126 protein-coding genes, 2 tRNA genes, 1 pseudogene and 1 riboswitch (2 of these 130 cut by a window edge) are annotated in these 109,301 nt (G+C 62.1%); of the genes and pseudogenes, 31 read left to right on the top strand and 98 right to left on the bottom strand.

Annotation, left to right across the window (positions count from 1 at the left end):
• A protein-coding gene (locus tag NOV74_RS08460; protein WP_257311063.1) for an adenylate/guanylate cyclase domain-containing protein crosses the window boundary here: on the top strand, positions 1–138 show its final stretch. The gene continues 1,482 nt to the left of window position 1, outside the view; the window shows 138 of its 1,620 coding nt (coding positions 1,483–1,620); the start codon falls outside the window, past its left edge; it ends in the stop codon at positions 136–138.
• 172 nt (positions 139–310) lie between these two features.
• Positions 311–751 carry a hypothetical protein gene (locus NOV74_RS08465; protein WP_257311064.1) on the top strand — a complete coding sequence of 147 codons (441 nt, stop codon included), beginning with the start codon at positions 311–313 and terminating at the stop codon, positions 749–751.
• An 85-nt stretch (positions 752–836) separates the two neighbouring features.
• On the opposite strand, the gene dcd is transcribed toward NOV74_RS08465, so the two are convergent.
• The gene (dcd, locus tag NOV74_RS08470; RefSeq protein WP_257311065.1) at positions 837–1,367 is read right to left on the bottom strand and encodes a dCTP deaminase; all 531 of its coding nucleotides are present in this window, start codon (positions 1,365–1,367) and stop codon (positions 837–839) included.
• Between the two features lie 2 nt (positions 1,368–1,369).
• Positions 1,370–2,368 (bottom strand): FHA domain-containing protein, encoded by a 999-nt coding sequence (locus NOV74_RS08475; protein WP_257311066.1) that lies wholly within the window; start codon positions 2,366–2,368, stop codon positions 1,370–1,372.
• Between the two features lie 140 nt (positions 2,369–2,508).
• Between NOV74_RS08475 and NOV74_RS15475 the strand changes: the two are divergent.
• From NOV74_RS15475 to NOV74_RS08555, 16 genes and pseudogenes are all read left to right on the top strand, one after another.
• A pseudogene (locus NOV74_RS15475) lies at positions 2,509–3,081 on the top strand (GTP-binding protein); the annotation flags it as partial.
• Positions 3,082–3,483: 402 nt separating this feature from the next.
• The gene (gene gltX / locus NOV74_RS08485; RefSeq protein WP_257311067.1) at positions 3,484–4,956 is read left to right on the top strand and encodes a glutamate--tRNA ligase; all 1,473 of its coding nucleotides are present in this window, start codon (positions 3,484–3,486) and stop codon (positions 4,954–4,956) included.
• The gene (locus NOV74_RS08490) at positions 4,956–5,300 is read left to right on the top strand and encodes a hypothetical protein (protein WP_257311068.1); all 345 of its coding nucleotides are present in this window, start codon (positions 4,956–4,958) and stop codon (positions 5,298–5,300) included. The genes gltX and NOV74_RS08490 overlap by 1 nt, the downstream gene beginning before the upstream one ends.
• Before the next feature lie 185 nt (positions 5,301–5,485).
• Positions 5,486–6,301, top strand: a complete 816-nt coding sequence (gene proC / locus NOV74_RS08495; RefSeq protein ID WP_257311070.1) for a pyrroline-5-carboxylate reductase — start codon at positions 5,486–5,488, stop codon at positions 6,299–6,301.
• Positions 6,302–6,360: 59 nt separating this feature from the next.
• Positions 6,361–8,082 carry a glutamine--tRNA ligase/YqeY domain fusion protein gene (locus tag NOV74_RS08500; protein WP_257311072.1) on the top strand — a complete coding sequence of 574 codons (1,722 nt, stop codon included), beginning with the start codon at positions 6,361–6,363 and terminating at the stop codon, positions 8,080–8,082.
• Between the two features lie 320 nt (positions 8,083–8,402).
• A complete protein-coding gene (gene nuoH, locus NOV74_RS08505) occupies positions 8,403–9,464 on the top strand; it encodes an NADH-quinone oxidoreductase subunit NuoH (protein WP_257311073.1) in 1,062 nt (353 codons plus the stop codon).
• A 10-nt stretch (positions 9,465–9,474) separates the two neighbouring features.
• Positions 9,475–10,038, top strand: coding sequence for a NuoI/complex I 23 kDa subunit family protein (locus NOV74_RS08510; protein ID WP_257311075.1), 564 nt, complete (start codon positions 9,475–9,477; stop codon positions 10,036–10,038).
• Between the two features lie 10 nt (positions 10,039–10,048).
• Entirely contained in the window at positions 10,049–10,543 is a 495-nt protein-coding gene (locus NOV74_RS08515; protein WP_257311076.1) for an NADH-quinone oxidoreductase subunit J, read from the top strand.
• Between the two features lie 114 nt (positions 10,544–10,657).
• A complete protein-coding gene (gene nuoK, locus NOV74_RS08520) occupies positions 10,658–10,987 on the top strand; it encodes an NADH-quinone oxidoreductase subunit NuoK (RefSeq protein ID WP_257311077.1) in 330 nt (109 codons plus the stop codon).
• Positions 10,988–10,994: 7 nt separating this feature from the next.
• Complete coding sequence (nuoL, locus tag NOV74_RS08525) at positions 10,995–12,899, top strand: NADH-quinone oxidoreductase subunit L (protein ID WP_257311078.1); 1,905 nt, start codon at positions 10,995–10,997, stop codon at positions 12,897–12,899.
• Positions 12,900–12,907: 8 nt separating this feature from the next.
• On the top strand, positions 12,908–14,515 hold the full coding sequence (locus NOV74_RS08530; protein ID WP_257311079.1) for a complex I subunit 4 family protein: 1,608 nt from the start codon (positions 12,908–12,910) through the stop codon (positions 14,513–14,515).
• Entirely contained in the window at positions 14,515–16,014 is a 1,500-nt protein-coding gene (locus NOV74_RS08535) for an NADH-quinone oxidoreductase subunit N (protein WP_257311081.1), read from the top strand. Before NOV74_RS08530 ends, NOV74_RS08535 begins: the two co-directional genes overlap by 1 nt.
• Before the next feature lie 112 nt (positions 16,015–16,126).
• A complete protein-coding gene (locus NOV74_RS08540; RefSeq protein ID WP_257311082.1) occupies positions 16,127–17,653 on the top strand; it encodes an efflux RND transporter periplasmic adaptor subunit in 1,527 nt (508 codons plus the stop codon).
• Between the two features lie 11 nt (positions 17,654–17,664).
• Entirely contained in the window at positions 17,665–18,882 is a 1,218-nt protein-coding gene (locus NOV74_RS08545; protein ID WP_257311083.1) for an ABC transporter permease, read from the top strand.
• Between the two features lie 6 nt (positions 18,883–18,888).
• Positions 18,889–20,157, top strand: coding sequence for an MFS transporter (locus tag NOV74_RS08550; RefSeq protein WP_257311084.1), 1,269 nt, complete (start codon positions 18,889–18,891; stop codon positions 20,155–20,157).
• 95 nt (positions 20,158–20,252) lie between these two features.
• The gene (locus tag NOV74_RS08555; RefSeq protein ID WP_257311085.1) at positions 20,253–21,989 is read left to right on the top strand and encodes a methyl-accepting chemotaxis protein; all 1,737 of its coding nucleotides are present in this window, start codon (positions 20,253–20,255) and stop codon (positions 21,987–21,989) included.
• A gap of 49 nt (positions 21,990–22,038) precedes the next feature.
• Here NOV74_RS08555 and tpx read toward each other — a convergent pair whose 3' ends face one another.
• Complete coding sequence (gene tpx / locus NOV74_RS08560; protein ID WP_257311086.1) at positions 22,039–22,536, bottom strand: thiol peroxidase; 498 nt, start codon at positions 22,534–22,536, stop codon at positions 22,039–22,041.
• A 116-nt stretch (positions 22,537–22,652) separates the two neighbouring features.
• Complete coding sequence (locus tag NOV74_RS08565; protein WP_257311087.1) at positions 22,653–23,198, bottom strand: DUF4136 domain-containing protein; 546 nt, start codon at positions 23,196–23,198, stop codon at positions 22,653–22,655.
• Between the two features lie 164 nt (positions 23,199–23,362).
• Here NOV74_RS08565 and NOV74_RS08570 point away from each other — a divergent pair, with 164 nt between their 5' ends.
• From NOV74_RS08570 to NOV74_RS08585, 4 genes are all read left to right on the top strand, one after another.
• Positions 23,363–24,832 (top strand): aminotransferase-like domain-containing protein, encoded by a 1,470-nt coding sequence (locus tag NOV74_RS08570; RefSeq protein WP_257311089.1) that lies wholly within the window; start codon positions 23,363–23,365, stop codon positions 24,830–24,832.
• A 32-nt stretch (positions 24,833–24,864) separates the two neighbouring features.
• Positions 24,865–25,965 (top strand): branched-chain amino acid aminotransferase, encoded by a 1,101-nt coding sequence (locus tag NOV74_RS08575; protein WP_257311090.1) that lies wholly within the window; start codon positions 24,865–24,867, stop codon positions 25,963–25,965.
• Positions 25,966–26,008: 43 nt separating this feature from the next.
• The gene (locus tag NOV74_RS08580; protein ID WP_257311091.1) at positions 26,009–27,394 is read left to right on the top strand and encodes a hypothetical protein; all 1,386 of its coding nucleotides are present in this window, start codon (positions 26,009–26,011) and stop codon (positions 27,392–27,394) included.
• An 85-nt stretch (positions 27,395–27,479) separates the two neighbouring features.
• On the top strand, positions 27,480–27,833 hold the full coding sequence (locus NOV74_RS08585; RefSeq protein WP_257311092.1) for a cytochrome c family protein: 354 nt from the start codon (positions 27,480–27,482) through the stop codon (positions 27,831–27,833).
• 51 nt (positions 27,834–27,884) lie between these two features.
• Here NOV74_RS08585 and NOV74_RS08590 read toward each other — a convergent pair whose 3' ends face one another.
• A complete protein-coding gene (locus tag NOV74_RS08590) occupies positions 27,885–28,955 on the bottom strand; it encodes a radical SAM protein (RefSeq protein ID WP_257311094.1) in 1,071 nt (356 codons plus the stop codon).
• A 143-nt stretch (positions 28,956–29,098) separates the two neighbouring features.
• Here NOV74_RS08590 and NOV74_RS08595 point away from each other — a divergent pair, with 143 nt between their 5' ends.
• A complete protein-coding gene (locus tag NOV74_RS08595; protein WP_257311096.1) occupies positions 29,099–29,284 on the top strand; it encodes a hypothetical protein in 186 nt (61 codons plus the stop codon).
• 6 nt (positions 29,285–29,290) lie between these two features.
• Here NOV74_RS08595 and NOV74_RS08600 read toward each other — a convergent pair whose 3' ends face one another.
• The 23 genes from NOV74_RS08600 to NOV74_RS08710 all read right to left on the bottom strand — a co-directional run bounded on the left by NOV74_RS08600 (position 29,291) and on the right by NOV74_RS08710 (position 51,952).
• A complete protein-coding gene (locus NOV74_RS08600) occupies positions 29,291–29,617 on the bottom strand; it encodes a hypothetical protein (protein WP_257311097.1) in 327 nt (108 codons plus the stop codon).
• 613 nt (positions 29,618–30,230) lie between these two features.
• Positions 30,231–31,082: a hypothetical protein gene (locus NOV74_RS08605; RefSeq protein ID WP_257311098.1), complete on the bottom strand. Its 852-nt coding sequence runs from the start codon at positions 31,080–31,082 to the stop codon at positions 30,231–30,233.
• Positions 31,083–31,090: 8 nt separating this feature from the next.
• Complete coding sequence (locus tag NOV74_RS08610; RefSeq protein WP_257311099.1) at positions 31,091–32,278, bottom strand: laminin B domain-containing protein; 1,188 nt, start codon at positions 32,276–32,278, stop codon at positions 31,091–31,093.
• On the bottom strand, positions 32,278–32,826 hold the full coding sequence (locus NOV74_RS08615; RefSeq protein ID WP_257311100.1) for a hypothetical protein: 549 nt from the start codon (positions 32,824–32,826) through the stop codon (positions 32,278–32,280). Before NOV74_RS08615 ends, NOV74_RS08610 begins: the two co-directional genes overlap by 1 nt.
• Entirely contained in the window at positions 32,823–33,323 is a 501-nt protein-coding gene (locus NOV74_RS08620; RefSeq protein ID WP_257311101.1) for a hypothetical protein, read from the bottom strand. The genes NOV74_RS08615 and NOV74_RS08620 overlap by 4 nt, the downstream gene beginning before the upstream one ends.
• Positions 33,320–36,559, bottom strand: a complete 3,240-nt coding sequence (locus NOV74_RS08625) for a hypothetical protein (protein WP_257311103.1) — start codon at positions 36,557–36,559, stop codon at positions 33,320–33,322. Before NOV74_RS08625 ends, NOV74_RS08620 begins: the two co-directional genes overlap by 4 nt.
• Positions 36,559–39,792 (bottom strand): tape measure protein, encoded by a 3,234-nt coding sequence (locus NOV74_RS08630; RefSeq protein WP_257311104.1) that lies wholly within the window; start codon positions 39,790–39,792, stop codon positions 36,559–36,561. Before NOV74_RS08630 ends, NOV74_RS08625 begins: the two co-directional genes overlap by 1 nt.
• A gap of 193 nt (positions 39,793–39,985) precedes the next feature.
• Positions 39,986–40,339: a hypothetical protein gene (locus NOV74_RS08635; protein ID WP_257311105.1), complete on the bottom strand. Its 354-nt coding sequence runs from the start codon at positions 40,337–40,339 to the stop codon at positions 39,986–39,988.
• A gap of 3 nt (positions 40,340–40,342) precedes the next feature.
• The gene (locus NOV74_RS08640; RefSeq protein WP_257311107.1) at positions 40,343–41,011 is read right to left on the bottom strand and encodes a sigma-E processing peptidase SpoIIGA; all 669 of its coding nucleotides are present in this window, start codon (positions 41,009–41,011) and stop codon (positions 40,343–40,345) included.
• 66 nt (positions 41,012–41,077) lie between these two features.
• Entirely contained in the window at positions 41,078–41,275 is a 198-nt protein-coding gene (locus NOV74_RS08645) for a hypothetical protein (protein WP_257311109.1), read from the bottom strand.
• Between the two features lie 3 nt (positions 41,276–41,278).
• Complete coding sequence (locus NOV74_RS08650; protein WP_257311111.1) at positions 41,279–41,686, bottom strand: hypothetical protein; 408 nt, start codon at positions 41,684–41,686, stop codon at positions 41,279–41,281.
• Complete coding sequence (locus NOV74_RS08655; protein ID WP_257311113.1) at positions 41,683–42,261, bottom strand: phage virion morphogenesis protein; 579 nt, start codon at positions 42,259–42,261, stop codon at positions 41,683–41,685. The genes NOV74_RS08650 and NOV74_RS08655 overlap by 4 nt, the downstream gene beginning before the upstream one ends.
• Positions 42,262–42,272: 11 nt before the next feature.
• Positions 42,273–42,686: a phage protein Gp36 family protein gene (locus NOV74_RS08660; RefSeq protein WP_257311115.1), complete on the bottom strand. Its 414-nt coding sequence runs from the start codon at positions 42,684–42,686 to the stop codon at positions 42,273–42,275.
• 2 nt (positions 42,687–42,688) lie between these two features.
• Positions 42,689–43,642, bottom strand: coding sequence for a major capsid protein (locus tag NOV74_RS08665; protein WP_257311118.1), 954 nt, complete (start codon positions 43,640–43,642; stop codon positions 42,689–42,691).
• 80 nt (positions 43,643–43,722) lie between these two features.
• The gene (locus NOV74_RS08670; RefSeq protein WP_257311120.1) at positions 43,723–44,100 is read right to left on the bottom strand and encodes a hypothetical protein; all 378 of its coding nucleotides are present in this window, start codon (positions 44,098–44,100) and stop codon (positions 43,723–43,725) included.
• A gap of 72 nt (positions 44,101–44,172) precedes the next feature.
• Positions 44,173–45,327, bottom strand: a complete 1,155-nt coding sequence (locus tag NOV74_RS08675) for a hypothetical protein (protein ID WP_257311123.1) — start codon at positions 45,325–45,327, stop codon at positions 44,173–44,175.
• Positions 45,324–47,861, bottom strand: coding sequence for a phage portal protein family protein (locus tag NOV74_RS08680; protein WP_257311125.1), 2,538 nt, complete (start codon positions 47,859–47,861; stop codon positions 45,324–45,326). Before NOV74_RS08680 ends, NOV74_RS08675 begins: the two co-directional genes overlap by 4 nt.
• Positions 47,858–49,528, bottom strand: coding sequence for a phage terminase large subunit (gene terL, locus NOV74_RS08685; protein WP_257311126.1), 1,671 nt, complete (start codon positions 49,526–49,528; stop codon positions 47,858–47,860). Before terL ends, NOV74_RS08680 begins: the two co-directional genes overlap by 4 nt.
• Entirely contained in the window at positions 49,525–49,998 is a 474-nt protein-coding gene (locus tag NOV74_RS08690) for a hypothetical protein (RefSeq protein WP_257311128.1), read from the bottom strand. Before NOV74_RS08690 ends, terL begins: the two co-directional genes overlap by 4 nt.
• Before the next feature lie 4 nt (positions 49,999–50,002).
• Positions 50,003–50,644 (bottom strand): hypothetical protein, encoded by a 642-nt coding sequence (locus NOV74_RS08695; RefSeq protein WP_257311130.1) that lies wholly within the window; start codon positions 50,642–50,644, stop codon positions 50,003–50,005.
• A complete protein-coding gene (locus NOV74_RS08700) occupies positions 50,641–51,192 on the bottom strand; it encodes a transglycosylase SLT domain-containing protein (RefSeq protein ID WP_257311132.1) in 552 nt (183 codons plus the stop codon). Before NOV74_RS08700 ends, NOV74_RS08695 begins: the two co-directional genes overlap by 4 nt.
• Complete coding sequence (locus NOV74_RS08705; RefSeq protein WP_257311135.1) at positions 51,189–51,611, bottom strand: hypothetical protein; 423 nt, start codon at positions 51,609–51,611, stop codon at positions 51,189–51,191. The genes NOV74_RS08700 and NOV74_RS08705 overlap by 4 nt, the downstream gene beginning before the upstream one ends.
• Positions 51,608–51,952 (bottom strand): hypothetical protein, encoded by a 345-nt coding sequence (locus NOV74_RS08710; RefSeq protein ID WP_257311137.1) that lies wholly within the window; start codon positions 51,950–51,952, stop codon positions 51,608–51,610. Before NOV74_RS08710 ends, NOV74_RS08705 begins: the two co-directional genes overlap by 4 nt.
• A gap of 216 nt (positions 51,953–52,168) precedes the next feature.
• Between NOV74_RS08710 and NOV74_RS08715 the strand changes: the two genes are divergently transcribed.
• Positions 52,169–52,450: a hypothetical protein gene (locus NOV74_RS08715; RefSeq protein WP_257311140.1), complete on the top strand. Its 282-nt coding sequence runs from the start codon at positions 52,169–52,171 to the stop codon at positions 52,448–52,450.
• A 174-nt stretch (positions 52,451–52,624) separates the two neighbouring features.
• On the opposite strand, the gene NOV74_RS08720 is transcribed toward NOV74_RS08715, so the two are convergent.
• The 25 genes from NOV74_RS08720 to NOV74_RS08840 all read right to left on the bottom strand — a co-directional run bounded on the left by NOV74_RS08720 (position 52,625) and on the right by NOV74_RS08840 (position 66,623).
• Positions 52,625–52,990 carry a hypothetical protein gene (locus NOV74_RS08720; RefSeq protein ID WP_257311141.1) on the bottom strand — a complete coding sequence of 122 codons (366 nt, stop codon included), beginning with the start codon at positions 52,988–52,990 and terminating at the stop codon, positions 52,625–52,627.
• A 306-nt stretch (positions 52,991–53,296) separates the two neighbouring features.
• On the bottom strand, positions 53,297–53,785 hold the full coding sequence (locus NOV74_RS08725; protein ID WP_257311144.1) for a phage protein GemA/Gp16 family protein: 489 nt from the start codon (positions 53,783–53,785) through the stop codon (positions 53,297–53,299).
• A gap of 124 nt (positions 53,786–53,909) precedes the next feature.
• Complete coding sequence (locus tag NOV74_RS08730; protein WP_257311146.1) at positions 53,910–54,218, bottom strand: phiTE_072 family protein; 309 nt, start codon at positions 54,216–54,218, stop codon at positions 53,910–53,912.
• Positions 54,219–54,614: 396 nt separating this feature from the next.
• Positions 54,615–55,001, bottom strand: coding sequence for a hypothetical protein (locus NOV74_RS08735; protein WP_257311149.1), 387 nt, complete (start codon positions 54,999–55,001; stop codon positions 54,615–54,617).
• Between the two features lie 42 nt (positions 55,002–55,043).
• Positions 55,044–55,439, bottom strand: a complete 396-nt coding sequence (locus NOV74_RS08740) for an HNH endonuclease (RefSeq protein WP_257311151.1) — start codon at positions 55,437–55,439, stop codon at positions 55,044–55,046.
• A gap of 314 nt (positions 55,440–55,753) precedes the next feature.
• Positions 55,754–56,041, bottom strand: coding sequence for a hypothetical protein (locus NOV74_RS08745; protein ID WP_257311153.1), 288 nt, complete (start codon positions 56,039–56,041; stop codon positions 55,754–55,756).
• Positions 56,042–56,085: 44 nt separating this feature from the next.
• A complete protein-coding gene (locus NOV74_RS08750; protein ID WP_257311155.1) occupies positions 56,086–56,289 on the bottom strand; it encodes a hypothetical protein in 204 nt (67 codons plus the stop codon).
• A 471-nt stretch (positions 56,290–56,760) separates the two neighbouring features.
• Positions 56,761–57,036 carry a hypothetical protein gene (locus NOV74_RS08755; protein ID WP_257311157.1) on the bottom strand — a complete coding sequence of 92 codons (276 nt, stop codon included), beginning with the start codon at positions 57,034–57,036 and terminating at the stop codon, positions 56,761–56,763.
• 279 nt (positions 57,037–57,315) lie between these two features.
• Positions 57,316–57,540: a hypothetical protein gene (locus NOV74_RS08760; protein ID WP_257311159.1), complete on the bottom strand. Its 225-nt coding sequence runs from the start codon at positions 57,538–57,540 to the stop codon at positions 57,316–57,318.
• Positions 57,537–57,704, bottom strand: coding sequence for a hypothetical protein (locus NOV74_RS08765; RefSeq protein ID WP_257311161.1), 168 nt, complete (start codon positions 57,702–57,704; stop codon positions 57,537–57,539). The genes NOV74_RS08760 and NOV74_RS08765 overlap by 4 nt, the downstream gene beginning before the upstream one ends.
• Positions 57,704–57,949 (bottom strand): hypothetical protein, encoded by a 246-nt coding sequence (locus NOV74_RS08770; protein WP_257311163.1) that lies wholly within the window; start codon positions 57,947–57,949, stop codon positions 57,704–57,706. Before NOV74_RS08770 ends, NOV74_RS08765 begins: the two co-directional genes overlap by 1 nt.
• 11 nt (positions 57,950–57,960) lie before the next feature.
• Positions 57,961–58,533 carry a 3'-5' exonuclease gene (locus tag NOV74_RS08775; protein WP_257311165.1) on the bottom strand — a complete coding sequence of 191 codons (573 nt, stop codon included), beginning with the start codon at positions 58,531–58,533 and terminating at the stop codon, positions 57,961–57,963.
• 106 nt (positions 58,534–58,639) lie between these two features.
• On the bottom strand, positions 58,640–59,377 hold the full coding sequence (locus NOV74_RS08780) for a hypothetical protein (RefSeq protein ID WP_257311168.1): 738 nt from the start codon (positions 59,375–59,377) through the stop codon (positions 58,640–58,642).
• Positions 59,370–59,780 (bottom strand): hypothetical protein, encoded by a 411-nt coding sequence (locus tag NOV74_RS08785; protein WP_257311171.1) that lies wholly within the window; start codon positions 59,778–59,780, stop codon positions 59,370–59,372. The genes NOV74_RS08780 and NOV74_RS08785 overlap by 8 nt, the downstream gene beginning before the upstream one ends.
• Before the next feature lie 220 nt (positions 59,781–60,000).
• Positions 60,001–60,177: a hypothetical protein gene (locus tag NOV74_RS08790; protein WP_257311173.1), complete on the bottom strand. Its 177-nt coding sequence runs from the start codon at positions 60,175–60,177 to the stop codon at positions 60,001–60,003.
• A 14-nt stretch (positions 60,178–60,191) separates the two neighbouring features.
• Positions 60,192–60,866 carry a sigma-70 family RNA polymerase sigma factor gene (locus NOV74_RS08795; protein ID WP_257311177.1) on the bottom strand — a complete coding sequence of 225 codons (675 nt, stop codon included), beginning with the start codon at positions 60,864–60,866 and terminating at the stop codon, positions 60,192–60,194.
• Between the two features lie 3 nt (positions 60,867–60,869).
• Entirely contained in the window at positions 60,870–61,295 is a 426-nt protein-coding gene (locus NOV74_RS08800; protein ID WP_257311180.1) for a DUF4406 domain-containing protein, read from the bottom strand.
• Entirely contained in the window at positions 61,295–61,909 is a 615-nt protein-coding gene (locus NOV74_RS08805; protein ID WP_257311182.1) for a DUF3164 family protein, read from the bottom strand. The genes NOV74_RS08800 and NOV74_RS08805 overlap by 1 nt, the downstream gene beginning before the upstream one ends.
• 20 nt (positions 61,910–61,929) lie before the next feature.
• On the bottom strand, positions 61,930–62,061 hold the full coding sequence (locus tag NOV74_RS08810; protein WP_257311184.1) for a hypothetical protein: 132 nt from the start codon (positions 62,059–62,061) through the stop codon (positions 61,930–61,932).
• Positions 62,058–62,342 carry a hypothetical protein gene (locus NOV74_RS08815; RefSeq protein WP_257311185.1) on the bottom strand — a complete coding sequence of 95 codons (285 nt, stop codon included), beginning with the start codon at positions 62,340–62,342 and terminating at the stop codon, positions 62,058–62,060. Before NOV74_RS08815 ends, NOV74_RS08810 begins: the two co-directional genes overlap by 4 nt.
• Positions 62,339–62,650: a hypothetical protein gene (locus NOV74_RS08820; protein WP_257311187.1), complete on the bottom strand. Its 312-nt coding sequence runs from the start codon at positions 62,648–62,650 to the stop codon at positions 62,339–62,341. Before NOV74_RS08820 ends, NOV74_RS08815 begins: the two co-directional genes overlap by 4 nt.
• Complete coding sequence (locus NOV74_RS08825) at positions 62,637–63,188, bottom strand: helix-turn-helix domain-containing protein (protein ID WP_257311190.1); 552 nt, start codon at positions 63,186–63,188, stop codon at positions 62,637–62,639. The genes NOV74_RS08820 and NOV74_RS08825 overlap by 14 nt, the downstream gene beginning before the upstream one ends.
• A 2-nt stretch (positions 63,189–63,190) precedes the next feature.
• The gene (locus NOV74_RS08830) at positions 63,191–63,958 is read right to left on the bottom strand and encodes an AAA family ATPase (RefSeq protein WP_257311192.1); all 768 of its coding nucleotides are present in this window, start codon (positions 63,956–63,958) and stop codon (positions 63,191–63,193) included.
• Between the two features lie 36 nt (positions 63,959–63,994).
• On the bottom strand, positions 63,995–66,070 hold the full coding sequence (locus tag NOV74_RS08835) for a hypothetical protein (RefSeq protein WP_257311193.1): 2,076 nt from the start codon (positions 66,068–66,070) through the stop codon (positions 63,995–63,997).
• 220 nt (positions 66,071–66,290) lie between these two features.
• On the bottom strand, positions 66,291–66,623 hold the full coding sequence (locus NOV74_RS08840) for a hypothetical protein (protein WP_257311195.1): 333 nt from the start codon (positions 66,621–66,623) through the stop codon (positions 66,291–66,293).
• A gap of 89 nt (positions 66,624–66,712) precedes the next feature.
• On the opposite strand from NOV74_RS08840, the gene NOV74_RS08845 reads away from it, so the two are divergent.
• Positions 66,713–67,471 (top strand): helix-turn-helix domain-containing protein, encoded by a 759-nt coding sequence (locus NOV74_RS08845; protein WP_257311197.1) that lies wholly within the window; start codon positions 66,713–66,715, stop codon positions 67,469–67,471.
• 303 nt (positions 67,472–67,774) lie between these two features.
• Here NOV74_RS08845 and NOV74_RS08850 read toward each other — a convergent pair.
• Positions 67,775–67,867 (bottom strand) — tRNA-Ser (locus NOV74_RS08850).
• Positions 67,868–67,950: 83 nt separating this feature from the next.
• Between NOV74_RS08850 and NOV74_RS08855 the strand changes: the two genes are divergently transcribed.
• Positions 67,951–68,040: transfer RNA gene (locus NOV74_RS08855), tRNA-Ser, on the top strand.
• A 295-nt stretch (positions 68,041–68,335) separates the two neighbouring features.
• Here the strand turns inward: NOV74_RS08855 and radC are convergent.
• From radC to NOV74_RS08870, 3 genes are read right to left on the bottom strand one after another with little or no spacing between them, the layout of a single operon-like run.
• Positions 68,336–69,016, bottom strand: a complete 681-nt coding sequence (gene radC, locus NOV74_RS08860; protein ID WP_257311200.1) for a RadC family protein — start codon at positions 69,014–69,016, stop codon at positions 68,336–68,338.
• Positions 69,016–69,516, bottom strand: coding sequence for a pilus assembly FimT family protein (locus tag NOV74_RS08865; RefSeq protein WP_257311203.1), 501 nt, complete (start codon positions 69,514–69,516; stop codon positions 69,016–69,018). The genes radC and NOV74_RS08865 overlap by 1 nt, the downstream gene beginning before the upstream one ends.
• A 9-nt stretch (positions 69,517–69,525) precedes the next feature.
• Positions 69,526–69,840, bottom strand: a complete 315-nt coding sequence (locus NOV74_RS08870; protein WP_257311206.1) for a ComEA family DNA-binding protein — start codon at positions 69,838–69,840, stop codon at positions 69,526–69,528.
• Between the two features lie 253 nt (positions 69,841–70,093).
• Positions 70,094–70,182, top strand: a riboswitch (S-adenosyl-L-homocysteine riboswitch).
• 64 nt (positions 70,183–70,246) lie between these two features.
• Between NOV74_RS08870 and ahcY the strand changes: the two genes are divergently transcribed.
• Positions 70,247–71,644, top strand: a complete 1,398-nt coding sequence (gene ahcY, locus NOV74_RS08875; protein WP_257311209.1) for an adenosylhomocysteinase — start codon at positions 70,247–70,249, stop codon at positions 71,642–71,644.
• Between the two features lie 67 nt (positions 71,645–71,711).
• Here ahcY and NOV74_RS08880 read toward each other — a convergent pair whose 3' ends face one another.
• On the bottom strand, positions 71,712–72,590 hold the full coding sequence (locus NOV74_RS08880; protein ID WP_257311211.1) for a caspase family protein: 879 nt from the start codon (positions 72,588–72,590) through the stop codon (positions 71,712–71,714).
• A 220-nt stretch (positions 72,591–72,810) separates the two neighbouring features.
• Here NOV74_RS08880 and NOV74_RS08885 point away from each other — a divergent pair, with 220 nt between their 5' ends.
• Positions 72,811–73,341 carry a DUF4337 domain-containing protein gene (locus NOV74_RS08885; protein WP_257311214.1) on the top strand — a complete coding sequence of 177 codons (531 nt, stop codon included), beginning with the start codon at positions 72,811–72,813 and terminating at the stop codon, positions 73,339–73,341.
• Positions 73,341–73,784 carry an NUDIX domain-containing protein gene (locus NOV74_RS08890; protein WP_257311216.1) on the top strand — a complete coding sequence of 148 codons (444 nt, stop codon included), beginning with the start codon at positions 73,341–73,343 and terminating at the stop codon, positions 73,782–73,784. Before NOV74_RS08885 ends, NOV74_RS08890 begins: the two co-directional genes overlap by 1 nt.
• A gap of 3 nt (positions 73,785–73,787) precedes the next feature.
• On the opposite strand, the gene NOV74_RS08895 is transcribed toward NOV74_RS08890, so the two are convergent.
• Genes NOV74_RS08895 through NOV74_RS08905 form a run of 3 tightly spaced genes read right to left on the bottom strand, consistent with a single transcriptional unit; the run spans position 73,788 to position 75,643 of the window.
• Complete coding sequence (locus NOV74_RS08895) at positions 73,788–74,339, bottom strand: DUF4199 domain-containing protein (RefSeq protein WP_257311219.1); 552 nt, start codon at positions 74,337–74,339, stop codon at positions 73,788–73,790.
• Positions 74,340–74,348: 9 nt separating this feature from the next.
• Positions 74,349–75,092, bottom strand: coding sequence for an SDR family oxidoreductase (locus tag NOV74_RS08900; protein WP_257311221.1), 744 nt, complete (start codon positions 75,090–75,092; stop codon positions 74,349–74,351).
• Positions 75,093–75,142: 50 nt separating this feature from the next.
• Positions 75,143–75,643 carry a DinB family protein gene (locus NOV74_RS08905; RefSeq protein WP_257311223.1) on the bottom strand — a complete coding sequence of 167 codons (501 nt, stop codon included), beginning with the start codon at positions 75,641–75,643 and terminating at the stop codon, positions 75,143–75,145.
• A 43-nt stretch (positions 75,644–75,686) separates the two neighbouring features.
• Between NOV74_RS08905 and NOV74_RS08910 the strand changes: the two genes are divergently transcribed.
• A complete protein-coding gene (locus NOV74_RS08910) occupies positions 75,687–76,598 on the top strand; it encodes a glutaminase (RefSeq protein ID WP_257311225.1) in 912 nt (303 codons plus the stop codon).
• Positions 76,599–76,601: 3 nt separating this feature from the next.
• On the opposite strand, the gene NOV74_RS08915 is transcribed toward NOV74_RS08910, so the two are convergent.
• From NOV74_RS08915 to NOV74_RS08945, 7 genes are all read right to left on the bottom strand, one after another.
• Positions 76,602–76,925, bottom strand: a complete 324-nt coding sequence (locus NOV74_RS08915; RefSeq protein WP_257311228.1) for a hypothetical protein — start codon at positions 76,923–76,925, stop codon at positions 76,602–76,604.
• 62 nt (positions 76,926–76,987) lie between these two features.
• A complete protein-coding gene (gene rlmF, locus NOV74_RS08920) occupies positions 76,988–78,016 on the bottom strand; it encodes a 23S rRNA (adenine(1618)-N(6))-methyltransferase RlmF (RefSeq protein ID WP_257311230.1) in 1,029 nt (342 codons plus the stop codon).
• Position 78,017: 1 nt separating this feature from the next.
• Positions 78,018–78,572 carry a hypothetical protein gene (locus NOV74_RS08925; protein ID WP_257311233.1) on the bottom strand — a complete coding sequence of 185 codons (555 nt, stop codon included), beginning with the start codon at positions 78,570–78,572 and terminating at the stop codon, positions 78,018–78,020.
• A 28-nt stretch (positions 78,573–78,600) separates the two neighbouring features.
• On the bottom strand, positions 78,601–79,074 hold the full coding sequence (locus NOV74_RS08930; protein ID WP_257311236.1) for a methyltransferase family protein: 474 nt from the start codon (positions 79,072–79,074) through the stop codon (positions 78,601–78,603).
• Position 79,075: 1 nt separating this feature from the next.
• Positions 79,076–79,897, bottom strand: a complete 822-nt coding sequence (locus NOV74_RS08935; RefSeq protein WP_257311239.1) for a class I SAM-dependent methyltransferase — start codon at positions 79,895–79,897, stop codon at positions 79,076–79,078.
• A 217-nt stretch (positions 79,898–80,114) separates the two neighbouring features.
• A complete protein-coding gene (locus NOV74_RS08940; RefSeq protein WP_257311242.1) occupies positions 80,115–80,558 on the bottom strand; it encodes a PaaI family thioesterase in 444 nt (147 codons plus the stop codon).
• Positions 80,559–80,587: 29 nt separating this feature from the next.
• Positions 80,588–80,818, bottom strand: a complete 231-nt coding sequence (locus NOV74_RS08945; protein ID WP_257311244.1) for a hypothetical protein — start codon at positions 80,816–80,818, stop codon at positions 80,588–80,590.
• A gap of 152 nt (positions 80,819–80,970) precedes the next feature.
• On the opposite strand from NOV74_RS08945, the gene NOV74_RS08950 reads away from it, so the two are divergent.
• Entirely contained in the window at positions 80,971–81,330 is a 360-nt protein-coding gene (locus NOV74_RS08950; protein ID WP_257311247.1) for a hypothetical protein, read from the top strand.
• A gap of 140 nt (positions 81,331–81,470) precedes the next feature.
• Here the strand turns inward: NOV74_RS08950 and NOV74_RS08955 are convergent, their stop codons facing one another.
• The 30 genes from NOV74_RS08955 to NOV74_RS09095 form a co-directional block, all read right to left on the bottom strand.
• Positions 81,471–82,235 (bottom strand): COG4705 family protein, encoded by a 765-nt coding sequence (locus tag NOV74_RS08955; RefSeq protein ID WP_371748426.1) that lies wholly within the window; start codon positions 82,233–82,235, stop codon positions 81,471–81,473.
• A gap of 184 nt (positions 82,236–82,419) precedes the next feature.
• A complete protein-coding gene (locus NOV74_RS08960; protein WP_257311253.1) occupies positions 82,420–82,782 on the bottom strand; it encodes a hypothetical protein in 363 nt (120 codons plus the stop codon).
• 1,093 nt (positions 82,783–83,875) lie between these two features.
• Positions 83,876–84,208, bottom strand: a complete 333-nt coding sequence (locus NOV74_RS08965) for a hypothetical protein (protein WP_257311255.1) — start codon at positions 84,206–84,208, stop codon at positions 83,876–83,878.
• Positions 84,209–85,112: 904 nt separating this feature from the next.
• Positions 85,113–85,682 (bottom strand): hypothetical protein, encoded by a 570-nt coding sequence (locus NOV74_RS08970; RefSeq protein ID WP_257311258.1) that lies wholly within the window; start codon positions 85,680–85,682, stop codon positions 85,113–85,115.
• 614 nt (positions 85,683–86,296) lie between these two features.
• Positions 86,297–86,683, bottom strand: a complete 387-nt coding sequence (locus tag NOV74_RS08975; RefSeq protein ID WP_257311260.1) for a hypothetical protein — start codon at positions 86,681–86,683, stop codon at positions 86,297–86,299.
• Between the two features lie 128 nt (positions 86,684–86,811).
• Positions 86,812–87,024: a hypothetical protein gene (locus NOV74_RS08980; RefSeq protein ID WP_257311261.1), complete on the bottom strand. Its 213-nt coding sequence runs from the start codon at positions 87,022–87,024 to the stop codon at positions 86,812–86,814.
• A gap of 149 nt (positions 87,025–87,173) precedes the next feature.
• Positions 87,174–87,479 carry a hypothetical protein gene (locus NOV74_RS08985; RefSeq protein ID WP_257311264.1) on the bottom strand — a complete coding sequence of 102 codons (306 nt, stop codon included), beginning with the start codon at positions 87,477–87,479 and terminating at the stop codon, positions 87,174–87,176.
• A gap of 170 nt (positions 87,480–87,649) precedes the next feature.
• Positions 87,650–87,901 (bottom strand): hypothetical protein, encoded by a 252-nt coding sequence (locus NOV74_RS08990; protein ID WP_257311267.1) that lies wholly within the window; start codon positions 87,899–87,901, stop codon positions 87,650–87,652.
• Positions 87,902–88,873: 972 nt separating this feature from the next.
• Positions 88,874–89,623 carry a hypothetical protein gene (locus NOV74_RS08995; RefSeq protein WP_257311269.1) on the bottom strand — a complete coding sequence of 250 codons (750 nt, stop codon included), beginning with the start codon at positions 89,621–89,623 and terminating at the stop codon, positions 88,874–88,876.
• Positions 89,624–89,803: 180 nt separating this feature from the next.
• A complete protein-coding gene (locus NOV74_RS09000; protein ID WP_257311271.1) occupies positions 89,804–90,097 on the bottom strand; it encodes a hypothetical protein in 294 nt (97 codons plus the stop codon).
• Positions 90,098–90,634: 537 nt separating this feature from the next.
• A complete protein-coding gene (locus tag NOV74_RS09005; RefSeq protein WP_257311272.1) occupies positions 90,635–91,069 on the bottom strand; it encodes a hypothetical protein in 435 nt (144 codons plus the stop codon).
• Between the two features lie 466 nt (positions 91,070–91,535).
• Positions 91,536–92,012: a hypothetical protein gene (locus NOV74_RS09010; RefSeq protein WP_257311274.1), complete on the bottom strand. Its 477-nt coding sequence runs from the start codon at positions 92,010–92,012 to the stop codon at positions 91,536–91,538.
• Between the two features lie 611 nt (positions 92,013–92,623).
• Entirely contained in the window at positions 92,624–93,022 is a 399-nt protein-coding gene (locus tag NOV74_RS09015) for a hypothetical protein (protein WP_257311276.1), read from the bottom strand.
• Between the two features lie 600 nt (positions 93,023–93,622).
• Complete coding sequence (locus tag NOV74_RS09020) at positions 93,623–94,555, bottom strand: competence protein CoiA family protein (protein WP_257311278.1); 933 nt, start codon at positions 94,553–94,555, stop codon at positions 93,623–93,625.
• Between the two features lie 582 nt (positions 94,556–95,137).
• On the bottom strand, positions 95,138–95,860 hold the full coding sequence (locus NOV74_RS09025) for a hypothetical protein (protein ID WP_257311280.1): 723 nt from the start codon (positions 95,858–95,860) through the stop codon (positions 95,138–95,140).
• Positions 95,861–96,187: 327 nt separating this feature from the next.
• Positions 96,188–96,991, bottom strand: coding sequence for a hypothetical protein (locus tag NOV74_RS09030; protein WP_257311282.1), 804 nt, complete (start codon positions 96,989–96,991; stop codon positions 96,188–96,190).
• Between the two features lie 140 nt (positions 96,992–97,131).
• A complete protein-coding gene (locus tag NOV74_RS09035) occupies positions 97,132–97,569 on the bottom strand; it encodes a hypothetical protein (RefSeq protein ID WP_257311284.1) in 438 nt (145 codons plus the stop codon).
• Positions 97,570–98,485: 916 nt separating this feature from the next.
• Positions 98,486–99,028 carry a restriction endonuclease gene (locus NOV74_RS09040; RefSeq protein ID WP_257311285.1) on the bottom strand — a complete coding sequence of 181 codons (543 nt, stop codon included), beginning with the start codon at positions 99,026–99,028 and terminating at the stop codon, positions 98,486–98,488.
• Between the two features lie 597 nt (positions 99,029–99,625).
• On the bottom strand, positions 99,626–100,129 hold the full coding sequence (locus NOV74_RS09045) for a DUF4339 domain-containing protein (protein ID WP_257311288.1): 504 nt from the start codon (positions 100,127–100,129) through the stop codon (positions 99,626–99,628).
• 897 nt (positions 100,130–101,026) lie between these two features.
• Positions 101,027–101,650, bottom strand: coding sequence for a hypothetical protein (locus NOV74_RS09050; protein WP_257311291.1), 624 nt, complete (start codon positions 101,648–101,650; stop codon positions 101,027–101,029).
• A 164-nt stretch (positions 101,651–101,814) separates the two neighbouring features.
• Entirely contained in the window at positions 101,815–102,294 is a 480-nt protein-coding gene (locus NOV74_RS09055; RefSeq protein ID WP_257311294.1) for a hypothetical protein, read from the bottom strand.
• A 156-nt stretch (positions 102,295–102,450) separates the two neighbouring features.
• Complete coding sequence (locus NOV74_RS09060) at positions 102,451–103,182, bottom strand: hypothetical protein (protein ID WP_257311296.1); 732 nt, start codon at positions 103,180–103,182, stop codon at positions 102,451–102,453.
• Positions 103,183–103,364: 182 nt separating this feature from the next.
• The gene (locus tag NOV74_RS09065; RefSeq protein ID WP_257311299.1) at positions 103,365–103,598 is read right to left on the bottom strand and encodes a hypothetical protein; all 234 of its coding nucleotides are present in this window, start codon (positions 103,596–103,598) and stop codon (positions 103,365–103,367) included.
• Positions 103,595–104,131: a hypothetical protein gene (locus tag NOV74_RS09070; RefSeq protein WP_257311302.1), complete on the bottom strand. Its 537-nt coding sequence runs from the start codon at positions 104,129–104,131 to the stop codon at positions 103,595–103,597. The genes NOV74_RS09065 and NOV74_RS09070 overlap by 4 nt, the downstream gene beginning before the upstream one ends.
• 144 nt (positions 104,132–104,275) lie before the next feature.
• The gene (locus tag NOV74_RS09075; RefSeq protein ID WP_257311305.1) at positions 104,276–104,668 is read right to left on the bottom strand and encodes a hypothetical protein; all 393 of its coding nucleotides are present in this window, start codon (positions 104,666–104,668) and stop codon (positions 104,276–104,278) included.
• Positions 104,669–105,345: 677 nt separating this feature from the next.
• Positions 105,346–105,585 carry a hypothetical protein gene (locus NOV74_RS09080; RefSeq protein WP_257311306.1) on the bottom strand — a complete coding sequence of 80 codons (240 nt, stop codon included), beginning with the start codon at positions 105,583–105,585 and terminating at the stop codon, positions 105,346–105,348.
• A 72-nt stretch (positions 105,586–105,657) separates the two neighbouring features.
• Positions 105,658–106,299: a hypothetical protein gene (locus NOV74_RS09085; RefSeq protein ID WP_257311308.1), complete on the bottom strand. Its 642-nt coding sequence runs from the start codon at positions 106,297–106,299 to the stop codon at positions 105,658–105,660.
• Between the two features lie 1,442 nt (positions 106,300–107,741).
• Entirely contained in the window at positions 107,742–108,152 is a 411-nt protein-coding gene (locus NOV74_RS09090) for a DUF3995 domain-containing protein (protein ID WP_257311310.1), read from the bottom strand.
• A 133-nt stretch (positions 108,153–108,285) separates the two neighbouring features.
• Complete coding sequence (locus NOV74_RS15530) at positions 108,286–108,774, bottom strand: SF0329 family protein (protein ID WP_420843081.1); 489 nt, start codon at positions 108,772–108,774, stop codon at positions 108,286–108,288.
• A 139-nt stretch (positions 108,775–108,913) separates the two neighbouring features.
• A protein-coding gene (locus tag NOV74_RS09095; protein WP_257311312.1) for a hypothetical protein crosses the window boundary here: on the bottom strand, positions 108,914–109,301 show its 3' portion. Its footprint extends 89 nt past the window's final position; only the last 388 of its 477 coding nucleotides appear in the window; the start codon falls outside the window, past its right edge; its stop codon occupies positions 108,914–108,916.

Below are 109,301 nucleotides of genomic sequence, written 5' to 3' on the forward strand. Positions count from 1 at the left end.
CACACGGCCGGGCTGGTAGATCAGGAGCACCTCCGGCAACTGGAAGGCTTCCTGCTCAAGGGCATCGAGCAGGAGGTCCGGCCCTTCGAGGTGCTGTGGGAACAGACCACCCAATCGGCCGCCCGCGAGTCGAGATAGAGGCAGGACCCGCTTGCCCTGTTTATGTCCCATGCGACCTCCGGATTGAAGTCCGGCTCAAGCTGCTTGTATCCCGCCTATACCGCCACTAAGCTCTAGGCTGACACTCGTTTCATCCCACTTTTATTGGCCGTATCCCAAGGATGGATTCTGCCTTTCCCCAGGAGCCTTCATGTCTCATTCCGACTCCAGCGCCCTCGCCGCCATGCTTGGCGGGGGCTGCTTGATCTTCATCCTGTTGGGCGCCGCGATCGGTATCGCCATCGCGATCTTCTACATCCTCACGATGCAAAAGGCCCTGAACTTGGCCGGTGAACGCCATCAAAAGATGAATCCCAGCATGGTCTGGCTGATGCTCATCCCCCTTTTCAACCTCGTGTGGCACTTCTTCGTCGTGAAGAATGTCTCCGACTCCATCAAGAGCTGGGCGGCGGAGAATGGGAAGAGCGTCGACGACGCTGGCTATACCATTGGCCTGGTCACCTGCATCGCGCAATGCTGCGGCCTCATCCCAATTCTCAACATCCTCGCGGGCCCCGTGGGCCTCGTCTGTCTCATCATCTGGTGGGTCAAGATCGCGGGCTTCAACAAACTCATGAGCGGCCAGGTCTAGCCGTTCTGCCCCAGAAGTGACTGCGGAAAAGGCGGCGCTCTTGCGCCGCCTTTTCAATGCCAAGGGGGGTCAGTGATCCAGGGTCTTACGACTCTTTGATGAAATCCTTCCACAGCATCGAAGGCTGGATACCAGAGTTCCGCTGGTACTTGCCGGATTCGTAGCTGTCGTAGTCGCCACTGACGGTGTGGTAGAAGATCTGGCAGATGCCCACCCCGGCATAGATGCGCACGGGCTGGATGCAGCTGATCTCCAGGGTCCAGAAGCCGCAGAAGCCGATGTCGCCGAAGCCGGCGGTGACGTGCACGAAGAGGCCCAGGCGCCCCACGCTGCTGCGGCCCTCCAGCATGGGCACCATGCCGTGGGTTTCCGTGTACTCCAACGTGCGCCCCAGGTAGAGCGTCCCAGGTTTCAAAAGCAGCCCTTCAGCCGGGATCTTCATGAACTCGATGCCATTGGGTTTGGCCATGTCGAGTTCACGCTCGGTGTACACGGCCAGATCGTCGCCCAGGCGCAGGTTGTAGCTGTTGGGATTCAGCTGCTCATCCCGCCAGGGATCGATGCGGATCCGGCCCTGGGTCCTAGCTTCGAGGATCTGCTTCCCGGTGAGGATCACCGTCAGCGGTCCACTTTGAGGACTTCGGACTTGGCCAGCATGTCACTGAGGCTGATGCGCTCGTCACCCTTGACGGCCAGGACGATGAGGTTCAGGAAAAGGAAGTTGCCGATCTGGCGCAGGATCGCGGGTCCGAGGTCGATGCGGCCCTGGGGTTTCCCTTCGGGTACCACCCGTAGCTTCATGACCTTCTTGCCGATGCTGGCGCCGTACTTCGACACGCACCAGGGCACGAAGAACCAGTAGTAGCCAAGCTGGGCGGCGATGTTGAGGGGCAGCAGGATGCAGCCGACGTAGGGCACGACCGACAGGACCATGAAGACGATCGAGATGAGGATCGCGGGAACCACATCAATGAGGACAGCCACCAGGCGGGTGACCAGGTCACCGCGTTCGCCCGTGGTCACGGCGTCGTCGGGAATCGGGGGCAGGAGGGAGCCCAGGAAGGATTGTTCTGGAAGGAAGCCGGAGGCGGGCCTGGGCGCCGATGGCGGCGGCACCGGCGGGATGGGGGGAACGACTTTGACCGGGACGGGGGCAGGCCCGGTGGAGGACTGGCCCACGGAAATAGCCTGGGGCTCTCCGGTGGGGAAGGCGGCGGCGGGCGGCTTCCCGGTGTGGATGGCGGCCAGTTCGTCGGCGGACATGCGTACGGTGCCGAGGGGCGGCTGGACCGCCCCCTCGCGGCTCACGGCCGCGGTGACGCCGACTTCGGAGAGGGGATCCTGGAAGGTGAGCTGGATCTGACCCAGTGTGATGCGGTCGCCGTTCCGCAGCGGGGAGGACTGCACCCGGTTGCCATTCACCAAAACGCCATTGCTGCTCTGGAGATCCTGGATCTCATAACCGCCGCCCACCTTGCGGAGCACGCAGTGGTGGCGGCTGATGCTGGGGTCCGGGAGGCGCAAGGTATTGTCCAGCTCTCGCCCCATGTGGACTTCGTTATCCACGATCTCGAACTCGCGGACTCCAGCGCTTTCGTGCACCAGCAGCTTGGCCATGGAAACCCTCAGGGTGGTTGGGATGGCGGGAAGTGTACCGCATCATTGGCGGACTGGGGGATAGAACGCCCTTCCCGGTTCTTTCTTGACGGCATGCCGCAGACCCGCCAATCTTCCCGTGAGATCGCGAAGGTGAAGGCATGGTGCTTTTCAATGCGGCCACAAAGGAGCTGACGGCCAAGATCGTTTACTACGGCCCCGGCCTTTGTGGAAAGACGACCAACCTACAGCACGTCTACGACACCCTGCCTGGCGAAGGCCGGGGCAAGATGCTGTCCCTGGCCACCCAGACGGACCGCACCTTGTTCTTCGATTTCCTGCCCATCGACCTGGGCACCATCCGGGGCATGAAGACCCGCGTCCAGCTCTACACCGTGCCTGGCCAGGTCTTCTACGACGCCACCCGCAAGCTGGTGCTCCGCGGCGCCGACGCCGTGGTGTTCGTGGCGGATTCCCAGGCCCCGGCCCTGGAAAGCAACAAGGAGAGCTTCCAGAACCTCATCGCCAACCTCAAGGAACAGGGCACGGATCTGTCGAAGATCCCCCACGTGATCCAGTGGAACAAGCGGGACACGCCGAACGCCCTGCCGGTGGGTGTCCTGGACAAGGAGATCAACCTCTTCCGCGTCCCCACCTTCGAGGCCTGCGCCATGCGAGGCGAGGGGGTCAAGGAGACGCTCACGGGTGTGGCCCGGCTGGTGTTGAAGAGCCTCGCGGAGAAGTACGGCGGCGGCGTGGTCGAGGAGCCACAAACCGTCCTGACGGGAGGGGCGGCACCCGTGCCGCCACCACCACCGTCTCCCGCCATGGAATCCACCAAACCCTTGGAAGTCGAGGAGCTGTCCGCCGGTGAGTTGCTGGAAGAGATCGATGAATTTCCCATCGACTCTGCGTTTTCCTCGAGCCACGCGCCCTCTCCGAACCACATGCCCCATCGCAGCGTGGTCGAGGTGCCCATCGTGCTGGATCGCAGCCTCTTCAGCGGAGAAGGCCCCGTCGAGATCAAGCTGAAGCTTTATATCAAGTAGGGGGCAAAACGCTTGGCGTTTTGCATATGCGCGCAGACGGAGTCCGCGCGCTTGGGGCACACTGGTTGTTTGATTAGAGGCCATTCCATGTCCCGCCAGGTCGTCACCCGCTTCGCCCCGTCCCCCACCGGCATGCTCCACATCGGCGGGGTGCGCACGGCCCTCTTCTGCTGGCTCTTTGCCCGCAAGCACGGGGGGCGCTTCATCCTGCGCATCGAGGACACGGACCTGTCCCGCAGCACCGACGACAACATCCGCATCATCGAGGAAGGCATGGCCTGGTGCGGGCTGGACTGGGACGAAGGCCCGATCGTGGGCGATCCGGGTCAGTGGAAGGGGCCCCACGGTCCCTACCGCCAGATGCAGCGCATGGACCTCTACAAAGCCAAGATCCAGGAGCTGTTGGACAAGGGCCTGGCCTACCGCTGCCGGTGCTCAAGGGAAACCTTGGACGAGCGCCGCAAAGCCGTGGAAGCCGCGGGCAAGGTCTTCCAGTACAACCGCGGCCTGGACGCCGGAAGAGGCTGCGCCGACGCGAACCACGATGCCAGCGAGTCTGCCGCCATCCGGTTCCGCATGCCCACCGGGGGTGACATCGTGGTGGCCGACCTCATCAAGGGCGAGACCCGCTTCCCGGCGGACAGCCTGGACGACTGGATCATCGCCCGCACCGGCGAGGGTCCCGGCGAGATCGGCGTTCCGACCTACAACTTCTGCGTGGTGGTGGACGACACGCACATGGAGGTCACTCACGTCATTCGCGGTGACGACCACCTGAACAACACGCCCAAGCAGATCCCGCTCTTCGCGGCCTTCGGCTACGACCTGCCGGCCTTCGCCCACGTGCCCATGATCCTGGGGGCCGACGGCGCCAAGCTCAGCAAGCGCCACGGGGCTACCAGCATCACCGAGTACCAGGCCATGGGACTGCTGCCCTCCGCGGTGCGCCTGGCCCTGGCGCGGCTCTCCTGGACGCCCAAGATCGACGGGAAGGCCGTGGAGACCGCCGAGGAGGAGCTGCTCACGGACGAGCAGATGATCCAGCTCTTCGACCTGGCGGACTGCCAGAAGAGCGCCGCCCGCTTCGACATGGACAAGCTCCAGTGGCTGAACCAGAAGCTCATCCAGCGGGCCTCCTGGCAGGAGCTGGAGCCCCACCTGCGCTCCTTCATGCCGGCCGAGTGGACCGTGAAGCCCGATGCGTGGAAGGCCCAGGCCATCCACGCCACCCAGAAGGGCAAGTCGCTCACGGACATGGCCGAGGCCCTGCGCTTCGCCTTCGAGCGACCCGCCACCTTCGATGAGAAGGCCGCGGAGAAGTTCATGACGCCCGCGGTGAAGCCCGCCCTGCGCGAGGTCGCGGCCCTGGCCGACTACAACCACGACCGTCTGGAGGCCGACTTCAACGCCATCCTCGAGCGGCACAGCCTCAAGACCAAGGACCTGGCCCAGGCCCTGCGCGTGGCCCTCTGCGGCAAGCCGGTCAGCCCCGGCATCTTCGACACCCTCATCCTCGTCGGGCGCGAGGAAGTGGTGGCGCGCCTGGAACGCTGGCTCTGATGGATCTGGATGAGTTCACCCACATCACCCTTGCGGTGCTGGAAGACCAGGGGGCTGCAGCCTACGCCCCCACGATCATCGCGGGCGAAACCGTGCAGGTGATCCAGGGCATTCCCGAGGGCATGGATCACCGCGACGCCCTCCAGGAAACGGCGGTGCGCCTGGGTCTTGAACAGTCGGAATTCTATTTCGGCGTGCGATCGGGGCCCGGCGAGATCACCACCGGCTTCCACAGTCCCAAGGGCGACACGTTCCAGCGCATCTCCGAAATGCGCCAGGGTTTCGTCGTCTCCAATCTGGAGGCCTGTCCCTGGTGGACCCTGGGATGGGGCCGGGACCAGTAGCGGTTTTCTCCCGCCGAAGGTCAGGCCCCGTTATAGTGATCGTCATGATCCTCATTCCCGTCATCCACCCGCGCCCTAGCACCTTGAGTGCGGGGGGGAGTTGCACGACGAGCTGACCTGGATTCAGGTCCCGCCATCCCGCCCCCGCCACTACAGGCGGGGGTTTTTCGTTCCAGGGAGTCTCCATGAGCCGCCATCCCCAGCTCGCCATTCTCGGTTTCGGCACCATGGGCCAGGCCATCAGCGCCGGCCTGGTGGAGGCTTCGGGCTATCCCGCGGGCCGGATCCATGCCGCCACCCCGCACCCCGCCTCCTCCAGCGCGCGGGCCAAGACCCTCGGCATCGCGCTCTCGAACGATGCCAATAGCGCAGTGCGGGGAGCGGAGGTGGTGCTGCTCTGCGTGAAGCCCAAGGAGCTGAAGGGCCTGCTGGCGGGCCTGTCCGCATCGGGGGCCCTGGACCACCATCCCCTGGTGGTCTCCATCGCCGCGGGCACGACCCTGGCGTTCCTGGCGGCCCACACGCCGGCGGGCACGCCCCTGGTGCGGGCCATGCCCAACACGCCCTGCTCCATCCGCCGGGGCATGACGGTGCTGGCGGCGGGGCAGGGGGTCACCGAGGCCCAGTTGGCCCAGGCCCGGACCCTCTTCGAGCCCCTGGGCCGGGTCATGGACCTGGACGAGCGGCACATGGACGCCGTTACGGGCCTCAGCGCCAGCGGTCCCGCCTTCATGTTCGTGATCCTCGAAGCCTTGGCCGAAGGGGGCGTCCAGTGCGGCCTGCCTCGGGCCGTGGCTCTGGAACTGGCGGCCCAGATGACCCTGGGGGCCGCGTCCATGGTGCTGGAGACCGGCCGGCACCCCGCCGCCCTCAAGGACGAGGTGACGACCCCGGCGGGCTGCACCATCGCCGGCCTGCTGGCCCTGGAGGACGGCCGCATCCGCTCCGTGGTCGCCCGCGGCATCGAGCGGGCCACCCAGGTGGCGGCAGGGTTGGGGTGACCATTACCGGGGAGGGCTTGCCAGCGGGTATCTTTGAGGTTTGCATCCTGTGAGCCCCGATGTCCGCTGACCTGCACAATTCCGAATCCAGGCCCGAACCCAAGAGCCTCCACTTCATCGAGGAGATCGTGGAGGCGGATCGTGCCTCGGGCAAGCACGGGGGCCGTGTGCTCACGCGCTTTCCGCCGGAACCCAACGGCTACTTGCACATCGGCCATGCCAAGAGCATCTGCCTGAACTTCGGCCTGGCGAAGGCCTACGGCGGTGCCACCAACCTGCGCTTCGACGACACCAATCCCGTCAAAGAAGATGTGGAATACGTGGATTCCATCCGCGAGGACGTCAAGTGGCTGGGCTTCCAGTGGAAGGGCGAGCACTACGCTTCCGACTACTTCCCCTTCCTTTACGACTATGCGGAATACCTGATCCAGCAGGGCAAGGCCTACGTCTGCGACCTCACCGAGGCGGAGATTCGCGAGTACCGCGGCAACTTCCATACGCCGGGCCGGCCCAGTCCCTTTCGTGATCGCAGTCCCGACGAGAACCTGGACCTCTTCCGCCGCATGAAGGCCGGCGAGTTCCCGGACGGCTCAATGGTGCTGCGCGCGAAGATCGACATGGCGAGCGGCAACATGAACCTGCGCGATCCGCTCATGTACCGCATCCGCCGGGCCCACCACCACCGCACGGGCGACGCTTGGTGCATCTACCCCATGTATGACTACGCCCACGGCGTGTCAGATGCCATCGAGACCATTACCCATTCCATCTGCACCCTGGAGTTCGAGGATCACCGGCCGCTCTACGAGTGGTTCCTGGAGCAGGATGTCGACGGGAAGTTCTTCCAGCGCCCCCTGCCGCGCCAGATCGAGTTCGCCCGCCTGAACCTCACCTACACGGTGATGAGCAAACGCCGCCTTCTCCAGCTGGTGCAGGACGGCGTCGTGCGCGGCTGGGACGATCCCCGCATGCCCACCATCTGCGGGCTGCGGCGTCGGGGCTACACGCCCGAGGCCGTGCGGGCCTTCGCCGAGCGCGTGGGCGTGGCCAAGCGGGACATGGTGGCCGACGTGGGCCTGCTGGAGTTCTGCATCCGCGAGGATCTGGAGAAGCGGGCCCCCCGCCGCATGGGTGTGCTGCGCCCCCTCAAGGTGGTCATCACCAACATGACGGAGGCCGAGGCCTTCGAGGTGGAGGTGGCGAACCACCCGGATGACCCGGCCATGGGCACCCGCAAGCTGCCCTTCACCCGGGAGCTGTTCATCGATCAGGACGACTTCCGCGAAGAGGCTCCCAAGAAGTGGTTCCGCCTGGCCCCGGGGGCCGAGGTGCGCTTGCGGGGGGCCTGCCTGGTCACCTGCAAGGATGTGGTCAGGGACGCCGCAGGGGATGTGGTGGAGCTGCGCTGCGAGTGGGATCCCGCCAGCAAGGGCGGCAATGTGCCGGACGGCCGCAAGGTGAAGGGCACCCTCCACTGGGTGAGCGCCGCCCATGCCGTGAAGGCTGAAGTGCGACTCTATGAGCCCCTCTTCACCCAGCAGGACCCCATGGACGTGCCCGCGGGCCAGGATTGGAAAACCCTCCTGAACCCTGGAAGCCTTGAGGTCCTGGCCGAGGCCCGGCTGGAGCCCAGTCTGGTGGAGGCGCTTCCCGGCGAGCGCTTCCAGTTCGAACGGACCGGCTACTTCGCCGTGGATCCTGACAGCCAGCCCGGCCGACCCGTGTTCAACCGGACGGTGGGGTTGAAGGACAGCTGGTCGAAGATTGAGGCCAAGCAGTGAGGTGATTCCCTCCGCACCGGGTCCCGGCTCCGCAGAACCCCCGGGGTTCAGCCCCGTCACCCGGTGGGCGGGAGGTCGAAGATTGAGGCCAAGGGCTGAGGAATCGCGGGCCGCGCCTACGATTCCTCTAGAGCGCGGCTTCGCTGCACCAAAAGCCTTGGCTTTTTACGTGAGGCCAAAGCGACAGCTTCGGCCCCAGGCTGTGACCCAGGTCGCATCGCCGCCCTCAGGGTTCTTTCCCTCCGTGTCGGGAACGCCGCCGCTCTGATAGGCTCGATGGGTTGGGCCTCCCCGCGGGCGGCCCTGCCGGGAAGCCGCCCATGGACAAGCTCGCAAGCCTGCTACATACCACGCCTGCCATCGCTTGGATGGTGGCGAAGCTCGTCATCGTCTTCGGTGGCGTGTTTTCGCTGGCGGCCCTCTGGACCTGGGTGGAGCGTCGCGGCTCGGCCATGATCCAGGACCGCATCGGCCCCAATCGCGCCGCGCTCTTCGGCAAGATCAAGATCATCGGCCTGGCCCAACCGTTGGCGGATGGCATCAAGTTCTTCTTCAAGGAGGACCTGGTCCCCCACGACGCCAACAAGGCGCTCTTCTGGCTGGCGCCCTTCCTGGCCCTCGTGCCGGCCCTGATGGGCTTCGCCGTGATCCCCTTCGGCCGCAGCTTCATGAGCGGTGGCCAGGAATACCACATGGCGCTGCTGGATCCCGGCAACGGCATGGGGCTGCTCTACCCCCTGGCCATCGGCGGCATGGCGGTCTACGGCGTGCTGGTGGCCGCCTGGTCCAGCAACAACAAGTGGTCGATCCTCGGCGGCATGCGTGCCTCGGCGGCCATGGTGAGCTACGAGATCGGCATGAGCCTGGCCGTGGTCACCATCTTCATGACCGCCGGTGGGTACGATCCCTCGGAGGTCATCAACGCCCAGGGCCATCTTCCCTGGGCCTGGAACGTCGTTCGCCAGCCCCTCGGCTTCATCGTGTTCTTCACCTGCATGTTCGCCGAGACGAACCGGCTGCCCTTCGACTTCGCCGAGGGTGAGAGCGAGATCGTGGCGGGCTTCAACACCGAGTACGGCAGCATGAAGTTCAGCCTGCTGGCTCTGGCCGAGTACTGCCACTTGATGACGGCTTCCGCCCTCATGGCCACGCTCTACTTCGGTGGGTGGCAGGTACCTTTCGTGCAGAACCCCGCGGTGATGCTCTCGGTGCTGAGTTTCCTGGTGAAGATGCTGTTCTTCGCCTGGGTCTTCGTCTGGATCCGCTGGACCCTGCCACGCTTCCGCTACGACCAGCTCATGCATCTCGGGTGGAAGGTGATGCTGCCGCTCTCCATGGCCAACCTGGTCTTCCACGCCTGGCGCATGAGCCAGGGACACTGAGGAGTTCGCAATGGGTGTCCTGGTCAAGAAGGTCGAGCTGAGCTGGCTGGATCGCACCTATGTGTGGCCGGTGATGAAGGGCATGGGCATCACGTTCCAGCACTTCCTCAAGCAGCTCTTCACGCCCACCGCCAAGCGCTTCACGATCCAGTATCCGGACATGAAAAAGGAGATGCCCTCCGGTTATCGCGGGCTCCATGAGCTGAAACGGTTCGAGGATGGCGCCATCAAGTGCGTGGCCTGCTTCATGTGCCAGGAGGCCTGCCCGGCCCGCTGCATCAGCATCGAGGCGGAGGAATTCAGCGATCTCAACATCACCCAGGGCTTCGAAGAGAAGCGGCCGGCCAAGTTCAGCATCGACATGCTCCGCTGCATCTACTGCGGCATGTGCGAGGAAGCCTGCCCCAAGGATGCCATCTGGCTCCGCAAGGACTATGAAGTGGCGGCCTACGACCGGCTGTCCATGCAGTTCGGCAAGTGGGATCTGATGAACACCTACACCGAGGCCGATGGCAAGGAAAGCATCTCCCAGGATCCCACCCCCTCCGTGCCGCGCCGCACGATCGCGTTGTAAGGGAGCGGCCATGTTCATCACCTTTGCCCTCATCACCCTCCTGGGCGCCCTGGGAATGTTGCTGCAGAAGAACGTCGTCGTGGCAGGCCTCTGCATGGTGGCCGCCTTCTTCGGCGTGGCGGGTCTCTTCGTGTTGCTCGCCAACCCGGTCGCCGCGGCGCTCCAGATCATCGTCTACACCGGCGCGATCATGGTGCTCGTCCTCTTCGTGATCATGATGCTGAACAGCCACGAAGAGGAGAAGGCCCAGGTTTCTCATCCCGTCCAGCGGTGGCTATCCGTGACTCTGATCGCAGCCCTGGCGTTCGGTGCCGTGAAGCTGGTGCTGGGTTCCAAGGGCCTGACGGCCCTGGCGGTCACGGGGGCTGAGATGCCCCAGGCCATGACCCTGCAGAAGATTGGCACCACCCTTTTCGCGGATCATCTGCTGGGCTTCGAGGTGGCGGGCCTGGTGCTGCTGGCCGCGATGATCGGTGCCGTGGCCCTGACGAAGAGGAATCTGTGATGCGCTCACCACTGATGCCCCACTTCAGATCTGGCGAGCGGACCGCTGATGTGTCGAGCGTCTCGCGTATCGGCAGAGCCGATACCGAGAAGAGGAACCTGTGAGGAGCCCACGATGACCGGCATGGATGCGATCCTCCACGGCGGCCTCCAGGGATACCTGGTGGTGGCCCTCCTGCTCTTCGGCCTGGGCTTGGCCACGGTGCTCCTGCGCCGCACCCTCCTGCTGCAGTTCATGGGCGTGGAGCTGATGCTCAACGCCGCCAACGTGGCCCTGCTGGCCTTCGCCCGGTTCCACGGGGGCGATGCCCAGGCCATGGTGTTCTACCTCTTCATCATCGCCGTGGCCGCCTGCGAGGCAGCCATCGGCTTGGCGCTGGTCATCGGCCTCTACCGTCACCGGGATACCACCGACTCGGACCGGGCCACCAGCCTGAAGCAGTGAGGATGCGATGAACAAGTACTACTGGCTCATTCCGATCCTCCCCCTGCTGGGCGCGGCCTTCAACGGTCTCCTGGGCAAGCGCCTGGGCAAGGGCGTCGTCACCGTCGCAGGCGTGGGCGTGGTCTTTATTTCGCTGCTGCTGGCCACCTCGGCTTTCCTCGCCATGAAGGCCTTGCCGGACCACCGCCTGGTGCTGAACTACGGCGAATGGATGGTGACCGGGTCCATGGCCGTCCCCTTCGGCCTGGTGATCGATCCCCTCAGTGGCACCATGATGCTGGTGGTCACCGGCATCGGCTTTCTCATCCACCTGTATTCCGTGGGCTACATGCATGCGGAAGAGGGCTACGCCCGGTTCTTCAGCTACATGAACCTGTTCGTGTTCTTCATGCTGACCCTGGTGCTGGGCTCAAGCCTGCCGCTGATGTTCGTGGGCTGGGAGGGCGTGGGCCTTTGTTCCTACCTGCTCATCGGCTACTACTTCGAGACGGACTTTGCGCCCCAGGCGGGCCTCAAGGCCTTCCTTTTCAACCGCGTGGGCGACCTGGGCGTGTCCATCGGCATGCTGGTGCTCTTCGCCAGCTTCGGCACCCTGACGATCTCCGACATCCTCATCCAGGCCGGCCATCTGGCTCCCGAGGCGAGCTTCGGCATCCTCACCTTCGCCACCTTGATGCTTTTTGTGGGCGCCACGGGCAAGAGCGCCCAGCTGCCCCTCTACCTCTGGCTGCCGGACGCCATGGCGGGCCCGACCCCGGTCAGCGCCCTGATCCACGCGGCCACCATGGTGACGAGCGGCATCTACATGATCTGCCGCCTGGCGCCGGTCTACACCCTGACGCCCACCACCCTGACCGTGGTGGCCTGGGTAGGCGCGGCCACGGCCCTCTTCGCCGCCACCATCGGCCTCTTCCAGCGCGACATCAAGAAGGTGCTGGCCTATTCCACCGTCTCCCAGCTGGGCTACATGTTCCTGGGGCTCGGCGCGGCGGGTTTCTCGGCAGGCTTCTTCCACGTTTTCACCCACGCCTGGTTCAAGGCCCTCCTCTTCCTCGGTGCGGGTAGCGCGATCACGGCCATGCACCACGAGCAGGACCTCTTCAAGATGGGCGGCCTGAAGAACAAGACGAAGATCACCTTCATCACCATGGTGGCCGGCACCATCGCCATCATGGGCTTCCCCGGCACCTCCGGCTTCTTCAGCAAGGACGAGATCCTCTATCTGGCTTTCCTGAAGTCCCCGGCCCTGTGGGTGGTCGGCGTGATCGCTGCCTGCTGCACGAGTTTCTACATGTGGCGCCTCATGGCCCTGGCCTTCTGGGGCGAACCCCGCGACAAGCATGCCTACGAGCACGCGCACGAGAGTCCGCTGTCGATGACGGTGCCGCTGATGGTGCTGGCGGTGGGCTCGCTGCTCTGGGGCTTCTGGGGCGTGCCCGAAGCCTTCGGCGGCCACTTCAACATCGGCGAATGGCTGAAGCCGGCTCTGACCTACGGGCAGACCCATGCCGCCCACGGCCACCACGAGGGCCCGGCGGTCCTGCTGGCGGTCGTCTCCACCACCTTGGGCCTGGCGTTCGGCCTCCTGGGTTGGCTCAAGTACAAGACCGGGCCCGCCTGGGAGCTCGCCTTCGCGGAGAAGCACCCCTTCCTCCACGACCTGCTGGTGAACAAGTACTACGTGGATGAAGGTGTGGAGCTCTACCTGCTCCGGCCCATCCGCTGGTTCGGCAACCTCCTGTGGAAGCTGTTCGACGTCATCATCATCGACGGCCTGGGTGTGAATCTGCCGGGCGCGCTGGCCCGGGTCTTCGGGGACTTCACCGCCTTGTTCCAGACAGGCCGGGTGCGCAATTACGCGCTCAGCATGGCGCTGGGGGCCGCGATCCTCCTCTATGTCTTCCTGAAGTAGGTGGGGCGATGACCTGGCTGAACCTCCATCCCCTCACGTTCCTGGTCTTCGCGCCGACCCTGCTGGGGTTCGTGCTGATGGCCCTGCCGCACAAGGTTGGCAAGCTCTCGCGGCTGCTGGGCTTCCTGGGTGCCCTGGCCATCTTCATCCTGAGCCTGGCCTGGCTGCTGGGCCACACCCCGGCTGCGGGCGGCACGATCCTGGCCGAGCGCGCCCCCTGGTTCACCTTGGTGGGCCTGCCCGTGGACTATGCCTTGGCGGTGGACGGCCTGAACCTCTGGCTGGTGCTCCTCACCACCTTCCTGGTGCCCCTCACCATGCTGGGCACGTGGAACAGCCTCAAAGACCGCCTCGGCACCTTCGCGGCCCTGTTCCTCCTGCTGGAGACGGGCATGCTCGGCGCTCTGGTGGCCCAGGACCTGTTCGTGTTCTACCTCTTCTGGGAGGCCATGCTGATCCCGATGTATTTCATGATCGGGATCTGGGGTGGCGACGAGCGCCGGTATGCAGCCAACAAGTTCTTCCTCTACACCCTGAGCGGTTCGCTGCTCTGGCTGGTGGCCCTGCTCTACCTGGCGAACAAGGCCGGGGGCTTCAACCCAGCCCTCATGGCCCAGGCCGCTTCCGCACTGTCCTTCGGCGTCCAGAGCTGGTTGTTCATCGCCTTCGCCGTGGCCTTCGCCATCAAGGTGCCGCTGTTCCCCCTGCACACCTGGCTGCCGGACGCCCACGTGCAGGCGCCCACAGCCGGTTCCGTCATCCTCGCCGGCGTGCTACTGAAGCTGGGTGGATACGGCTTCATCCGCTTCGCCATCCCCATGTTCCCCCAGGCGGCGATGCACTACGCCAAGCCCATCGCCCTGCTGAGCGTCATCGCCATCGTCTACGGAGCCCTGGTGGCCATGGTCCAGCGCGACATCAAGAAGCTGGTCGCCTACTCCTCCGTGAGCCACATGGGTTTCGTGATGCTGGGGCTCGCCTCCATGACCGTCATCGGCACCCAGGGCGCCATGCTCCAGATGCTCAACCACGGCATCAGCACCGGGGCGCTCTTCCTCCTGGTGGGCATGCTCTATGACCGGGCCCACACGCGCATGATCGCGGACTTCGGCGGCGTGGCCGTGAAGATGCCCATCTTCACCACGTTCTTCATGATCGTCACGCTCAGCTCCATCGGTCTGCCCCTCACCAACGGGTTCGTGGGCGAATTCTGGATCCTCAACGGCACGTTCCTCTCCGGCTTCGGCTGGGGCCGCCTCTACGCCTGCCTGGCCACGTCAGGCGTGCTGCTGGGCGCGGTCTACATGCTGTGGATGTTCATGCGGGTCTTCTGGGGCCCCGAGAACAAGGATGAGGACAGCGGCACCCACCACCTGCACACTGACCTGAATGCCCGCGAGATCGCGGTGATGCTGCCCATCGTGGTGCTCATCGTCTGGATGGGCGTCCATCCGAAAACCTTCGTGGCTGCCAGCGAGGCTCCCGTGACCGCCCTGCTCCAGGAGATCAAGGCCCCGGCGCCCCGGGTCTTCGTCTTGAAGCCGGCTGTCCCTGAGGCCCCTGAGGGCTCCGAGACCCACGCTCCCGACGCCCCCACTGCCCATGAGGTGCACTGATGAGCCTCACCCCTAGTCAGTGGGCGGCCCTGCTGCCGCTGCTCATTCCGGTCTTCGGCGCCTGCGTGATCGTCATCATGTCCCTCGACACGGATCAGGCCACTACCAAGTGGATCCGTGGCGCCATGTACGGCACGGCCCTGCTGGCCGTGGCGGGCAGCTTCTGGTATCTGACGGATCTCTGGAAAGCTGGGTCCCAGCCGGCCTTCTTCCAACTCCACATGGATCGCCTGGCCCAGTTCACGGGAATCTTCGTGATGGTGGCCGCAGCGCTCACCGTCCTCCAAAGCTGGGATCACTTCCACCAGGAAGGCTGGGTGAAGGGCGAAACCCTCGCGCTCCTCCTCTTCTCGGCGGTGGGCATGATGCTCTTCGCCTCCACCACCCACTTCGTGACGCTCTTCCTGGGCCTGGAGCTGTTCAGCATCCCCCTCTACGCTCTGGTGGGCACCGTGCGCGCCCGCTCCGAGAGTGCCGAGGGTGGCATGAAGTACTTCCTCACGGGCGCTGTGGCCTCCAGCTGCTTTCTCATGGGCGGCGTGCTCATCTATGGCCTGAGTGGGACCTTCGACCTGGCTGCCGCGGCCTCCATCCTCACGGTCAAAGGACTCGCCCTTGATCCCCTGGTGCTGGTGGGTGCCGCCCTCATGCTGCTCGGCTTCCTGTTCAAGGTCTCCGCGGTGCCCTTCCACCAGTGGACGCCGGATGCCTACGAGGCCGCGCCCCACCCCATCGCGGGCTTCATGTCCGTGGCCACCAAGGGGGTGGCCTTCATCGCCCTCCTGCGGGTGTTCCCCGGCAGCTTCGCCCCCCTGGGCGCCTTGGGCATGAAGATGCAGGCCGTCGTGGCTATCCTCGCGGTCGCGACGCTGGTGCTCGGCAACCTCACGGCCCTGGTCCAATCCAATGTGAAGCGCATGCTGGCCTACTCCAGCATCAGCCACGCGGGCTACCTCCTGCTGGGCTTCGTGGCCGGCACCCCTGCGGCCTACACGGGCGTGCTGTTCTACCTGGTCATCTACCTGGCCATGAACATGGGTGCCTTCGGCCTGCTGACGGCCTTCGGCCTGGTGGGCGAGCACACCACCTTCGAGGACCTGCGCGGCCTGGGCTGGAAGCGACCAGCCATGGGCTTCGCTGCCGCAGTCTTCATGCTGAGCCTGGCGGGCATCCCACCCCTGGGCGGCTTCTACGGCAAGTACATGATCTTCCGTGAGCTGGTGGGCACCGGCCATGTGGGTTTGGCCATCCTGGGCGTGCTGGCGAGTCTGGTGTCCGCTTACTACTACCTGCGCCTCCTGGTGGCCCTGTTCCTCCAGGCTCCCAGCGCCGAGGCCGAGCGCCTGGCCTCCGACCGCCCAGCGGTCCATGCCCCCCTGGCGGGCGCGGCGGTGCTGGTCTGCGCTGTCATTGTCCTGGCAGGCGGTTTCCTTCAGTATGCCCTGGTGGATGGGTTCGCGAAGCGGGCCCTGGTCGAGGGCCTGGGCCTGCTCCGCTAACTTCCCCTTTTTCCGCCTCAACCGGGAACCTTGTATGGTGGTCCATACATCGTTATGCGAAGGTAGAAGGCTGGGCCCCCGCCCGGCCCCTTGAGAAGCGGAGCGCGGCGTCATGAAGCGGAATACCTGGATTGGTCTTGGCCTCGGCGTCGTGGTGGTGGCGGGGGGAACCGGCTACCTGATCAACCGGCCCAAGGACGAGGTGAAATGGCGCCTGGCCAAGGTGGACAAAGGCAACATCACCCAGCGCATCAATGCCACCGGGTCCGTGAGTCCGGTGGTGCAGGTGGCGGTGGGCACCCAGGTGTCGGGCGTGATTTCAGCCCTTTATGTGGACTACAACAGCATCGTGAAGAAGGGCCAGCTGATTGCCCAGATTGATCCCACGGTGTCGGATACCCAACTCCAGGACGCCCAGGCAAGTCTGCTCCGAGCCCAGGCCGCCTATGATTTCGCCAAGGCCGACTATGACCGCAGCAAGCGACTGGCGGAGGACAAGCTCCTGGCGGTCCAGGATCTCGATTCCAAGGACACAGCCCTGAAGAATGCCAAGGGCAATCTGGAGTCCGCCAAGGCCACTGTGAACCGGGCCAAGGCCAATCGGGGGTACTGCGATATCACGGCGCCGGTGGATGGCGTGGTGATATCCCGCCTGGCCGATGTGGGTCAAACCGTGGCGGCCAGCTTCAGCACCCCCAACCTGTTCCAGATCGCTCAGGATCTTTCCAAGATGAAGGTCCAGGTCTCCATCGGCGAATCGGATATTGACGAAGTGCAGGTGGGCCAGCGTGCGCTGTTCACGGTGGACAGCCTGCCAGACAAGCAGTTCGCGGCCACCGTGAGCCTGGTCCGCCAGGAGCCGATCACCACGCAGAATGTCGTGAACTACGTGGTGGAGATGATCGTGCCCAATGAGCCGTTGCCCGGCCCAGATGAGGGTGGCAAGGCGATAGCCGGGGCAGGGCAGGGCGGTCCCGGCCGTGAGGCGGCCCCGGATCCCGAGAAGGCCTGGGAACGCATGAAGGACCGCATGGAGGCCCAGGGCGTCACCAAGGAGCAATTCCTGAAGCGGTTCAAGGAGCGCCAGGCCAGCCAGACCCAAGGGCTCCCCGGTGGGCCCAGAGCCACGACTGCGAAGCCTTCGGCCCCCATTGGCGATCCGAAGGTGCTGGCGCGGATTCCCGGCGGCGCCAGCCAGCTTGGAGGTCCCAAGTTCACGGGCACCCTGGCCTTGCGTTCCGGCATGACCGCCAACGTCACCATCATCACCAACCAGCGTAAGGACGTGCTCCGCGTACCGAATTCGGCTCTGCGCTTCAATCCCGCTGCCTTCATCAAGGAAGAGAAGAAGGCCGAAGGTCCCCGGTTGGGCCAGCCCATGATGATGGGTGGTCCCCGGCATGGCACTCAGAGCACCACCGGCAGCAAGGGCGGCATGGTGGGTCGTCCGGATGACCGGGTCTGGGTGCTGGAGAACGGCAAGCCCAAGGCCCTGGTGGTCAAGGCCGGCATCACCGATGGCCAGTACACGGAGGTCATGGGCGAAGGGCTGCAAGAGGGCCTGCAGGTCCTGATCGGCGTAGAAAACACCAAGCCGGCCAATGGCGCGACCGCTGGCGCGAACGGGGGACGGCGCTAGCCGGGGGGTCCATGCGATTCCTGGAATTCCTCAAACTCGCCCTATTTGCCATCACGCGGAACAAGATGCGGGCCTTCCTGACCATGCTTGGCATCATCGTCGGCGTGGGCGCGGTCATCGCCATGATCGGCATCGGCGAGGGCTCCAAGCGCGCCTCCATCGCGCTCATCCAGAACATGGGCTCCAACATGCTGACCATCTTCCCGGGCAGCGCGGGGAACCGCTTCGGTCCCTCCGCCATGGGCAGCGCGGACATCCTGCTGGAAAGCGACCCACCCCTGATCCAGCAAGAGCTTGCCCAGAGCAGCGTCGTGGCCGCCACCGCCCAGGTCCAGACCACGCGGCCCATCATCTACCAGAACAGCAACTACGTGACCCAGATCCAGGGCACCGGCCCCCAGTTCCTCCAGATCCGCGGCTGGGAGGTTGAGAACGGGCGCTTCTTCACCGATACCGAGGTGCGTGGCATGGCCAAGGTCTGCGTCATCGGCCAGACGGTGAAAGACAACCTCTTCCCCAATGGTGAGGATCCCGTGGGCCTGACGGTGCGGGTAGGCCCGCTACCCTTCCAGGTGGTGGGTGTCCTTGAAAAAAAGGGCGCTGGCATGTGGGGCGACCAGGACGACCTCATCGTGGCACCGTACACCACCGTCATGCGCAAGATCATGGGCCGCGACAAGATTCAGCGCATCATGGTCAGCGCTCAGGAAGGCAAGGCCGAATTGGCCGAGGCCGAGATCACGGCCCTGCTGCGCCAGCGAATGAAGGTGGCACCCAGGGATGACAACCCGTTCCAGATCCGCAAGCAGGACGACATCGTGCAGATGCAGACCCAGCAGGCAGGCATCCTCACAGCCCTGCTGGCCGTGGCAGCCAGCATCTCCCTGGTGGTGGGCGGCATCGGCATCTCCAACATCATGCTGGTGAGCGTCACGGAACGCACTCGGGAGATCGGCATCCGCCGTGCCTTGGGTGCCACCCAGAACAGCATCCTGTGGCAGTTCCTCGTCGAGGCGATCGTGCTCTCTGTGTTGGGTGGCGTCATCGGCATCGGGTTCGCCTACTCCGCCGTGTTCGTCCTTCAGAAGTTCCAGATTCCCGCCGTGACCGAGTCCTGGGCCGTGGCCCTGGGCCTGGGCTTCTCTGGGCTGGTGGGGGTGGCGGCGGGTTTCCTGCCGGCGGTGAAGGCGGCCAAGCTGAACGTGATCGATGCCCTGAGGTATGAGTAACCCGCCGTGACCGGACGGGCGGTACCGCACGATCCTTATGCGGCCCTGAGGGACGGGAACTACCGCTGGTTCGTCGCGTCCATGGGGCTCGTCACCCTGGGGCTGCAGATGCAGGGCGTGGTGGTGGGCTGGCAGGTCTACGACCGGACCGGTGATCCCCTGGCCCTGGGTTTGGTGGGCCTCTCCGAGGCGCTGCCCTTCATCACCCTGGCGCTCTTTGGCGGCCATGCGGCGGACCGGGTGAACCGCCTGCGCCTCTGTCTGGCCGCGACCCTGGGCCTCGCCTTCTGCTCAGCCCTGCTCTGCGCCTTCAGTTGGCGCTTTCAGGCAGGGCCCATGGCTCAGGCGGTGTGGCCCATCTATGGGGTGATCTTCCTCACGGGCATCATGCGCGCCTTCTATCGGCCCGCCAACGTGGCCCTCGGTACGGACCTGCTCCCGAAGTCGCTCTACGCGAACGGCTCCACCTGGCGTGTGTCCGTGTTCCATTCCGGCATGGTGGTGGGACCGGCCCTCGGGGGCGTGGTCTACGCCTGGCGTGGCCCGGTGGCGGCCCACTTCCTGGTGATGACGCTCCTGGCCTGCGGCCTGCTGGGTCTGCTCTTCATCCGCTACCTGCCCTTGGCCGTCGCGCCGCGGCGCGGCTCGATTCTGCAGAGTTTGAGTGAGGGGCTGCGCTTTGTGTTCTCCCACCGGCTGCTGCTGGGGGCCATCAGCCTCGACCTGTTCGCCGTGCTCTTCGGGGGGGCCGTGGCGGTGCTGCCCGTATTTGCCCGGGAAATCCTGAAGGTGGGTCCCCAGGGCCTCGGCGCCCTGCGGGCGGCGCCAGCCCTTGGTTCCGTGCTCATGGGCATCACCATGGCTCACCTGCCGCCCCTGCGTCGGGCGGGGCGCACGCTCCTGCTCTGCGTGGCGTGTTTCGGTGTGGCCATGATCGCCTTCGCCCTGAGCCGCAGCTTCCTCCTCAGTCTGTTGATGCTGGCCGCCAGCGGGGCCGTGGACAACGTCAGCGTGGTGTTGCGTGCCACCCTCCTCCAGACGCTCACCCCCGAGCACATGCTGGGCCGCGTCTCTTCGGTGAACCAGGTGTTCATCGGCTCCAGCAACGAGATCGGCGCCTTCGAGAGCGGCTTGGCGGCGCGGCTCTTGGGCCTGGTGCCTTCGGTGGTCTTTGGTGGTTGCATGACCTTGCTGGTGGTGGCCACCACAGCCTGGAAGGTTCCCATGCTCCGCAAGATGGACCGCATCGAGCAGGAAGCGGGCGCTGAAGGGTGACTGGTGACCTTGATCAAATGTGACCATCAGGTCTATTGAATGGACCCTGAACATTCCACACTGATGGGATCTGCTGATTCCGCCCAGGGTGACCCATGTTCTTCGACCTCCTCCACGTCCGAATCCGCATCAAGCTCCTGGGCCTGGTGCTCCTGCCCGTCGTAGGAGGCGGCCTGCTCTCCGGTCTGGTGGTGGCCGAGCAGACGCGCCTGCTCGAACGCATGCAGCGTCTGCGCGCCGCTTCGAGTCTCTCGGTCTCGGTGGGCAATGTGGTCCACGCCCTTCAGGCGGAATCCGCCGGGACAGCCCTCTACCTGGGCAGTGAAGGGATGCTCCAGGCCCCCATGGCGAAGGGTCGGGAGGCCGTGGATCACGAGCAGGCGGGGCTGAACGCCGCCCTTTCCGAGGCGGGGCCCGAGTTCAAGGGTGTCTTCCCCGCCCCGCTCCGGGATGGGAGCCATCTCAAGGACCTCCGTCGCCGGGCTGACCGGCATGGGGCGAGCTTGGAGCTGATTGACGACTACGCGCGGGAAGTGGACGCCCTGCTGCGGGTGCAGAACCAGCTCATGCTGCCGGCGGCTGGAACGCCCTTGGAGAGCCGGTTCCAGGCCTTCACGACCCTGATCAGGGCCAAGGAATCCGCAGGCCTCGAGGCTGCGGTCCTGGCCCACGTCTTCTCCCATGGCACCTTGGACGTGGCCACCCAGGAACGGTTTCTATCGCTGCTGGACGCCCAGAAAGCCCAGGGCGAGGCCTTCCTGTCCTCGGCCCCCGAGGCCGTGCGCGAGGATTACAAGAAGGCCCTGGCCGGCCCGTTCAGCGCCGAGTTGCAGCGCATGCGTGACCTGGTCCAGGCCGGGCGTGTGATCGAGGATCCGGAGGCCTGGGCCCGGGTGGCCGCCGAGGAGCTCCAGGCCCTCAAGGGCGTGCAGGACCGGATGAGCCAGGACCTCCTGGCCGACGCCCAGGGACTGGAACGGGGGGCTCGCACCAAAGGGTGGTTTCTGGCGGCAGGGTTCAGCGTGTTCGGCCTGGTCGTGCTGCTCTGGACCTGGCGGGCCACGGTGCTGATCACGGAGCCCATCCACGCGCTGGCGGACGGCATGGCCCGCATGCAGCAGGGCGATCTGAGCATCCAGCTTCCCGTCCACAGCTTTGACGAGACCGGCCGCATGACCGAGACCTTCAACGCCATGAGCGCCCACCTCAGCGAGCTGGTGCGGACCCTCCAGAGCCAGGCCACGCGGGTCGCCAGCGGGGCGGGGCGGTGGTCCACCAGCGTCGAGCAGATCTCAAGCGCGACCCAGCAGCTCGCGAAGAGCAGCCGGGTGCAGCGGGAGGCCTCGGAGGATGTGGCCGCCGCCGTGACCCAGCTCCAGGCCACGGTCGTCCAGGTCCGTGCCAGCGTGGACGCCATGATCGATGGGGGCCGTGAGGCCGCCGGCATGGTACGCGACACGGGCCGGAGGGCACAGCTGCTCCATCAGGTGCTGGAGGAGGTGGCGAAAGGTGGCGACGCCATGCTCCTCGCCCGCCTTCGGGAAGGCGCAGCCCAGGCCGCGGCCATCATCCAGGCCATGGCGCAAGTGAATGACGCGCTCAGTGCCATCGAGGCTGTGGGCGGCGAGATCCACAAGGCCGCCGAAGCGCAGTCCTCCGTGAGCAGCGATGTGAGCCACCGCATGAAGGCGAGCCAGGCGGCCACCGGCGAGGTGCAGCTGGCCGCCGCCCAGCTGGCCAACACGGCTCCGGAATTGGCCATCACCACCCGGGACCTGGTGAGCGTCGCTCAGTCCCTCAAGGCCTCCGCCGCGACCTTCCGGGTGGAATGACAAGCGGCCCCGAAGGGCCGCTCACCAAGAGCAAGAGACTGAGGACGGGCTACAGCACCGCCAGCGCCGCGTTGTAGTCGGGCTCCTGGGCGATCTCCGGCACCAGCTCCGTGTGGACGACCTTGCCGGCGCCATCCACCACCACCACGGCGCGGGCCAGCAGGCCCTTCATGGGGCCGTCCGTCAGGGTCACGCCATAGGCCTTGCCGAAGTCGGGGGCGCGGAAGACAGAGGCGGGCACCACGTTGTCCAGGCCTTCGGCGCCGCAGAAGCGCTTCTGGGCGAAGGGCAGGTCCGCGCTCACGCAGAGGATGGTCGTGTTGGGCTTCTCGTTGGCCCGGGCGTTGAACTTGCGCACGCTGGCCGCGCAAGTCGGGGTGTCCAGGCTGGGGAAGATGTTCAGCACCACCCGCTGGCCGGCGAGGTCCTTTCCAGTGACTTCAGAGAGGTCCGTGCGCACCAGGGTGAAAGCGGGTGCCGTAGAGCCTACCTTCGGCAGATCGCCGGCGGTGTTGAATGGATTGCCTTTGAGGGTGACCTTGGCCATGAGACTTCCTCCTAGAGGACTTCCAGTTTACGCCTCTGGGAAGGTTTCCGAATGATCTGAGGGCGATTTTGTCCTACTCTTCCGCCACCCAACGCCGGTCTCGGGCTGAGCAGGCCCTAGCGTGGCGGGAACTTGGCCAGGATGTCGTGGACGGCCCGGGGCACCACTTCGTCGGCGTCTTCCGGGTTGTTCAGGCCCGTGAGGGCCCCGGCGGCGGCGCCCTGCCAGATCATCTGGTTGGACTTGAAGTCCACGATCTCGATGACGATGGTGCCTTCCTGGTAGCTGTGCACCTCGCTCATGCTGGTGCCCACGCCCCCGTAGAAGGGCCGGTAGCCCCACCCCCAGCCCCAGCCCATGTGGGTGGTCGTGCGATACCGGCGCTCATGGACGATGGGGTAGTAGGTCACGAGGAAGTCGGGATCCGCCTTGGTTTCCATGACGAAGCCTTTGGCCTGGAGTTCCTTCTCGACGGCCGCGCGGACCCGCTTGTCCATAAGGCTGGTGGTGCCGCCGGTGCCCTTCTTGGAGGTGTAGTAGTCGAAGGTCTTGTAGCGGGCGAACGAGGTCGTGACGTCGTAGTCGTAGTTCACGCTGTAGCCGGTACAGGCGGCGAGGAGAAGCACGGGCAGCAGGGCGGCGGACAGGGCAAGGCGGCGCATGGAACCTCCGGTTCACCATTATGGATGCCCCGAAAAGACGATGGTTGAGTCCCCATGGTGGTCTAGGGTGGTCTGGGAGAGGGGGTGATCCCCTATGACCTGGGCTAATGGTCTGTTCTGGACTGTGAATTCCGTCGTTTTTGGAGGCGGAATGACCGATCCTGATGGAGATGGTTCTCGATCCCACCCTCGACCCGGGCGCGTCCAGCCCCTTGTATCTGCAGCTGCAGCGGCGGCTGCGGGGGTTGATTCAGGAAGGCGAGTGGCGGCCGGGTTCCCGATTGCCGGCGGTGCCGGAACTGGCGCAGCGCTGGGGCGTCCACCGCCTGACGGTGCTGAAGGCCCTGGCGGGCCTGAAGCGCACGGGCTGGATCCAGACCGTCCAGGGCAGGGGCAGTTTCGTCGCGCCCCGGCTGCCCGAAGCGCCGGGTCTGCGAGCCAGCAGTGACTTCCCGTTCGAGGGCTCTCCCCTGTTGGTCCACGATGGCGAGCTGGGCTCGTGGCTGGGCGAAACCCTGGAGCGGGTCCAGGACCGCCACCTGGTGAGCTTTTCCGCCGGCTTCATCCCTTCCGACCTGCTGCCGGGCGAGCAGTTGCGCCGGATCACCACCCAGGTGCTCAAGGAGCTGGGCTCCGAAGCCTGGGTCTACTCCGCCCCGGCGGGTCATCCGCCCTACCTCGAGGCGGTCAGCCGCTGGCTCGCCTCCGAGGGCGAACCCATCGACGAGGGCTGGGGCATCCGCTCCTTGCCCGGCGCCCAATCCGGCCTGGCCCTGGCCCTGGAATCCTTCACGGTACCCGGTGACCGGGTGCTGGTGGAAAGCCCCTGCTATGTGGGCATCCTGGCCATGATCCGCGCCCTGGGCCGGGAGGCGGTGCCCGTGCCCGTGGATCGCCAGGGGCTGGATCCCGACCGCTTGGCCTCGACCCTCCAGCGCAGCGAAGCCAAGCTGCTCTTCACGGTGCCCAGCTTCCACAATCCCACGGGCATGACCCAGTCCAAGGCCCGCCGGGAGCGGGTGCTGGCCGTCGCCCGGACCCACGGCGTGATCGTGGTGACGGATTCCGCCTATGGCGACCTGCGCTTCACCGGCAACTCCCTCCCGCCCTACCGGCGCCTGGAGGGGGCCGATAATGTCATCCACCTGGGGAGCTTCTCCAAGTCCCTGGCGGCAGGCTTGCGCCTGGGCTACCTCATCGCGAAGGACGACCTGCTGCGGCGCATGGCGCTCATCCAGGAAGTGCAGACCATCGGCCAGCCTCCCCTCTTGCAGGCGGTGGTGGCCCGGTTCCTCGATACCGGCGGATTCCGGCGTCATCTGGCCCGCCTCCGGCGCGCCCTGAAGGAGCGCCGCGACGCCATGGTGGAGGCCCTGGCCGAGCACTTCCCCCCAGGCACCCAGGTCTCCGAGCCCAAGGGCGGCATGCATCTGTGGGTGGTGATGCCCGAGGGCTTCTCCGCCCTGGACCTACACCGCGATGCTCTGCAGCACGGCATCGGCTTCGCGCCGGGTCCGCTCTTCTTCGCCGACGGCCGCGGTACCAACTGCCTCCGCCTCAACTTCTCCACGCACGACCCTGCGACCACCCGGGAGGCCATCGCGCGCCTCGGGCACCTGGTCCGCCGGGCCTGATCCATCTCCAAGGAGCGCCTGTGAATCCCGTGATGTCCACTCCCACCCTCGAGATCCACCCCTCGGACCACGCCGCCAGCCCAGAGCAGCGCGCCAAGCTCATGACCAATCCCCGCTTCGGCCAGGTGTTCACCGACCACATGGTGGTGATTCCCTACAAGGACGGGCAGGGCTGGGGGAAGGGCATGTTGAAGGCCTACGGTCCCATCGAGCTGTCCCCGGCCGCCTCCGTGCTGCACTACGGCCAGGCCATCTTTGAAGGCTTCAAGGCCTACAAGCAGAAGGACGGCACCATCGCCGCCTTCCGCCCCGAGGCCAATGCCCGCCGCTTCGCCACCTCGGCCGCGCGCCTCGCCATGCCAGAACTCCCCGAGGCGCGCTTCCTCGAGGCCGCCAAGGCCCTGATCACCCAGGACCAGGCCTGGGTGCCCGGCGCCGTGGGCGAGAGTCTCTACATGCGCCCCCTCATGATCGGCACCGAGCCCGCGCTGGGTGTCCACGCCAGCAGCGAGTACCTCTTTCTCCTCATGGCCTGCCCCAGCGGCGCCTATTTCTCCGGCGGCGTGAAGCCCGTGACCGTCTGGATCTCCGAGGACTACGTCCGGGCGGCCCCCGGCGGCACCGGCTTCGCCAAGTGCGCCGGCAACTACGCCGCCAGCCTCGTGGCCCAGAGCCAGGCCAAGGACCAGGGCTGCGACCAGGTGGTGTGGCTCGACGCCATCCACCGCAGAAACATCGAGGAAATGGGCGGCATGAACATCTTCTTCGTCTATCAGGAGAAGGGCGAGACGGTGGTGGTGACACCCGAGCTCACCGGCACGCTGCTGCCCGGCATCACCCGCGACAGCCTGCTGCAGTTGGCCCGTGAGCAGGGCTTCCGCGCCGAGGAGCGCAAGGTCACTGTGGACGAGTGGCGCGCCGCCATCCATGATGGCCGCATGACCGAGACCTTCGCCTGCGGCACCGCTGCGGTGATCACGCCCGTGGGGCGCGTGAAGTCCAAGCAGGGCGAGTGGCTGGTGAACAAGGGCGAGACCGGCCCCGTGGCCGCCAAGCTGCGCGAGTCGCTCCTCAACCTTCAGCACGGCATCGCGCCGGATACCCATGGCTGGATGAAGACGATCGTCGGATAATCCAAATCGGGCCGGAACCGCGTCCGGCGCGTCGGAGGGGGCCATGCCCACCGTCCGCCAGCAGGGATCCGGCCGGGGAGTCCGCCTCCTCGCCGGATCCTTGGCCGTTCTGGTCTGGGGTTGCGCAACGCCGCATCCCCTGGCTTATACCCCCGCCGTGCCTGAACCGATCCGCCGTGGAATCCAAGTGGTGGAGGTAGTATCTGTCACGCCGGAAGCAGGGACGCAGCCCCACCTGGACGGTGAGATCGGCAAGGGGCACGCCACCGGCAAAGGAGCGGCCGCTGGCGCAGCCACCGGGGCCACCGCTGGGTTGCTAGCCTCTTTGCAGACCGGGCCCTTCTTCGTGATTCTCGCGCCCATCCTGGTCCCGGCAGGCACCCTGGTGGGTGGCGCGGGAGGTGCGGCGGTCGGCTATACCCGAGGCATTCCGGAGAAAGAGGCGCAGGCGGTGCAGGCGCTGCTCACCCGCAATCAGACGGATCTTTCCGCAGAACTCGCCGCCCAAGTGCTCCTGCGCCTGCCCCAGGCAGGGAAGACCCAGGCCTCCCCAGGTACCGCACCGGATCTGCGCCTGGAGGTTTCCGCGCTTTCCTGGGGGCTGTACGGCGGGGCTGGGGCCCACCCCATGGCCGACTTTGAACTGACCGTGTTCTACCGTGTGCTGGATCCGCAGGGAACCTGCCTGTTGTCCCGGCGGTTCACCGTGGGCGGTCCCCGGCGTCCCTTCCAGGACTGGAGCGCGGAAGAAGGGAAAAGATTGCGGGAGGCCCTGACAGCCACTGTGGAAACAGCCGCTGAAGCCGTCGCGGACTCAGCCTTCCTCATCCAGGATTTCTACCTCTCGAAGACGACGACCCCTTCGACTTGCGGACTGCTGCCCCGTCGGCCGGGGCAGGTGCTCCTGGCGGGGTCTCCGCTCCACGGCGCCAACCCGAAGGTGGAGGGGCTCAGCCCCGTCTTGCAATGGGAAGCGTTTCCCCGGCGGGAGGATCTCGACCACGATGCCGGACGGCTGTTCGAGAGCATTTCCGCGGTGAGGTACGACCTCCGGATCTGGTCCTCGGTCGGAGGCGGTCCCGGCCAACTGGCATATGAACGACTGGGGCTGAAGCTGGAACCGCGTACCGATCCGGCGGAGCCCCCGGCGGCTCCTGGAGACGATCCTCGACCTGCCGCGGTGGCCTTCGTGGAACACCGCGTGGACTGCGTCCTGGCGCCGGGCACGGAATACCTCTGGTCCGTGCGGGCCCGTTTCAGTCTCGATGGAGAAGAGCGCGCCTGCCGCTGGTCCATGAACCAGGCTCCGGATATCCGGGCCCAGCCTGCCTTCCGGCGCTGGCTCCCGTATAGCCTGCCTCCCTCTCGTGGGCTTTGCCTCTACGACGGCATTCCACCTCTGCGCCATCACCGTTTTCGCACGCCCTGACCCACCCATTCATTCTTGACCTAAGGGTTAGATGAAGATTTCGGTCTACCGGCGTAGCCTGAGGGCCTTTGACAAGGAGGAACCCATGGTGTTGATCCGTTCCGTGGTGGTAGGTCTCATCGCGAGCGCCGTAGCGCTCAGCGCAGCCCCGACCAAGATCGGCGCTGCGTCCTGCAAGATGTGCCACAAGGTCCAGTTCGAGTCCTGGAGTGCCTCTGCGCACGCCAAGACCAAGCCGGTCCTGGATTGTGAGGGCTGCCACGGCCCCGGAAGCGAATACAAGTCCCTCAAGATCATGAAGGATCCCGCCGCCGCAAAGAAGGCCGGGCTCATCATGCCGGACAAGGCCCAGTGCGCCACCTGCCACGGCAAAAAGAAAGTGTCCCCCATGACCGACGCGATGTTCGCGAAGGTTCACGCGCACAAAAAGAAGGCCTGAACCGTTGGCGTCCTGACCCTCCGTGCGCCCGTCCTGTGGGCGCGCGGAGGGTCAACCCATCATCGCGTGCTTGGCGAGCCACATCGGCAGGGCCTTCAGGTTGTAGTAGGTGCCTAGGTTGTAGAAGCAGGTCGAGGAGCAGTGGGGCAGGCATGCTTCCTTGGCCGCCCGCAGCGCCTCGGGATTGAAGTCTGGTTTCCAGATGCGGCCCCAGTCATAGGAGTGGGTGATCAGATCGAAGCACGGAGCCACCGATCCGTCCGGTTTGATCAGTGCGCCGTTATGACCAGCCCGGCAGTCCCAGGGCTCGATCTTGCCCCGCATGCGGTCCTTCATGGCCCGGAGGTGTTCGGGCGCATTGACCATGCACCAGCCCTGGTCCTGCCTCTCGATGAGCCAGTCCAGGAGCGCGTCCACCTCCTCGAACTGCTCGGGCCGGATGCTCAGGCCATTCTCCCGATGGGCGTAGTGGTCGATGTCGACCATGTGCTGAGGCTCTTCGTTGAGGTGGTAATCGGTGCCGATGCCGTTCTGATGGGCGATCTCGGTGAGCATCTTGACGTCTTTGAGGTTCGTCCCGCAGATGTTGATGTTGAAGAAAAGGATGTAGCCGTAGGTCTTCTGCTGCTCCACGAGGTAGCGGAACTGGGGTTCGATGGCCAGCAGCGCCTTCGGCAGCCCCTTGCGCGGCGCCACACAATCTACGGCCAGGTTGATGGCAGTCACGCCGGCCTGGCCCGCTGCGTCGATGAAGGCCCGGTCCATGAGGTAGCCGTTGGTCGGCAGGTAGACGAAGAAGCCGTTCTGGCTGCCGTACCGGATTACGTTCAGGATGAACTCCTTCCGCACCAGGGGCTCGCCGCCCATGATGGCGAGGACCCGGCAGCCCACGGTCTTGAGCCAGTCGATGGAAGACCGTGCCGTGTCCAGTGTCATGCCCTCCCGGCCGTTGTCGTTCTGGAAGCAGTAGTGGCAATCGATATTGCACTTCCAGTCGGTGAAGAGGTAGCAGAGCAGGGGCCGGAACTCGTCCGGCCGCAGCCGCGATCCGACGTAGGGGACGGCCCAGCGCCGGATGGCCCGGGCCCCGTTGAGGCTCCTGTACCGAAGCGTGTCCAGCATCGCCCCCTCCTTTCATCCCCGATCGCCGGACGATCGGGCCTTGAAAACCGGAAAGCCGCTTTGACCATGATCCGTCCAGCTCGCCCGCCATCCCCTTCAAGGACGCAAAGGCAGATCGGACGCCCCCATGGTACGGCGCTGACATGTGCCTGCCCCTCTTTTTTCGGGGCGGAGCCCTGATCTATCAGGCGATTGAAACCAATCGGACCTCGGCGGAGGTCGCCAATGGGGGATTCCCTCCGCGTCATGCTGGCACGGACCTGATTGTGGCGCGTCAAAAAGAATTCATCTGGCGGGTTCATAATGAATGGAACTTCCATTCTTTATGAAAGGGCCTACTGAAAGGCCTGAAAGGCACCAGAGCGCCTTGATAAGTCTTCAGTGAGACTGCGAGCCAAGGGTTTAGCCTTGGGGCCACCGAGTGTGATCAGATGGGCCAGGCTGACTTGGATGCGCTTTCTCCTGGCGTATCGGATCGCGTCGATTGAAGCCAAACAAGCCTCATGGGCTTCTCCAACATTGCGGGAGATCAGATCAAGCAGGGGCAACAAGTCAGGGCGATCCAAGTCCTGCAAGGCACTGCGAAGGCTCCCAATTAAGTGCAGCGATAGGTGCGCCCGGCGCTCAACGAAGCGCACAAGGGTCTGCTGGGTTTCAGGCATAACTCCTCCTGGGCTCGGGGCCCTGGCGTCGGGGGTCTAGAAACCGCGCACAGCTGCGGCCCGGCTTATTTCCTGGTTGAGGTGTTGTATTCGCCGGATCCCCGACAAGGGGAGTCCCCGAGCTGACGGGCTCGGGGTCCGGCTGTACATGGGTTTCTAGGCCCGGGAATAGTCTACCGGTGGATGGCCGGCGATGAGATGATCACCCCAGGATTGCCAGGGCCATGCCAAAGCCTCCCCGCCGGTCGATTGAAACGGGGATATGCGAGGCGGCATAAAGACTTGGGGTAGACCGAAGGGGGTAGGCCTAAGGCCAGTGTCGCCATTTCGGTGACAGGTCGGCCGATCGGATAGACGGAACCCTGACGCTAGTGGGCGCCGAGGCCTTGCCGCAATTGGTTTTATGACGCTGATTGGACAGCTGTTGCCTATCTGCAAGTGCTAGGCCAAGGGACGAAAGCGGATCAACCCGACCCCACACCCAGCGGCCATTGCTGGCCAGTCGCGGGAAGTTCGGTTGCTGCCGAGGTCGTGTCGTTGCGAGGGGAAAGAATTCGTTTGGTGATCTTCACCACGGCTTGTGGGGTAGGCGCTGGAATGTATTGAGTGGTCATCAGTCGAACCTCATGGCGAGAACGACGGTGCCACCATAGAAAAGAGTTGTATTAGGTATGGATACGTTGGCACTCGGCATGATCGTGTGGGTGGTCCCATCCCAGAGCGTGGCCGGGACACTCACAGATGGGGAAAGATCTGCACTAAAAACCATGAAGAAATTGAGTGACGCCGAACTCTCGCCCTTACCCCAGCCCCGCACTGCGGCGAGATAGATATCGGCGGCGTCGGCATAAGTTCCAGTCGGCGGAGCGGTGCAGTTCCAATGTGAATAAGATACGGGCACCGAGCCCACCGCACTTAGGACTTGTGAGAAGCCAGTGTTGTAAGCAAAAGAGAGACAAAGAGCGCCGTCCCCAGTATCTGCGCCTGTGGACCCATGGCTTCGCTCTACGGAAAAACCATAATGATCATTTGTGGCCGTGGAACTTTGCCCATACCAGCAGCAGAATCTGTTTACTTCACCACTAAATCGGCAGTTATAAACATTAGCAGTGGCAGTGATGGTGATCAGCCTACGTGTGGTCATACTCCCAGTCAAATTACCGGCGCCATCATGACCTGTCGCAACCGTCACCCATAGTGATGGGTAAGTCGCTCCGGTTCCCGTTCCATAATCGACCTTGAGGAACAATGGCGCGGTTGCCTGAAGCGAGTCCTGCATGGCCCAAACCTCTGAACCGGCTACCGTTCCTGGGGTAGTGGGCTTTACAACAGTTGCCCAATCAATATTATTCCATACTTTAGACCATCCTGCTGCGGTTAGCGCATCCGATAGAGGTGAAAAGAGACTACGGAAAAGCGCGTCTGTGGTGATCAATGAAGATAGATTGGCAGATGATGCGGCCATAGCTGCTCCTACAACGCGTGCATGATGACGTTATCTATATCGGTATGGTCAATAGCAGTCGTGTATTCTGTGCAGATTTTCATCACTGCGATATCTGCAAGCACCGATTGGATTTCGGTATTGGTGGCAACCCGGTCGCCCGCAAAGGCACTTCCAAACCGCCAATCGGCTGAAGTACTCAAATTGAAAAGATATGTAGTCCATGCATTTAAGGTTGGTATCGTCCCATTCACACTTATCTGCACACCGTTGGTCCCAATCAGGGTCAGGATGCCCGGGTCAGCGTTGTAGGCTGGGGCTGTACGGACTCGAATATCAAAGGTGATGGTCCCGCCAAAATAAGCGCTTTTATTCCCGAGGAATTTTGCAGGAGCATTGAAATAGGTCGTCAGACCCACATTCCAATCATCCATGGTCCCCCACCCGCCCGGGTTCCAGCTAGTCGTGCCATCATTCGCGACACTCCAACCATCCATGCCGATATCGAAAGTGCTGGAGATGTCGGGTGTCCCTGTTGTTGGCGGAGCGACCTCATGAGGCTGGTGGACGATGGTGACCGTGATCGCCTTGGCTACACTCGGATCGGTGTTGCGCACGGAGACCCAGGCCATATTGGACGGTGTGGAGTCTAGGTTCGCGCAGGTGGTGACAGGATCCTGCTGGATGATGAGTTTCCCGCTGGTGGTGGTGTTCTGGCAGACCAGGCCCATGCCCGCCAAGGGTGGCGTGGTGGTGGACCGACTGATATCCGCCAGGCAAGCCGCCTGGGAGTCGTAGATCCGAACCTCGGCGGGTGAATCGGTGCCGACGGAGAGGAGATGAGTAGTTCGCGCTAATTCAAAGGCAAGGCGATCTGAGGCCCCAGGCTGGATGACCGGTAGGGTGACGGTCGTGGTCATCCGCGGGAGGACCCCGCTGCCCGCCCAGGTTGGCACGCCGGCCACCATGGTGAAGACCTGCCCATCCGCGCCTGCAGCCTTGCGGCCAGGCGTCCCGGCGGTGCCGCCCACAATCAGGTCACCCAGGGAGGTCATCGGGTTGGCCATCTTGGTGGCGATGGCGTCGGCATGGACTTTCAGAAGGGCGTCAATGCTGGTGAAGTTCCCATTGATAGCAGCAGCCCACACCTGGTTGTTGTCGATGCCGTCGCTTTCGACGGGGAGGTAGAAGCTGAAGTTGGTCGTCAGGCCGCTCATCACCAACCCCACGGCATGAGGCCCCAGGGGCCCAGCCCCCAGCCGCCTGAACTTTTCTCGAAGCGCACGCCGTTCACCAGCGCCATGCCCGCCAGCACCAGCTCCAGCCGAGGATGGGCCACGCCTTTGGTGTCGGCCAGGCTGGGGCCCTTCTCGTAGCTCTGGGCCTGGAAGGTGGGCATGGGCTGGCCCATGAAGGGCTCGACCCGGCAGGGCAGCTTGGCGCTCCAGGCCAGGATCTCGCTGTGGGCTTCGGCAGTGGGCCGCTCGACGGGGGCGGACCAGGCGCCGCTCACCCAGGCTTCGCGGGTGCTGGTGAGGCCGTAGCCCCACTTCACGGCCAGCTCCTGGCGGAAGCCGCGGTGCTGCCAGATGCGCCGCCAGTTCCGGGCGCTGCCCAGGGTCTGCATCACACCATCGGGGATCCAGCGCAGGGTCCTGCCCTCGCGCTCGGGCGCCTGAAGCGTCCAGCGCACCTGGGCCACGCCAGCGGCATCGAGCAGGCTGATGCGCGTGGGTGGGGCGGTGTTGACGACGGTGTAGCTCATAGGCTGGCCCAGTCCGGCAACGGGGCTACCTCGGTGGCGATGAGGGAGAGCGCCAGGTCCTTGTGAGCCACGCCCTTGGTGTCGTTGAGCGCCAGCGCCTTGCCAGGGTCCGGCTGGGCGCTGAAGGTGTAGGCCTTGTCCATGTGGGGCTCGACCAGGCAGGGACTCTGGAACGCCCAGGTGAAGATCAGGCTCAACACAGTGGGCGTGAGGGTGATCACTGGGGCGCTCCAGGCCCCACTGGTCCAGGTCTCAAGAAGGCTGTTCTTGCCGTAGTTCCACCGGAGGTCGAGGCTGGCTCGGAAATTCCGATGAGTCCAGCTCTTGGCCCAGTTCGCACCGCTGCCCAACTGGTGTGCTGCGCCCTCGGGTTTGAAGACCAGGCTCAGCCCTTCCTTGGTCTCCCGCTGGAGAGTCACGCGGTACTTGGGCGTGGTGCCGTCCACCTCGTAGAGGGTGATGCGGCTGCGGGCCGTGCCATAGATGATGTAGCTCATGGGGCCGCCGGATTGATGAGAACGGGGAGCTTGATCAGTTCAACGCCCACTTCGCGGTTTTCGGCGCGGGGGCGGAACTGGTGGAGCTTGTAGGCCTCCAGCGGTGTGGTGCTGCCGATGGCGTGGGAGGTGAAGGTGACGAGATCGCCGATCTGCCAGGTGGCCCAGAAGGGGGGGGTGAGGCCCTGGGCGACACCACCGGTTCGGTCCACCCAAGTCTCGCTGAGCACCCCCGCGGGCGCGCCGAACCAGTAGGCCGCGGCCTCGCCGATGGCGCGGGCGGCGGTGATGCCACCCACCAGAGCGCTCATGTCCAGCGTGATGGGCTTACCTCCATCGTGGGTGGCCACCACCACGGCCTGGGCAGAGTCTCCCGTGAGCACATCAGTGAAGTTGACGCGGACCTCGCTCACATACCCGCGATAGGTCTGGGTGGTCTTTCGCGGGCCGCGCTGGCTTGCCTGCACGCTAATCCGGTTGCCGGCGCCGATGTCCTGCACCTGGAGGGGCCCACTGCCACGGGAGACCATCCGGAGGTTGCCGTCTGCTGCCGGGATGGCGGTGGCCAGCAGGGCGCTGGCAAGCAGCTCCACATAATTGGCGGCAGAGAGGCCGCTGGCATCCTTGCCCGTGGTGCTGGCCTCGCCAACCTTCAGATGCTCCACGGTGCGGGGGATGGTTGTGTCCACCTGGAACAATCGGCCCCCGATGAACCCCGCGCAGGCATCGCCAATACCCGTCCGGGCCAGGCGGCAAGGCAACGCCCCATCGGGGATCAGAGATGACACCACATCGCCGCGGCGGAAGCTCGCAGCGAGATTCAGGGGATCACTCGGATCAGGCTCAGGGTCTCCATTCAAGAGGGTAAGCGAGGGGCCCAGCCACAAGAAGCGTAGGCGGCGGGCAGCGGCGAAATTGCCGTCGAGATAAGTCTCGATGCCCAATGCGTACCATCCGCTGATGGTCATGGCTCCGGCGGAGCCCGCGAGGCTGAGGGGTTGGATCGACTGGGGGATCACCTCCATCGTCCGGAATGTGGCCGTCAGGTGGTTGGTCCCGTCGAGCTTGTGCAGGATGGTCTTGGGGTAGGCCACGCCATCCACGGTTTCGGTGATGGTCTGGACCACCAGGCCACCGCCAACCGCCCAGGTGCCGGCGGGGACGCTGCCCGTGGCCCAGAGGGAGACTGACTGGCGCAGGGTGAGATTGCCCCCGCTGGCCTGGCTCAGCAGGGCCGCGCTGACAGCTGTGAAGGGTTGGGCGGAATCGGGCACCACCAGGCCAAGGAGGGCCTCCTGCTCATCGCCGCTGGCATAGATGCCCATGCCCAAGGTCAACCAATTGCCGGTGGGCAGGGTGCCCGTGAGGGTGGGTGTGACAGCCGCGCCCAACGTGCCGGCTCCCGTATGGGGCTCGAAGGTCCAGGCCGGGGCATTGGTGCGGGTGTAGCGGCCTGGGCTGACAGTCTGGGCCGAGAAGCTCACCAGCTTGGTGGGGATCAGGCCGGTGGGCGCCTGGTTGACCCACTGCACGGCCGTGCCGTTCCACCAGGATTCAGCATCTTGGATTTGGGTGAGGGGATCCTTCCATGTGCGGAAGTACCCGCGCCAACCATTGGGCGGGATGGTGGCGCCCGCGCTGAGGTCACCCTGGACGTAGAGCACGGGCGGGCGGGCTGTGTTGGTGCCACCAGGCCACTGGTTGAGATCGCCGAGGATCTGGAGCGGGCTCGCCCCGGTGGGCATTCCCAGCCAGGACCAGCCGGCGCTCCAGGAGCCCTCCCAGACCCCGTTCAGTGGGTAGGTGTTATCCGACTCCCGCAGGGCGCCACGCCGGGCCAACCGCAGGCCGCCCGAACGGTCGATGGACTGGAGGCTGATCACACCGTAGAGCTGGGGGCTGGCCGTGTCATGGGGCATCCAGGTCAGCACAGGGCGGCTGGTGGCGGCCGGCCGCAGGTAGGTGGTGTCCAGCGCGAAGGGCGCCACGGCCCTGGCGGCAAAGGCCACGCCATCGAACAGCACTGGGTCGAGGCTGTTGCGGCGGATTTTGAGGACGGTGGAGGTGGTGAGGGCCTGGCCCAGGGGATCCGTCAGCCAGACCTTGCCCGTCTCGCCATCCACGTCGATGACCGTCACGTCTAGGCTGCTGCGGCGTTGGACGCTGTTGGTGGTGTCCCAGAACGTGATGGTGGGGCTATCCCCGGCCACCAGCTGCTCGACACAGGTGAGTTTCATCCATCGTTGGCCATCGCTGCCACTGGCTGGCGCAGGCACATTCTCAGCCAACACATAATGGGTGCGTTGGTTCTCGGCGATTCCCCAGGTGACCGTGGCTCCCAGCGTGAGGATGCCCGTGAGGTCAGGAGCACCCTGCAAGACGATGCGGGCCACGCTCTGGGTGGAGACCCAGCTATAGTCGCCGGCCACACCGCCAGCCACATCGGCTGAGATGTCCCACTCGATGTGATCGACATGATAGAGGGTGCTACCAATGGTTAGACTCAGGCTGGGTGGCGGCGGTGGGGGATAGCTTTCATGGGCGGTGAAGGGGCGGGAATGGCCCCCCACATCCGCCCAAGTGGTTTCCCGAAGAGCCGAGGTGTCCACATACCAGCTGAACCGGCCTGTGGCCCATAGGGCCACCTCGATGGCCACCGCATCGGTGCGGGGGGTGTAGGCGGGCACGGCGGCGTGCAACAGGGCATCGGCGGTGGACTGTGCGAAGGCCTCGGTCGCGGTCGTGGGCACGCTGGGATAGGGCCGCAGCAGCCCCGGTAAGTCTGCCAGCCTGCGCTCGCGCAGCAATTGACTGGCATGGAGCACAGTGGCCTTGGTGGTAGCCGCGGCCTCGTCCCATTGCAGGCTCGTCTCATCCAGATAGCCTGTCCAGCGCACGACGGAGCTGGTGCCCCAGACCTCAGTCACCTCGATCCAAGGGCCGTAGTATCGGTCTGTGGTGGCCATGGTGCCGCTGAAGGGGCCCAGTAGGGTGGCCTTCGATTCATCGGGATCCACCAGGTCGATCGGCAGGCTGCTGTAGCTGGCCTTGGTGAGGTCGCGTTCCAGCGTGCTGCTGAAGTCCTGGAGCGGCGATAGGAAGGGCGTCAGATCCACTGTGCGCAGGCCGTTGGCGGCGATGGGGTCGCTGCCGGGCGCGGCTGGCCCCCAGATGGTGGGCCAGCTGGGCTGCGGCGTGCCGAGGCGCTCGATGGCCCGGACGTGCCAGGTGGACATCAGATGCCCCCGAAGACCTGGCCAGGCTCGATGACCTGGCCCCGGCGACGGGCGGCCACCTGCACCGCCTCCATGACGTAGTTGCCCAGGTTTTCCCTGCCCCGGTCGGAGGTGTCATAGATCTGAGCGTTGGGGAAGGACAGGTGCAGCACCCGGGGATCCTCACCCTGTTCGGCAGCATCGCGGCTGGTGGAGACGGCGCTGGCGGCATAACCGGCGCCCTGGAGGGCATAACCCATCTCGATCCGGTTGTTCCGGTTGACGTTGGCCTGCAGGTTGGCGCCCATGCCCACCATGGAGCGCGCCCAGTCCTTGAAGTCGCTTTCGGGGGCCACCACTTCGGGGATGCCGTTCTTGGCGAGCCAGGTGAACTCCGGTTCGGTCACCAGGCCGCCCACGTCCCGCACGGTGGCCACAGCCCCCGCCCCGCTGGACATGGCCCCCACCCCAGCGCCAGTGGAACCCGCACCCGACGCGGCGCCGGCAGCGGCCCCAGCGATGCCCACTCCGGCGACCGAGGTCACCATCATGGCGATCTGCGCCAGGGCCAAGGCCCAGCCGACATAAGGTATCGAGCCGTAGGCCTCCCAGGCAGCTGCGGCTCCCGCCGTCAAGGAGTGAGCGGTGCGCTCATCACTTTGGGCCACCTGGTCCTTGGTCATGGCGCCGCCGACGATCTTCATGATCAGCCACCGGGCGATCATTTGGGCCACAGCCTGGGCGAGGGTCTGGACGATGCCCTGCCAGATGGCTTTGAATCCCTGGCTCAGGGTCATCTGGCCCGAGATAATGCCGGCGATGCCGCGCGTGAACGATTGCTCGACGCCGTTGATCACCTGGGTAGCCATGTTCTTGAAGGTCGTGAAGGCGTTGCTCGCCTGGCCCAGCCAATCCCGGATCCCCGCCAGCCAGCCCTGGGTGGCGGTGCCATTGAGGTGCAGCTCCTCCCGCAACTTGGCCACCGCCTCGGCGGCTTCCCTGGAGCGCGCCGCGAACCTCGTCATGACCTCTTCCTGCTCATCGAAGGCAAGGGCATGGCCCCGGATCTGGGCCAGCTCGGCCAGTTCCTGCTTGAGCTTCGCCAGGTCAGCCTTGACCTGCTCCATCCGGGCCCGCGCTTTGGCGGCCCGCTCGGCCTCGCGGATCTCCTCGTCCTGGGCCGCCTTCTGGGCGTCGGTGGTCTGAGCCGTGCGGAGTTTCGCCGCCTCGGCACGGATCTTGTCGAAGGCCTTCCTGACGGCCTCGTAGCGCTGTTGCAGGCCGCCTTCCTCACCCGCCGTCAGGCGAGACTGGAGGTCGCCTTCCATCTGGATCCGCTTGTCCGCGAAATCCTTGTTGATGGCTGCTTCCCGGCTCTTCCGGCGTTCGATGTTGGCGGCCCAGAGCTGGTCCACTCCGGCCTGGTTACCGTCGAACTTGCCCTCGGAGGCCTCCTTGAGCAGCCGGGCCCGTTCGATCAGGTATTGCTTGTTCACCTCGGACAGGGCGTGCTGCTTCTGTTGCTCCAGGGTGACCTTCTCTTCCGCGTCGGCCCGCAGGGCCGCCAGGCGAGCCTCGATCTCCGCAGCCGAGATGATGCCGGAGCGATCTGCGGCTTCGGGAGGCTTGGGCTTGGGGAGGACATTGGCTGTCTCGGCGGCGGCCTTCTTGGTGGCATCGCCGAGCGCCATGGCCTTTACCTTGGCCTCAAGTAGGGCATCCCCGAACTGCGCCACGGCTCCTTTGCCGTCCAGGATGGGTTTCAGGAAGGCATCGGCCCCGGCATGGCCCTGGTCGAGGAACTTCTGCATGTCCTCGGCCACCTTGACCACCAGGTCGCCCGATCCCTTCTTGACGTAGTTCATGGCCTCGCCAATGCCGATGAGCACCAGCTGGATGGGGCCAAGCACCCCTTGGAGCAGGAACACGCCTACTGTCTGGAGGGCGAAGGCCACGATGGACACCACATCCCGCACCACGGCGATGGTCAGGCCGATGCCCTCGATCAAGGTCTTCAGGATGCTGAACTGGCCCTGGGCCTGGTTGGCCGCGCCCACGATGCTGATCACATCCTTGAGGACGCCGCCCAGCTGCTCAGCCAGGGCCTTCGCGGTCCCCACCATCTCGATGACATCCTTCCGGTTCTCCTTGAACCAGGCGGAGAGGTCCTTGGCGCTCTGGACCGCCCAACCCAGGGCCTCCTGGAAGAGATCTCCCAACGCGCTGGAGACTTCCTGGCCGGCTTCCACCAGGCCGGAGAAGGCATCACTGATGCGGGCGTTCTTTAAGTCGAAGGCATCCTTGAGGGCGTTTTGCAGGTTGTCTTTGATCTTGTCGAACAAAGGCTGGGTCATGGCCCCGGCCATGGTCTGGGTGGCCTCAACGACGTTGCTGGTCACGCCGGACCAGGTCAACGCGGCCTTCTCCCCTGCGATACCAAAGGCCTCCATCCGCTTGTTCAGCTCATCGGCCAAGGTGTGGCCGCCCGCGGCCTGCCACTTGCGTACTTCCTCGTTGGTGATGTTGAGGGCGGTGGCGATGCGGGTGTTGCGCGGATTGATGTTGCCCTGAAGCAGATCACGGACCTCTTCCGCGAGCTGGTTCATGGGCAGGCCCAGGGCCGCGGCGGCCTGGGTGATCTTGATGGTGATTTCCCGGATCTCGTCCAGGTTCATGCCGACCGACAGCCCCACGCCCACGGCCTGCTGGTAGGCGACGACGAGCTGCTGGGTGGTGGCCACCGTTTCCAGGCCGGCGATCTTCAGCTTTTGCATCTGGTCGGCAGAGAGGACCAGGGCGGCGTTGAGGGCTTCCCGCCCCTTGAGTTCCTGCCCGGCCCCATCCACCAGCTTGGCTTGGGCGGCGATGAGGCTGCCGATGCCCAGCTGGGCGGTCTCCATGATCGAGTTGTATTCGATGCCCATTTCCCCGAAGCCGAAGACCGCCTTCAGGGCTTTCCAGGCCATGGCCACCGTGGCCAATTTGCCCACCATCCCGGTCAGGGCCTTGCTGATGTCCGCGCTGGCCGTGGTGGTGTTGCCAGAGAGGTCCTTCATGCTCTCCCCGGCTTCCGCCGCGCCCTTCTTGACCTTCTGACCCGCCGCGGCCCCCGCCCCGCCCATGCGGTCCAGAGCGGAGCCGGCGGCGGTGGCGGAGGCATCGGTCCCCTTGATCGAGGCCATGGCCTGGTTGAGCTGGCTTTTCAGCTGCTCGACCTGGGCGACGAACTCGACCTCGACCTTGTACGTGTTCATCAGTCCTCAGGGGGTGGGGGCGGTTCGGGGGCATAGCCGCCATGGGCGTAGGCAGGCAGCGAGCTGGCGTGGATCTGGAGGGCCCGTTCCCAGGCCGCCCATCGGCGGTCCCGCAGGATTCGCTCGGCCCAGGCGAGGGCATCCTCGGCGGGGAGGAGGGAGGCAGCCTCCCATCCCCCCGCCTCGGAGGCGATCAGCTGGGCGACGAGGAGGCCTGGAGCGGGGCTTCCGGGTGGCCGGTCAGAGCCGCCGTCGCCATCACTTCCGGCTTCGGCAGCTCCAAAGAGCCGAGGGAACGCGTGTTCCAGGTCTTGAACTGCTCGAAAAAATCAGCGAGCAGCTCCGCGGCGTTCTCGGCGTCGAGCTCGGCGGCCTGCTCGATCAGGGCCTCCATCACGGTGGAATCTTTGCGGGCCTTGAGCAGGATGGCGGCGGACGCCAGGTAGCTGGCCACCATCTCGGTGGACACCCCCGGCTCGGTGAGCCGGGGGGCCAACTGGAGGGCCACATCCATGTGGATCTGGGAGAGTCTCTTCTTGTCCGCCATGGCTTAGGCCGTCTTCGCAGCGGTGACGTAGTCCTCGACCCAGATCACGGGCTTGCCGGTGACGGGGTCGTAGAGCAGGCCGCTGTCCTGCCCTTTGAACTTGACCTTCAGCTCGCGGGCCTTGCCCTTGCTCAGGGGGCTGGCGCCGTCGAGGTTGAAGACCATGGCCAGGATGAGGACGTGGCGGAACTCACCAGGGAACTCCCGGGACTCATAGCGGTAGAGACCCAGGTAGGTGGTGACGTTGCGCTGGCCACCGCCCAGCAGGGTCTCGCGGCCCGCCTGGGTGGGGCTGGCCACCGTGGTGAGCACCTGGGCCGCGGCGGCGCTGAGGAGATCCTTGAATCCCTTCACGTCCACGTCCAGCACGGTGGTGTCGCCGTCGAAGGCCACATCCTCGTAGCCGATGGTTTCATCCGGGGCGTCGTTGGACTTGACAATCACGGGCGTCTGCTTGATGGAGGCGTTGAGGCCGTTGGCGTCCAGCACCTTCCAGGGCTTGATGCCCGCCTTGAGGGGGCCGCGGATGGTGCCATCGACCAGGAAGTTCTCCAGCAGCTCCTTGATGATGAGGTCGGGGGTGGTGGCCACCACCGTCGCCGGGGTGGGAACCAGGTAGAGGTAGCCCGGGGCAGCCTGGATGGCTTTCCGGTTGAAGGTGGCGGTCGCCATGCGGAATCTCCTTGGATGGGGTCAGAAGGGAGGGGGGTGTGGCCTGGGGTCAAGCCAGGGGCGGGACTAGGTCCCGGCCGGGGCCTTGGGCGCGGCCTGGTCGCCGTCGATCACCACGCCGGGCAGCTTCGCCAGGTAGGCCGCCTGGGCGGCGGTGACGGTGACAGGGACGCCTGCGGGCAGCTCCAGGCCCTTCTCGGGGATGGAGGGGTCATTGCTCTTGTTCAGGCAGATGGTTGAGTCGAGGGAAGTGGCCTTGGCCATGGGTCATCCGATCCGGTTGGCGAAGAGCGCGGCCACCGTCATGGGGTGCAGGCGCTCTGTGCGGGTTGCGGTGGGAACGTAGGGGGTGTCGTATTCGTCCATCCAGCGGCGGATGGCCATGAGGGCGTCCATGGCGGTCTGCCGGCGGACTTTCTGATCCGTGCCGGGCACCACGGCCACGAAGGCCAACTGGAGGGTGTCTGCCTCGGCAGCGGCCCCTCCGGCGTGGTCCGCCCCCACCACGGCCACCAGCAGACTGGGGGTGGCGATCTGAAGCTGGTCGTTCTCCAGGTCCACCTGGCCTGCCAGGCTGTCGATGGCGAAGCCGGCCAGGGCGGGCATCTGTCCGCCGTCTACCAGGGCCGCCAGGTTGGTGACGGCTTCCTGCTCAATGGCTTCGATGGTCATCACGGCTGCCCTCCGGTATCGGCGCCGATCTGGCCGCTGAGGACGTAGTTGAGGACCAGAGCGCCGTAGGCTTCGGGTTCCCCGGGCTGGAAGGTCAGGAAGGGGCGGGCTGGGATGTGGATCTGGTAGGCCCCCGGGGTGAAGGCCCGCTCCACGGCCCGCTTGTGCGAGCCCGAAGCAAAGACCGCCAGGTGGGCCTTGCGGCCCTCTTTGCCCTGGCGGAGCAGGCGTCCCTTGGCATCCGTGCGGAGCCGCACGGTGCCTTCCCGCCCCTGGCGCTGGATGACGCCGCCTTCCTGGTGGATGCGGGCGTAGGGCTCGTTGGAGCCCAGCACCACGGTCCGACCCGCCACCTTGAAGGTGATGGAACGGGCCAGGACCCCCGACCACATCAGGATCTTGCTGTGCCCGGCCTTGGCCTTTCGGCGGGCCGTGGCCTTGGCGACGGGCCTCCAGGCGGGGCGGCCTTCGGCTTCGAAGTTGCGGTCCGCGCTGGCCACCATCAGATCCCCGATGGCGCGGAGGACCGGCGGCAGGTTGTCGGCCCGGTTGAGCATGGCCTGGAGGTTGCGGAGCATCTCAGAGGCCTTCATAGGAAGGCCCCGTCCACGGTCGAAGCCGGGTTGAGCGCCGCCAGGCGGTGGGATACGGGCAGTGTGGAGATGGGGATCTCCCCCGAGGCGAAGCGGTCCAGCAGCTGGCGGGAGCGCTTGAGGCGATCCACCCAGCCTTCGGGCAGCTTGGCGGCAGCCCCCGGCTGGCGGAGGAAGAGGCCTTCCACCGCCAGGTCGAGGGTGATGTCCGCCAGGGCACCGGTGGGCGTGGTGTCGGCCAGGGTGCCCCGGCCGGAGAGCACGCTGCGCACCTCCGTCTCTGCCCGGTCCAGCACGGCTTGCAGCACCGTGTCGTCCTGGGCCGTGGCCCGGCCGTCCCCCGTGGAGAGCTGACGCAGCTCCAAGGGGGACAGTCGGGTGGCCAGGGCCTCGGGGGCGAACCAGGCCATGGCTAGGCCAGGATCCCGGACAGGCCGCGACCGAGGTCGGCCGCGATCTGCTTGGTGTCGTACTTGCGGCCCACCTGCACCATGGCGGTGCCCGAGAAGCCGCGGTCCTCGTTCTCCCAGACGCGCACCAGGGTGCCCTTCTCGGAAGACGAATAGACCTGGGACTCGCGGTTGGCGCCCTTGAGGTTGAAGTTCTGGACCTTCAGCAGGGCGGCGAAGGTGATCTGCTCGGTGCCGATCTCCTGGGTGGGGGCTTTGTGGCCGAGGAAGAAGGTGTCACCCCAGATGTAGTCCAGCACCTCGGCCCGGCCCCGGACGGCGGTGTTGGCCTTCATGGTGGGGACAAACACCTCGTCCACCTCCAGGATGGAGGCAAGATCCTGCCGGGTGATGGAACCGGGGCGGGTATTGGCGCGCAGGGCCACCACCTTGGGGTGGTAGATCAGGCGGTCGTAGACCCGCTTGCCGACCACGGCGATGTTCGCCGGCATGGCCAGCTTCTGGGCCAGGGTCTTGGCGTCCTTGATGGGGTCCGAGGTGTCGAGCGCCCAGCTGGAGCCGACGGCATCCTTGGTGAAACTGTCCACCAGGGTGAAGCCCTGCTTCTCCCGCCACCGGTTGAGCGAATCCGTAAGGCCGGTGACGGCCTGCTGGATGCGGTTCACCTGCACGGGGGTCAGGTTCTCGATGTCGTAGGCGATGCCGGTCTTCAGGGCGAAGGGCTTCGCCAGGAAGGGCATCTGCGCCTCGGAGAAGTCCACCTCCTTGGCTTCGCCCAGGCGGGACATGGAGGGGTCGTCCATCCGGAAGGCGAACTCCCGGCCGAACTGGGTGTAGGTCCCGGCTTCGAGTTCGACCGGGATGGTGTTGAACAGCTCGTCCACGATGCCCCCGTCGCCCTTGTAGGCGATGGAGGTGCCGGGGAGCATGTTGATGACATCAGCGATGTGCAGCATTGCCTGGCTCCTAAAGAAGGTCTGAAGGGGGAGGGGAAGGTCGGGGCCTCACGGCCCAGGCAGACCCAGGCCCGAGGGGCCTAGATCACGACCTGGTGGGGGTGGATGAGGATGTCGACGGTGTCCCCGGCGGTGGTCACGGCGTTCCGGGCGAAGCCGACGCACCAGACCTTCTCGCCGCCTGCTCCGGCGGCCACGACCATACGGCCCTGGTTGTCGGTGGCGACGCTGTCATTGATGTTGAGGGCGCCGCCGGCCACGGCGGGGGCCACACCCGCGGTCTGGATGGCGGCCTCACCAGCGGTCGCCAGGGTGTCGTCGACGAAGAGGCCGATGCACTTGACCTTCGCCACGGCGGGGATGGCGGCCACGCCCGTGGCGGGGTCCTCGTAGGCCGCCTTCATGGCGGTGATGTTGGTGGCGATGGGGGCGTTGAGGGTCAGTCCGTATTGGGACATGGATGAACTCCGGGAAAGGGTTGCGGAGAGGGGTCCCGGCTACCGGCCGGGGCGGGCAGAGAGGCGCCCGGCCTACTGGCCGTCGTTGTCGAGGTCCTGGGCAGCGCAGGCCACGGCGTCCGCGTGGGTCTTGCCGGCGGACTCGTACTTGTCCACCAGGGCCGCCATCTCCTTGGAGCGGTCACCCTTGGCCTTGGAGGCCAGCTCGACCGGAGGCTTGCCGGGGACCTTCAGGGGGGCCTTCAGCCCATGGGCCGCGCCTTCGGCCAGGACGGCCAGCAGCGCCTCGCGGGGCTTGGCACTCTTGCCGTCGGCCAGCTTCACCTCACCCTCGGCGGGCAGGGCGAGCAGCACGGGGGCCAGCACCTCGGCCTGGGCCGGGGTGAGCTTCGAGTCCTTCACCAGCTCGGCGAGGCTGAGCTTCACGGTGGCGTTGTCGTGCTCCAGGGTCTGGGCGGCCAGCCTGGCCTCCAGCTCGGCGGTCTTCTTGGTGGCTTCCGCGAGGGCGGTTTCGGTGACGGCGGCCTTGTCCAGGGCCGCCTGCTGTTCGGGGGTCAGCGCCATGGCTGCTCCTTGTGAGGCGGGCGGCTGAGGGCCGCCAGGGTTGGGGAGGGCTTCGTCGTCCAGGCCGAGGGCCAGGACAGGGACTTCGACCTCGCTGGCGTTTTCCGCCAACTGGAGGGGCCCGAGGTTCGGGCAGGCCGGGCTGTCGGTACCCAGCAGGGCGAGGGCCTTGAAGTTCCACTTCCCGGGCGTGGGATTGCTCGGGTGGGTGGGCGGCCACGCTTCGATGGACCGCATGAGGAACTCGCCGGACTTGACCTTGGCGCGCCCCAGATCATTGGGGGCCAGGGTAGCGAGCAGGGCCTTCCGGGGCTTGGTCTGCCCCGGCGGCGTGAACTCACCCAGGCGCAGGGCCTTCACCCAGCCGGCCGCCGGGCTCTCCTTGTCGGCATGGGTGATCTTGATGGGGGCGGGCTGGGCGGCGAAGTTGTAGGTCTCCACCAGCTCCCGCAGGACTGCCTCCGTGAAGGTGTGCCCGTTGAAGATCCCCGACGTGACCACCGGGACCTCCGGACCCGCCAGGCAGATCAGGGAAGCCCCAGGCATGGGCGCAAGGGCCTTTAGACCCCGCTTAAACCTTTCGAGGAGGGCATAGGCCCACCCGATCCAGGGGGAGATGCCCTTCGGGGCCTTGGAGGGGCCTTTCCGGCGAAATGGGTTCATCGGAGCCTCACACCCCGGCGCCAGGGGGCCGGGTCGGAAAGGACCTGAGGTCCCTGGGCCCGCGGCACGACGCCGCCCTGCGCGGGCACCAGGAGCACCTGGTCGTTGGGAAGGGGGAGCAGGTAGTTGAGCTGGAGGCCCAGCTGGCCTTCGGGGCCTTCCACGGGCGCCAGCCAGATCTCCGCCGGGGCCTGGAGGGCATCGAGCACGGCCTGGTTGGCGCCGGGGGCGGCGACCACGCGGCCCGTGGGATCCGTCACCATGCCTTCCATAGGGGCGACCCTCGGCGGCGTGGGCGCCGGAGCCATGGGGCTGGTGGCGGGGCGATCCAGCCAGGACCAGGCGGGGCTGCCTATGGGCAGGGGCTGCCAGGGCATGGCCTCCCGCGCCTGGCTGTCCAGGTAGCGGGCAAAGCTGGGGGCGCCCTTGCCGAAGCCGGCCTCGGGGGGCGTGTGCAGGCGCGGATCGGTGCTTTGGGTCACCTTGCGGTCGGCTTCCGCGGCCCGGATGCGGCAGCGGCAGCGGAAGCCCAGAGGTGGGGTGTGGGTGTCCCAGAAGGGATCGGTCTTGGGCCGGGTGACGCCATCGAGGATGCGGTGAGCAGGGCGCACCCGCTCATCTCCCGCCGTCACATAGGTCAGGTTCTGGACCAGGGGATTGGCCTGGAGGCCCGTCATCCGGCCGCCCATGTAGGCGCCATGGACCTGGGCATCGAAGGCCAGCCGCAGCCGATCCTCGGTGACGCCAAGGCCCGACAGTCGCGCCAGCCACGCGGCCTTCCACTCATCGAAGGGCGTCCCGGCGGCCAGGGCGTCGCCCATGGAGTCCTGGAGGTCCGTCAGCAGGTTCAGCTGGTCCACCCCAGCCACCCAGAAGGCCCGCGCCCGCAGTTCGGCATCCTTCAGACCTTCCACCTGGTCGAAGGTCAGGGGCAGCTTGCCCCGCAGCCAGGCCAGGGCCTGATCAGGCACCATGGCGTAGTCGATGGCGGGGCCGTCGGCCAGCTTGAGGGCCTGGGCTTCTTGGCCGGCCTCGAAGGCCCCCAGGTTCCGAGCCGCCTCCATGGCGGTGAAGAGCGCCTCCCCGGCACTGACCGGAAAGTCCCGGGCGACGGCCAGGGCTGCCGTCCAGGCATGGCCGAAGTCCTGGGCCTCCTGAAGGGCGGTGGCTACCAGTTGGGCCACCACGCCCTGGCGGCGGACATAGCCATCGGCCCACTGGGCCAGCATGGCGTCCGTGGGATCCAGGCCGGCATCCGCCAACTGAGCGGGATCGGGCTCGGGGGGGATTAGGGGAACCGCGGGCTTCCCAAGTGGCACCAGGTCCGCCACCGGGGCTTCGACCGGCTCCAGCTCGTCCTTGTCGTTCTGGGGCGCCGGGATGCCGAAGGTCTCCCGCAGCCAGACCACAGAAGGTTCCATCCCTTCTTTGCGAAGGGTGGTGACGGACGCCAGGCGATCCTTGAGGCTGGCCTTGACCTGCTTTTCCAGCCGGAAGAGCGGGGGCACCTCGTCGGGGCCCAGATTCAGGGTGACGATCCAGGGGATGAGTGTGCGGTTGAGGGTGGCTTCGATGCGGCGGGCGTCCGCGCTCTCCTGACGGTCGGACTGCTCCTGGTGGACACCACCCAGGGCCTGGGTGCCGTGGCGCCCCTCGCTGGTGGTGAGCGTGTTGCCCAGGATGCCCGTGGCGATCTCAGCGTTCGCAGCGTCCACCAGCTTCACGCCCATCTCGAACTTGCTGTCGAGCTTGATGGGCTCGCAGGTCATCCCTTCGGGGATCACCACGCCGGGGCTGTCCATGAGCCTTGCGGCGATCTGGATGTAGCGGTTCTGCTCCTCATCCTGAGTGCCGTCCGGGTAGCGGAACACCATGCGGTCGTGGGCGTAGCGCGGATAATCCCGGTAGGTGGCATAGGCGATGGCCACCTTGACCCGCACCCAGCGGGGGATGGTGCGGCCCCTGCCTAGGCCCCAGGGGTTGCGGAAGTGGCTGCCGTGCCGGTGCAGGATCAGCTTGCCGGGCTCGGCCACCTGGCCGCCCACCATGGGCTGGCGGTCGGGATCGAAGCTCAGGTGGATGGGCTCGAAACTCTCCAGGTCCACCGGCAGCAATTCGCCCTTCACCACGTCCCAGTGGACCTCCAGGGGCACCAGGCCGTAGTAGGCGGCCTTGGCCATTTCCTCGATGTCCTGCACCAGGTTCAGGCCCTTGAGGGCGCGGCGGACCAGGTCCATGGCCCGGGGCGACGTGCCCGGCTGGGGCACCAGGTCCCAGGGCAGATCGGCCACCACCTGGCAGCGCAGGTCCAGGCAGGCGGCGGCCTTGGGATCGCGCAGCGCGTCGTGCAGCTCGCGCCAGGTGCCGATGCCCTCGGTGCCCGTGTCCAGGTTGGGATTGAAGGTGCGGCCCAGGCCCAGCCAGGGGATCTGGTAGCCCGTGTCCCTCAGGACGCCCATCTGATTCGGAGCCTTCTTCTGGCCCTGGACAGGGGCACCCTGGCTGGCGGCGGAAGGACGGCGGCGGCGGGTCACAGGCGCACCTCGAAGGATTCACGGCTGGGCTTCAGGCCCAGGCCCGCGCCAGCGAAGGGCTTCTTCTTCCAGCGGCCCGCCACGGCGCCCTGGAGGGCATCCGGGCCGTCGTCGTTGGCGCCCTTGGGGAACTGGAGCAGCTGGGCCTGGAGCTTGCGGATGCCACTGGCCCCTCCCACCAGGCAGGGCTGGAGGTTGCCATTGCCCTTCGCCATGGGGCTGAGTTGGGGGAAGAGGATCCGGCCCGTCTCGATGTGCGGGGCCATGCTCTCGATGCGGGCGACCTTGTCCCCCTTGGGCTTCACCAGCGCGATGGGGACCAGAATCCCCTCCTCCGCCGAGAGCAGGCCCACGATCTCCGCCAGGGATTCCTGGTAGGCCACATCCTCGGATTGCACCTTGCCGGGGTAGGCCTCCCGCTGGGCGAGGATGGCCTTGCCGGTGAGGGTGGCGCCGATCCGCTTGATGACGGCATCCAGCACGTAGCAGATGCCGTTGGCGTAGCCCACCGTCACCAGGGCGGTGTAGTCACCCCGGCGCTTGCCCGTGGCGGGATCCACATGGGTGAGGATCTCCAGGCGCTCGGGCAGCCGGTCGTATTCCTGGAAAGCCTTGAAGGGCTTCTCATCATCGCCCTGGGCGCGGTTCTCCATCTCCTGGGCGAAGGACCCGGGATCCTCGGCATCCATGGTGGAGCGCAGCCAGCGCAGGTGGCCGGCAGGGAAGCGCTCAGGCCAGAGGGGCGTCTCCTGCTCGTCCCAGCAGCGCCAGATGGCCCCGCCGAACATGCGCAGGACCGAGCAGAGCAGGCTGTCTTCGTGCAGGATGGTGCCCCACACGGCCAGGGCGCCGCAGCTGGGGTCCAGCGCGGGCAGCACGGCCTTGATGAACCAGCGGCGGAGCTTCTTGCGGCGGTCGGGGTTCTCCACCGCCTCGTCGTTCTCCACGTCGTCTAGGATGATCAGGTCGGGACGGCGCCCCTGGAAGGTGCGACCGCGCAGGCGCTGGCCCGAGCCGAAGGCCTGGAGCCGGGCCAGCCGGAAGGCGGCCTTCTCTCCCGCGGGGCCCGCGGGCACCACCAGGTCTATGAGCCCCTCGGGGCCCTCGGTCTCGATCTGGCCGAAGTCGCAGCGGATGCGGGGACTTTCCTCCATCAGCGTGCGCACGGCCTCGATGAAGCCCTTGGCCTGGTCCTGGGTGTCGCTGACCACCTGCACGTAGCCCTTGCGGCCCGTGAGGATCACCCAGGCGCTGAAGGCCAGGGTGCCCCAGGTGCTCTTGGCGTGGCCGCGAGGCGCGGCGGTGGCCATGGCGTGGATCTCTGCCGCCTCCAGGGCGTCATCCGCCGCCAGCACCACCTCGCCGAAGGGGCCGGGATCGCGCACGGGCGCGGGCTTCCCGTCGCCCAGGGCCTGGCAGCCGGTGGCGATGGCGTCATGCAGGACACAGCCCTCGCCCTGGATCAGGTCGGGCAGGTAGTTCTTGCAGAATGTTTGGAATTTTGCCTGGGCGGCCTGGCGCCGGGCGCGGGCAGCCTGGGCCGTGCGGGCATCCGGAGGGAAGTCCTCCATCTCCCGCAGCCGGGCGATGAGCTGCTCCAGCTCCTCGGTCTTGCGGCGGGCCTTGGCGGCCGTGGCCTTGGGGATGTGGACGCGGGGGCCGGTCATCCGTTCCTCCGGCTCACGTCGTCCAGGAAGGCCTTCCAGGCTTCCAGCAGGCGCGGGGCCTCATTGGGGAACTCCCGCAGCACGAAGGCCTGGAAGTCCTCGCCCACCACCAGCGCGGCGTCGACCAGGCGGAAGCCCTGTTGCTTGGCGATGAGGGCCTTGAAGCGGTTGACGTTGGTCAGCAGGGCCAGCAGCGCCTCGGGCTCCAGCGTGGCGGCGGAGGTCTCCAGGCGGCCCAGCAGCTTGCGCAGGGCGCGGTCCTCCAACTCCTCCAAGGAGATCCCGTGGACCTCCACCCAGGTGGCGCGGGCTTCACGCCAGCCCAGATCGCGGATCCAGCTCTGCACCGTGCGGCTGGAGGCCCCGATCACCTTGGCCACCTGGTCCGCCGAGGCGCCCTCTTCCACGAAGAGCCGCCGGGCCTTGACCCGGTGCTCCTCGCCGAAGCGCGTGTTGCCGTGAACCGTCATCGGGTCACCAGGAAAAGCCAAGGACGAGGCCTTGGCGGTCAGGAAGTGCCCAGCCGCCCACGAACACACGGGGCGCCAGGTCGTAGGTGGTCACCAGGCCAAACTGCTTGCCCTCCCCGCGCTGGGGCGGGGCCCACAGCAGGCCGGTCCGCCAGGGATGGGGCTGGAGCATTGGCAGGCGCAGCTCCGTGCGGCGCTCCACCTGGCGGACACCGCCAAGGGAGACCGGGAGGCCCGCGCACTCGGCCCAGCCCGTGGACTCCGCCACGACCTGGTTCCCCTCCAGATGCAGGGCGGTGGCCACATGGAGGGTGGGTGAAGGACAGGGGCGATCCTGGGGCAGGTTCAACGTCCAGTCCGTCGTCCAGGCGGGCTGGGGCGCATTGGGGATGGGCGGGGCGGCCGGCTCACCCGGCTCAACCCGGGCGGTGATGACGGTCCGGGGCTGAGGCTTGGCGCCCTTCCCTTGCATCACCCGCACGTCCTGAGCGCTGTGGTCGGCCTCGGGCGCCTTGCGGTCGCCCCCCACCACCAGCACCCGGGGTGGCAGCACCTTGGCGTGCCGCAGGCCCAGGGTCAGACCCCCGAAGAAGCCCCCCAGGGCCGCCAGGGCCAGGAGCGCGAGCGCGGCCGTCAAGCGGTTCATGCGGCCCCCCGCGTGCTCATCTGGCGGAGCTGCGCCCGGAAGCGGCGGTTGCGGATCAGATAGCCCGTGGTCTCGGCGGCATGGGCCGGGCCGGTCACCCGGGGCAGGGCCCGCAGCCAGGCCTCCGAACCCACCAGGCCGAGGCCATCGGCCAGGCGCCGAGCCTTGCGGATGTTGCCCAGGCCCGCGTTGTAGGCGCCCAGGGCGGGATCGAGCTGGCCGCCGCAGCGGGCTTCCAGCCAGAGCATGTAGCGGTGCTGGGCCTGGATACTGGCGATGGGGTCGAAGGGATCGGCGCCGGGCGCCCATTCGGCCCAGGTGGCGGGCATGAACTGGGCGAGGCCCCGGGCACCCACGGGCGACACGGCGCGGGGGTTGAAGGCGCTCTCCGCCTGCACCTGGGCCGCCCGGTCGATCCAGCGGGGACCGGCCACGGCGCGGAAGGTGGGCTCGAAGGGCACCGCCGCATGGGCCGCGCAGGCCCCCGCGAGGATGGCCACGAAGCCCAGCAGCGTCAGGATCGCTATTCGCCAGCGGAGGGGCGTCACCTCAGCACCGCCGCCGCGAGGATGAACAGGCCCAGCAGCAGGGCGCCGAAGACCGCGCCCGCGCTAAGGGTCTTGCTGGCCTCGGTGTAGCCCGAGTCCTTCACGGTGTCCCAGTGGAAGAGCCGCTGACCCAGGGCGCTGCGGTCGAGCAGCTGGAACGCCAGCACGGCGAGCACCACGCTGGCGGCGGCCAGCCCCAGCGCCACCCAGGCCCGGAAGCTGATGGTGGTGGCCAGGATGGCGCCTTCCCAGCCCGGCTGGTCCGCGGCCACCGGCAGGGCCGCATGGTTCAAGCGGTAGGTGATGGCGCCGATGAGGGCCACCACCAGGGTGAGGACGGCCTTGATGACCTTGCCGCGCAGGGCGGCGGGGACCTTGAAGCCGGGGGCAGTGAAGATGAAGCGGAGGAGGGCGATCATTCGGGCGTCCTTCCATGGGCGGCACTGGGCGCAGCCTGGCCTGGGGTGGGGGCCGGGATCTGCTCCAGGTCCCGGAAGTGGCGGTACGCGGTGATGGCCCCGAAGAGCAGCGTCAGGGTCGTGGGCACGCCCACCAGCAGCGAGGCCCGCACGTTGCCCCGGAAGCGCTCCAAGGTGCTCACCCGGGTCAGCAGGCCTTCCTCGGGCACGGAGGGATGGCCGAAGATGGTGGTCTTCATGCTGTCCAGGTCCACCAGCAGGGCCGCCAGCGCCTGATCCCGGGGATCGGCACTGGCTTGCAGGTGGCGGACCAGGTGGTCATGGGGATGAGGGAGTGGCATGGCGCTCCTGGGCGGCAGCCCCGGCTCGGGAGGAAGCCGGGGCTGGGACCGAAGTCCGCACAACCGAAGGGGGGGACGGTCGCGCCGCGGTCAGCCCTACAAGTGGTTGCTCCGCTCCCGGTTCACCAACCCAAGAAGTGGAAGAAGTGGACATGGTTAAAACAGGTGTTTGCGCGCTTTGCGGCTCTTGGCCATCTTTAGGTTGGGGGCAATGGGATGAGGGCACACTTTCGCGAGGAGCAGTTGCAGGCCCACGCGCCGCGGCTGCCCTTCGATGCCCTGGTGGAGCTGCTGCCCGAAGACGACTGGATCAGCCCCAAGGAGGCCGCCGCCGCCGTGCGCATGACCCCCAACGCCTTCCGCGCCGCCTACTGCGCCCCCGAGGCCCCCCGCCTGCGCATCTGGCAGCGCAGGGGCCCCCACGGGGGCCGCCGCCTGCTGGTGAACCGCGAGGACGTGGCCCAGCTCATCCGCGAAGGGCTGCTCGTCCCAGCATGAAAAAGCCCCGCGGGTGCGGGGCTTCGGTGCTGGGGGCCAGGCTTGATACTGGCTGCTCGATCTCGGCCCCTACTTATCTGGGGTTCCTTCGGGCGGTGGGGTGTTTGGCCTCTTTAAGGATCGAGAACCGCGAAGCGTGTCCTTCCACGCCGCCCCAGCAGATGCTTGTAAAGATCAGGCAAAGTATCTCGCATTCGGGCGTTCCGGGTTAATCGGCATCCAGCCAACGATCTTGTCAGGCCCGTTGGTGAAGGTCTTCCAAACGGGGGCAAAGCCTGGCGGATAGGCCGGTGCGAACCATTCCCAGGCATCCCCATGCCATTGCACATGGTAGGTGAGGCCAGGCGGGCAGTTGATCTGGGCATGTTTCCGGCAAAATTCCTCGACCACAGCATTCCGCTCTTCCGACGCCGGGAATCGCATGCAATGAGTTGCCCAAGGATGCGACATTGCTTCAATCTCCCCCATGCTCTTTCCCTCTATCGGATGCTCGTCAAAAAGATTGGAAGGTCGTTTCGCTAAATCGATCCAGCCCGCCATTGATGTCCGCACTTTAAGCAGGTCAGAAGGACCTTTCGGCTTCCGTGGAACCCGCCCAGCAGGCCCAGGCCACCGGTGGCCACGCCAAGGGTCAAGCCTTTCACCCAGCCGTAGCCCTTTCGGTCAGAGGAGAACTGGGTCGACCAGCACTTGGGGCAGCAGACAGGCGCGTCACTGCTGCTGGAGGCCTGTGCCTTCGCCTTCTGCTTGGATGCCCGGACGACGCTGTAAAGGGCGAGTGCCGCAACGCTGAAGAAGATCAGTTGTGTCGATTCCATTCCCCCCCCTTGTGATTGGTGCCCCATCCTACCGCTTCGCCCAGCGACGCTGGGCTCCATTCACGCCCTTGACGTGCTCCATGAGGCCCTGGAGGGCTTCCATGGGCCAGGCCTCCAGGCGCTGAGGCGTGCCGTGGAGGTGGGGATGGTGAGTGCTGAGCCAGGCCACCACACGCTCCCGCACCCGCTGACGGCGGGCGGGCTCGGTGGCATCGAAGGCCCCCGCCGCCTCGGGCCGGTCCCACCCCGCCTCATAAGCCTCACGCAGGATGCGCCCGATGAGGCGGGTCTTGGGCTCGTCCTTGGGATCGGCGGGTCGCCGCACCTTCACGGCCTGCCCGCCGCGCAGGTGCTCCAGTGCCCGCAGCACCTGGCGGGCCCCGTCCTCGGACAAGTCCTTGCTGCTGCGCTTCCCCGCCACGTTCTCCAGGAAGTCCCGGTACACCTCATCCTCTGCCAGGCCGGGGATCTGCCCCCGCAGCGTGTGGATGATCTTGATCTGGAGCGGCGTGCTCATGGTGTCCGTCCGGGAATATTTAGGTTGGGTTTACAGATCACCAAACAGATATGAAACGGCTTACCTAGCGCACGGACGATTTAGGCGAACCAGCGCGGCGCAGCGCAGTTCGTCTAATACAAAGTTAGGCCGCTCGGCAGGCGTCGATGACAACCCGTGCCACGCGCATGACGTAGGCCATTTCCGCCTTCGTTGCCTTGATGTTCCAGGTGAGATTGCGGGCCACGTAATCGGCGTCACAACCGGAAACGAACTCGCGCACCGTCTTGCCCGACATTCCGCCCCAGTAGGTCGTCCAGGCGCGGTTGTAGCAGGTGACGATGAGGTAGCCCTGTCCGGGCGCTATGTCGTGGAAGATCACGCGCACCGGGTCAAGACGGTCGGCATCCGAAACGACGATCCCGTTCAGCTTTTCGATCAGTTCAAGTGCCACTTTTTCTCCTTCGATTTGTCCGTTGTTCGCGGCCTAACCAAGTCGCTCAGCGTCGGACCCCGGCTGCGCCGTGGCCGAGCTAGCTCCGAAGTTGGGCGCTATCGGAAGGCTGTGAACTCAAGGCATTCCTCGTTGTGTATGACCTTCACCAGCTCCAGGTATGCATCCGGGTGGTTCTCCTTCAATTCGCGGAACCAATTCCGAGCCACGCGCTCTCCGTCTTGATTCCAAGATTCGACCACCTCAAATCGGTTGGTCTTTACGGTTGAAACCCGCTGTCTGATTTCAAAGGTGGTTCCCATCGTTTGCTCCTACGCCCAACCAGGCGCTCAACCTTCACTCGCTTCGCTCGTCGGACCCGTCAGGCTGCGCCTGCCGGCCCGGGTTAGCTTTCCGTTAGGACTTCCGCTCCCTCGGCTGTTCGTCCAGATCGTCGTCCTTGGCCTTGTAGTAGCCGCCGACGACAATCTGCTCGTAGGTATAGCGGTCCACCCACCACGTAGCCCGCTCCCACTTCTTCCCGTTGAACTTCTTGATGTCCACGCTGTAGCTGTCGGGGTAGAAAAAGAACATCGGGACCATCGTGATAGTGGTAGTTTTCCCGCTGCTCACGGTCATGGGCATCAGGATCATCTGTGTGTGGGCCGGGTGAAATTCCTTGGTCGCCACCACGCCCTCTTTCAGCGCGGGCTCACAGGCCAGGGCCAGCATCAGGGCGCAGCATCCAAGCAACGTCCTAACCCAGCGCTCAACTCGGACCCCGCCTGCATTGCTCTCTGCCATGTCATCCTCCAGGCCCACGGCGGGGCCGGTTAGCTTCATTCGTTAGGCCGGGCCTTGGCCGAAATGCTCGAAGTAAAAGACGACGCGCTTGCATGTCCCTTCCACCTGCCCGAAGTCCTCAGCCAGGCGGAAACCTGCTGAGTCGCGCCGAACTCGATCTACCTGGGCTTCGATTTCCTTCCTGAACCCTTCGACCGAATGAACGGATTTCCAGAGGTTGCAGCGACGGCAGGATGGGAACTTATCCGTTTCCGCGTCCCGTTCCTTTGCCCCAAGCAAGCCCCGGAAGACGGGCTGAACATGATCGACATGGAACCCCTTCTTGGGGATCTCCTGGCCACAATAGGCGCACCGGCCCGCGAACCGTGCCCACACGGCGGCCCGGTCTAACCGTGCGCTCGACTCGGACCCTGCCTCGGGTGCGTTCTGCTTCGTCATGTCGGTTCCTTTCTCCGGCAGGGCCGGTCAGCTTGGGCTGTTGGGCGCTACTTGTCCCCTTCATCGGCCAAGTCGCTGCCCATCCAGGGGTCAGGGTCATCTTGCTTCTGCACTTGTCCCTGCTTGTTCCTGGGCCTGTAGACATCAGCGCCGGGGCAGGTGTTGCAGTCCTCGTGCCCGTGCCACTTGCTCTCTTTGTCGAAACATCGTCGGTCGCAACTCATCGCTTCCTTTCCGGGCATCGCGCCCAACCATCTCGCTCAACCCCGCTTCGCTCGGACCCGCGCAAGCGCGGCCCGTGTTAGCTCGGGGCGTTAGGCGCCTTCCAGCGCATCGTCTGCGAGCTTGTAAAGGAAGGTGTCGGTCCCCCTTGCATACTCGCGGATCTGTCGAAGAGCCTTCCGATGGCGATCCCTTTCCCGCTCCTGTATCAGGTTCATCTGCGCACGGAATAGGCCCGACTCTTCGGCAGTGATCTCCACCCGCTCCCCGCGCATGATTGCCTCGGTTTTTTCGGGAGACAGCAGCCCTAGGAAGGGGAGATCCCGCCTAACCACGGCGCTCAACTCGGACCCCGCCTTCCTTGATCTCTGCCATGTCATCCTCCTGGCCCACGGCGGGGCCGGTTAGCTGCATTCGTTGGGCGCTACTCCCCAAACCCAGGAAGCATCTTCTTCTTCTGCCCGATGGTGTAGACGATGGCCGCGGTCCAGATGATCACTTGAAGCGTCCAGAAGACACCCCATCCCCAGCTTGGGATCTTCAGTCGGTCGCACAGAAGCCACATCGCCACCGAGTGCCAGAGGGGCAGCCGATATGGTAGGCACTTGTCATCGATAACTGTCGGCATTTTCACTTTCTCTCTCCACGCGCTCAACCAAGCGCTCAACTCGGACCCGATAGCCGTTGTGGTCCGTGTAGTTTTGAAAGTCCGGCTCGGCTATCGGGCCGGTTAGCTGGGCGTTAGGCCGCATCGTCCTTGACGATTTGGGGTGAAAGCATTAACCTGAATTGCCCGGAGGAGCAGTACAGTGGCTCCACTGAGCGCGAACCCGGAGGCATCCGATCGTGCGAAGTGGGAACGCTGGCCCCGAGACGTTCACTACGGCCCAGCTGGTGGTTCAGCACTGGAGGGTTCGAGATACGGTGGACTAGATGCCCTGAACAGGTATCCCGGGCAACCAATCCGAAAGCCACCAACACGATTTGGTGGCTTTTTTTGGGCCTGCCTAACCGTGCGCTCGACTCGGACCCTGCCTCAGGTGCGTTCTGCTTCGTCATGTCGGTTCCTTTCTCCGGCAGGGCCGGTCAGCTTGGGGCGTTAGGCCAGCTTCTTGATGGTCACTTCCCAGTCGCCCAACTTCTCAGCGCCGTGGGTAAAACCCTCGATGGTGGTCGTGCTGGTGGTGGCATTCATGTCGGCGGCGTGGCCAATCAGAATCAGCGCGGCACTCATCGTCCACACGCGCCCCTGCTCGTTCCCGATCTTCACGATGTCGAGGGCCACCTTCTTGGTGAGCTTTCCAACCGCCTCATCGGGCAGTTCCAGCCAGGTCGCGGCGGCTTTTTCTTCTTCGGTCAAAATGAGTTCGGCCATTCCTTCTCCTTGTTTTGTGGGGCCTAACCGGCTCGCTCAACCCGGACGCCTGACGGCGCCGGTTAGCTCGAAAGTTAGGCGTTTACAGGCGCTCGATAGCCCTTCTTGGCGACCCATCGCTGGAACAGGTCCGGGTGACGATAGGCTGGAATCCCGCGTTTGGTGAAGTGTGCATAGACGGCCTGCCTTATACGCCTCACCAATTCAAAATCGGTATAGCTCCACGCTTCAGGCATCACTTACACCGTCGCTGCCAATCAGCTCTCTCAACCGGATTGCTCAACCCTGCTGCCTGACGGGTCCATGAAGCTGAGCCAGGACTGCCCCCACCCAAGCCTCGACCTCAGCCAGCGGACGGTAGATGACCTTCAACTCCCGGGGCTTGCGGTCGAGGCGCTGGAGGCTGATGACGGGCCGGCCCTGGTTGTCGCAGCCGCCCACGGCGTGGACCTTGAAGCGGCGGCCCTCGGGGCTGACGAGGGAGGTTCCGACCTTCAGGCTCATGGGTTCACCATCCAGGTGTAGATGGCATTGGCACCCAGGGCCACGCCCGCAAGCAGGGCCATGCCGAGGAACACCTTGGGCGCCCAGTGGAGCAGGGCTACGATGGCGCCCTGCACGGCCGCGCTGAGGGCGATAGCAAGCAGGATCCTGGTGCGACGGCTCATCAGCGGCCCCTTCGGGCCAGGGCAGCGGCCTTGCGGCGCTCGTGGCGGTTGACGGCTGGGGGTGCAGGCGTGTCCTTGGGCAGCTGCTGGGCCTTCTGGGCCAGGCGGGTCTTGGTGGTGTGGTCCATGGCTTCCAGCACGGCCTGTAGAAGGCCGACGCGGCGGATGGACCGGCCGTTCGGGCCGGGCGTGATGGCGACCAGGGCCGTGGGGGCGACGGGATCAATGGCGAGACGTTCCTGCATGGGAGGTCCTTTCAGATGGCTGCGGTGGCGATGTCGGAAGTCATGCGGTGGAAGAGGCGGGCGGTGGCCAGGGCATCGCCCAGGGCGGTGTGGCGCTGGTCGTCGGCTAGGTCGATGCCGTAGTGCTGGAGGAGATCGGTCAGGCCGCCCTTGCCCTCGGGCAGCAGGCCCCCGACCCGCAGAGCCGTGGCGAGGGTCATGGTGTCCACCAGGCGGTGGCTGAAGCGGCCCACCAGGTGGGGGCCGTGCTGGCGCAGGTAGGGCATCAGGAAGGCGATGTCAAAGCCCACGTTGTGGCCGCCCAGCATGACCTTCTCGCCCTGGGGCACGTTGGCGTCCAGGAAGGCCTCGATGCGGGCCACGGCGGTGGTGGGCTCCAGGGCCTTGGCGTGGTGCTGCACCAGGTCGATGCGGTTCACGGCCATGGCATCGGCCTCCACCACATAGGTGGGATGCCGGAAGGCGATCTCATCCACGATGGGTTCCCAGCCGTGCCGGGGCTTGGCGACCAGGGCCAGGGTGAGCAGGCTGTGGCGGGAGGGATCCAGGCCGCCCGTCTCGGTGTCGATCCAGACCAGATTCAACGCAGCCCCCCGAACATGTGGGGCCGGAGGATCCGGTACCAGAGGTCGATTACGTCGATCCAGAGGATGCGGAGGAAGCCGGTGTGCTCGCGGCGGTCGATGGCGCTCATGCGACCGCCTGCGCGAGCCGGACGCCCAACGTCAGCACCTCGGCCAAGAGGCCGATTTCGCGTTCTGTGGCCTTGGCCTCGTCGGGGGTGAGCCCCTCACAGCTGGGCAGCAGGTCCAACGCCTGGGAGCGCAAGGCGCGGAAGCGGGCGGCCACTTCCGGCGAAGTCACGGCCAGGCGGTGGCTGAGGTCCTCTCTCATGGCCTCGGCTTCTGCCGGGGAGCCAGGGACATGGATCCCCGCATCCTTCAGGGCCAGGCGCATCGGCTCGGACGAGGCCTTGGGTTGCACGCTGGCCTGGGCCTGGGCTCGGTTCTTCCGCTCAGCCTCGACCGGCACGGGGAGGCCGTTGACCTTGCAGTAGGTGCGGATGTCCGAGGTCAACTTGTACACCTCGATCTGGCGGTCTTCGGCCTGTAGCCTCGCCAGCCGGGCCAACTTGGTGGCGAGGCAGGCCTGGGGAGTCTTCTTCGGCATGGGGGTCTCCGGGACCGCAGGGGCGGTCATGGTGCCCTTCACGGGATGCGTGGGCCGATGCATCGTTGTGGCCGCGATCTGGCGAAGGGTGAGGGATTGAGGCGGCGGGGGCGGTTCGGGCGTGGCACCCACCTCGGCCAGGTCATTCACCAGGCTCTGGCGCAGGGTGAGGTAGAGGTCATGGCCAATGCCGGGGCCGGGATCGCGCAGCTCAGCCAGTTCCTGGCGCAGTTCACGGATGCGGGCTTCGCTAGACATGGCTGCCCCACCAACCCGAGGGCAGCAAACGGCGCAGGCGCGGCCCCAGGCCAGCAGCCTTGGGATCGTTCGTCTGGACGTGCTTCTGGAACCCTTCAAGGCCATCCAGGAGATCAAGCACGGCGTTGTAGGCTTCGCAGGCGACGATAGCCCAGCCTTTGAAGTGGCTCGGCAGATCGGCGGCCAGCAGCTTGCGCAGGCTCGGCGCGGCCTCCTGCATGAGCTGGAAGGTGGCGCGAGTGTCTTCCCGGTGGAGGGGTTCCACACGGAGACGAGTGGCGGCCTCAGAGAGCTTGGCCCCGGCGAAGCGGCAATCCGCGTCCTGGATGTGGCTGTCAGCCAGGCCCACCAGAGATTGGGAGGCGTAATCGAGTAGTTCGATGGCGGCGTGTTGGAGGCTCATCGCGTCACCAGGAACTCGGCCTGGGCCTGGTCGTCCACCCAGCCCCGGGCCTCGGAAGGGCCGTTGAAAGGGCCCGCAAACCGCTCCACACGGTGGTAAGTGGCAAAGAATTTGCCCCCCCGTTTTCCAATACGAGCCGACGCACCGGCCGCCCTTGATGTGGCAGCTCTCTCCCAGTGCCGTGGCCCTCCAGCGGGTGACCTCATCGGGGCCCCAGGCCTTAGCCATGGCGCACCTCCGAGCCTTCCTCGGCCGTATCCAGCAGCAGGGGCGTTCCGGCGGTGGCGGCTTTGCGCTGGCGCTGGGTCTCCTTGGCCGACCGTTCCTGCGCCCGCTCCTGGCGCTTGCGGTCGCGGATGGCGTCTTCGATAGTGAGTTGTGTGGCGAACTGCGGCATGAACCCTCCCGGTTTCAGCCCTTGTAGGCGATGACTTTCCGAAGCCGGCCCAGGGCCTGGCTTTCGAGTTGGCGGACGCGCTCGCGGCTCAGGCCCAGGCTGAGCGCGATGACGGCCAGGTTTTCGGCGGGGTGGCCACAGAGGCCGAAGCGCCGGATGAGGATGTGCCGTTCTCTGGGCTTGAGCAGGCGGAGCAGGCGACGGGCTTCGAGGGCGGACACCTGGGCTTCGGTGATGTCCGCGCCCTGGTCACCTGCCATGCAATCGCCGATGGTGGTGCCATCCGCGAGAAAAGGCAGATCCAGACTGCACACAGGCGGCAGCGATCCCGTCTGGCGCATGGTGGCGGCGGTCTCGCGGGGGATGTGGACGACCACCTGCTTGCGCAGGGTGTCCAGGATGCGGGAACGGATCCACCAGACGGCGTAAGTGATGAAGCGCAGGCCCTTGGCGGGATCGAACCGTTGCGCGGCCACCAATGCCCCGTGGTGCCCCTCCTGGACCAGGTCTTCCACGGAGAGGCCGGACTTGGCCCCCGTGGCGGCGAATTTCCGCGCTTCACGCCAGATGAACGCATCCAACGTGAGGATCGCCGCGGGGTCCAAGCCCGCCTCGGGCGTCCAGATGTAATCCGTGCCCTTGATGTGGACCAGGACGGGCAGCAGTTCAGCGGTGGCGGGCTCGGCCATGGCTTACCCCCGGGGCTGGAAGGGGAGAAGCTGCCGCTTCAGGCCGGACGCCAGCAGCTCGTCCACGGATTCGTAGACCCGGATGCCCCAGCCCAGGGCGAACGTCCGTTCCCGCACCGCCCCAGGGCTCTTCTCCCAGCCGGGCATCATGAAGATGCCGTCGCAGCGGCCCAGCAACATGAAGTCCACGGCCATGATGTCCTCATAGCCGAGGCGGCCGATGTCCTGGATGTTGGTGTGGGGGCAGATGGGGGCGTAGCCCAGCTCGGCCAGGTAGGTGGTCCAGGCCCTCGCGGCCCGGACATTGCCCTCCACCCCCGCCGGGGTGGGGGCGGAGATGGCACCGGAAACATAGAGAACGGCCATGGTCCGGCAATCGGCGGGGATAGGGATAACGATGGAGGTGGGCGACGGCGCGGGCTTGGGCATCACAGCTCCGCCACATCGAGAGGCACCGGGGTGTACTGGTCGGAGTGGCCAATCCGCTTGTAGAAGCGGAGGTAGGCCTTGGAGCCGGTGACGGTGATGGAATCCCCGATGGCCTCCATGGCCCGCTTCCAGTTCCGGTCGTCCACATCCAGGCGGCGCAGGCTGAGGATGCGGGTGGGGCTGAGCTTGCCCTCCTTGTCCACCTCGAAGGCGTAGTTCACCAGGGCCATGAGCTTGGCGTCGGCACCCTCGCCCCACTTGCTGATGCACTTGTCGATGAGCACCTTGGCGGCCTGGAGCCGCTCGTCGAAGGCGATGCGATCCTGGATCTGGACCTGCACCTTGTAGCGCCCGTCGAAGCTCATGAGGGTGACGTTGCCCTTCACGCCGCCCACCTTGGCTTTGAACTTGGCCATGGATTCGGCGATGAAGGCGTCGATGGTGGCCATGGCCTCGACCTTGAAGACGGCCAGGCCGGTGGAGTGCTGCTCGGCGGCCTTGACGAGGGTGGTGACCAGCTCGTCGCGGGCCAGGTCGATTTCCTTGATGGTCTCGACCGGCACCAGCCGGCCCTTGGCATCTTCCCTGAAACCATCGGGGATTTTGGTGGACATGCGTGCTCCTTGAGGGGTGGTTAAAGGCGGCAGACGGGGTAGCGGTGGTGCCAGCGGCGCCAGGCGTCCCGAAGGTGGAGGGCGCCCAGGATGGGCAGCCAGAAGGGCGAGATCGCCCAGGCCAGCGCCTTGGAGGCGGTGGCGGTCTTCATGCGACCCACTGGCCCGCGGCGCGCATCTTGGTGATGCGCTGCTGCAGCTCGTAGTGCAGAACCGGCAGCGAGGGAGGGGGGAGGCGGTCCTGGTCACGAATGAGGTTCACCAGGGCCATCTCGATGGAGGTGAGGGGCAGCGACCGTAGGATCGCTTCCTTCACTGCGTCACAAGCCATCTCGACGCTGGTCTGATCGGTGATCAGGGTGATGGCGTGCTGCGCGGTGTAGGCGGCGGCGGCGAAGGCGGAGAGGTTTGGCGAGGGCTCGAAGGGGGTCATGGCTTGGCTCCTTTGAAGTGGGGGCAGCTCTGGCAGGCAGACCAATGGCGGAGGGTCTTGGGGTTGGAGGTGGGGACGGGGCTATGGCTGATGCGGCGGCACTGCTCGGCGGGAATCGGCGCACCCAGGAAAGGGCAGGCGACTTCGCCATAGAGCGACAGCACCCGGGCCTCGATGCGCTCGGTGCCGCCCGGATACTTGTCCCTGCGGACGAGGCTGAGGGTGGTGGCGGAGTAGCCCAGTTCCCGGGCGACGGCGGCCTGGCCCTTGTCCTTGATCTTGGATTCGAGGAGGTCACGCCAGGTCATAGCTGACTCCCTGATTGGGGTCGAAGACCCGCTTCTGGCGCTTGTTCCACTGCGGGGCCTGGGGGCCGGTATCGCGCAGCAGCAGCCACCGCTGGGGGCCGCTGCGGGTGTAGGCGGGATCGAGAATCCCGACGTGGGCCAGGGCATTCAGGTAGCGGCGGGCATCTTCCCGAGCGTTGCCTTCGGTGCCTTTGGCGGCCAGCACCAGCAGCTCGTCCACCGAGGCCACCCGCTTGAGGCGCAGGGCCCGCCACAGGCGGGTTCGGAGCGTAGATGGGGCGAAGGGCGAGGGTCCATGGGGGCCCTTGGGGCCGCTGGTGATGACCTTACCGGAGGCCAGGTGCTTAAGGCCCTCGGGGGTGATGGCGTAGACGCCCTTCCAGCAATGGCGGACGAGGCCGCGTTCCATCAGGGCGTAGAGCGTGAAGCGGACCTGCGTGGGGGTCAGTTCCAGCCGGGCGGCCAGATCGCGCAGGGACACACGGTCGCCCAGGCGCTGGGGATCGGGCACCAGGGCTTGGAGGACGTGGTCGGCCACGCTCACTGCGGGTCCCCTTCTCGGCGGGCCAGGGGTTTCAGGACCTGGGGCTTCCGGGCCTGCCAGTCGTGGACCAGTTCCACGTCCTTGACCTCGGCCAGGCCGACGGTCTTGACCTTGCGGAGCCGGGCCACCCGCTCGCAGGCGGCCAGGCCGTTGAGCACCAGGCGCATCCGGCCCTCGGAGCGGACGTGGATCAGCTCGGCCACGTCATCCGTGATGGCGACGCCCTGCTCCAGCAGCATGGCGGCGGTGGCCCGCACATCCTCCAGGGTGGCGGGCTGGAAGGTGACGATGGTGGCGATGCGGCTCTGCACCTGGGGGTGCCGGGCGATCTTGTTTCGCACCTCGGCCATGCCCACCAGCACGGTGGGCAGGCGCAGCAGGTCGCTGAAGTCGCGGATGGCCTCCAGCACGCGGGTATCGGCCAGGGCGTGCTCGACCTCGTCCACCACCAGCACGTAGGGCTTGCGGGCCAGGGCGGCCAGGGCCTGCTTGAACATGTCCTCCGTCAGGCGGGTGGGCGCTTCGCCCAGCTCGGCCAGAAGGTCGTTCAGGAACCAGTGGCGGGTCCAGCCAGACTTGGCCCGCAGGTAGATGGCGTAGGGCTGCTGGGTTACGTACCAGCCAAGGGTCTCGGTCTTGCCCAAGCCGGGCTGGCCGGTCACCAGCATCAGGCAGGCCTCGACGGCCCCTCGCTCCTGGACGATGCTGACGCCGGCCAGGAGCCGACTGACGTTGGAAACGGTATGGCAGAATTGCTGGTGCAAAGGATCCTCCTCCCGAAGGGATGGGTTGGGGTGGGGCTAGGCGGGAATGCCCAGCTGTTGGCGAACCAAGGGGTTCTGGTCGAGATAGCGGTCGAAGTCGCGCCGCTCGGCGTCATCGGCGTCGTCGGGGTGGGTGAGCATGTAGCGGCACCAGTCCAGGCGGTCCTTGATGCCCGCCCGGCCCTGGGGGGCCAGGGTTTCGGGCTCGGGCACGGCCTGGACGGGCGTGGGTTCGGGCAGGCCCAGCTCGGCCATCTGCTCTTGGGCGCGGAGGAGCTGGTCGTCCGTCAGGTCGTTGATCTCGACAGGCGGCTGGGGGATCACCTTCAGGGTGGGCCGGCCAATCTGAAAGCCTTCGGCGGTGCGGATGCGGTCCCGCTCCAGTTCGGCCCGCTTGATGACAGCGATCTGGGCCTTCTTGGCGTTCTGCATGATGCGGAGCGACACCACATCCGTGCCGGCGGCGCCCAGCTCGGGGCCATCGGGGACGAAGGTGAGGGTGTCCAGCAGCTCACCGCCTCGGCAGAGCCAGGCCTGGCGAACATCCCAGGGGGACAGACGCACAGTGAGGTTGTCGGCATTGATTTCATGCAGGATGGGGGCGCTGAAGCGGAGATCCTGGCCCTCGATCCGGCAGGTGACGTAGCCGCGCACCTTCTGGGCCTTGAGGCTGGGCAGCACGCGCCATTCCTCGCCGGGGCGGATGAACCGGGGGTGTTCGGGCCCCAGTTCCTTCAGCAGGCGGGCCTTGGCCTGCTCCAGGGCCTGGCGGGGGTGGATCTGGTGGCCGTGGATGGTCCGGATGCGGTCCATTTCGGCCTGCCGGAAGGCCTCCAGCCGGAGGTTGAGGTTATCCAAAGTCTCGATCTGGCCCCGGCGCAGGGCCTCGGCGATGGGATCACCAGGCCGGGTACTGGGCGTTCCGCCTGTAAAGGTGGGGATAAGGGCTGAAAACCGCTGCTTCACGTTCAGGAAGTCGCGTTCCACGGGCTTAGACCGGCTGTTGTAGGGCAACGCGCCCCGCCACAGGGCCTCTCCGTCCTTCCAACCCATGCCGAGCTGGGGGAAGTAGCCCACCAGGTCGTCGTCGCCCAGGAAGAAGCGGTTGCGCACCTCGCGGCCGTTGTCGGACTGGATGGTCTCGGGGATGATGCCCGTGCGCAGGATGGCCTCGGCGATGGCCATGAACGGCAGGTAGCGGTTGAGGTTGTAGCCCACCGTCAGACTCAGCAGGGCGCCCGAGCCCACGTCCCGCACGGCATAGATGTTCGGGCGGAAGCCTTTGGGTTGCTCCCCGGGCAGCAGATCCTCCCAGATCCACATGGAGTCTTCGGTGTGGCCGTCGATCGACCAGCACTGGAAGGGCAGGCTCGGGCGACGGCGGACGTAGGGCCCCAGGTCGGTCTGGGCCTTCCGGGCGCCAAATCTCAACCCCATGCGGATGGCGGGATCGAGGCTGCTGACCACCCGGCGCAGGGTGGCCTCGCTGATGGCGACACCCGCGGCCTGCAAGTACTCGGTGGCCAGGGCGAAGCTGCCGGAGTGGGCGAAGGCGCCCGTGATCTTGTCCAGCAGCTCGGGCTGCTGCTCGACCAGGCGGGGGCGGCCACAGGCGCTCCACTGGGGGCGCAGGGACTCCCCGGAGGGATCCTCGGCCAGGGCCGCCCACCACCTATTAAGGGAGCTGGTGCTGGGGATCTCCCCCAGGACCTGGCGCACGTCGTCAGCCTCCTGGGTGGTCAGCAGCCAGGTGATGGCGGCCTGGCGCACAGCCCCGGGCAGGCCCTTCTTGGTGGAGCGCCGCTGCGGGCCCTGCTCGGCCAGGAGGAGACGGGTCTTCTCCAGGAGCTTCAGCCGGGCCTGCTGGACCTGTCGCGCCCGCTGGAGGGCCTCGGGGTTGGCCCGTAGCACCACCTGCTGGGGATCCCGCTTGATCCGGGGTTCCACCGTGGCCACGGCCTGGGCCTGGGCGACCATGCGGGCCTCGTAGGCGGCGCGGGCCTCGGGCCACAGGGTGAAGACCGCCTCGGGAAGCGCCAAGTATTCAACCTGCCCTTTGCGCCGGGGATCGGCGCTGGGGATGGGTTCGGCTTCCAAGCGGCCAGAGGTCACGGCCTTGAAAATCGCCTGGCGGGACTTCCCGGTAAGTTGACCGATCTCAGGAAGGGTCAGCTTTCCGGTCCGCTGGTCGAACGCCGCGCCAGTGTTGAGGTTTCCGTTGGTTTCGACTGGTTGACCGTTTGACCGTTCGGAACGGTAAACCATCGGTAAACCAGATCGGTCAACCAGGCCCGACTCGGGCGGCAGTGGGAGAGCGAGGGTGCCCATGGGTTCAGGCGGCCGGCTCGGACTGGCGGCCCCAGATCCGATCAGACAGGAGGCCCAGGGCCGCGGCGATGATGTCTTCGACCGTGGCGTCCTTGCATTCCCGATTGATGACCTGGTGGAAGTAGGGGTCCGTGTAGCCGTGGGACTCGGCCAGCACTTTCACGTTCACGCCCTTGAGCTTCAGGAGGGCGCGCTTAGCCTCGGGCTTCAGGGATCCATCTGGATTGATCCCGTGGCTGATCATCTGCTGCACATCGGCAGCCGTAGCAAGGATCGACTGGACACTTGGGGGCAGGCCGTAGGCTGCCCGCTTGCGCAGGGGCTTTTCGAGTGGCATCTTTGACTCCGGTTCCCTTAGTCAACTAAGGGTGACTACCAAGAGAATAGTCCGACGCATCAGACCGTCAAGGGTTGGGTCTTGAATTTATGACTTTATTTGCAGCGCCAGACACCCCAGGGTTCCGCCTGCGCATGGCGAGGAAGGCCCTATCGAAGTCCCAGGAGGAATTCGGAACCCCTCTGGGCTATGGGAAAGCGCCTGTGTCCACCTGGGAGACGGGCCGTGTTGAGATCACGATCCTCATGGCCCAGGCGATTGAGTTCGTCTGGGGTATCCGCTTGCGGTGGCTCCTTTACGGAGAGGGCGAGCCTTGGGCCGACAAGGCTACCCAGTTGGAGCTGCAATCGCTCCCCACCGGGGAGGTTCTCGTGCGGCCCGAGATTGACGGCACCGCAACCTGTGGACCGGGCGGCGAGATCCATCGCCCCGGGCCTTTCGCACCAACCCACCACCTGGACCGCACCCTAGCCGAGAAGCTCCTCAAGGATTCGGGTGGAGGCCGTGAGGAGGACCTGTTCTTCCTGCGCTGCGAAGGGGTGTCCATGGAGCCGACGATCCGCGACAAGGAGATCGTCCTGGTCAACACGGCCCTGGAGGGCCGGCTGCACCCGCGCAACAACGCCATCTATCTGGTACGCCGGTCCCCCAGCGGCAACGATGCCCGGGTGAAGCGCGTGCGCCTAGACCAGGAGCGCCGCCAGCTGGTGCTTTCGTCCGACAACCGCGCCTACACGCCGGCCATGATCGACCTCGACGGCATTCCCCTCCACCAGGTCGTCCTCGGCCGCGTCGTCTGGGTGGGCCGCGACCTCATCGACGGCGACCCGCCGGCTGAGGACTGGTGATATTCCATTCTTTTTGACGCGCCGCAGCCGGTCGTCGTTCAACCCGGTCTCAAGGCCGCTAAATCCCATTCTTTTTGAAAGATTCTCGCGTCAATCCGCAGCCGACCGCGCAATCTTTCTGCAAAACCACCGCGGCCCGAATCTCGGTCCAAACCCGCGCCGAATCTGAGCCCAACCCCCGTCGCGCCCTATCCCCGTCTCAGAGAATCATTTCGACGGTTCACACTGATCGCCTGCCAGTATTTTCGTGACTTCAAATGTCCCTCTTCCCGCCACGAAGAAGCCGCCTTTCGGCGGCTTCAGTGGCGGAGAGAGGGGGATTCGAACCCCCGGTACTGGTTTACCCAATACACTCGCTTAGCAGGCGAGCCCGATCGGCCACTCCGGCATCTCTCCAAGGTCTCCCAGATTACCGTTGGGAGCGGATCGGCACAAGGCTTCTTGCCCAGAGCCGCGCCCAGCCTTCAAGATGGAGGCACGGAGGGATGGCCGAGCGGTTTAAGGCAACGGTCTTGAAAACCGTCGTGGGTGTGAGCTCACCGCGAGTTCGAATCTCGCTCCCTCCGCCACCTCAGCGCCCCGCGAATGCGGGGCGCCTTCATGAAGGCGTGGTGGGAGCGAGATTCGAAGTCACTGAATCGCTGGCAGGTAACCGCAGGTCCCAACAGCCCGGGGGGCTGTCGAGACCGTGAAGCGGTGTGCCAGCGATTCGTGCGACCGGAAGGGACGCCGCGGAGCGGTGGCCCTGGAGGGAATCTCGCTCCCTCCGCCACCCCAGCGCCCCGCGAATGCGGGGCGCGATCGTAGGCTCGTTGGATGATTGGCGTCCCGCGTTCCAACCATCCGAGCCCCGGGATCTCCAGGCTACGGCCGGTGGTCCCATCCCTCCGCCGCGCGGAAGCTGTGGTAACGCTCGTGGCCGAGGATGAGGTGGTCGGCCAGGGGCACGCCGAGGGATTCGCCGGCGGCCTGAAGGCGTCGGGTTAGCTGGATGTCCTCGCGGCTGGGGGCGGGATCGCCACTGGGATGGTTGTGGAAGGCCAGGGCGGTGCTGGCCCCGTAACGGAGGGCCTCGCGGAAGAACTCGCGGGGGCTGATGAGTGTGGCGGTGGCCGTGCCTTGGCTGAGGATGCGTTCGGCCAGCAGGTCGCCCTTGGCGTTGAGGGCCAACAAGCCGAAGCGCTCCTCGCTCCAACCCTGGCAGCGGGGCAGGAGGTAGCTGCCTGCGGCACGGGGGCTGGTGATGCGCGGCCGATCAGACCCGCGCTGGGCGCGCCGGGTCAGTTCCAGGGCGGCCCAGAGCTGGCCGGCCTTGGCCGGGCCGAGGCCCGGCTGGTCCAGCCAGTCGTTCAGGCCCAGGGCCAGGAGGCCCGCGATGCCGCCGGTGCGGCCCAACACGGTCTGGGCGAGTTCCACGGCGCTCTGGCCCCGCAGTCCCGTGCCCCACAGCAGGGCCAGCAGGTCCGCATCGGACAAGGTCTCGCCGTGGCCCGCCAGCAGGCGTTCCCGAGGGCGCTGATCGGGGGAAAGGTCCAGGATGCGCATCAGACCCTCGTCCACTTCTGGCGATCCCGGTTCCACCGCAGTACCTGGAGCTTGCCCTGGCCAGACAGCCGCATGCACAGGGCCTCGCGGCCGTCGTTCAGGAACCAGGTGCTGGCCAGGGCCGTGTGGCGGGGGGTGACCGTGAGGATGGGATGGGCCTCGCCCGTGCGGGTGGCCACCGTGGGCGCGTCCATGCCCGGGGGCAGCGGGATGTTGGCGGGCTTGCCCCACTTGATCCGGCGGCTGAGCTGCACCGCAAGATGCTCTCCGGCGCCGCTGGCCTGGCCCAGGGCCACGCTGACGTTGGTGCCCCGGGCCCGGGCGAGGCTGAAGGCCTGCTCCAAGCTGCCGCGGATCTCCTGGTGGGCCACGGCGAGGTCGAGGCTACCGGGATCCCATTGGGCCAGGCACACCACGCTCAGGATGGCGGCCACCGCCATGGAGACGGTGAGGTCCAGCAGGGAGGCTCCCCGTTGAGAGGCGCGGCAGCTCCGGAGCATGGCCGCCCCCTACTTCGTGGCGGCCGCGGGTCGCGGCACGGGGGTGAGGGCCAGGTAGGGCTTGAGCTTGGCGTAGGACTTCTCGCCGATGCCCTTGACGTTCATCAGCTCCTCCGGTCGCTGAAAACCGCCGTGTTGCTTGCGGAAGGCCACGATGCGCTCGGCGGTCTTCTGGCCGACGCGGGGCAGCTGCATCAGCTCGGTGACCGAGGCCGTGTTGAGGTTCACGGCCCGCTGCGGGGCCCGCGGTGCGCGAACGGGCGCTGCGGAGAGGGGAAGCGCCAAGGCGAGCGCCAGGGCGAGAGAGGTGAAGGGGTTGGACATGGTTGCCTCCTTTCAGGCAGTCATGTCCAATCGAGGGCTGTGCCAGTTTGTAAGCCATTTGTTTGCACATAAAAGATTTTATATATGAAAATATTTTGTTATTTAAATATGACAAAATAATATAAAAAAATAACAATTTACATTATTTCAATATTTATATTTTGTAATAAAATTTATGAAAATATTGAATAAATGACATGAAATCAGATTGGAGGAATCCACCCTCATCCCTGTCGTCACCGCTATCCTTGAGAAGTCCGAGGAGCGCTGCAGGACCCCACAGATTGGCTGTGCGGGATCTCAGGCTCGGACGCTCTCGATCAGGAACGGCGCTCACCTCACCCCTGTCCGGGGTCGATGAGGTGGGTCGTTCCACCCGTCGTCCTGGCCCTTCGTGGAGGTCCCCATGACCGTCGCCACCGCCGATTTCATCGTCGCCGATCTCGCCCTTGCCGCCTGGGGCCGCAAGGAGATCGCCATCGCCGAGGGCGAGATGCCCGCCCTCATGGCCATCCGAAAGGAGTACGCGGCAAAGCAGCCCCTCAAGGGCACGCGCATCGCGGGCTCGCTGCACATGACCATCCAGACCGCCGTGCTCATCGAGACACTGAAGGCGCTGGGCGCCGATGTGCGCTGGGCCAGCTGCAACATATTCAGCACCCAGGACCACGCCGCCGCCGCCATCGCCGCCGGGGGCACGCCCGTCTTCGCGGTGAAGGGCGAGACGCTGCCCGACTACTGGGAGTACACGCACCGCATCTTCGACTTCAAAGACGGTGCGAACATGATCCTCGATGACGGCGGCGACGCCACGCTGCTGCTGCACCTGGGCGCCCGGGCCGAGCAGGACCTCCACGTGCTGGATCACCCGGACAGCGAGGAGGCCACCGTGCTCTTCGCGGCCATCCGCAAGCGCCTGGCCGAGCAGCCGACCTGGTATTCGGCCCAGCTGGCCAAGGTCCAGGGCGTGACCGAGGAGACCACCACCGGCGTCCATCGCCTCTATGAGATGGCGAAGAAGGGCGAACTGAAGTTCCCCGCCATTAACGTCAACGACAGCGTCACCAAGAGCAAGTTCGACAACCTCTACGGCTGCCGCGAGTCCCTGGTGGACGCCATCAAGCGCGCCACGGATGTCATGGTCGCCGGCAAGATCGCCGTGGTCTGCGGCTACGGCGATGTGGGCAAGGGCAGCGCCCAGGCGTTGCGCGCGCTGAGCGCCCAGGTGTGGGTGACCGAGATCGATCCCATCTGCGCCCTGCAGGCGGCCATGGAGGGCTACCGCGTGGTCACCATGGATGAGGCCGCCGACCAGGCGGACATCTTCGTCACCTGCACCGGGAACCTGCGCGTCATCACCCACGACCACATGAAGCGGATGAAGCACAACGCCATCGTGTGCAACATCGGCCACTTCGACAGCGAGATCGATGTCGCCAGCCTCGAACAGTACCAGTGGGAGGAGATCAAGCCCCAGGTGGACCACATCATCTTCCCCGATGGCAAGCGCATCATCCTGCTGGCCAAGGGCCGCCTGGTGAACCTGGGCTGCGGCACGGGCCACCCCAGCTACGTGATGTCCTCCTCCTTCGCCAACCAGACCCTGGCCCAGATCGAGCTGTGGACGAAGAAGGGCGAGTACCAGATCGGCGTCTACACGCTTCCGAAACATCTGGACGAGCAGGTGGCGCGGCTCCAGCTGCAGACCCTGAACGCCAAGCTCACAGCCCTGCGTCCAGAGCAGGCCAAGTACATCGACGTGCCGGTCGAGGGACCGTACAAGGCCGACCATTACCGCTACTGACACCATGCACGTTTCAGAAGAACAGGGCGCCGCAAGGCGCCCTGTTCGTACTGGGTGAAAGCCCTGATCAGGTCGGCATCTCCGTGGGGAGCGGCGCCAGGTTGGGGGGGACTTCCACGGCCTTCATCACGGCGTGGCGGGTGACGGCCTCGCAGTCCAGCTGGGGAGTCTGCGTGAAGTGGGCGGCACTGAGGTCGGCGCGGATCTTGGCCAGCACCTTGGCCCGGGTGAGGTGGTTGCCGCTGGCCATGGCCTCGCGGCAGAAATGCCAGGTGAAGGCGCCGTGCCAGTCGCCCTGCATGAAGGCGTCCGCGGCGGTCTGGCTGTCCTTGCAGGCGGTCCACAGGATGTGGTGCGACAAGCCCTTCTCCAGGAGCTTGATGTGCCCGGGACGGGCCCGACGGTACTCGATGTCGCGGAAGGCTTCGATCGAGGGCGGCGGCAGGTAGCGGGGCTTGCGGTCCATGAGCAGATCCGCGGCCCGCAGGCCCGCGCCGCTGTGGGACGTGTCGAGCAGGATTTCCAGGATCACGGTCGGGGGCAGCTGCACGAACAGGTCGTGGAGTTCGTCGTCCACGATGAGGTGATCGCGGTCCCACTGAGGTCCGCTCTTGGCCAGGTCATGGGGGCAGAAGGCCTCATCGGCCCGATCGAATTCGTCGAGGTTCAGGTCCGGCACCTGGGTGCCATGACCCGCGAAGGTGAAGACCAGGTGGTTGTACCGGCCGGCCAAGGCGCCCTCCACCATGCGCCGCAGCTCGTGCATGATGTTGGCTTTGGTGGCGGCCTGATCCGTCAACTGGATGATGTCGGAATCTTCGAAGCCCAGCAGATCCCTCAGCAGGGCGGCCATATCGCGGGCGTCGTTGACGCACCCGTTCAGGTTGGCCGCGGGGAAGTTCTGGTACTGGTTGATCCCGATGCAAAGCGCGGTTCGATGCAGCATGGGAGCCTCCTAGGCTTGGCGCTCTTACTCGGGGGATGTGGGGACAGACGCGCCGCGCCCGTCCCCCTTAGGGGCAGCAGATCCTGGGTGGATCGGAGGACTGCGGCAGACCGCGCACATCCTGGAGGACTCCACCCTTCACGATAGGCCCGGGTTGCACCGGTTCAAGCGCGGGGCCCTTTTTCCGTACAATGGCTAGAGCTAGTTGCGGCGGAGTCCCATGAGCGACGACAAAAAAGAACCTTGGCTGAACCTCCTGGCCCTGACGACGGTGATTCTGGCGGTCTGCGCGACCTTGGCCACCTTCAAGGGCGGCGGCCACTCCACGCGCACCATGTTGAACCAGGCCATGGCCTCGGATCAGTGGGCCTATTACCAGGCCAAGGGCATCAAGGGCAATCTCTACGAAGTCGAAGCCATGCGCCTGCGCCGGGAACTGGAACTCGCTCCGAAGGCGGCCCTGCCCGCCTTGGAGAAGAGCCTCGTCGATGTGGAAAAGAAGGTGGCCAAGTACGACAGCGAAAAGGCGGACATCCAGAACAAGGCCAACGGCTACGAGGAGGCGAAGGCCGACGCGCAGAAGCACGGAGCGGTCTTTGGATTCGCGGTGATCTTCCTCCAGATCGGCATCCTGCTCTCCTCCATCGCCGCCTTGCTCAATCAGAAGCCCGTCTACTACCTGGGCCTGCTGGTGGGCGTGGTGGGCATCGTCTATTTCATCAACGGCTTCTATCTCTTTCTGCCGGCCTGATGTGGGCCCTCACGGTCGCCGCCATCATTGAGTGCGAGGGGCGCTACCTCGTGGTGGAAGAGACGGACGGCGCCTCGCCTGAGCGCGTCTTCAACCAGCCCGCGGGCCATGTGGAGCCCGGTGAGGGCCTTCTCGACGCCGTGCGCCGCGAGGTGCGCGAGGAGACCGGCCTGGTCTTCACCCCCGAGGCGCTGGTGGGCATCTACCAGCTCCAGGCCCGAAACGGGAAGGACTACTGCCGCGTCTGTTTCCGGGGCACCGTGCCCGCAGGCGTCGAGGCTGTTCCCGAGGATCCGGAGATCCTCGGCTGCCGCTGGCTCAGCCGCGAGGAACTGGCCACCGCACCCCTGCGTTCGGGCCTCGTCTTGCAGTGTCTGGACGATGCCCGTGCCGGCGCCGCCTACCCGCTGTCGCTCTTGGAGGGCGTGCGGCGGGAGCGGTAGTCCTCAGCCTGGATGATTGGATTCGCCCAGCCCGCTTGAATCTTTGCGAGAGTCTGGCCCGGGGCTCGCGACGGAAGGCACGGTCCGCTTGTGGTACCGGACCGCCGCCACCACCGACGTGAACAGGCCCGTGATCCAGGTGCCCAGGGCCCAGGCGAAGGCCCGGCCCAGCGTGGTCTGCATGGGGCCCCCCGCCTTCATCACCGCCTCGATCTGCTCGGCGGTGAAGCCCTGTTGGGTCATCCTGAGCCGGCCCAGGGCCTCCATCTCCGCGAAGTAGCTGGGGAAGACCACCAGGGTGAAGAGCAGGCTCCCCACGAAAATGATGGCGGAGGCGATGACGGAGGCCCCCACGCCGTTCTGCACCTGGCGCAGGTAGCCCAAAGTGGCGGCGCTCCTGCGGAGCATCAGTACCAGGATGCCGATCTGCAGGGGGATCGCCAGCCACATGAGGAAGAGCAGGCTGGGGTGCCGGTACCAGCCCGTGAAGCCCATGACGAAAGTCCAGAGCACCACCAGGATGCCGAGGACGAGACCTGTGCGAACCGCCACCATGCCATGCTCCTAGAAGACGTATCCGCCGCCGTTAACGGGGATCGTGGCGCCGGTGACGAAGCCGGCCCGGAGGACGCCAACCACGGCTTCGGCGATATCCTCGGCCTGACCGTTGCGCCGCAGAGGCGTGTGCTCGGCCGCGGCCTGTTTGTTCTTTTCCGGAAGGTTCGCCGTGGCATCGGTCAGGGTGAGGCCGGGGGCCACGGCGTTCACGCGAATGCCCATGGGTCCCAGTTCGAAGGCCAGGGCCCGCACGAAGCCCTCCAGTGCGGCCTTGGCGGCGCTGTGGGCGGAGAACCCCCAGCCAGGGTTGCGGGCAAGGCCACTGGTGATGGCGATGATGGCGCCCTTCTTCCGTGCCAGCATCTGGGGCACCACGGCCCGACAACCGTGAAAGGCCGCCCCCATCTCACCCAGCACCTTGGCTTCGAAGGCCTCCCACGGGTATTCCAGGAAACCCTTCATGGGAAAGCTGACGGCGGCGTTGAGCACCAGGATGCCAATGGGTCCGAGCTCCGCCTGCACGGTGGCGGCCATCGCTTCCACCTGGGCCCGGTCGCGGGCGTCCGCACGCACGGCCAGGGCCCGCCCACCTGCGGCCTGGATCTCGGCCACCACGGCCTTTGCCGCAGCCTCCGAGCCGAAGTAGTTCACGGCCACCGCAGCGCCTTCCGCGGCCAAGGCCTTGGCTACGGCCGCTCCGATGCCGCGGCTGGCGCCGGTGACGAGCGCGACGTTGCCCTTCATGGACATGGAGCCTCCTTCTTCTCGATGGCTGATTCTCCGCCTGGCGTCAGATCGGCTCAAGCCTCGGCCAGATCCTGAATGGCCATGCCCCCGGCACTGGTGGCATCGCCGGTGAGGGCCCGGCGCAGGTAGCCCGCCTGGCCCAGATGGAACGCGAGGTGGGCCTCCAGGTGCAGGAGAAATCGCCCGGTGGACATCCGGTGGCCACCGATGGGGACGGGAAAGGACGCAGTCAAAGCGGCCTCCGTCATCGCCGCCATGCCCGCTTCCACGGCCACCAGGCTGGCCTCCAACTCCCCGGCGACCGAGGCTCGAGTGCCCTCCCGCTGGGCGAATTCCCGCTCCCGCTGGCGCACATAGCCCGTGGCGCCCAGGACGGCGCCCACGAAGTGCTGGAGGTTGCCCGCCACGTGCAGGGCCACGTTTCCCGCGCTGTTGGCGATGCCCGGCACCGTGCGCCAGAGGGTGGCATCATCCGGGAACAACTCTACCTCGCGGATGAGGCAGCGCAGGTCGCGGCGGAACAGCAGGAGGAGGTCGGCGGCGAGGGGCGTCATGGCGACCATCCTAAACCCATTGCTCCTGTGGGATTCTGGGGGCATGGACCTCCAAGCCCTCCTCGACGACCTGGCCATGGAATCGGCGCCCTGCGCGGCGCAGGGGAAGGTGGCGGACTACATCCCGGCCTTGGCGGCAGTGGATCCTGCGCGTTTCGGCCTCGCCCTGGCCACCATGGACGGGCAACTGGTCGGCACCGGCGACTGGCGTACGCCCTTCTCCATCCAGAGCGTGTCCAAGGCCTTCTCCCTGGCCCTGGTGCTGGCCCGGGATGGTGAGGCGCTGTGGCGGCGAGTGGGCCGCGAGCCCTCGGGCAACCCCTTCAACTCCCTGGTGCAGCTGGAGTACGAAAAGGGCATCCCCCGCAATCCCTTCATCAACGCAGGGGCCCTGGTCCTCATCGACCGGCTACTCACCCAGACCGGTGATTCCCTGGGCACCCTGCGGGACTTTCTGCGCGCCGAGAGCGGCAATCCGGCCCTGGACGTGGATCCCGAAGTGGCAGCGTCGGAGGCGTCCCATGGCCACCGCAACGCGGCCCTGGCCCACTTCATGGCCAGCTGCGGCAACCTGGAAAACCCGGTGGACCGTGTGCTGGACCACTACGTCCGTCAGTGCTCCCTCCGCATGAGCTGCGCCGACCTGGCCAAGGCCGGGCTCTTCCTGGCCAACCATGGCCTGCGGGCCGATGGTTCGCGCCTGCTCACCCGCAGCGAATCCAAGCGCATCAACTCGATCATGCTCACCTGCGGCACCTACGACGCCGCCGGCGACTTCGCCTACCGCGTGGGCCTGCCCGGCAAGAGCGGCGTGGGCGGCGGCATCCTGGCCGTGCTGCCCGAGCGCGGCGTCCTCTGCGTCTGGAGCCCCGCCCTGGATCCCCACGGCAACAGCATCGCCGGCGTCGAAGCCCTCGACCGCTTCACCACGCGGACGGGGTGGTCGGTGTTCTGAGGTTCAAGCCTGGCTTTTCTTTTCCCGCATCATCCACGCCGCCCAAGCGGTGAACAGGGCCACGGCGCCGAGGATTAGGGCCAGGCGCAGCCAGGGCTCACCGAAGGCCAGGCGCTGGCGGACATCCTCCACCAGGGTCCACAGCCACACCAGCGAACCCAGGAGCAGGGCCCAGCGTGTCAGCGCCTGGGCCCAGGGCCGCGGCACGAAGAGCGGCACCAACAGGGCGAGGCAGAGCAGCACCAGGGCCAGCTGTCCAAAGCGGAGGAAGTGCGCTCCCAGAATCAACAAGGCGAGCAAGGCGGGCAGGCGGCGAAGGACAAACATGGAAACTCCGGTGACGGGAGAATCATACTTGTGCGTCCGAAATAGGGGATCACAACCCGGAACTAGCTGTTCGTCCAGCGTTTGGACCAGGCGGCCCGGGCCTCGGGTTCGAGAAAGGTCCAGGCCAGGAAACGGCTCTGCTTCTGGCCTTGGGCCATGGGCACCGTGCGGACCTCCACAGCCCCGGCTTGGCGCAGGGCCCGGTGCAGGCCGGGCAGGTTCGCGGAGCTGGAGACGAGCGTGGTGAACCATCCCACCCGAATCGCGAGGGTGACGCTCTCGTCGATCATGCGCCGGACGAAGCCCGCCTCGCCGCCCTCGCACCACAGCTCCGCTCCGCGGCCGCCGAAGTTCCGGGTCGTCCCGGCGGCGCCGCGCCCCAGCTTCCGCCACTTCGTCTGGGCGGCCTCCCGCGCCTCCCGAGCCGAGGCGTGGAAGGGTGGGTTGCAGAGGGTCAGGTCGAAGCGCTCGTCCGGCCCCACGACGTTCCGGAAGATGGCTTTGGGATCGGGCTGTCGGCGCAGGGCGATGGCGGCCTCCAGGCCGGGGTTGGCCGCCAGAATGCGGGCTGCCGAGGCCAGGGCGGCGCCGTCGAGGTCCGAGGCCACAAAGGACCAGCCGTACTCCTGGTGGCCCAGTAGCGGATAGATGACGCTGGCGCCGGTGCCGATGTCGAGCGCCCGCACGGCGGCGCCCCGGGGGGTGGGCCCGCCCTCCGCCAGCAAGTCCGCCAGGTGATGCAGGTAGTCTGCGCGGCCGGGAATGGGTGGGCAGAGGGCGTCGGCCGGCAGGTCCCAGCCGCGGATGCCGTAGGCCTCCAGCAGGAGGGCCCGGTTCAGGGCCTTCACCGCGGCGGGGTCCGCGAAGTCGATGGTGGGCCCGCCATGGGGGGCGCGCCGCACATAGGGTTCCAGCTCCGGGCAAACGGCGATGAGCTTCGGGAAGTCGTAGCCGCCGCCGTGGCGGTTACGGGGGTGCAGACCCGGCTTGGCGGGAGGCGCGGCCTGGGCCGGTGGCCTCCGTGCCCGAACCGGGGGCTTCGGTGCCTTGGCGTGGGACTTCGGGGCCTGGACCGGTGGCTTCGGCGCCATGTCAGCGGGCCTCCCCATCCGGGGCCAGGCGGGTGGCCACGAACCAGAAGGCCAGGGCGAGGAGGAGCGTCAGGACGGCCACGGTGACGGCCAGGGACCGGCCCTGCCAGAGCCCTTCGAACCAGCGCCGGAACTCCGTGACCAGGACGTTCAGCTTCCCCCCGTAGACCTCCAGCTCGCGCAGGTATCTCTTGGTGTCCTCGGGCTCGTAGCCCAGGGGGTTGGCCGCCGGAGGGGTGGCCCGGAGGTAGATCAGGGCCGCGCTGCCGAGGCCCGCGGCCAGGATGCCCGCCGTGACGCGGCGGATGCGGCGCCGCCGGATAAGCGGGTCGGTCCCCAGCAGGCGGCCGGACTGCGCGGCTTGCCGCGCCTCCCGCGATCGGAGCGCCTCCCGCACCTGCGCGAGGTCGGCCTCGGGGATGGTCGCCCCCCGCCGCCGCAGCTCCGCCAGAGCGGCCTCTACGGCCTCGGTCTTGTAGCCCTGGGCGTGGTCCAGATAGCGGCGCAGCTCGGCGTCGGCCAGCGTGGGGATGCGCGTGCGGAACGATTCAGTCATGTCCCCAGCATAGTTTGAGTGCCTGACCTTAGAACCAGCGGCGGACGGTCCGCAGGTAGGCCTGGTAGTCCGCCCCAAAGCGGGCCGCGAGGTGGCGCTCCTCCCGGGCGATGACGTGGAAGCGGATGACGAGCAGGACGGGCAGAAGCATGAGCGCGGGCCAGAGAGCATTCGCCAGCAGGGCCACGCCGGCATGGAGCAGCGAGAGGCTGAGGTACAGGGGATTCCGGGTGAAATGGAAGGGCCCCGCGGTGAGGAGCGCCGAGGCGGGGCGATCGGGCCGCACCGTGGTGCGGGCCCGGCGGAAGGTGAGGAAACCCCAGAGCGCCAGGGCTCCCGAGCCGAGGACGAGCACGCCGCCCAGCAGCCGCGGAAGGGGGTTTCCCGGCGCGGCGAAGGGCAGCAGGAAGCGGCTCTGGAGCAGGAAGCCAAGGCCCAGCCCCGAGATGAACACGAGGGGCGGCGGGAGGCGGACCCCGGGGCCGGTGCGGTCCGCGTCCATGTCAGGCCCGGCCGAGGCCGATGCAGGCCTCCACGGTCAAAGTGGGCAGGCCGTCCCGAGACTGGGCGCGGAGGGCCCCGATGTACTCCCGTCCCACGGCCGCAGTCACCTCGGGCCCCAGTTGGCCGAAGAGGTGGGCCAGGGGTGGTGCCGACCGAGTGAAGCCAGACCAGTAGGCCTCCGGCTCGTCGATCTTCTGCACGGCCTTGGACGTCACGACCGCCACCTCGCGAAAACCCGCGGCTTCCATGCGGGTCTTCAAGGCCTCCGCACCGGCGAGCCGTGCCCACGCGGGTGGCGCAGCGTGGGACTGGAACTCGGGGACGACCTTGTGGACGGCCTGCTTCACGAGCGTCATGAGCTGGAGGGTGGCAGGATCGCGCCAGCAGACCACCGCGGCGCGTCCGTCCCGGCGCAACACGCGCCGCAGCTCCGCGAGGCCCCGGTCCTGGTCCGGGAAGAAGATCAGGCCCAGGACCGAGGCGCCGGCGTCGAAGGCTCCGTCCGGAATGGCCAGGGCCTGCCCGTCCATCACCTCGGCGGAGATGCCCGAGAGCTGTTCCTCGGCGATGCGCTCGCGAAGGCGCGCCACCATCCCCGGGGCAAAGTCAGTCGCGAGGACCTTCGCGCCGGCCCGCGCAGCCATCAGGCTGAAGACCCCCGTGCCCGCGGCCACATCGAGCACGTGGTCATCCCGCCGCAGGCCCAGCAGCCGCAGCGCGTGTGCCGCGAACTGACCGCTCAGGCCCTCGAAGGCCCGCTCATAGTCCGAGGCGATGGCGCCCCAGTTCTCGGCCACTTGGTCTGGACTCAACTCGGCCATGGGAAGCTCCCGGAGGGACTCGGCGGGGTCAGGCCGAAACCGCGATGTGAGATAGAGACTGCATCTTTATGAAAGCCACGGCCATGAAGATAGCCCGGTTCCCCCGGGGCGCCAGGTGCGATCCCTTGGCAGAGGGGTGGCGTCTGGCCCTGGTTGGAGGCGGGTGGCTGCCTCGAGGGCTCCCAGGTTGGTCCGATGGATGGCGGGAATACCCGCTTCAGGTTCCGGTGACGGTCCCGCCACCTTCCCTTCGCCCCTCCCCAGGCGGGATGGAATAGGTGCCCACCACGTGCGCCACGGGCTCGTCCAGTCCCTCGGAATAGAGCGACACCTCGCCGATGGCCAGGGCCCTGCCGACCTTCAGGAGCCTACAGCGAGCGATGATGCGCCGGTCGGCCGTGGGTTTCCGCAGGAAGTTGATGGTGAGGCTGGTTGTGACGGCCAGGGGGACGATGCCGATCACGCCCAGGATGGCCACGTACAGCGCAACGTCCGCCACCCCCATGAGCATCGGCCCCGAGACGGTGCCCCCGGGGCGCAGCTCGCCGGGGCCGACGGGATGCGAGACTGTGGCACCTCCCTCACCGACCGCCTCGACCACGCACCGGGTCTGCGGAAATTCGGCGGCAATGAAGGCCGCGATCTCGTCCTTGCTGGCCACCGATCCTCCGTGTCAACCGTGAGACGACACTAACCGGATTCGGCTTCGGCGGCTGGCCGGCCGCCCACGGTGGCCCGGACGGCAAGGATCGCCGAGCGCAGGGCCCCGGTTCGCCAGCCCACATCCAGCCACTTCCGGCCTGGAGGGTGGTCCATCCAGGCGAGGAACAGCGGGGCCACTTGGCGGCTCCACCGTCCCACGTACCGTTCGTAGGCGTCGCCTCGTTCCCAGGGATCGGAGCGTTGCTGCTGCCTCATCATCAGAACCTCGCCCGCCAATCCAGGCATCTCGACAAAGGAAGATAGGCCTTTCAGTGGCTAATCGCATGGTGTAAAAATCGGCATCAGGCCTATCCAGCCCGGCGTATGATCTTCCCACTTCTCTGTTCTGGGACAGGCCGAGGGGGGTGGTCATGCTGCGCACCAAACGGATCAAGGATCTGGATGAGCTGCGGGGTTTTGCCTTCCCGCCGCCGTACACGCTCCTGGCAACCCTCGAAACCACTGAGGGCCGGGGTGAGGCGTGGTGGGTCCTCGTCGCCTACGAGCGGTACGGCACCCAGGCCCGATGGGTTGCCGTGTTCCCAGAGGACCAGGAGGCCAGGTTCTTCACGGATGGCGATGAGCTGCGCGGGCGCTGGGACGCGGACCACGAGATCTTCATCCCGGACGAGGGTTCACCCCTGGATTTGCGCGGCAACCCCGTGTCCTTGGCTGCCATCGAGGAGGAGGAAGAGGACGAGGATGCCGAGGTTGAGGAGAGGCGACGATAGGCGTGGCCATCCCACCGAAGCAGGCGGTATCGATGGTGGTGGGATTCCTCAAAGGGAAGTGCGTATTCCCTCTGGCGTGAGTGCATGGAGGGGCAGAACGAAATCGTCTGCTTCAGCCGCATAGGCGTAAAGAGGGAAGACTACCCTCGTTTTTCACAAGTGGCTGGGTTCAGTGGAAAAAGGAAGATGCAAAAAATGATGGCGATGAGTAATGAGGCTGAAGCCGTATAACGATTAAGGGCTAGACCACCATTAATTAATGGTTTGTCTAGAAAGTCACCCACCACTGCACCAAGGGGCCGCGTAAGAATAAAAGCCGACCAAAACAGTGCAGTGTGGGATATTTTGGTCCGATAGTAGGCTACCGAAATGACTGCCAACATCGAGCCAAATAAGATGGCACTGCCACCATAACCAAGGCCAGCCCCATCTGCCATCCAATCACCCAAGGCAGTGCCTAGAGTCTGAGAGAACATGATGGTGATCCAATAAAACATTTCTGATTTAGGCGAATTTACAGAATCTACAGAGATTGATCCAAGCACATGGTTCCATACGAACAATGACACAACAACCAGGGAGAAAAGAATCAGGGTCCCCCCCAAATAACCTATGCCAAGAGAACGATCTACAAAGTCAGCTAAAGTCGTTCCGACTGTTGTTGTTGCAATAATTGTTGTCCAGTAAATAATGGGATGAAATTTTTTCGCAGACAGCTGGGCAAAAACCGCAACCACGAATAGGGTCGCAAATATTCCGGTTCCTATGAGGTAGCCAAGTTTCATCGACATCGAGACGGCATCTCCGCCTGTCTCTCCCAATGTCGTGGCAAGAATTTTGATAACCCAAAAGACCAAGGTGACCTCTGGAACTTTGCTGAGAACCTCTTGCTGTTCCATGTTCATTCCTTTCCCTGATCCACAGATAATTGCCTGGATTGTGAGGCCTAACAAACGAAGCAAACTGGCCCCATCTGCACCGTTGCGCGGGGTGGAGCCAACGTAGCGGGAAGCTGAGAGAGGGCAGAAGGCAATGCAGGCGGGGTCCGAGTTGAGCTGAGGGTTAGGCTGCAGGTTAAGGAATTGCAGGTCATGGACCAACATGGTCAGGCTCAGGAATGATGGAAAGTGCAATTAATACAATTAAAATAATTAGCAAGGAATATTTTTTGCGATCAAATGATCTAACAGCGGCAAGACACAAAACGGTAAATTGAATGATTCTGATACAAGTAATGGTTAGCAAATCGTTTGCAGTATAAGGAGATTGTAGATATAGGCCAAGGTGGTTTGCAATGATCCTGATAAAAAGTTTATCCAAATTGTATTCAAATCGAATCGGCCCATTGGTTAATGAAAAATACACTAAACTTACAATACCTGTGATGGCAGCCGAGGTGATAATGCCCAATAGAATATGTGAATTGCTTATGTCGTTTTGAGGCTTTTCCATCTGGGCTCCAGGGTAGCCTAACGAATGAAGCTAACCGGCCCCGCCTGCACCGAGGCGATGAACGAAGCCGAAGGAAGCAGGGAGATGAGAGAGAGCGAGAGGCAATGCAGGCGGGGTCCGAGTTGAGCGGAGGGTTAGGCAGCCGGGAAGTACATTGATAGTGATGAGTGATTCATATTTGTTTTGAATCATCAGAATCGGATTAATCATTCGAATATAACCACGATTTGGGTTTGGGCTTTTGTTTTCCGAAGAACATAACTAACCAAATTAATGAAAATGGCGCTAAAGAGAGCAAAACAATTCCGAATGTCATAATATCCAGTGGTAATAAAAGAATGTGAATTCCGTAATATGAGCCAAAACAAATTAGATAAATCTTTCGGCACTTGTCTACGTTTGGATGTTTTCTATAAAATAAATATAAAATGGAAATAAGCAAACAAAATGAAACTGAATATCGCCAATGGAAAAGAAGAAATTCAATGTTTCGGATGCCTAAGAGCATGATGGCTACCTAACGAATGAAGCTAACCGGCCCAACCGCAGCCGGGCGCAGAGTGGAGAGCGGAAATCCAAACGAACGAAGGAGAGCGGAAGGCAAGGGCGGTTGGGTCCGAGTTGAGCTAAAGGTTAGGCCGAGCCCTAAGCATTGACACCCCGAACACGCGGCGCGCTTGAATTTGAACCTGCTTGAGCGAGAGCGAAAGTTCATGCCGACGAGCCCAAAGGAGAACACCGGAGTTATCGCGTGAAAGTGAAGGCCAAGATGCTGAAGTGACCTCGATGATCGCAGAAATCCATGGGCCGATGGTTGATGAGTAAGCGATAACCCGATTCAGTAGAACCAGAAGACCGAGAAATGATGCGGGTTTGCCGCCGGAGCAAGCCAGGCTGACGAAGCTGGGCCAGAACCCCACCACCAAGCAGACAGAAAGAGACGGGCGAACGAGGCCTAACGAATGAAGCTAACCGGCCCCGCCTGCACCGAGGCGATGAGCGGAGCCGAGGAAGCGAGACGAAGAGAAAGAGCGAAAGGCAATGCAGGCGGGGTCCGAGTTGAGCGGAGGGTTAGGCAACTTGGGCCACAATACTATTTCATTTGAATACCGCGAAGCCGGTCGGCACGAGCCACCAATTTCCCTGATGGAGAGCGGAATTCTAAACTTCGAGCTTGGCCTGTTACGCACGCATCAGCGTTTGCATACGTGGTGACGATCCCTTCCGTTTGCCGGTCGGACCAGGAGAAGTAGTCCTGTCCAAGGGTGACTACCACCCACCCATCTTCTACTGCGACACTGGCGACGATATACGGGCGCATCTTGGCCAAGGCCTTTTTCGCAGCAGCCTTATCGCAAGCGTGAGCTTGGGTGGCCGTGAAAGCGGCGAGAACAACAACAAGAGAAAATCTGGTCAATCGCGCCATGACTACTCCTGTTTGATTGATGAAGCTGCCTAACGAATGAAGCTAAGCGGCACCGCCTGCACCGAGGCGCTGAACGAAGCCGAGATAGCGAGAACAAGAAAGAGGACGGAAGGCAATGCAGGCGGGGTCCGACTTGAGCGAGAGGTTAGACGCCACCGTTTGAAACGATCGATCATGTAACTGAGAAGATTGAGGAGAATTAGATATACAGGCAACCCGTAAAGTAGGTGCAGGCGAAATATTTTGCTGAAGAAAACAGTTCGATTCAAGGAGAACCAACCATTGTCGGGGGTCCAATGAGTCGAAATAAATTTAGTTTCGTGCCGCGGCCCCAAGTTGAGATTTTGTGGCACCTCGTAAGGTTCCGGGTACCCAATTAGCTTAGAAACAGGGCCCTGAAAGAGGTAAACAGGAACTTCGAGGATCCTTGCAACGAGGATGTGAGTTCCCATCCAACGCTTGTGTTCCAAAGGGTAGGCGTTTTCTGAAACTACCCAGATGTAGGTAAGAATTAGGAACGACCGGATGAGATGCCCAATTTGAACGAAAACCCGGCGAGCCCACTCCGGAACGTTGGACAGAACGATTGGGGATTGGAATTTGAGGGTCATGGTGAGTGGCGTCTAACGAATGAAGCTAACCGGCCCCGCCTGCACCGAGGAGATGAGCGGAGCCGAGATAGCGAAATGCTGAGAGAGAACGGAAGGCAATGCAGGCGGGGTCCGAGTTGAGCGTAAGGTTAGGCGGCCGAGTAATTAGTGATGTTTTAAAATATGAATTATAATATGTTTAAATAATTTTCGATAAATATTTTAGATACTCACATGATATACCGACTGAGCTTCATGTTCCGAGTCCCTGGGACATGAAGCTTAGTCGGTATTTTATTCAAACGATGATTCCATTACTGTTTTTTAAATGATTTCTTCTTTTCTAATTCCAATGGTTGTTCACAACTGTGCCGACTAATTCCCCATGATATCTGTCCAGAAGGAACAACTCGGTGAAAAACAGATATGCAGACAGGGATATTGTCTCTATGAACGGGCTGGATAATAAATGGTAGTGTACTCGTTTTTTCGAAAAGAATTGAGCCATCCTTTGAAATTAAAATATCTACTTCGAATAGAATTAAACTCTTCTTTCCGCCTACAGAACTTGCGGATACTTTACCTAGTTCTATTGGAAAGACTTTGGAAGGTAGTAAGCCATCAACTTGAACAATTTCAGAATAGCTAATATCGCCTGAAACCAGATCTCGTGAGGAAATGTCATCTTTTGTGAATTCTCCACGACCTCCAAATTTACTTGGGTCCAATTCGCCCACAGAAGAATGGACTTTAAACGAAACTAAAGCTCCAGGGGGTAACTTATCCATGGAACCAAGATTTAGTTGAATTATTCTACTGATGGAATCTTGTGCCGACGCATTGACTGAAAAAATGAGTGATACAATAAAAAATAAAATTTTCATTTGTCAATCTCCTTTTAGCAGGGTCCAACATCGTTATACCAACAAGTCGTTGCATCTTCAGAATCGAAAATCCAGAGTCGACACTCTCCGCTTGTGAGATCGAATATCACAAGATATGGACAAGAGGGGCTTCGTGCAAATGCTGGCCCAGAGCTAAAGGCTAATGTCATGGCGGTTGCCACCATGGCTCGCCACACTCGACGAAATGACATTTTCACACCTCCTTATCATCATGGCGGCATGGCCGCTAGTTGTGATTAGGCCGGAAGCGCCATAATTTATTGAAAATAATGGCTGACCTAGGCCCGTTGAAACTGGGCATCACCCTAACGCCGCCGCGGCAATGGAGGAAGATATTCCGCCGAACGGTATCAAATCAGCCTCTGAACGGGTACCAAAAAGATAGAGCAGGGAACATTAGGGCCGTAAAGCCGTCTAACGAATGAAGCTAACCGGCCCCGCCTGCACCGAGGCGCTGAGCGAAGCCGAGGAAGCGGGAAGTTGAGAGAGAGCGGAAGACAACGTAGGCGGGGTCCGAGTTGAGCGCAAGGTTAGGGCGCAGCATGGGTGCAATTTGTTGATATAGGCAACGGATTGGAGATGATTGCTTATTTTTACTGTTTATCTGTAAATACAATAAGTGTGGCTCGATAATCATTTCCCTGGTCGGGATTTCCCTTTAAGTCATGGTCGTTAACGATCCGGGTATCTAGCACAATTAGGCCATCTGCGCCTGCGCGAGCAGCGGCAATTCGAAATTTACCGAAAATCGTTCCCTCATCTGGGCGGTAGCTCCAATCAAGGTACTGGACCATCCCGATCTCTTTGTAAGGTCTAGTTGGTTTTCTGCTGATGTAGATTTCGACTTCATCGGGGTTTTTCTGTATTAGATTCGCCTGGCCAAACATGGAAGTTCTTACGCCTCTTGTCTGGTCTGCTTCGGGGCTAGAGCAACCAATCGCTACAAAAAAGAGGAAAGTGATAAGAGGTAAAAATTTCATGATGCTCCCTTTATTTTATTTGAGGTTGATATAGTAAAGGTGCTTTCTAGCAAGTGTGTCAGTAGAATGAGAAAGAGTGTATGGAATAATGGCTGTCTGGCCATGGTTTGGCTTAGGGTTATGGGTTGTCAAAAGGCATTGGGACCGATCAAGTGTTTACAAATGCCGGGAACCCATTGCCAGGGATCTCCTGGGCACCGGTCCCAAGCCAGGCGCGGATTGTCCGTCTTTGCCTTCATGAACCAAAAGAAGAGTTTATTGTTATCCCAGGTGCGCCGTTCCGCAATTGGAACACGCATTAATTCTGTTCTTACAGCCTGTTCGAATTCCGATTTGTTCATGGGACGTCTCCGAAGGCCTAACGAATGAAGCTAACCGGCCCCGCCTGCACCGAGGTGCTGAGCGGAGCCGAGGAAGCGAGAAGCTGAGAGAGAGCGGAAGGCAATGCAGGCGGGGTCCGAGTTGAGCTAAGGGTTAGGCGCGGGCCTAGTCATTGGATTTTGACACTTGAAGGGACTTGGCGTCGTTCGATGTAGCCAGAAACCTTTTTGTCGGGGGTTTTGGCGTTGAAGTGGAACTTGATGTAAGGGCGAGCGCCATCGTTGGGGTGAAACTCGGTTGTGAGGTAGGCACGCTCATCTTCAGTGAGTTCACGGACGGACCCATCTTCATTCACATAGACGAACTTGAATCCGTCCTCGTTTGGGCGTCGAGACCGAGTGATGAATTTGTATCCAACCCACACCGCCAGAACTGCGGCGATGACTTCAGTGGTGATTTGAAGGGGTTGGTTCATGGCGTGTTCACTGGCGGCTAACGAATGAAGCTAACCGGACCCGCCTGCACCGAGGCGCTCAGCGGAGCCGAGGAAGCAGAACGATGAGAGAGAGCGGAAGGCAAGGCAGGCGGGGTCCGAGTTGAGCGGAGGGTTAGGCCGTGATGCGTGACCATTCGATCTCCATGGGACTATTTGGGGAGAATCCAGATGAAGAACAGGCCGATGAGTGAAAGATGCTGTGCCAGGGACACCCAACCTGGGATGTTGTCATCAATTCGATCGTATTCAGTGCCAGCTGGCCAAAGATATCGAAGCCTAAAGGGAAGTAGCGCCCAGAAGGCGGCTGAAATGAAGCCAACATTTTTTACGTGATAGAAGAACGAAATGACGACCGAAATCGCTAGAGCCAATCCACAGATTATTTTGAGGTTTTCGACCATGCAGCAATCTCGACGAACGGCCTAACGAATGAAGCTAACCGGCCCCGCCTGCACCGAGGCGCTGAGCGGAGCCGAGGAAGCGGGAAGCTGAGAGAGAGCGGGAGGCAATGCAGGCGGGGTCCGAGTTGAGCTGAAGGTTAGGCGGCGGCCAAAGGTTTGCATGGTTCAAGCGTCAATCAGCCGGAGTTCAGATGGTGGAACCTGGATATCTCTACCGGTCGAAAGTTCTACGGTGTATATCAGACCGGACTCATCAATGAATGCGGAAATGACAGAACCTCTTAAACCCGCGTCGGGGCCACACTGCAGCTCGACCGCGTCGTTGCAGACAAACGGCATATCTTCGGGATGCCGACGGCCTTCATAGAACGCGCTGTCTAGTTCATTCTCATTCGACATTTTGAGGGCGCCTAACGAATGAAGCTAAGCGGCCACGCCTGCACCGAGGCGACGAACGGAGCCGAGATAGCGAGAAGAAGAAAGAGAACGCCAGGCAAAGCAGGCGGGGTCCGACTTGAGCGAGAGGTTAGGCGATTCAGCCCCAACGATATGGGCCAGGGAATGACGACAGCCCAAATCAGTGCCAGTGACCAGGCAAATGGTTGAGACATTAGCGCGGGAATTCGCTCGACCAGCCACCGGCCAAGTAACAAAGGTGGAATACCAATGATCCAACCAATTTCTGAGAAGAAGCGAATTTGCCACCACCTTGGATGGCCAACGAACGGGTAATACAAGGCCTGGATCATGCAGAAGAAGGCAAACCCCGACAGTACGAGGTGAACAATCCGGATTCGCTTTTGGGTTGGCAGCAGAATCACATGAACGCCTAACGAATGAAGCTAACCGGCCCCGCCTGCACCGAGGCGCTGAACGAAGCCGAGGAAGCGGAACGAAGAGAAAGAGCGGAAGACAGGGCGGGCGGGGTCCGAGTTGAGCTGAGGGTTAGGCCCCCTGTGGCGAGTCTCCAGGTTACCTGTAGGTTGTACCAGGCTTTAGATGTGCACGTGAATCTAGTGCATAGGTGGCAAACACCTTATGGGCAGATGCGAATGGGAAGTTGAAAGCATGTTCTGTGACGTCAAAAAAAATTAACCCCAAGGGCCTTGATGAATCAGATGGACAAATAATTGTGTAGCTAATTCTGTGACCATTTGCATCATCGATGTATCCTCCACTAACATTCCCATACTTGGTAAATAACTCAACTTGACCTTTATTATTTGTATCAAAACGCTCATTAATATTTTGTCTGTTTGTTAGATAAATCTTGCCTCTATCGAGAGGTAGCCCATCCGGATTGATAATAGTTAGATACAATGTTACTCTGATCTGTTTATCTATTATAATATTAATAGTTATAGCAATAATAACTAAAGAGAACAAAGTGTATCCAATCACCTTACCGAATTTCTCGCGAGGTACCGGGTCTGACTTTAAAATTAGTATGAATAGGCCAACAAAAAAGAATGGAGCGAGAGCAAGCATAGAATAACCCGCTGCCATACCAATAAACCCACCAGCTGATATTCCGAGTAAAAACAAAGACAATTGCCATATAAAACAAGAACACCATGTTGTTAAAATGATTAATTTTAAATATTTAACAAATAAATATGATTTCAAAATTAAAAATGTATACATTAAGCAAAACATGATGCAAATTGAAATAATGAATTTTTGATGATCAAAAAGGTAAGATACTGCCGAATTTGGAAGCATGATAAGTCTCCATCGTAAATCGTCGAATTAAAGAAGCTCAGCTAGTGGGCCTAACGAATGAAGCTAACCGGCCCCGCCTGCACCGAGGCGCTGAACGGAGCCGAGGAAGCGGGAAGCTGAGAGAGAACGGAAGGCAATGCAGGCGGGGTCCGAGTTGAGCTAAGGGTTAGGCGACCAGTTTCAGTAGCTCAGTGGGAAGCCCGTGAAATAAAAGGTTCGGGTGGTGCCGTCACGCAAAAGAATGGTGACAGCGTCCGTGGGTTGATTGACCCCATTGCACGACATCAGCAGACTTTGGCCCTTAGGAAGGAATCCTGGATAGCGGGCCTTCATCCATGCGTACTCATCGGCCACAGATTTGACGCGAATTGCATGAGCGCAATCCTGCCCTTCCAAGTTTTGCTCCGGGGTCGAAGTTGGCTTGCTGCAGGCCAAAACGACAAGAATGAAAGGAAGAAGCAGTATTGCCTTCATAAGATCTCCGAAATGTACGTGATGGCGCCTAACGAATGAAGCTAACCGGCCCCGCCTGCACCGAGGCGCTGAACGAAGCCGAGGAAGCGGGAAGCTGAGAGAGAGCGGAAGGCAATGCAGGCGGGGTCCGAGTTGAGCTAAGGGTTAGGCCGACGGTCATGGCAGTTGGGATTTTGACGAACACTGGTCATAGAGAAAGATTGCTACGGCTGGTGCTAAGCAAATGGGCGCACCAAGAATGACAGGGTAGGCCCAACCAGCTAGGCCTGGCCCGAGAGCGTTGAATACCAAAGGCCGAATCCACACGATGCAGACCGAAAGCCACGCGGGGAAGGCGAGGCAGAAGGTAATTACTCCGACCCACTCTCTGGGCGTGGGTTTGTAGAAGCGACCCTTTGAATTCGGATCCATCTTGGGAGGCCTAACGAATGAAGCTAACCGGCCCCGCCTGCACCGAGGCGCTGAACGGAGCCGAGGAAGCGAAATGAAGAGAAAGAGCGAGAGGCAATGTAGGCGGGGTCCGAGTTGAGCTAAGGGTTAGGCCTTGTGAGACCTTGCAAGTTTTTTGGCGGCGGACAAGCGTTCTTTAAGTTTGGCTGGCCCTGAACCTGGTGCTTTCGGCTGGGCTTCGTAGCGTTCTAAGATGGCAACCTCATCTTCGTATCGTTTGTCTTTCCGGTAAATGATCGCGAGCTGTTCGTAGTACCAGGGTGCGACTCCCCAGCCTTCACCAGCAAATCTTGACTCCCGCTCTGTCGCCTCGATTGACTGAATTAGTAAAACGATGGCTTCTTCATTTCTGGACTCTCGCTTTAGTTGCTTGATCGTTTCGACCGTGTCTGTGTAATGGACTCCATCGGTTGAGCCAGCTGATTTGATGGATTCACGCACTTGCCTGAGTTCTTCATTGAGAGATCCAACCGTCTCCGCTGCCGGTGTTGGATTACCAAATAATCGTTTGAACCAGTTCATGGACGGACCCGATGAGGCCTAACGAAAGAAGCTAACCGGCCCCGCCTGCGCCGAGGCGCTGAGCGGAGCCGAGGAAGCGAGAAGATAAGAGAGAGCGGAAGACAATGCAGGCGGGGTCCGAGTTGAGCTAACGGTTAGGCCGAGACGCCGGTTCTGACGTGACATGAACCAAGGCGATGGGAAGACCGAGCGGAGGAAGGGAAAGAGCAACCTGGGGCGTTGCCACCATGAACGCATGCCCGCCATGAAGCTCAAAGCAAAACGGCCGAACAGGCGATTTGGCGGGCTGAACGGGGTTCAGAGAGCCCTGCTTTCGAGGCCTAACGAATGAAGCTAACCGGCCCCGCCTGCACCGAGACGATGAGCGAAGCCGAGGAAGCGAGAAGCTGAGAGAGAGCGGGAGCCAGTGCAGGCGGGGTCCGAGTTGAGCGGAGGGTTAGGCCAATTATGAACATGATGTTGGAGGTTAAACTGCTTTAATGAATTCCTGGAGAGATCGTAGTAGCTCGAGATATAAGGCCCAGAACTCAGTGTATGCGTCATCCCTGCGAGTACGAACTATAGAGCCATCGCCTTTCATTGATTCAATATAGAAGTATATTTCAGACAAGTTTTCTTCAGACGGTTCTATCTCCAAATTATTGCCAACATTGTTATGGGCAAAGGCATTACGAATAGAAAGCAAGCGATGGAATTTGTCACGATTGATAAAATCACCATTAATATTTTTGTTGATGACCTGAAGCAATTTAATCTTGGCGCCAAAAGAAACAACCGAATTATCAAGGAGATTCAATTTGACAAATTTTTCGGCATCTAATATTGGTGCAATATAGTTAAAAATAACGGTATTTATGAGCTGCTCTATTTCGCTGAAGCGCTCAACAATGACTCCCGTTCTTTGGATCTGTTCTTCTAGGCTGTAGGACTTTGAAGATGTCATGGAAGTGGCCTAACGAATGAAGCTAACCGGCCCCGCTTGCACCGAGACGATGAGCGGAGCCGGGATAGCGAGAAGCTGAGAGAGAGCGGAAGGCAATGCAGGCGGGGTCCGAGTTGAGCAGAGAGTTAGACCGAGCCCTAAGCAGTGGCGACCTGAGCACACGGCGCGCCTAGATTTGAGCCTGCTTGAGCGGGAGCGGGAATTCATGCCGACGACCCCAAAGGGAAATTGCCGGAGTTATCGCGTGAGAGTGAAGGCCGAGAAGCTGAAGTTACCCCGATGATGGCAGAAATCCATGGGCCGATGGTTGGTGAGTAAGCGATAACACTATTCGTTGAACGCTGAAGACTGAGGAATGGCGAGGCTTTGCCCTGAATCAGTGAACCAACGATCGAACCCGACGAACCCCACGCACACCCAGCAGACAGAAATAGACAGGCGAACGAGGCCTAACGAATGAAGCTAACCGGCCCCGCCTGCACCGAGGCGCTGAGCGGAGCCGAGGAAGCGAGAAGTTGAGAGGGGGCGGAAGGCAATGCAGGCGGGGTCCGAGTTGAGCTAAGGGTTAGGGCGCATGAGAACGAAGAATGGGAATTCGTGCAGAACATGCTTCAGTCTCCGATTGGACTAAGAGCGACCGCGATTTTGTTCTGAGAGATCAAATTTTCGAAGGCATGTACATCAATGGAAACAGGGGTTCGTTTGTTGAGCACCCCATTTCCATTCGCGTCAAAGAAGTAGGAATCTTGTCCATCCAAAATTCGGAGCCTTACCTTTTGGTTGTCGAATGAAAGGTGATCTTCTTCTTTGATGAGCGCCCGTACCGAGTCGGGCATTTCTTGATGTTTGATGATTAATTGGATAAAGGCGCTCTTAACAATGGTCTGTTTGGTGACTGGGCGATAAGTTTGAATTGAGAAGGGGAGATAGTCGATTTGAACGCCCGCACTGGCAGGAGTCCCGACAATCGCGGCTGGCAGAAGGAGAATCAGTGCAAGGCCTCTTCGCATGAACAACTCCAGGAATGGATGCGGCCTAACGAATGAAGCTAACCGGCCCCGCCTGCACCGAGGCGCTGAACGGAGTCGAGGAAGCGAGAAGTCGAGAGAGAGCGGAAGGCAATGCAGGCGGGGTCCGAGTTGAGCGCGAGGTTAGGCCGAGCCCTAAGCAGTAGCCTCCCGAGCACACGGCGCGCTTGGGTTTGAGCCTGCTTGAGCGAGAGCGAAAGTTCATACCGACGAGCCCAAAAGGAGAACACCGGAGTTATCGCGTGAACGTGAAAGCCGAGATGCTGAATGGACCTCGATGATGGCAGAAATCCATGGGCCGATGGTTGATGAGTAAGCGATAACCCTATTCAGTGAAACCAGAAGACCGAGGAACGATGCGGCTTTGCCGTCGGAGCAAGCCAGGCTGACGAAGCTGGGCCAGAACCCCACCACCAAGCAGACAGAAAGAGAAGGGCGAACGAGGCCTAACGAATGAAGCTAACCGGCCCCGCCTGCACCGAGGCGCTGAACGGAGCCGAGGAAGCGAGTAGCTGAGAGAGAGCGGAAGGCAATGCAGGCGGGGTCCGAGTTGAGCGAGAGGTTAGGCGCTCGGGAACGAGGCTAAAAGGGTATGTCGTCATCGGGTTTTATCGGTAAATGGCTATAATCGTGCTGGATATAGTTGCTTTGGGTATGATTGTATTTTTCTTCAAGGCGACTGTAAACGGATTCGTAATAATCGGCCAGTATGAATTCACTCTCCCATTCTGGTGGGATTTCTTTGTGGTATTTTTCCCATAATACAATGGCCTTATTTCTAAAAACTTGAATTTCTTCTTCTATTTTATTGATCCACCAATGTGACTGTATGGCCGCAGCCGGAACACGTGCCTTCTCAACCCATTTTTCAAAACTATCGGTGAGAGTAGATATTTTTTTACTCAAAGCTATTGTGTCGACGCCGCTACAAAAAGCACATTTGGTGAAATTGGGTATATTGTGTTGAATTGGTTGCCATATTCTTGGATTATCGATAACGTTGGTTGCATCAAGTTCTAGCCATAAATGTTCGGATTTTAGACGTTTGAATTCATCAACTTCATGGGTTACAAGAATTTCAATAGCTAGTACGGGTTTGCGATCATGAAGTAAAACAACATCTGGTCTAAGGTCCTTTACTTGATGTTCCAATTTGACTTCATCGATCTTGGTGCGGATAAGCGGTCTTCTAATCTCGCCTTCACAACTCCACCATTCTGTTCCCATGCAGTTGCCTGTGATAGTCGGAGTAGGACCTCGATTTTCAAGCCATGCTTCTATTGCTTTTTGGAGTTCAAATTTCGCTGTTTTATGTAGGTAAGATTCCCATGAACACCCAAATCCTGCTTTATGTGCAAAGTGCCTTACTTTGATTGAACCAGATCTTAGAATGATTGGTTTCAAGCACCCTGGGCACACATATGAAGTTTTCGGTGTTCCATCTTTGGCTGAGATTAAATGGCCTTCGGGATCAAGCGCCCATGGAACCTTGAATGACTTGGTTTGGTCGTTCATGCAGTGAGCGCCTAACGAATGAAGCTAACCGGCCCCGCCTGCACCGAGGCGATGAGCGGAGCCGAGGAAGCGAGAAGCTGAGAGAGAGCGGGAGGCAATGCAGGCGGGGTCCGAGTTGAGCGGAGAGTTAGACCGAGCCCTAAGCAGTAGCGACCTGAGCACGCGGCGCGCTTAGATTTGAGCTTGCTTGAGTGGGAGCGAAAGTTCATGCCGACGAGTCCAAAAGGAGAACACCGGTGTTATCGCGTGAGAGTGAAGGTTGAAAAGCTGAATTGACCTCGATGATGGCAGAAATCCATGGGCCGATGGTTGATGAGCAAGCGATAACTCTATTCCTTGAAGACCAAAGACTGAGAATTGGCGAGGCTTTGCCCTGAATTCGTGAACGGACGATCGAACTCGCCGAACCCCGCGCTCACCCAGCAGACAGAAATAGACAGGCGAACGAGGGCTAACGAATGAAGCTAACCGGCCCCGCCTGCACCGAGGCGCTGAGCGGAGCCGAGGAAGCGAGAAGATGAGAGAGAGCGGAAGACAATGCAGGCGGGGTCCGAGTTGAGCGGAGGGTTAGGCCGAATGGGCTTATTTGAGGTGCTCATATTCTTTATCTTCTAGAGTCCGGCCCACGAACGAGGTAGGGTCATCGGTCCAGCCAATGACGCCGGGGTGCGTCCGTATTTGTACCCACCATTCTGAGTTGGGCTCGCGGGTATAGTGGCCTAGCCGATCCTTGCTGTAATCCGGATCGAAACCAAACTCGATTCGGCCTTCACACCAGAAATAGTAAGAGCCCTCACTGCCATAATCATAGATATATAGAGTCTCCCCTGGTTGGTGAGTATGGTTTCCGGCAGCACAAGACCATGGTTGAGCCAGGACGAATAGTCCAGGGACCGTGCGCATGTCGCTGTGAAGGGCTTCGACGACCTCGCCAACGTGGATGATGGCGACGGACGCTGGCCCCCGCTTCGAGTCCGCGTAGAGCTTCACTTCCTTTTGAGCCTTCCACTGGCCGAGTTCGAAGTACTCCCCGGGGGCGGCATTCTCATGGAGATAGAGCATAGGTGGTTCTGGATAGGGCCCTTTCTTGATCACCTCGGGGTTAGGACTATACGGGATCTGGCTCTTGTTCACTTGAAGGAAATGGATCACTCGCTCACGCCCATCTGGCAGCCGTACAGCCATCGGATAGTGGTTACCTTGTATGGAGTTAAACCGCAGCACAACGGCTCCAGGGAGGTTGCGCTGGACCCAATTGGTGGTTTCCTCTATCGACACGAACCTGATTGGTTGAGCGGGGTTCATGCCTTCCAGGTCCGTGGCCATAGTTGGATCGGACTTCGCGAAGGTTGGGGCCAAAGTGATTTGTGTGGGCGAAGGTTGCGTCGCTGGAGATGAGGGCTTAGTGGACCTATCGCATGCCAGTGAGGTTAGTGCGAGCAAGGCGAACAAGGTGAGGAACGCTTTCATGGACAACCTATGGATGCGGCCTAACGAATGAAGCTAACCGGCCCCGCCTGCACCGAGGTGCTGAACGGAGCCGAGGAAGCGAGAAGTTGAGAGAGAGCGAAAGGCAATGCAGGCGGGGTCCGAGTTGAGCGCAGGGTTAGACCGCACCATAGCAAGCCTTGGTTATTTGGCATCTGGGGTAGGCATGGGAAGTAATGTGATTTGGCCTGTTGGTTCAATGCGGTAGTGCACACCTTTACCGAGGACGTGCCAACGGACATTAGGGAATAAAATTGCAACTGCCACATCGGTCTCAGTGGGGTAATCAGAATTAGCGTGGTTATGCCCGAACCCAGGGTCGTGAGCACCAGGAGGCAAAGACTTAATCAAATCTTTCGGGTGAACCTTATGAACGGTTTGATGAAAAGTCGTAACGACATAAGGTTTGGCCTCGCCTGGAAGGTAAGAGGACTTCAGGTCTTTGCCAATAATAATTTCATCCGGGTTGTCTTGCCTGGGCATTACGTACAGGGAAAACCCACCCGTTGGCTCGAGCATAGGAATCATGTACATCACGTACGATAATTCGCCGAATTGTTTCTTCCAGGAGGCAAAGTAATTTGCTAATTCAATAACGTCGGATGGCAATTTGATTGACTCAAGGACCCTGCCCAATTTTATATCCTTAACGTCACACTCAACGACTTTGTAGACGGTGAATTCTTTGTTGAAGGAGCCAGGTTTTTCGTAGAATACAAGCCAGCGGTTTCCATCACGAACAATGACAGGCGAGCCAATATTTTTGGGATTTTCTCCTGCCTGCTTCAGGATTGATTTGGTTGAATTTTCTATCAGGATTCGATCAGCAAGATCTGCTCCTCGCTTTTCAAGCCAAACGACTCGGGCCAGTTCTGGACCAGTCGCGTTGGCTGCGGGTGCTTGATGTGTTGCGAGAAGTGACCAAACCAACAATGGAAGAAAGGTCATGTTGGATGTCTCCTAAAGTGCGGGCTAACGAATGAAGCTAACCGGCCCCGCCTGCACCGAGGCGCTGAGCGGAGCCGAGGAAGCAGGGAGTTGAGAGAGAGCGGATGGCAATGCAGGCGGGGTCCGAGTTGAGCGCAGGGTTAGGCTGAAGAGTCATCGTGGAATTTTGATTGATTGAAAGGCCATTCGCCAGTGCATTGAACCACCAAGCCAGGTCGAGAAATCCGTGTCTTTTTACTTTGGATGTTGCCCCATGGGGATACACGATGAATCAACAGGCTCTCAACGTCGGCGAGTAGCTCACTAGAAAGCCTTCGCCCCTCAGGCAGATAGAGTTCACCCAGTAACGGGATGTGCTCTGTGATGCCACGATCTTTTTCGAGGTCGTTCCAGAAATGTTCCTTGGCTGCCCGAGTCCACCTTCCGCGAACACTCACGCCCCATGATTTCCCGATGTAAAGCACCTCAAGAGTCTTAGGGGCGAGATAGGCGTAAAGGCACTTGATGTTCTGCCAGGACTCATCCTGATGGCTTGTGAGACCACGCCAATCAACCCTGACAAGATATTTGTCGGTCATGTGTGAAGCCTAACGAATGGAGCTAACCGGCCACGCCTGCACCGAGGCGCTGAGCGAAGCCGAGGAAGCAGGGAGATAAGAGAGAGCGGAAGGCAATGCAGGCGGGGTCCGAGTTGAGCTGAAGGTTAGGCCGCACCAGGGTTTTTTCATGAATTCACCTTACGCCATAGCCAGAGAAGGCCAAAGGCGACAATGAACGCAAGCTGGACGAAGTCGAGCCAAATCGGATTGTCATCGAATGGAACATCGATAGCCGTGGAAAGCTGGCTTCTACATGGGATGAAGGACCAAATTAGGGCAGAGAAGAATCCGCGTTTCTTCACCATGTAGGCGAAGGAGATCACAACGCTGACCCCAAACCCCACAAAGAGGGCTGAGTAGAGTGTCTCCGTGAAGGAAGCAATCATTCAGTGCGGCCTAACGAATGAAGCTAACCGGCCACGCCTGCACCGGGGCGATGAGCGGAGCCGAGGAAGCGAGATGAAGAGAAAGAGCGGAAGACAATGCAGGCGGGGTCCGAGTTGAGCTAAGGGTTAGGCCGATGGCGGGTATTGGACCCATACGGACTCCCCTTCATGGTGTTCTTGAATGGTCCAAATGTCCTTCGTGATTGCCTGAAGATCCTCAGGATCACGATGCTCAGAGAACACAGTCACCACAATTCCGGCTTCTCTCAGTCGAGCCACTTCTTCCTTGGTGAGAACGCCCTCGTTCAACCAGATAGGCGAAGGCGTTCGACCTAGCTCCGCCACGAGGTCTTGGTATCCCGTTGTGGTTTGTACGTAGAAAACCATGGAGGCCTAACGAATGAAGCTAACCGGCCCCGCCTGCACCGAGGCGATGAGCGGAGCCGAGGAAGCGAGAAGCTGAGAGAGAGCGGAAGGCAATGCAGGCGGGGTCCGAGTTGAGCGGAGGGTTAGGGCTCAGACGCTGCAAGCCCGAGTGCTTGACGGGTGAACCGATTGAAGTCTTCGGACATGAGGCCGATCTGGCCGTCATGATGCCACCACCCAGCATATTTAAAAGTTCCAGCCCAATCTGGTCGAGTTGGGAGCGGTGCTTCGCTTCTTACGAACCAGGAGGTGTTGCCATCAGCAAGCTGAACAAGAGCGATCCCGTGTGATTTGGCAAACTCAATTGCCCCAGCTTGAAATCCGGCAGTCGAGAACAACATGCCTTTGTGAGCCCCGAGAGACTGGAGTTTGCTGAGTAGAACTTGTACATCCTGTCTCTCGACCTTTCGTTTGTGGTGCTTGCACTCCACGAGCACGACAAATTCGGCATTGAGCGCAGAGAAACGTGCAACTACGTCGATCACGTAGTCACCATCTGGACCGCCTACCTTTTCCTGATGGGTAGATGTGTATGAGATGAGCGGCTCTCCAGTGGCATCGAGAATGCCCTTCACGGCCAACTCAAAATCCAGGGGCGACAATGAAATCGGTTGGTCAGAAAACATTGCTGAGCCCTAACGAATGAAGCTAACCGGCCCAACCGCAGCCGGACGATGGGAGGAGAACGGAAATCCAAGTCCACACGGGAGCGCGGAAGGCACGTGCGGTTGGGTCCGAGTTGAGCGCGAGGTTAGGCCGAGCCCTAAGCAGTAGCGCCCCGAGCACGCGTTGCGCCTGGATTTGAGCCTGCTTGGCTGAGAGCGAAAGTTCATGCCGACGACTCCAAAAGGAAATTGCCGGAGTTATCGCGTGAGAGTGAAGGGCGAGACGCTGAAGTGACCTCGATGATGGCAGAAATCCATGGGCCGATGGTTGATGAGTAAGCGATAACCCTATTCCTTGACTGCTGAAGACGGAGGAACGGCGGGGTTTTGCCGATGGAGCGGATCGGAAGGCTGAAGCCGAATCAGTGCCCCACCACCCAGCAGACAGAAAGAGAAGGGCGAACGAGGCCTAACGAGTGAAGCTAACCGGCCCCGCCTGCACCGAGGCGCTGAACGGAGCCGAGGAAGCGAGAAGCTGAGAGAGAGCAAATGGCAATGCAGGCGGGGTCCGAGTTGAGCGCAGGGTTAGGCCGGGCTCAATCTGGCACCATTGGCAATTCAAACAAGAGGAAGCCCGTCTCCATCATTCATTTTTTTGGTAATTATAGCGATTAAATCATAAACGGACCACCCAACTACAGCTAACATACAAAAAATGAAAAATGTATTGTCGGATTTTTTATCAATTGATGTGACAATCAACCCAATAAAAGAAAATAGCGAAAATATTAACTTAATAAATCCAGAAGTTTTGTGTCCGAGGTATAGCCGGTCTAAACCTGATAAGATAATTCCTGCACCGGTCAAAAGGCTGCCACCAGATAAAGCCATGGCGACAGTGCGAGATTTGGTCGAAAAAAGCAATGCCTCGTCTTTAGCTTGAAAATATGAACCGGATTCAAATCGCAACTCAGTGCTAGGGCCAATTTCGTTTGAGTCTCTCATGTTAATTAATTGGTCAATTGAGTATGGGCCATATTCTTGGCCGCGAATTCGAACATAATAATTGTCAGCGCCGGCAATAGAGGACGACCCAAACATGGGTGATTGAAAGGTTGTCATATCCTGCCTCCTAATGGTAGATGAAAAAAAATTAACATAGTTCAATTAGAGGATGCCCTGGATCTTCAATCCATTGCTGTGCCGCTTCTCGTGAGTTGCATTGTCGGATTGTGCCATCGACGAATTTGGCTTCCCAGGATCTCTCGCTTACCTGCTCAATGCTACCTACCGGGAGATCGTTCTGATCATATGCGGTCCATTCCTCGAAAGCAGGACTGGCTTTTACCCAGCGTAATTTCGGCATTTCGACCTCCAAATAGGGCCTAACGAATGAAGCTAACCGGCCTCGCCTGCACCGAGGCGCTGAGCGGAGCCGAGGAAGCGAAGAGAAGAGAGAGAGCGGAAGACAATGCAGGCGGGGTCCGAGTTGAGCTGAGGGTTAGGGCTCACTTGGCATAGCGAAAGTTTTGCCATTCCAATTTGCAACCCAGACATGGTTTTCTGAATCTATGAATCTCATTTTGTTGAAGCCTTTGCGATGTGCGATCTCTGAAAGATGATTGGAGCCGTCAGCCTCAGAGGCAAGGATCACGCTGACCATCACCCGGGAGATGTTTGAACCAGTGTGGACAAGGCAGGTTGAATCCCTTGGATCAATGGAAAGCCTGATTGGGTTTGGTGTGTTAGCAAGGGACTGATTAGTGCTGTCAACCCAGTGCTGGCGTGAAGCCAGGGAAGGCCGGCATCCGATCAGTAGAGAAAGAGAAAATCCCAAAACAATCGTGAAAATAGAATTGCTCAACTGATACCTCCCAGAATTGGGTGAGGCCTAACGAATGAAGCTAACCGGCCCCGCCTGCACCGAGGCGCTGAACGGAGCCGAGGAAGCGAGAAGGTGAGAGAGAGCGGAAGGCAATGCAGGCGGGGTCCGAGTTGAGCGGAGGGTTAGGCGCCCAGTCACCGACGACCAAAATGGAAAATGACTCCAAGCTGCAGCCATTGTGCCTTATCTAAAGGAAAGGGTTCCCCTTGCTCCTTACCGAGATTGACATGGTGGACTGAGCCCACAACACCCAGCCAGGGCTTGAATTGGTAACCAGCGTTCGCACTGATTCCAAGTCTCCTATATTGCCGATAGCGTACAGTAGAAGCCCAAGTGCCACCGAAAGGGGACGGAGTCATAACGGTTAAATCACGATTGAGTTCTGTATTATTTACACCGAGACCTGCATTCCAGCCATGATTACGCGAATTGAAGTAATGGCACCATTCAAGTCCAATTTGAAAATAGTGGTACTCATTCCGAAGGGCTGTCGAGGGATCAATATTTTCGAATTCACCTGTGAACCCGACTGAGTTGACGGTTGCTCTCACATCGTCGAGGGCGGAAACCTGGTAGCTCAGATTGAGGCCAAGAGCCCCGGCTCCATTGAAGGATTTATGTGTGCCAGCGTATTGATCAGTGGATAAACCATTGAGCGGAATTCCAGAAGAAAGCTGAATACCCCAACTAATGTCTTGAGCATTCAAAAATGCTGAAGAAAAGAGAATCAAGGCGAGGCGATGAGCGAAGCGTTTCATTGAGTTTCCTCAGGAAAAGGGTTGGGGCGCCTAACGAATGAAGCTAACCGGCCGCGCCTGCACCGAGGCGATGAGCGGAGCCGAGGAAGCAGGGAGACGAGAAAGAGCGGAAGGCAATGCAGGCGGGGTCCGAGTTGAGCTGAGGGTTAGGAGTTCCATGCGAATCACTTGGGTGTGGAAGGCAAGGAACTTACATCGGCAATGTAGATGCGTGTTGTGCTTGAAGAACTGCTACTGCCCGTAGCCCTGGCTTCGAGCATTCCGCCACCGCCTGACGAACTGGTCGAAACGACCATTGCAACTTCCCATGGGCCCGTGTCGCCTTCGCGAGTAGGTAGGAATTTGATCTTCCTCCAAGCGCTACGGAAGGTGAACCAGAGTGGATTCGAACCCTCGATCTTTTCGAAATCGGAAACTTCGCCGTTCGATTTCACCTTCAGACGTACTTCTAGTGTTCCTGAAGGGACATCACGGACTTCCTGAAAGATTCGAGAATAAGAGCCGGGTTCGATTTTCAGCCTGCCTGCTTCTTTGGTGATTTTCATGGGCTGGATTGGTTCCGTGGACTGCTGGAGATTAGCTGCTGTAGGAACAGGCGCAACAAGGGCCGATGAGCATAGGACGAATGAGGTGGTGAAGAACATTGGGGGACTCCTAACGGAAGAAGCTAACCGGCCCCGCCTGCACCGAAACGGCGAGCGGAGCCGGGATAGCGAAATGTTGAGAGAGAGCGGAAGGCAATGCAGGCGGGGTCCGAGTTGAGCGAGAGGTTAGGCCGCCCTAAGTTGTTAGCTTGAATTTTAATTCACAACCCATGTGGAAGCATATTCTCTATAAAGTCGCCTGCCAATTTTACTCAGATAACTCCGTAGTATAGATGAATAAACGCGAGATTCAAAAAGTGCCTGCCCGAATCGATCATCTTCAGAGTATGATTGAATATAATATTTAAATTTAGAAGTAATATAATGTCGATTGATTAGGTGATGAGAAAGCATTGTCAATGTTGATATTAACGCAAATTTAACCATGATTTGTTCAATTTCATGATTTGGATCGAGAGAGGCCTGCTGAGAGAATACACCAGAGTGGCTATATCCGTGAAAGGCCTTTAATAATTCGCGAGTTTCAGGGAGTTCAGGTTTTTTAATTTTATTTAAAACGTGATTTGTTAAATTAATATTTTCACCATTAGACCATCGACTTAGGAGGGTGTCATCGTCAATTATTGCGCAATATTTTGCCAAATATAATGATTCGAAGACAGGCCTAAAGAATAATGCGGAAGATCCATGGAGCCCTCTTTGGTTGAGGCGGATAGCGGCATAGAAATTTAAACAATTTTTGTGTAATGTTGCAAAAAGTAAATTACTAGAATGATTGTGCCCGGTGAACTCATGTAACCTTCTTAAGCCGGCCGAAATTCTTAATATTTCAAAATGAGAATTAAGTACATTGATTGTCGGCTCAAGTATTCTTCGAGCTGGCTCCTTTATGAATATAGAAAGCTTCTCCGACCGTTCGTCCATCATGTCGAAGAATTCTCGATCAGAATCGTACATGGGAAGCGGCCTAACGAATGAAGCTAACCGGCCCCGCCTGCACCGAGGTGCTGAGCGGAGCCGAGGAAGCGAGAAGCTGAGAGAGAACGGAAGGCAATGCAGGCGGGGTCCGAGTTGAGCTAGGGGTTAGGCCGAAAGTAGAATTGCCCCGATTATTCGTTGATGCAACGAGTCGCCCAGGTCGCGAACTGGCGCAGGGGAATGCTTTCTATTGCTGGGATTTGGATATCATTCAATGATTGCCACTTGATAACGAACGGGGCTTCGCCGATGCCCCCAGGGCGGCTTGGAAGACAGATTGCTTCTTCATTGTCGATTAATAGAACGGTCATATTCCATTCAGAATCAGTTGGGCCTTCATAGGTTTTCCCACGTGCGATTTTCATTTATTGACCCCCTTATCGCTACGAGGATATTTGTAAGGTTTGATCATTCCACGTGATTTCATTATTTCAAATAATGATGTGGCTTCTTTGATGTAGTCTGAAACCAAACGTTTTCTTCCCCAGTCCCTAGAATTTCGTAATGATTGATTGGCAAGGAAGATGGTCATTTCTTCTACTGAAACATTTTCCTTGTCTGCCATTGCTTGGGCACATCCAAGGTCGACACAGATTGATGATTCTGGGAATCCTAATTCGAGGCGATTTAGAATGTACCTACCGATAATCGGATTCGGCTTATAGGCGCTCCAGCCTTGGGCATCCAGAAGTGGTGTTGGTGGAAGCCCATCCCATGACGTCAGTAGGTTTTTCGTTGAGGGTTCAGGAGATGGTGAGGGAGCAACAAATGGTTGGGCCAAAGGTTTGTCAGCCACTCCCCTCGCCCGCCCAGGCCCGTCACTTAACCTTGGGAGAGAGGCGATCGCACCAAGGAGAGCGACGGTGCCGATGCCGATATAGAGCGCTTTCCTATTCAACGATTCCTCCTAAATCTTCTGATGAGGCCTAACGAATGAAGCTAACCGGCCCTGCCTGCACCGAGGCGTTGAGCGGAGTCGAGGAAGCGGGAAGCTGAGAGAGAGCGAAAGGCAATGCAGGCGGGGTCCGAGTTGAGCGGAGGGTTAGGGCAGCTCGTGAAGCATGTTCGCTTGCGCATTCTGTATTTCGCGATGCACCTTGTGGACAAGGTTACTAAAATTTGTAATATCGTCAGTGCCTCGAAAGCATTTCCAGATTGAAAAAGGCATCGCTTGAATAACCAGAGTATCGGTGACACCTGTGGGATGGTATCGCCACTCAGCATGGGCAATGGCCTTATTTCTTAATGTTTTCAAATGCCTATGAAGTCGTAATTCATTTGTATCAAGACTGGCCAGCACAGTATTGGGGACTCTCGACTCGGATGGAGAAGGTGAGCCCTTCTTCTCATTCCCCGAAAAAGGGCGGATGTAAAAGATGATCGCCGAGATTAGAAGAGCCTCGTAGGCTTCACTGCTGTAGGCATGCTCACTCATGGCCTTAATGAACCGCAAGCAATTCTCTAGGTCCAGCGAGGCGCTAGTTAGCCGGTTGATCCTAGCTCGCGGACCGTTCATTGAGTGCCCTAACGAATGAAGCTAACCGGCCCCGCCTGGACCGAGGCGACGAGCGGAGCCGAGATAGCGAGAAGAAGAGAAGGAGCGGAAGGCAATGCAGGCGGGGTCCGAGTTGAGCGCGAGGTTAGGCCGAGCCCTAGGCAGTAGCCCCCCGAGCACGCGTTGCGCTTGGATTTGAGCCTGCTTGAGCGAGAGCGAAGGTTCATGCCGACGAGCCCAAAAGGAGAACACCGGAGTTATCGCGTGAGAGTGAAGGCCGAGAAGCTGAAGTGACCTCGATGATGGCAGAAATCCATGGGCCGAAGGTTGATGAGTAAGCGATAACCCTATTCAATAGAACCAGAAAACTGAGGAACGACGCGGATCTTCCGCTGGAGCGGGCCAAGGCGACGAAGCTGGACCAGCACCCCACCACCCAGCAGACAGAAGGAGCCAGGCGAACGAGGCCTAACGAATGAAGCTAACCGGCCCCGCCTGCACCGAGGCGACGAGCGGAGCCGAGGAAGCAGGAAGCTGAGAGAGAGCGAAAGGCAATGCAGGCGGGGTCCGAGTTGAGCGGAGGGTTAGGCCGATCATTCGATACCTATTGAAAGAGTTTATGAATTTGATTTTTTCCATTCTGCTAATCGCTGGGTATCTTCTTGGATTAGGGTTTCCAGCTGTTTTATTGCAATGTGTTGTGATTTTGATAACTCGGAAGGTTGCACGAATAAAAGCCATGGACCTTTACCCTGAGGCCACATGACGTCTGCCGTAAATGGAAGACCGGCTTCAAGCAGGGTATTTTTGGCTTTTTCGTATAGATCTGAAAATGAAAATTTATGCGAGATGTCCAAAGGGACCTCCAGGAATTAGGACCACGGCCTAACGAAAGGAATTATGCAGGCCTGGCGCCATTGTGTTTATCCTCATTTATTTAAAATAGTAAATGAGTTTAATATTAGATCGGATTCTTTTGCCTTATTTTCGTCAAAAACATTTGTTAGATACATAATTTCGTATGTCATTTTGTCTACTATCATTGAATTACTGACCCCTTTAAATTTACCACCATTTAAGTCAAATGTTTGGTGCCTTGCATCATGCTTACCATTGAACACGAATAAATTATAAGAAACGTTAGTAGCTTTTATTGCGCTCAATCCGCCATTAGCCATATTATGCATAACTTGTATTAACTGCTCTCTTGTTGTCCTTTTCTTGTCATAAATTATTGGGAAATATATTATTTTTACGATAGAAGCATCACGTGTAAAACTAATTTCTGTTAATAATACTTTTCCATTCGGTCCATCTAAAATAGATGATTTCCTTTCTGGGTCCGAAAATCCATATGGAATCTTGATTGTGAACAAATCGGTTTCAGTATAAACCCTGGGTTCTGAATATTTTTCTAAAATAGTATCGACTTTTTTTATATCCTTTAGTCTTTGATTATTTTGATAGTCTAAAACCAATCCGATAATGATTTTAATAATAAAACCTACTATTAACCAGAATATAATTTTTACCAATAAAGGATACTTTCCATCAGCACCTTTTTTAAGCATTTCTGTTTCTCCTATTCAGGACCCACTGGTGGAGCGGCCTAACGAATGGAGCTAACCGGCCACGCCTGCACCGAGGCGCTGAGCGAAGCCGAGGAAGCAGGAAGATGAAAGAGAGCGGAAGGCAATGCAGGCGGGGTCCGAGTTGAGCTGAGGGTTAGGCGCGGTTGGTTCATTGGGGTGTGAGGCGTTGTTGAGCCAAGGGGATGATATTTTGCCGACACTGTGGGCACCTACCAGTCCTGTTCAGATAGAAATCAGGTTTGTAAAGAGGTTTGGAGCAGAGGGGGCAGGTGAATCCGAATTTTTGGCACAACCAGTTATCCAGTTTATAGATTGCGAATATGCCAAGCCCAACGAAGATGAACAATCCGCCAGCCAGGTAAATCAAGATTGCGTTTTTTGAGAGATTGTTGGGTATCAGAAAGGCCAAAAACCACATGAACGGATTTAGGAGGATAAGTAGAAGGATCACTGCCAGGTTGTGAAACCGGGCAATTTTCTTTCGCGTTCCAGCGAGGGGTTCTGGAAGGACCGTGTGCATGGCGCCTAACGAAAGAAGCTAACCGGCCCCGCCTGCGCCGAGGCGACGAGCGGAGCCGAGGAAGCGGGAACAAGAGAAGGAGCGGAAGACAATGCAGGCGGGGTCCGAGTTGAGCGGAGGGTTAGGCGCGTGAATTTACATACCTGCTAGGAATTGGCCAAAGTCATGTTCAGACCCGGCCAAATCATAAGAGGCCTGTAAGACCACGGCTGGATTTTTGAAGTCGCGGAGGCGGAGGGAGAGTTGGCCTTTGCCCTGCGAGGCGGATTTCACGAGATTCAGGAGGAGATTTGGTGAGCCTATTCTGAGGGCACTGAAATTGAACCCGTCTTTTGGCTGACTCACATACCCACCTGCAGGACAGAACGAGAATCGGGCGGGTGTTGGCGTTCCAATGGTTTCCAGTGTTAGTAACTCGCCAGAAGCTTGGCTATCTGGACCTTCAAAATCATCGAAGGTGAACCCCTTGATTGTAGAAACTGAGTCGATGACAAGATCGAAGGACCAATAGACCTTGGGCCCGGTAGACCGCACGAATCTAATCTGAGAGTTTCTTACGCCACTTGGGGTTGAAATTGGGCCCATGAACTCAATGATCCGCGCCCCTTGTGAGTTGACGTGGTAGGACCAATGTGAAGAAGTCTGGGCGCTGGCTATCGTGGCCACTAGGGCTAGGAAGCACGATTGAAGATTTGTTGATTTCATGCGGCTCTCGTATTGAGCAATGCCAGCGCCTAACGAATGAAGCTAACCGGCCCCGCCGCGGCTGAATGGCTGAGTGGATCGGTTAGATGGGATTGCCAGGGAGTGAGGACCCGGCCGCTTGCGGCGGGGTCCGAGTTGAGCGAGGGGTTAGGCGGAGATGGCACTTTGTTGCTGGGTGCTTTGAGAAGAAAGCCCCTCACGATGCAGCGATGAGAAAGAAAGAGATTGCGATAACTAAGCATAGAGGAGAGAACAACCAAGTATCCCATGTGGCAAAGGTGGTACCGCGCAGACGTTTGAAGAAGCCAATGAGGCGGAATTCTCCGATAGATCGAAGGAGAAAGACAAACCCAATCGCAATGGTTCCCCAATGAATAGGTGAAGCAAGGGAAAAGGAGAGGAGGATGGACCCATGAAGTAAGGCAACGCAAGCTGCGACAGTTAGAGCCAGAGCCACGGCAACAGTAATGAGGCGTGAGGGTTCGAAAGCAGGTTTGCCATCAACTTCGGGAATCACATTGCGCTTGCCCCAAGGGCCACCAGCAGCCCAATAGATATGTAGGCCGGCTAGGCAGAGCAGGGTGGAGGCGAGGAACACTGGGAGCATGGTTTGGCGCACCTTCGTTGACGCCTAACGAATGAAGCTAACCGGACCCGCCTGCACCGAGGCGATGAGCGGAGCCGAGGAAGCAAAATAATGAGAGAGAGCGGAAGACAATGCAGGCGGGGTCCGAGTTGAGCTAAGGGTTAGACCGCGCCGGAAGGGCAATTCCTTCAGCTGCGGCGCGAATCTCGAGTAGATGACGAGGGAGTGAGTGCAAAGGTTCAAGTGCAAGGGATTGTATTCTGCGTTTGCCAAGGCGTTGATCTAGAACTGCGAGGGACATAACGAGGGGGTCTGAGTCAGATAGGGCCTGCTCGATAGATAGTTCATGAATGAACCGCCAGCAGCTTTGATAGGCGTCCTGGCGGCTCATTTCGCCGTACTCGACAAATTGCGCTTCGTGCTTCTTAGTTGAAGAGGCGGGCGTTTGCCTACCAGCCCTTTCATCAGCCAACTTCAAGTAGTGAGCGCGAGTGCAGAAGTTCGCGATGACATCGCCATCGAGAGTGATCCAGGCATGTCCACAGGAACAATTCCCGTAGGCAGTGCTATGGATGGAGACTCTCTTGCCGAGTGACTCAGCGAACCGGGATTCAATGAGGCTTCGTAATTTGGACCATTGCACGGGTAGGAGTCCCTGGAAGCGGGCTAACGAATGAAGCTAACCGGCCACGCCTGCACCGAGGCGCTGAGCGAAGCCGAGGAAGCGAGAAGTTGAGAGAGAGCGGGAGGCAATGCAGGCGGGGTCCGAGTTGAGCGGAGGGTTAGGCCGGAACACCGAAAAGTTCGTGAATTCTGCTGCGTAGGAGATATGGAGCAAATTCTTGGCTGAACAAAAGGCGGGTGTTTTTCTTCGGGGAGTCGGATGAATCAAGGTACATATACAGGTGATAGCGACCCGAGGGATTTTGCTGAGCGAGGTTTTTGATCTGTTCCATTGAGAAGACCCAGATCAAATCAGAAGACAGGTCAACAAGAGCAACAAGCTGAGCGGGGCAATCCTCTGGAACCCACCAATCTAGGCCTAGTCTCCCCTTACCGCCGCTTGGTTTGGCCTGTTGGTTTGTTTTTACCTGAATGGAGATCGGGCGCTCCAGGAAGGGAGAATAGGCCACGAGATCAACCCCTGAATCGGTGGTGAGCGGGGCTGAT

The sequence above is a fragment of the Geothrix fuzhouensis genome (assembly GCF_024609325.1).
In the GTDB taxonomy this organism is placed as follows: Bacteria; Acidobacteriota; Holophagae; order Holophagales; family Holophagaceae; genus Geothrix; species Geothrix fuzhouensis.

Coding starts and splice junctions, on each gene's coding strand:
- NOV74_RS08870 (WP_257311206.1), bottom strand. CDS start 69,840: ATGTCCAACCCCTTCACCTCTCTCGCCCTGGCGCTCGCCTTGGCGCTT.
- NOV74_RS08725 (WP_257311144.1), bottom strand. CDS start 53,785: ATGAGCACGCCGCTCCAGATCAAGATCATCCACACGCTGCGGGGGCAG.
- NOV74_RS08790 (WP_257311173.1), bottom strand. CDS start 60,177: ATGCCGCAGTTCGCCACACAACTCACTATCGAAGACGCCATCCGCGAC.
- NOV74_RS09050 (WP_257311291.1), bottom strand. CDS start 101,650: ATGAAACGCTTCGCTCATCGCCTCGCCTTGATTCTCTTTTCTTCAGCA.
- NOV74_RS08800 (WP_257311180.1), bottom strand. CDS start 61,295: ATGCCCAAGCCCGCGCCGTCGCCCACCTCCATCGTTATCCCTATCCCC.
- NOV74_RS08620 (WP_257311101.1), bottom strand. CDS start 33,323: ATGAGCTACATCATCTATGGCACGGCCCGCAGCCGCATCACCCTCTAC.
- NOV74_RS08925 (WP_257311233.1), bottom strand. CDS start 78,572: ATGACTGAATCGTTCCGCACGCGCATCCCCACGCTGGCCGACGCCGAG.
- NOV74_RS09010 (WP_257311274.1), bottom strand. CDS start 92,012: ATGACATCTTCAAAGTCCTACAGCCTAGAAGAACAGATCCAAAGAACG.
- NOV74_RS08510 (WP_257311075.1), top strand. CDS start 9,475: ATGGGTGTCCTGGTCAAGAAGGTCGAGCTGAGCTGGCTGGATCGCACC.
- NOV74_RS08535 (WP_257311081.1), top strand. CDS start 14,515: ATGAGCCTCACCCCTAGTCAGTGGGCGGCCCTGCTGCCGCTGCTCATT.
- NOV74_RS09055 (WP_257311294.1), bottom strand. CDS start 102,294: ATGTTCTTCACCACCTCATTCGTCCTATGCTCATCGGCCCTTGTTGCG.
- NOV74_RS08840 (WP_257311195.1), bottom strand. CDS start 66,623: ATGCCACTCGAAAAGCCCCTGCGCAAGCGGGCAGCCTACGGCCTGCCC.
- NOV74_RS08930 (WP_257311236.1), bottom strand. CDS start 79,074: ATGGACGCGGACCGCACCGGCCCCGGGGTCCGCCTCCCGCCGCCCCTC.
- NOV74_RS08895 (WP_257311219.1), bottom strand. CDS start 74,339: ATGGTGGCGGTTCGCACAGGTCTCGTCCTCGGCATCCTGGTGGTGCTC.
- NOV74_RS08750 (WP_257311155.1), bottom strand. CDS start 56,289: ATGCCGACAGTTATCGATGACAAGTGCCTACCATATCGGCTGCCCCTC.
- NOV74_RS08985 (WP_257311264.1), bottom strand. CDS start 87,479: ATGAACCAACCCCTTCAAATCACCACTGAAGTCATCGCCGCAGTTCTG.
- NOV74_RS08815 (WP_257311185.1), bottom strand. CDS start 62,342: ATGACCCCCTTCGAGCCCTCGCCAAACCTCTCCGCCTTCGCCGCCGCC.
- NOV74_RS08845 (WP_257311197.1), top strand. CDS start 66,713: ATGACTTTATTTGCAGCGCCAGACACCCCAGGGTTCCGCCTGCGCATG.
- NOV74_RS09030 (WP_257311282.1), bottom strand. CDS start 96,991: ATGACCTTTCTTCCATTGTTGGTTTGGTCACTTCTCGCAACACATCAA.
- NOV74_RS08900 (WP_257311221.1), bottom strand. CDS start 75,092: ATGTCCATGAAGGGCAACGTCGCGCTCGTCACCGGCGCCAGCCGCGGC.
- NOV74_RS08645 (WP_257311109.1), bottom strand. CDS start 41,275: ATGGCCAAGGCCACTTCCCTCGACTCAACCATCTGCCTGAACAAGAGC.
- tpx (WP_257311086.1), bottom strand. CDS start 22,536: ATGGCCAAGGTCACCCTCAAAGGCAATCCATTCAACACCGCCGGCGAT.
- nuoL (WP_257311078.1), top strand. CDS start 10,995: ATGAACAAGTACTACTGGCTCATTCCGATCCTCCCCCTGCTGGGCGCG.
- NOV74_RS08640 (WP_257311107.1), bottom strand. CDS start 41,011: ATGGCGACCGCCACCTTCAACCGGAAAGCCATCCAGGCTGCCCCGGGC.
- NOV74_RS08605 (WP_257311098.1), bottom strand. CDS start 31,082: ATGGCCGCATCATCTGCCAATCTATCTTCATTGATCACCACAGACGCG.
- NOV74_RS08955 (WP_371748426.1), bottom strand. CDS start 82,235: ATGAACATGGAACAGCAAGAGGTTCTCAGCAAAGTTCCAGAGGTCACC.
- NOV74_RS09025 (WP_257311280.1), bottom strand. CDS start 95,860: ATGAACCCCGCTCAACCAATCAGGTTCGTGTCGATAGAGGAAACCACC.
- NOV74_RS08665 (WP_257311118.1), bottom strand. CDS start 43,642: ATGCTGCACATCGCTGATGTCATCAACATGCTCCCCGGCACCTCCATC.
- gltX (WP_257311067.1), top strand. CDS start 3,484: ATGTCCCGCCAGGTCGTCACCCGCTTCGCCCCGTCCCCCACCGGCATG.
- NOV74_RS08805 (WP_257311182.1), bottom strand. CDS start 61,909: ATGTCCACCAAAATCCCCGATGGTTTCAGGGAAGATGCCAAGGGCCGG.
- NOV74_RS08540 (WP_257311082.1), top strand. CDS start 16,127: ATGAAGCGGAATACCTGGATTGGTCTTGGCCTCGGCGTCGTGGTGGTG.
- NOV74_RS08745 (WP_257311153.1), bottom strand. CDS start 56,041: ATGACATGGCAGAGATCAAGGAAGGCGGGGTCCGAGTTGAGCGCCGTG.
- NOV74_RS08575 (WP_257311090.1), top strand. CDS start 24,865: ATGTCCACTCCCACCCTCGAGATCCACCCCTCGGACCACGCCGCCAGC.
- NOV74_RS08960 (WP_257311253.1), bottom strand. CDS start 82,782: ATGGAAAAGCCTCAAAACGACATAAGCAATTCACATATTCTATTGGGC.
- NOV74_RS08610 (WP_257311099.1), bottom strand. CDS start 32,278: ATGAGCGGCCTGACGACCAACTTCAGCTTCTACCTCCCCGTCGAAAGC.
- NOV74_RS08580 (WP_257311091.1), top strand. CDS start 26,009: ATGCCCACCGTCCGCCAGCAGGGATCCGGCCGGGGAGTCCGCCTCCTC.
- NOV74_RS08660 (WP_257311115.1), bottom strand. CDS start 42,686: ATGGCCTGGTTCGCCCCCGAGGCCCTGGCCACCCGACTGTCCCCCTTG.
- NOV74_RS08625 (WP_257311103.1), bottom strand. CDS start 36,559: ATGTCCACCTGGCACGTCCGGGCCATCGAGCGCCTCGGCACGCCGCAG.
- NOV74_RS08590 (WP_257311094.1), bottom strand. CDS start 28,955: ATGCTGGACACGCTTCGGTACAGGAGCCTCAACGGGGCCCGGGCCATC.
- NOV74_RS08655 (WP_257311113.1), bottom strand. CDS start 42,261: ATGCTCCGCAACCTCCAGGCCATGCTCAACCGGGCCGACAACCTGCCG.
- NOV74_RS08710 (WP_257311137.1), bottom strand. CDS start 51,952: ATGCCACTCCCTCATCCCCATGACCACCTGGTCCGCCACCTGCAAGCC.
- NOV74_RS08910 (WP_257311225.1), top strand. CDS start 75,687: ATGGACCTCCAAGCCCTCCTCGACGACCTGGCCATGGAATCGGCGCCC.
- NOV74_RS08865 (WP_257311203.1), bottom strand. CDS start 69,516: ATGCTCCGGAGCTGCCGCGCCTCTCAACGGGGAGCCTCCCTGCTGGAC.
- NOV74_RS08945 (WP_257311244.1), bottom strand. CDS start 80,818: ATGATGAGGCAGCAGCAACGCTCCGATCCCTGGGAACGAGGCGACGCC.
- ahcY (WP_257311209.1), top strand. CDS start 70,247: ATGACCGTCGCCACCGCCGATTTCATCGTCGCCGATCTCGCCCTTGCC.
- NOV74_RS08570 (WP_257311089.1), top strand. CDS start 23,363: ATGGAGATGGTTCTCGATCCCACCCTCGACCCGGGCGCGTCCAGCCCC.
- NOV74_RS08690 (WP_257311128.1), bottom strand. CDS start 49,998: ATGACGGTTCACGGCAACACGCGCTTCGGCGAGGAGCACCGGGTCAAG.
- NOV74_RS08740 (WP_257311151.1), bottom strand. CDS start 55,439: ATGACGAAGCAGAACGCACCCGAGGCAGGGTCCGAGTCGAGCGCACGG.
- NOV74_RS08595 (WP_257311096.1), top strand. CDS start 29,099: ATGTGCCTGCCCCTCTTTTTTCGGGGCGGAGCCCTGATCTATCAGGCG.
- NOV74_RS09090 (WP_257311310.1), bottom strand. CDS start 108,152: ATGCTCCCAGTGTTCCTCGCCTCCACCCTGCTCTGCCTAGCCGGCCTA.
- NOV74_RS08530 (WP_257311079.1), top strand. CDS start 12,908: ATGACCTGGCTGAACCTCCATCCCCTCACGTTCCTGGTCTTCGCGCCG.
- terL (WP_257311126.1), bottom strand. CDS start 49,528: ATGACCGGCCCCCGCGTCCACATCCCCAAGGCCACGGCCGCCAAGGCC.
- NOV74_RS08915 (WP_257311228.1), bottom strand. CDS start 76,925: ATGTTTGTCCTTCGCCGCCTGCCCGCCTTGCTCGCCTTGTTGATTCTG.
- NOV74_RS09085 (WP_257311308.1), bottom strand. CDS start 106,299: ATGCTTAAAAAAGGTGCTGATGGAAAGTATCCTTTATTGGTAAAAATT.
- NOV74_RS08615 (WP_257311100.1), bottom strand. CDS start 32,826: ATGAGCTACACCGTCGTCAACACCGCCCCACCCACGCGCATCAGCCTG.
- NOV74_RS08545 (WP_257311083.1), top strand. CDS start 17,665: ATGCGATTCCTGGAATTCCTCAAACTCGCCCTATTTGCCATCACGCGG.
- NOV74_RS08465 (WP_257311064.1), top strand. CDS start 311: ATGTCTCATTCCGACTCCAGCGCCCTCGCCGCCATGCTTGGCGGGGGC.
- NOV74_RS08760 (WP_257311159.1), bottom strand. CDS start 57,540: ATGAGCCTGAAGGTCGGAACCTCCCTCGTCAGCCCCGAGGGCCGCCGC.
- NOV74_RS08675 (WP_257311123.1), bottom strand. CDS start 45,327: ATGAACCCATTTCGCCGGAAAGGCCCCTCCAAGGCCCCGAAGGGCATC.
- NOV74_RS08555 (WP_257311085.1), top strand. CDS start 20,253: ATGTTCTTCGACCTCCTCCACGTCCGAATCCGCATCAAGCTCCTGGGC.
- NOV74_RS08720 (WP_257311141.1), bottom strand. CDS start 52,990: ATGGCGGGCTGGATCGATTTAGCGAAACGACCTTCCAATCTTTTTGAC.
- NOV74_RS08585 (WP_257311092.1), top strand. CDS start 27,480: ATGGTGTTGATCCGTTCCGTGGTGGTAGGTCTCATCGCGAGCGCCGTA.
- NOV74_RS09035 (WP_257311284.1), bottom strand. CDS start 97,569: ATGACCGACAAATATCTTGTCAGGGTTGATTGGCGTGGTCTCACAAGC.
- NOV74_RS08795 (WP_257311177.1), bottom strand. CDS start 60,866: ATGGCCGAGCCCGCCACCGCTGAACTGCTGCCCGTCCTGGTCCACATC.
- NOV74_RS09020 (WP_257311278.1), bottom strand. CDS start 94,555: ATGAACGACCAAACCAAGTCATTCAAGGTTCCATGGGCGCTTGATCCC.
- NOV74_RS08935 (WP_257311239.1), bottom strand. CDS start 79,897: ATGGCCGAGTTGAGTCCAGACCAAGTGGCCGAGAACTGGGGCGCCATC.
- radC (WP_257311200.1), bottom strand. CDS start 69,016: ATGCGCATCCTGGACCTTTCCCCCGATCAGCGCCCTCGGGAACGCCTG.
- NOV74_RS09075 (WP_257311305.1), bottom strand. CDS start 104,668: ATGAGTGAGCATGCCTACAGCAGTGAAGCCTACGAGGCTCTTCTAATC.
- NOV74_RS08565 (WP_257311087.1), bottom strand. CDS start 23,198: ATGCGCCGCCTTGCCCTGTCCGCCGCCCTGCTGCCCGTGCTTCTCCTC.
- NOV74_RS08980 (WP_257311261.1), bottom strand. CDS start 87,024: ATGAACAAATCGGAATTCGAACAGGCTGTAAGAACAGAATTAATGCGT.
- NOV74_RS08780 (WP_257311168.1), bottom strand. CDS start 59,377: ATGTCTAGCGAAGCCCGCATCCGTGAACTGCGCCAGGAACTGGCTGAG.
- NOV74_RS08970 (WP_257311258.1), bottom strand. CDS start 85,682: ATGAAAATTTTATTTTTTATTGTATCACTCATTTTTTCAGTCAATGCG.
- NOV74_RS08600 (WP_257311097.1), bottom strand. CDS start 29,617: ATGCCTGAAACCCAGCAGACCCTTGTGCGCTTCGTTGAGCGCCGGGCG.
- NOV74_RS08500 (WP_257311072.1), top strand. CDS start 6,361: ATGTCCGCTGACCTGCACAATTCCGAATCCAGGCCCGAACCCAAGAGC.
- NOV74_RS08475 (WP_257311066.1), bottom strand. CDS start 2,368: ATGGCCAAGCTGCTGGTGCACGAAAGCGCTGGAGTCCGCGAGTTCGAG.
- nuoH (WP_257311073.1), top strand. CDS start 8,403: ATGGACAAGCTCGCAAGCCTGCTACATACCACGCCTGCCATCGCTTGG.
- NOV74_RS08975 (WP_257311260.1), bottom strand. CDS start 86,683: ATGAAATTTTTACCTCTTATCACTTTCCTCTTTTTTGTAGCGATTGGT.
- NOV74_RS08820 (WP_257311187.1), bottom strand. CDS start 62,650: ATGACCTGGCGTGACCTCCTCGAATCCAAGATCAAGGACAAGGGCCAG.
- NOV74_RS09065 (WP_257311299.1), bottom strand. CDS start 103,598: ATGAAAATCGCACGTGGGAAAACCTATGAAGGCCCAACTGATTCTGAA.
- NOV74_RS08965 (WP_257311255.1), bottom strand. CDS start 84,208: ATGGCGCGATTGACCAGATTTTCTCTTGTTGTTGTTCTCGCCGCTTTC.
- NOV74_RS08735 (WP_257311149.1), bottom strand. CDS start 55,001: ATGGCAGAGAGCAATGCAGGCGGGGTCCGAGTTGAGCGCTGGGTTAGG.
- NOV74_RS08890 (WP_257311216.1), top strand. CDS start 73,341: ATGTGGGCCCTCACGGTCGCCGCCATCATTGAGTGCGAGGGGCGCTAC.
- NOV74_RS09060 (WP_257311296.1), bottom strand. CDS start 103,182: ATGATGGACGAACGGTCGGAGAAGCTTTCTATATTCATAAAGGAGCCA.
- nuoK (WP_257311077.1), top strand. CDS start 10,658: ATGACCGGCATGGATGCGATCCTCCACGGCGGCCTCCAGGGATACCTG.
- NOV74_RS09000 (WP_257311271.1), bottom strand. CDS start 90,097: ATGAAGGCAATACTGCTTCTTCCTTTCATTCTTGTCGTTTTGGCCTGC.
- NOV74_RS08905 (WP_257311223.1), bottom strand. CDS start 75,643: ATGACGCCCCTCGCCGCCGACCTCCTCCTGCTGTTCCGCCGCGACCTG.
- NOV74_RS09005 (WP_257311272.1), bottom strand. CDS start 91,069: ATGAACTGGTTCAAACGATTATTTGGTAATCCAACACCGGCAGCGGAG.
- NOV74_RS08950 (WP_257311247.1), top strand. CDS start 80,971: ATGCTGCGCACCAAACGGATCAAGGATCTGGATGAGCTGCGGGGTTTT.
- NOV74_RS08765 (WP_257311161.1), bottom strand. CDS start 57,704: ATGAGCCGTCGCACCAGGATCCTGCTTGCTATCGCCCTCAGCGCGGCC.
- NOV74_RS08770 (WP_257311163.1), bottom strand. CDS start 57,949: ATGCAGGAACGTCTCGCCATTGATCCCGTCGCCCCCACGGCCCTGGTC.
- NOV74_RS08880 (WP_257311211.1), bottom strand. CDS start 72,590: ATGCTGCATCGAACCGCGCTTTGCATCGGGATCAACCAGTACCAGAAC.
- NOV74_RS08635 (WP_257311105.1), bottom strand. CDS start 40,339: ATGGCGGACAAGAAGAGACTCTCCCAGATCCACATGGATGTGGCCCTC.
- NOV74_RS08810 (WP_257311184.1), bottom strand. CDS start 62,061: ATGAAGACCGCCACCGCCTCCAAGGCGCTGGCCTGGGCGATCTCGCCC.
- rlmF (WP_257311230.1), bottom strand. CDS start 78,016: ATGGCGCCGAAGCCACCGGTCCAGGCCCCGAAGTCCCACGCCAAGGCA.
- NOV74_RS09045 (WP_257311288.1), bottom strand. CDS start 100,129: ATGACAACCTTTCAATCACCCATGTTTGGGTCGTCCTCTATTGCCGGC.
- NOV74_RS09015 (WP_257311276.1), bottom strand. CDS start 93,022: ATGCGAAGAGGCCTTGCACTGATTCTCCTTCTGCCAGCCGCGATTGTC.
- NOV74_RS08695 (WP_257311130.1), bottom strand. CDS start 50,644: ATGAACCGCTTGACGGCCGCGCTCGCGCTCCTGGCCCTGGCGGCCCTG.
- NOV74_RS08670 (WP_257311120.1), bottom strand. CDS start 44,100: ATGTCCCAATACGGACTGACCCTCAACGCCCCCATCGCCACCAACATC.
- NOV74_RS08885 (WP_257311214.1), top strand. CDS start 72,811: ATGAGCGACGACAAAAAAGAACCTTGGCTGAACCTCCTGGCCCTGACG.
- NOV74_RS08490 (WP_257311068.1), top strand. CDS start 4,956: ATGGATCTGGATGAGTTCACCCACATCACCCTTGCGGTGCTGGAAGAC.
- proC (WP_257311070.1), top strand. CDS start 5,486: ATGAGCCGCCATCCCCAGCTCGCCATTCTCGGTTTCGGCACCATGGGC.
- NOV74_RS08995 (WP_257311269.1), bottom strand. CDS start 89,623: ATGCTTCCAAATTCGGCAGTATCTTACCTTTTTGATCATCAAAAATTC.
- NOV74_RS08705 (WP_257311135.1), bottom strand. CDS start 51,611: ATGATCGCCCTCCTCCGCTTCATCTTCACTGCCCCCGGCTTCAAGGTC.
- NOV74_RS08715 (WP_257311140.1), top strand. CDS start 52,169: ATGAGGGCACACTTTCGCGAGGAGCAGTTGCAGGCCCACGCGCCGCGG.
- NOV74_RS08785 (WP_257311171.1), bottom strand. CDS start 59,780: ATGAGCCTCCAACACGCCGCCATCGAACTACTCGATTACGCCTCCCAA.
- NOV74_RS08755 (WP_257311157.1), bottom strand. CDS start 57,036: ATGGCCGAACTCATTTTGACCGAAGAAGAAAAAGCCGCCGCGACCTGG.
- NOV74_RS08515 (WP_257311076.1), top strand. CDS start 10,049: ATGTTCATCACCTTTGCCCTCATCACCCTCCTGGGCGCCCTGGGAATG.
- NOV74_RS08990 (WP_257311267.1), bottom strand. CDS start 87,901: ATGGTCGAAAACCTCAAAATAATCTGTGGATTGGCTCTAGCGATTTCG.
- NOV74_RS09040 (WP_257311285.1), bottom strand. CDS start 99,028: ATGTTTTCTGACCAACCGATTTCATTGTCGCCCCTGGATTTTGAGTTG.
- NOV74_RS08630 (WP_257311104.1), bottom strand. CDS start 39,792: ATGAACACGTACAAGGTCGAGGTCGAGTTCGTCGCCCAGGTCGAGCAG.